This window comes from Pseudomonas flavocrustae (assembly GCF_029872515.1).
In the GTDB taxonomy this organism is placed as follows: Bacteria; Pseudomonadota; Gammaproteobacteria; order Pseudomonadales; family Pseudomonadaceae; genus Chryseomonas; species Chryseomonas aestiva.
Window position 1 is genome coordinate 167,291 of the sequence record NZ_JAPDIQ010000008.1, and the last position, 98,428, is coordinate 265,718.

The 98,428-nt window shown below is 67.6% G+C and carries 102 protein-coding genes (1 of these 102 only partly in view); 48 read left to right on the plus strand and 54 right to left on the minus strand.

The window, feature by feature from the left end; all coding sequences use genetic code 11:
- Positions 1–643, minus strand: partial view of an aspartate ammonia-lyase gene (gene aspA / locus OMP44_RS18275; RefSeq protein ID WP_133860164.1) — the start only. It extends 791 nt beyond the left edge of the window; only the first 643 of its 1,434 coding nucleotides appear in the window; the start codon lies at positions 641–643; its stop codon lies beyond the left edge, outside the window.
- Between the two features lie 154 nt (positions 644–797).
- Between aspA and OMP44_RS18280 the strand changes: the two genes are divergently transcribed.
- The 11 genes from OMP44_RS18280 to OMP44_RS18330 all read left to right on the plus strand — a co-directional run bounded on the left by OMP44_RS18280 (position 798) and on the right by OMP44_RS18330 (position 10,154).
- Positions 798–1,703, plus strand: a complete 906-nt coding sequence (locus OMP44_RS18280; protein ID WP_187980717.1) for a LysR substrate-binding domain-containing protein — start codon at positions 798–800, stop codon at positions 1,701–1,703.
- A 106-nt stretch (positions 1,704–1,809) separates the two neighbouring features.
- Positions 1,810–2,748 (plus strand): 4-hydroxyproline epimerase, encoded by a 939-nt coding sequence (locus OMP44_RS18285; RefSeq protein WP_273861017.1) that lies wholly within the window; start codon positions 1,810–1,812, stop codon positions 2,746–2,748.
- A complete protein-coding gene (locus OMP44_RS18290; RefSeq protein ID WP_280310196.1) occupies positions 2,745–3,860 on the plus strand; it encodes an NAD(P)/FAD-dependent oxidoreductase in 1,116 nt (371 codons plus the stop codon). Before OMP44_RS18285 ends, OMP44_RS18290 begins: the two co-directional genes overlap by 4 nt.
- Complete coding sequence (locus tag OMP44_RS18295; RefSeq protein WP_027600458.1) at positions 3,854–4,090, plus strand: (2Fe-2S)-binding protein; 237 nt, start codon at positions 3,854–3,856, stop codon at positions 4,088–4,090. Before OMP44_RS18290 ends, OMP44_RS18295 begins: the two co-directional genes overlap by 7 nt.
- On the plus strand, positions 4,087–5,322 hold the full coding sequence (locus OMP44_RS18300) for an FAD-dependent oxidoreductase (RefSeq protein ID WP_280310198.1): 1,236 nt from the start codon (positions 4,087–4,089) through the stop codon (positions 5,320–5,322). The genes OMP44_RS18295 and OMP44_RS18300 overlap by 4 nt, the downstream gene beginning before the upstream one ends.
- Complete coding sequence (locus tag OMP44_RS18305; RefSeq protein ID WP_280310200.1) at positions 5,319–6,110, plus strand: AraC family transcriptional regulator; 792 nt, start codon at positions 5,319–5,321, stop codon at positions 6,108–6,110. Before OMP44_RS18300 ends, OMP44_RS18305 begins: the two co-directional genes overlap by 4 nt.
- The gene (locus tag OMP44_RS18310) at positions 6,107–7,027 is read left to right on the plus strand and encodes a dihydrodipicolinate synthase family protein (RefSeq protein ID WP_187980714.1); all 921 of its coding nucleotides are present in this window, start codon (positions 6,107–6,109) and stop codon (positions 7,025–7,027) included. Before OMP44_RS18305 ends, OMP44_RS18310 begins: the two co-directional genes overlap by 4 nt.
- Positions 7,028–7,484: 457 nt before the next feature.
- Positions 7,485–7,979, plus strand: coding sequence for a 5-(carboxyamino)imidazole ribonucleotide mutase (gene purE, locus OMP44_RS18315; RefSeq protein ID WP_059316745.1), 495 nt, complete (start codon positions 7,485–7,487; stop codon positions 7,977–7,979).
- A complete protein-coding gene (locus tag OMP44_RS18320) occupies positions 7,976–9,058 on the plus strand; it encodes a 5-(carboxyamino)imidazole ribonucleotide synthase (protein ID WP_208693383.1) in 1,083 nt (360 codons plus the stop codon). The genes purE and OMP44_RS18320 overlap by 4 nt, the downstream gene beginning before the upstream one ends.
- A gap of 128 nt (positions 9,059–9,186) precedes the next feature.
- Positions 9,187–9,435: a GlsB/YeaQ/YmgE family stress response membrane protein gene (locus OMP44_RS18325; RefSeq protein ID WP_007160058.1), complete on the plus strand. Its 249-nt coding sequence runs from the start codon at positions 9,187–9,189 to the stop codon at positions 9,433–9,435.
- A 170-nt stretch (positions 9,436–9,605) separates the two neighbouring features.
- Positions 9,606–10,154, plus strand: a complete 549-nt coding sequence (locus OMP44_RS18330; RefSeq protein WP_187980712.1) for a DUF3299 domain-containing protein — start codon at positions 9,606–9,608, stop codon at positions 10,152–10,154.
- Positions 10,155–10,341: 187 nt separating this feature from the next.
- Here the strand turns inward: OMP44_RS18330 and OMP44_RS18335 are convergent, their stop codons facing one another.
- The 8 genes from OMP44_RS18335 to OMP44_RS18370 form a co-directional block, all read right to left on the minus strand.
- Positions 10,342–11,454, minus strand: coding sequence for a hybrid sensor histidine kinase/response regulator (locus OMP44_RS18335; protein ID WP_280310205.1), 1,113 nt, complete (start codon positions 11,452–11,454; stop codon positions 10,342–10,344).
- Positions 11,447–13,204: an ATP-binding protein gene (locus OMP44_RS18340; protein WP_273861020.1), complete on the minus strand. Its 1,758-nt coding sequence runs from the start codon at positions 13,202–13,204 to the stop codon at positions 11,447–11,449. Before OMP44_RS18340 ends, OMP44_RS18335 begins: the two co-directional genes overlap by 8 nt.
- Positions 13,197–14,177 (minus strand): SpoIIE family protein phosphatase, encoded by a 981-nt coding sequence (locus tag OMP44_RS18345; RefSeq protein ID WP_280310208.1) that lies wholly within the window; start codon positions 14,175–14,177, stop codon positions 13,197–13,199. Before OMP44_RS18345 ends, OMP44_RS18340 begins: the two co-directional genes overlap by 8 nt.
- Positions 14,174–14,527, minus strand: coding sequence for an ATP-binding protein (locus OMP44_RS18350; RefSeq protein ID WP_007160183.1), 354 nt, complete (start codon positions 14,525–14,527; stop codon positions 14,174–14,176). Before OMP44_RS18350 ends, OMP44_RS18345 begins: the two co-directional genes overlap by 4 nt.
- Before the next feature lie 4 nt (positions 14,528–14,531).
- The gene (locus OMP44_RS18355) at positions 14,532–14,957 is read right to left on the minus strand and encodes an STAS domain-containing protein (protein ID WP_133860268.1); all 426 of its coding nucleotides are present in this window, start codon (positions 14,955–14,957) and stop codon (positions 14,532–14,534) included.
- Between the two features lie 10 nt (positions 14,958–14,967).
- The gene (locus OMP44_RS18360) at positions 14,968–15,807 is read right to left on the minus strand and encodes an STAS domain-containing protein (RefSeq protein ID WP_280310211.1); all 840 of its coding nucleotides are present in this window, start codon (positions 15,805–15,807) and stop codon (positions 14,968–14,970) included.
- Between the two features lie 111 nt (positions 15,808–15,918).
- On the minus strand, positions 15,919–16,182 hold the full coding sequence (locus OMP44_RS18365; RefSeq protein ID WP_059313049.1) for a PepSY domain-containing protein: 264 nt from the start codon (positions 16,180–16,182) through the stop codon (positions 15,919–15,921).
- A 75-nt stretch (positions 16,183–16,257) separates the two neighbouring features.
- Positions 16,258–17,223 (minus strand): CHAD domain-containing protein, encoded by a 966-nt coding sequence (locus OMP44_RS18370; protein WP_280310215.1) that lies wholly within the window; start codon positions 17,221–17,223, stop codon positions 16,258–16,260.
- A gap of 196 nt (positions 17,224–17,419) precedes the next feature.
- On the opposite strand from OMP44_RS18370, the gene pap reads away from it, so the two are divergent.
- Positions 17,420–18,904: a polyphosphate:AMP phosphotransferase gene (gene pap / locus OMP44_RS18375; RefSeq protein WP_280310217.1), complete on the plus strand. Its 1,485-nt coding sequence runs from the start codon at positions 17,420–17,422 to the stop codon at positions 18,902–18,904.
- A gap of 403 nt (positions 18,905–19,307) precedes the next feature.
- On the opposite strand, the gene OMP44_RS18380 is transcribed toward pap, so the two are convergent.
- Positions 19,308–19,517, minus strand: coding sequence for a cold-shock protein (locus OMP44_RS18380; protein WP_007160189.1), 210 nt, complete (start codon positions 19,515–19,517; stop codon positions 19,308–19,310).
- 268 nt (positions 19,518–19,785) lie between these two features.
- Between OMP44_RS18380 and OMP44_RS18385 the strand changes: the two genes are divergently transcribed.
- Together OMP44_RS18385 and OMP44_RS18390 are read left to right on the plus strand one after the other, a co-directional pair.
- On the plus strand, positions 19,786–23,256 hold the full coding sequence (locus OMP44_RS18385; protein ID WP_280310220.1) for an acyl-[ACP]--phospholipid O-acyltransferase: 3,471 nt from the start codon (positions 19,786–19,788) through the stop codon (positions 23,254–23,256).
- 94 nt (positions 23,257–23,350) lie between these two features.
- A complete protein-coding gene (locus OMP44_RS18390) occupies positions 23,351–24,982 on the plus strand; it encodes a methyl-accepting chemotaxis protein (protein WP_178118423.1) in 1,632 nt (543 codons plus the stop codon).
- Positions 24,983–24,994: 12 nt separating this feature from the next.
- Here the strand turns inward: OMP44_RS18390 and OMP44_RS18395 are convergent, their stop codons facing one another.
- The 7 genes from OMP44_RS18395 to OMP44_RS18425 all read right to left on the minus strand — a co-directional run bounded on the left by OMP44_RS18395 (position 24,995) and on the right by OMP44_RS18425 (position 33,155).
- On the minus strand, positions 24,995–26,413 hold the full coding sequence (locus tag OMP44_RS18395; RefSeq protein WP_280310223.1) for an MFS transporter: 1,419 nt from the start codon (positions 26,411–26,413) through the stop codon (positions 24,995–24,997).
- A gap of 139 nt (positions 26,414–26,552) precedes the next feature.
- Positions 26,553–27,503, minus strand: a complete 951-nt coding sequence (locus OMP44_RS18400; RefSeq protein WP_027600541.1) for a sugar-binding transcriptional regulator — start codon at positions 27,501–27,503, stop codon at positions 26,553–26,555.
- 309 nt (positions 27,504–27,812) lie between these two features.
- Positions 27,813–28,613, minus strand: a complete 801-nt coding sequence (locus OMP44_RS18405; protein WP_280310225.1) for an SDR family oxidoreductase — start codon at positions 28,611–28,613, stop codon at positions 27,813–27,815.
- Between the two features lie 53 nt (positions 28,614–28,666).
- The gene (locus OMP44_RS18410) at positions 28,667–29,431 is read right to left on the minus strand and encodes an SDR family oxidoreductase (RefSeq protein WP_273861027.1); all 765 of its coding nucleotides are present in this window, start codon (positions 29,429–29,431) and stop codon (positions 28,667–28,669) included.
- A gap of 14 nt (positions 29,432–29,445) precedes the next feature.
- Positions 29,446–30,951 (minus strand): sugar ABC transporter ATP-binding protein, encoded by a 1,506-nt coding sequence (locus tag OMP44_RS18415; protein ID WP_280310227.1) that lies wholly within the window; start codon positions 30,949–30,951, stop codon positions 29,446–29,448.
- A gap of 219 nt (positions 30,952–31,170) precedes the next feature.
- Positions 31,171–32,103, minus strand: coding sequence for a sugar ABC transporter substrate-binding protein (locus OMP44_RS18420; RefSeq protein WP_027597270.1), 933 nt, complete (start codon positions 32,101–32,103; stop codon positions 31,171–31,173).
- Between the two features lie 56 nt (positions 32,104–32,159).
- A complete protein-coding gene (locus tag OMP44_RS18425) occupies positions 32,160–33,155 on the minus strand; it encodes an ABC transporter permease (RefSeq protein ID WP_133860279.1) in 996 nt (331 codons plus the stop codon).
- 337 nt (positions 33,156–33,492) lie between these two features.
- Between OMP44_RS18425 and OMP44_RS18430 the strand changes: the two genes are divergently transcribed.
- The 3 genes from OMP44_RS18430 to OMP44_RS18440 are packed head-to-tail and all read left to right on the plus strand — an operon-like array spanning position 33,493 to position 36,788.
- Positions 33,493–34,329: a transketolase gene (locus OMP44_RS18430; RefSeq protein ID WP_133860280.1), complete on the plus strand. Its 837-nt coding sequence runs from the start codon at positions 33,493–33,495 to the stop codon at positions 34,327–34,329.
- On the plus strand, positions 34,319–35,275 hold the full coding sequence (locus tag OMP44_RS18435; protein WP_280310230.1) for a transketolase family protein: 957 nt from the start codon (positions 34,319–34,321) through the stop codon (positions 35,273–35,275). Before OMP44_RS18430 ends, OMP44_RS18435 begins: the two co-directional genes overlap by 11 nt.
- A gap of 40 nt (positions 35,276–35,315) precedes the next feature.
- The gene (locus OMP44_RS18440) at positions 35,316–36,788 is read left to right on the plus strand and encodes an FGGY family carbohydrate kinase (RefSeq protein ID WP_280310233.1); all 1,473 of its coding nucleotides are present in this window, start codon (positions 35,316–35,318) and stop codon (positions 36,786–36,788) included.
- 266 nt (positions 36,789–37,054) lie between these two features.
- Here OMP44_RS18440 and OMP44_RS18445 read toward each other — a convergent pair whose 3' ends face one another.
- Positions 37,055–38,845, minus strand: coding sequence for an ATP-binding protein (locus tag OMP44_RS18445; protein WP_133860283.1), 1,791 nt, complete (start codon positions 38,843–38,845; stop codon positions 37,055–37,057).
- The gene (algB, locus tag OMP44_RS18450; RefSeq protein ID WP_280310235.1) at positions 38,842–40,191 is read right to left on the minus strand and encodes a sigma-54-dependent response regulator transcription factor AlgB; all 1,350 of its coding nucleotides are present in this window, start codon (positions 40,189–40,191) and stop codon (positions 38,842–38,844) included. The genes OMP44_RS18445 and algB overlap by 4 nt, the downstream gene beginning before the upstream one ends.
- Positions 40,192–40,632: 441 nt before the next feature.
- On the opposite strand from algB, the gene OMP44_RS18455 reads away from it, so the two are divergent.
- From OMP44_RS18455 to OMP44_RS18465, 3 genes are read left to right on the plus strand one after another with little or no spacing between them, the layout of a single operon-like run.
- Positions 40,633–40,887, plus strand: coding sequence for a hypothetical protein (locus tag OMP44_RS18455; protein ID WP_007160204.1), 255 nt, complete (start codon positions 40,633–40,635; stop codon positions 40,885–40,887).
- Between the two features lie 10 nt (positions 40,888–40,897).
- Positions 40,898–41,119, plus strand: a complete 222-nt coding sequence (locus tag OMP44_RS18460) for a hypothetical protein (protein WP_178083882.1) — start codon at positions 40,898–40,900, stop codon at positions 41,117–41,119.
- Between the two features lie 29 nt (positions 41,120–41,148).
- Positions 41,149–41,310 carry a DUF1328 domain-containing protein gene (locus OMP44_RS18465; protein ID WP_007160206.1) on the plus strand — a complete coding sequence of 54 codons (162 nt, stop codon included), beginning with the start codon at positions 41,149–41,151 and terminating at the stop codon, positions 41,308–41,310.
- A 316-nt stretch (positions 41,311–41,626) separates the two neighbouring features.
- Here the strand turns inward: OMP44_RS18465 and OMP44_RS18470 are convergent, their stop codons facing one another.
- From OMP44_RS18470 to OMP44_RS18485, 4 genes are read right to left on the minus strand one after another with little or no spacing between them, the layout of a single operon-like run.
- Complete coding sequence (locus tag OMP44_RS18470; protein WP_280310239.1) at positions 41,627–42,526, minus strand: efflux RND transporter periplasmic adaptor subunit; 900 nt, start codon at positions 42,524–42,526, stop codon at positions 41,627–41,629.
- 10 nt (positions 42,527–42,536) lie between these two features.
- Positions 42,537–42,737 carry a DUF1656 domain-containing protein gene (locus OMP44_RS18475; RefSeq protein ID WP_007160208.1) on the minus strand — a complete coding sequence of 67 codons (201 nt, stop codon included), beginning with the start codon at positions 42,735–42,737 and terminating at the stop codon, positions 42,537–42,539.
- Entirely contained in the window at positions 42,727–44,883 is a 2,157-nt protein-coding gene (locus tag OMP44_RS18480) for an FUSC family protein (RefSeq protein ID WP_280310242.1), read from the minus strand. Before OMP44_RS18480 ends, OMP44_RS18475 begins: the two co-directional genes overlap by 11 nt.
- Entirely contained in the window at positions 44,880–46,382 is a 1,503-nt protein-coding gene (locus OMP44_RS18485) for an efflux transporter outer membrane subunit (RefSeq protein WP_280310244.1), read from the minus strand. The genes OMP44_RS18480 and OMP44_RS18485 overlap by 4 nt, the downstream gene beginning before the upstream one ends.
- 256 nt (positions 46,383–46,638) lie before the next feature.
- On the opposite strand from OMP44_RS18485, the gene OMP44_RS18490 reads away from it, so the two are divergent.
- Positions 46,639–47,592 (plus strand): LysR family transcriptional regulator, encoded by a 954-nt coding sequence (locus OMP44_RS18490; RefSeq protein ID WP_133860288.1) that lies wholly within the window; start codon positions 46,639–46,641, stop codon positions 47,590–47,592.
- Between the two features lie 245 nt (positions 47,593–47,837).
- Entirely contained in the window at positions 47,838–48,827 is a 990-nt protein-coding gene (locus tag OMP44_RS18495; RefSeq protein WP_273861033.1) for a DMT family transporter, read from the plus strand.
- Here the strand turns inward: OMP44_RS18495 and ubiA are convergent.
- From ubiA to OMP44_RS18510, 3 genes are all read right to left on the minus strand, one after another.
- A complete protein-coding gene (gene ubiA, locus OMP44_RS18500) occupies positions 48,812–49,759 on the minus strand; it encodes a 4-hydroxybenzoate octaprenyltransferase (protein ID WP_273861034.1) in 948 nt (315 codons plus the stop codon). The genes OMP44_RS18495 and ubiA overlap by 16 nt on opposite strands.
- Before the next feature lie 75 nt (positions 49,760–49,834).
- Positions 49,835–50,392, minus strand: a complete 558-nt coding sequence (locus OMP44_RS18505) for a chorismate--pyruvate lyase family protein (protein ID WP_280310247.1) — start codon at positions 50,390–50,392, stop codon at positions 49,835–49,837.
- A complete protein-coding gene (locus OMP44_RS18510; protein WP_280310249.1) occupies positions 50,376–50,945 on the minus strand; it encodes a DUF2780 domain-containing protein in 570 nt (189 codons plus the stop codon). Before OMP44_RS18510 ends, OMP44_RS18505 begins: the two co-directional genes overlap by 17 nt.
- Before the next feature lie 127 nt (positions 50,946–51,072).
- Between OMP44_RS18510 and OMP44_RS18515 the strand changes: the two genes are divergently transcribed.
- The gene (locus OMP44_RS18515) at positions 51,073–52,302 is read left to right on the plus strand and encodes a nucleoside recognition domain-containing protein (RefSeq protein WP_208693405.1); all 1,230 of its coding nucleotides are present in this window, start codon (positions 51,073–51,075) and stop codon (positions 52,300–52,302) included.
- Here the strand turns inward: OMP44_RS18515 and OMP44_RS18520 are convergent.
- Positions 52,284–52,952 (minus strand): hypothetical protein, encoded by a 669-nt coding sequence (locus OMP44_RS18520; RefSeq protein WP_133860293.1) that lies wholly within the window; start codon positions 52,950–52,952, stop codon positions 52,284–52,286. The two genes, OMP44_RS18515 and OMP44_RS18520, sit on opposite strands and share 19 nt — an antisense overlap.
- Positions 52,953–53,099: 147 nt before the next feature.
- On the opposite strand from OMP44_RS18520, the gene OMP44_RS18525 reads away from it, so the two are divergent.
- Positions 53,100–53,330, plus strand: a complete 231-nt coding sequence (locus OMP44_RS18525; RefSeq protein ID WP_280310252.1) for a DUF1161 domain-containing protein — start codon at positions 53,100–53,102, stop codon at positions 53,328–53,330.
- A 103-nt stretch (positions 53,331–53,433) separates the two neighbouring features.
- A complete protein-coding gene (locus tag OMP44_RS18530) occupies positions 53,434–53,610 on the plus strand; it encodes a hypothetical protein (protein ID WP_166655878.1) in 177 nt (58 codons plus the stop codon).
- Positions 53,611–53,653: 43 nt separating this feature from the next.
- On the opposite strand, the gene OMP44_RS18535 is transcribed toward OMP44_RS18530, so the two are convergent.
- Both OMP44_RS18535 and OMP44_RS18540 read right to left on the minus strand, forming a co-directional pair.
- The gene (locus tag OMP44_RS18535; protein WP_187980692.1) at positions 53,654–54,088 is read right to left on the minus strand and encodes a PA0061/PA0062 family lipoprotein; all 435 of its coding nucleotides are present in this window, start codon (positions 54,086–54,088) and stop codon (positions 53,654–53,656) included.
- Positions 54,089–54,122: 34 nt separating this feature from the next.
- On the minus strand, positions 54,123–54,545 hold the full coding sequence (locus OMP44_RS18540) for a PA0061/PA0062 family lipoprotein (RefSeq protein WP_133860296.1): 423 nt from the start codon (positions 54,543–54,545) through the stop codon (positions 54,123–54,125).
- On the opposite strand from OMP44_RS18540, the gene OMP44_RS18545 reads away from it, so the two are divergent.
- The gene (locus tag OMP44_RS18545; RefSeq protein WP_280310255.1) at positions 54,544–55,665 is read left to right on the plus strand and encodes an aminopeptidase; all 1,122 of its coding nucleotides are present in this window, start codon (positions 54,544–54,546) and stop codon (positions 55,663–55,665) included. The two genes, OMP44_RS18540 and OMP44_RS18545, sit on opposite strands and share 2 nt — an antisense overlap.
- Here the strand turns inward: OMP44_RS18545 and OMP44_RS18550 are convergent.
- Positions 55,662–57,008 carry an MFS transporter gene (locus tag OMP44_RS18550; RefSeq protein WP_280310257.1) on the minus strand — a complete coding sequence of 449 codons (1,347 nt, stop codon included), beginning with the start codon at positions 57,006–57,008 and terminating at the stop codon, positions 55,662–55,664. The two genes, OMP44_RS18545 and OMP44_RS18550, sit on opposite strands and share 4 nt — an antisense overlap.
- The gene (locus tag OMP44_RS18555; RefSeq protein WP_280310259.1) at positions 57,005–57,799 is read right to left on the minus strand and encodes a siderophore-interacting protein; all 795 of its coding nucleotides are present in this window, start codon (positions 57,797–57,799) and stop codon (positions 57,005–57,007) included. Before OMP44_RS18555 ends, OMP44_RS18550 begins: the two co-directional genes overlap by 4 nt.
- A 54-nt stretch (positions 57,800–57,853) precedes the next feature.
- Between OMP44_RS18555 and OMP44_RS18560 the strand changes: the two genes are divergently transcribed.
- The 3 genes from OMP44_RS18560 to OMP44_RS18570 all read left to right on the plus strand — a co-directional run bounded on the left by OMP44_RS18560 (position 57,854) and on the right by OMP44_RS18570 (position 59,001).
- Positions 57,854–58,270 (plus strand): MarR family winged helix-turn-helix transcriptional regulator, encoded by a 417-nt coding sequence (locus tag OMP44_RS18560; protein ID WP_044341206.1) that lies wholly within the window; start codon positions 57,854–57,856, stop codon positions 58,268–58,270.
- A 65-nt stretch (positions 58,271–58,335) separates the two neighbouring features.
- Entirely contained in the window at positions 58,336–58,569 is a 234-nt protein-coding gene (locus OMP44_RS18565; RefSeq protein ID WP_187980687.1) for a hypothetical protein, read from the plus strand.
- Between the two features lie 159 nt (positions 58,570–58,728).
- Positions 58,729–59,001 (plus strand): cupin domain-containing protein, encoded by a 273-nt coding sequence (locus OMP44_RS18570; RefSeq protein ID WP_273861038.1) that lies wholly within the window; start codon positions 58,729–58,731, stop codon positions 58,999–59,001.
- Here OMP44_RS18570 and OMP44_RS18575 read toward each other — a convergent pair.
- Both OMP44_RS18575 and OMP44_RS18580 read right to left on the minus strand, forming a co-directional pair.
- Positions 58,998–59,126 carry a hypothetical protein gene (locus OMP44_RS18575; RefSeq protein ID WP_260175707.1) on the minus strand — a complete coding sequence of 43 codons (129 nt, stop codon included), beginning with the start codon at positions 59,124–59,126 and terminating at the stop codon, positions 58,998–59,000. The two genes, OMP44_RS18570 and OMP44_RS18575, sit on opposite strands and share 4 nt — an antisense overlap.
- Positions 59,127–59,242: 116 nt before the next feature.
- On the minus strand, positions 59,243–59,671 hold the full coding sequence (locus tag OMP44_RS18580; protein WP_017641568.1) for an OsmC family protein: 429 nt from the start codon (positions 59,669–59,671) through the stop codon (positions 59,243–59,245).
- 119 nt (positions 59,672–59,790) lie between these two features.
- Between OMP44_RS18580 and OMP44_RS18585 the strand changes: the two genes are divergently transcribed.
- Positions 59,791–60,771 carry an aldo/keto reductase gene (locus tag OMP44_RS18585; protein ID WP_280310267.1) on the plus strand — a complete coding sequence of 327 codons (981 nt, stop codon included), beginning with the start codon at positions 59,791–59,793 and terminating at the stop codon, positions 60,769–60,771.
- Between the two features lie 218 nt (positions 60,772–60,989).
- Here OMP44_RS18585 and OMP44_RS18590 read toward each other — a convergent pair whose 3' ends face one another.
- The gene (locus tag OMP44_RS18590; RefSeq protein WP_280310269.1) at positions 60,990–61,592 is read right to left on the minus strand and encodes an FMN-dependent NADH-azoreductase; all 603 of its coding nucleotides are present in this window, start codon (positions 61,590–61,592) and stop codon (positions 60,990–60,992) included.
- A gap of 110 nt (positions 61,593–61,702) precedes the next feature.
- Between OMP44_RS18590 and OMP44_RS18595 the strand changes: the two genes are divergently transcribed.
- Positions 61,703–62,611, plus strand: coding sequence for a LysR family transcriptional regulator (locus OMP44_RS18595; protein ID WP_280310271.1), 909 nt, complete (start codon positions 61,703–61,705; stop codon positions 62,609–62,611).
- Here the strand turns inward: OMP44_RS18595 and OMP44_RS18600 are convergent.
- From OMP44_RS18600 to OMP44_RS18610, 3 genes are all read right to left on the minus strand, one after another.
- Positions 62,608–63,192, minus strand: coding sequence for a LysE family translocator (locus OMP44_RS18600; protein ID WP_280310273.1), 585 nt, complete (start codon positions 63,190–63,192; stop codon positions 62,608–62,610). The genes OMP44_RS18595 and OMP44_RS18600 overlap by 4 nt on opposite strands.
- Before the next feature lie 47 nt (positions 63,193–63,239).
- Positions 63,240–64,079, minus strand: coding sequence for an AraC family transcriptional regulator (locus OMP44_RS18605; protein WP_280310275.1), 840 nt, complete (start codon positions 64,077–64,079; stop codon positions 63,240–63,242).
- Positions 64,080–64,153: 74 nt separating this feature from the next.
- Positions 64,154–65,050 (minus strand): LysR family transcriptional regulator, encoded by an 897-nt coding sequence (locus tag OMP44_RS18610; RefSeq protein WP_280310277.1) that lies wholly within the window; start codon positions 65,048–65,050, stop codon positions 64,154–64,156.
- 105 nt (positions 65,051–65,155) lie between these two features.
- Here OMP44_RS18610 and OMP44_RS18615 point away from each other — a divergent pair, with 105 nt between their 5' ends.
- The 3 genes from OMP44_RS18615 (at position 65,156) to OMP44_RS18625 (ending at position 68,017) form a co-directional block, all read left to right on the plus strand.
- Positions 65,156–66,241, plus strand: a complete 1,086-nt coding sequence (locus OMP44_RS18615; protein WP_280310279.1) for a tartrate dehydrogenase — start codon at positions 65,156–65,158, stop codon at positions 66,239–66,241.
- 1 nt (position 66,242) lies between these two features.
- Positions 66,243–67,121 (plus strand): alpha/beta fold hydrolase, encoded by an 879-nt coding sequence (locus OMP44_RS18620; RefSeq protein WP_133860312.1) that lies wholly within the window; start codon positions 66,243–66,245, stop codon positions 67,119–67,121.
- Positions 67,122–67,225: 104 nt separating this feature from the next.
- Entirely contained in the window at positions 67,226–68,017 is a 792-nt protein-coding gene (locus OMP44_RS18625) for a phosphatase PAP2 family protein (RefSeq protein WP_280310283.1), read from the plus strand.
- A 6-nt stretch (positions 68,018–68,023) separates the two neighbouring features.
- Here OMP44_RS18625 and OMP44_RS18630 read toward each other — a convergent pair whose 3' ends face one another.
- The 6 genes from OMP44_RS18630 to choX form a co-directional block, all read right to left on the minus strand.
- A complete protein-coding gene (locus tag OMP44_RS18630; RefSeq protein ID WP_064309107.1) occupies positions 68,024–68,275 on the minus strand; it encodes a hypothetical protein in 252 nt (83 codons plus the stop codon).
- A gap of 267 nt (positions 68,276–68,542) precedes the next feature.
- On the minus strand, positions 68,543–69,532 hold the full coding sequence (locus tag OMP44_RS18635; RefSeq protein WP_280310287.1) for an alpha/beta hydrolase: 990 nt from the start codon (positions 69,530–69,532) through the stop codon (positions 68,543–68,545).
- Positions 69,529–69,999 carry a thioesterase family protein gene (locus OMP44_RS18640; RefSeq protein WP_280310290.1) on the minus strand — a complete coding sequence of 157 codons (471 nt, stop codon included), beginning with the start codon at positions 69,997–69,999 and terminating at the stop codon, positions 69,529–69,531. The genes OMP44_RS18635 and OMP44_RS18640 overlap by 4 nt, the downstream gene beginning before the upstream one ends.
- 8 nt (positions 70,000–70,007) lie before the next feature.
- Positions 70,008–70,952 (minus strand): L-carnitine dehydrogenase, encoded by a 945-nt coding sequence (locus OMP44_RS18645; protein ID WP_280310292.1) that lies wholly within the window; start codon positions 70,950–70,952, stop codon positions 70,008–70,010.
- On the minus strand, positions 70,949–71,836 hold the full coding sequence (cdhC, locus tag OMP44_RS18650; RefSeq protein ID WP_280310294.1) for a 3-dehydrocarnitine:acetyl-CoA trimethylamine transferase CdhC: 888 nt from the start codon (positions 71,834–71,836) through the stop codon (positions 70,949–70,951). Before cdhC ends, OMP44_RS18645 begins: the two co-directional genes overlap by 4 nt.
- Before the next feature lie 19 nt (positions 71,837–71,855).
- Positions 71,856–72,788: a choline ABC transporter substrate-binding protein gene (choX, locus tag OMP44_RS18655; RefSeq protein ID WP_280310296.1), complete on the minus strand. Its 933-nt coding sequence runs from the start codon at positions 72,786–72,788 to the stop codon at positions 71,856–71,858.
- Between the two features lie 155 nt (positions 72,789–72,943).
- Between choX and OMP44_RS18660 the strand changes: the two genes are divergently transcribed.
- From OMP44_RS18660 to OMP44_RS18700, 9 genes are all read left to right on the plus strand, one after another.
- Complete coding sequence (locus tag OMP44_RS18660; RefSeq protein WP_280310297.1) at positions 72,944–73,930, plus strand: GlxA family transcriptional regulator; 987 nt, start codon at positions 72,944–72,946, stop codon at positions 73,928–73,930.
- A 131-nt stretch (positions 73,931–74,061) separates the two neighbouring features.
- Positions 74,062–75,039: a dipeptidase gene (locus OMP44_RS18665; protein WP_017641587.1), complete on the plus strand. Its 978-nt coding sequence runs from the start codon at positions 74,062–74,064 to the stop codon at positions 75,037–75,039.
- Between the two features lie 188 nt (positions 75,040–75,227).
- A complete protein-coding gene (locus tag OMP44_RS18670) occupies positions 75,228–75,758 on the plus strand; it encodes a DUF5943 domain-containing protein (RefSeq protein ID WP_007160248.1) in 531 nt (176 codons plus the stop codon).
- A gap of 105 nt (positions 75,759–75,863) precedes the next feature.
- On the plus strand, positions 75,864–77,924 hold the full coding sequence (gene dgcA / locus OMP44_RS18675; RefSeq protein WP_280310302.1) for a dimethylglycine demethylation protein DgcA: 2,061 nt from the start codon (positions 75,864–75,866) through the stop codon (positions 77,922–77,924).
- A 183-nt stretch (positions 77,925–78,107) separates the two neighbouring features.
- Entirely contained in the window at positions 78,108–80,099 is a 1,992-nt protein-coding gene (gene dgcB, locus OMP44_RS18680) for a dimethylglycine demethylation protein DgcB (protein ID WP_280310305.1), read from the plus strand.
- Between the two features lie 175 nt (positions 80,100–80,274).
- A complete protein-coding gene (gene etfA / locus OMP44_RS18685) occupies positions 80,275–81,510 on the plus strand; it encodes an electron transfer flavoprotein subunit alpha (protein WP_280310307.1) in 1,236 nt (411 codons plus the stop codon).
- Positions 81,500–82,300 (plus strand): electron transfer flavoprotein subunit beta, encoded by an 801-nt coding sequence (gene etfB, locus OMP44_RS18690; RefSeq protein WP_423814989.1) that lies wholly within the window; start codon positions 81,500–81,502, stop codon positions 82,298–82,300. The genes etfA and etfB overlap by 11 nt, the downstream gene beginning before the upstream one ends.
- Before the next feature lie 190 nt (positions 82,301–82,490).
- Positions 82,491–82,745, plus strand: a complete 255-nt coding sequence (locus OMP44_RS18695; RefSeq protein WP_280310309.1) for a FitA-like ribbon-helix-helix domain-containing protein — start codon at positions 82,491–82,493, stop codon at positions 82,743–82,745.
- Complete coding sequence (locus OMP44_RS18700) at positions 82,742–83,161, plus strand: type II toxin-antitoxin system VapC family toxin (RefSeq protein WP_280310310.1); 420 nt, start codon at positions 82,742–82,744, stop codon at positions 83,159–83,161. Before OMP44_RS18695 ends, OMP44_RS18700 begins: the two co-directional genes overlap by 4 nt.
- Before the next feature lie 186 nt (positions 83,162–83,347).
- Here OMP44_RS18700 and polA read toward each other — a convergent pair whose 3' ends face one another.
- A complete protein-coding gene (gene polA, locus OMP44_RS18705) occupies positions 83,348–86,095 on the minus strand; it encodes a DNA polymerase I (RefSeq protein ID WP_280310313.1) in 2,748 nt (915 codons plus the stop codon).
- A 111-nt stretch (positions 86,096–86,206) separates the two neighbouring features.
- On the opposite strand from polA, the gene OMP44_RS18710 reads away from it, so the two are divergent.
- Complete coding sequence (locus OMP44_RS18710; RefSeq protein ID WP_280310315.1) at positions 86,207–86,497, plus strand: DUF2782 domain-containing protein; 291 nt, start codon at positions 86,207–86,209, stop codon at positions 86,495–86,497.
- 62 nt (positions 86,498–86,559) lie between these two features.
- Positions 86,560–87,513, plus strand: coding sequence for a homoserine kinase (locus tag OMP44_RS18715; protein WP_280310317.1), 954 nt, complete (start codon positions 86,560–86,562; stop codon positions 87,511–87,513).
- A 31-nt stretch (positions 87,514–87,544) separates the two neighbouring features.
- On the opposite strand, the gene OMP44_RS18720 is transcribed toward OMP44_RS18715, so the two are convergent.
- The 10 genes from OMP44_RS18720 to OMP44_RS18765 form a co-directional block, all read right to left on the minus strand.
- Positions 87,545–87,877, minus strand: a complete 333-nt coding sequence (locus OMP44_RS18720) for a hypothetical protein (protein ID WP_280310319.1) — start codon at positions 87,875–87,877, stop codon at positions 87,545–87,547.
- Positions 87,874–88,794 (minus strand): hypothetical protein, encoded by a 921-nt coding sequence (locus OMP44_RS18725; protein WP_280310321.1) that lies wholly within the window; start codon positions 88,792–88,794, stop codon positions 87,874–87,876. The genes OMP44_RS18720 and OMP44_RS18725 overlap by 4 nt, the downstream gene beginning before the upstream one ends.
- A 23-nt stretch (positions 88,795–88,817) precedes the next feature.
- On the minus strand, positions 88,818–89,264 hold the full coding sequence (locus OMP44_RS18730; RefSeq protein WP_252977224.1) for a curli fiber surface-exposed nucleator CsgB: 447 nt from the start codon (positions 89,262–89,264) through the stop codon (positions 88,818–88,820).
- Between the two features lie 108 nt (positions 89,265–89,372).
- Positions 89,373–90,212, minus strand: coding sequence for a CsgG/HfaB family protein (locus tag OMP44_RS18735; protein WP_017641598.1), 840 nt, complete (start codon positions 90,210–90,212; stop codon positions 89,373–89,375).
- A 15-nt stretch (positions 90,213–90,227) separates the two neighbouring features.
- Positions 90,228–90,635: a curli assembly protein CsgF gene (locus tag OMP44_RS18740; protein WP_208693433.1), complete on the minus strand. Its 408-nt coding sequence runs from the start codon at positions 90,633–90,635 to the stop codon at positions 90,228–90,230.
- Positions 90,632–91,015 (minus strand): curli production assembly/transport protein CsgE, encoded by a 384-nt coding sequence (csgE, locus tag OMP44_RS18745; protein ID WP_133860331.1) that lies wholly within the window; start codon positions 91,013–91,015, stop codon positions 90,632–90,634. Before csgE ends, OMP44_RS18740 begins: the two co-directional genes overlap by 4 nt.
- Positions 91,012–91,632: a helix-turn-helix transcriptional regulator gene (locus OMP44_RS18750; protein WP_252977223.1), complete on the minus strand. Its 621-nt coding sequence runs from the start codon at positions 91,630–91,632 to the stop codon at positions 91,012–91,014. Before OMP44_RS18750 ends, csgE begins: the two co-directional genes overlap by 4 nt.
- A gap of 227 nt (positions 91,633–91,859) precedes the next feature.
- The gene (locus tag OMP44_RS18755) at positions 91,860–92,870 is read right to left on the minus strand and encodes an SIS domain-containing protein (protein ID WP_280310346.1); all 1,011 of its coding nucleotides are present in this window, start codon (positions 92,868–92,870) and stop codon (positions 91,860–91,862) included.
- Positions 92,871–92,956: 86 nt separating this feature from the next.
- Positions 92,957–94,393, minus strand: coding sequence for a sigma-54-dependent transcriptional regulator (locus tag OMP44_RS18760; protein ID WP_280310327.1), 1,437 nt, complete (start codon positions 94,391–94,393; stop codon positions 92,957–92,959).
- 29 nt (positions 94,394–94,422) lie between these two features.
- Positions 94,423–96,237, minus strand: a complete 1,815-nt coding sequence (locus OMP44_RS18765; RefSeq protein WP_133860335.1) for a sensor histidine kinase — start codon at positions 96,235–96,237, stop codon at positions 94,423–94,425.
- A gap of 198 nt (positions 96,238–96,435) precedes the next feature.
- On the opposite strand from OMP44_RS18765, the gene OMP44_RS18770 reads away from it, so the two are divergent.
- From OMP44_RS18770 to hglS, 3 genes are all read left to right on the plus strand, one after another.
- Positions 96,436–96,636: a hypothetical protein gene (locus OMP44_RS18770; RefSeq protein ID WP_007160266.1), complete on the plus strand. Its 201-nt coding sequence runs from the start codon at positions 96,436–96,438 to the stop codon at positions 96,634–96,636.
- 70 nt (positions 96,637–96,706) lie between these two features.
- Positions 96,707–96,955 carry a hypothetical protein gene (locus tag OMP44_RS18775; RefSeq protein ID WP_273861057.1) on the plus strand — a complete coding sequence of 83 codons (249 nt, stop codon included), beginning with the start codon at positions 96,707–96,709 and terminating at the stop codon, positions 96,953–96,955.
- 108 nt (positions 96,956–97,063) lie between these two features.
- The gene (gene hglS, locus OMP44_RS18780) at positions 97,064–98,395 is read left to right on the plus strand and encodes a 2-oxoadipate dioxygenase/decarboxylase HglS (RefSeq protein ID WP_280310331.1); all 1,332 of its coding nucleotides are present in this window, start codon (positions 97,064–97,066) and stop codon (positions 98,393–98,395) included.
- The last annotated feature ends 33 nt before the right edge of the window (positions 98,396–98,428 follow it).

A 98,428-nucleotide genomic window follows, 5' to 3' on the forward strand; every position in this document is an offset into this window, starting at 1 on the left:
CGCCCAGGGTGGTGGCGAAGGCGTGGAATTCCTGGCCGAGGGTCATGGGCACCGCGTCCTGCAGCTGGGTGCGACCCATCTTCAGCACCTCGGCGAATTCCACGCCCTTGGCGGCGAAGGCGGTGATCAGGCTGTCCAGGCTGGCGAGCAGGGCGTCATGACCGAGCAGCAGGCCCAGGCGGATGGCGGTGGGGTAGGCGTCGTTGGTCGACTGCGCCATGTTGACGTCGTTGTTCGGGTGCAGGTGGCGATATTCGCCCTTGGCGTGGCCGAGCAGCTCCAGGGCGACGTTGGCGATCACCTCGTTGGCGTTCATGTTGGTCGAGGTGCCGGCCCCGCCCTGGATCATGTCCACCACGAACTGGTCGTGGAATTCGCCGCGAATGATGCGCGAGCAGGCGTCAACGATCGCCTGGTGCTTCTCGGTCGGCAGGTGGCCGAGCCGGTGGTTGGCGTCCGCTGCCGCCTGCTTGACCATGGCCAAGGCCACCACCAGCTTGGGGTAGTGACCGAGGGGCACGCCGGAGAGGCGGAAGTTCTGCACGGCGCGCAGGGTCTGGATGCCGTAGTAGGCATCGGCGGGGACGTCGAGGGTACCGAGAAGATCTTTTTCGAGGCGGACGGATGATGCAGAGTCGGACATGATAGCGTTGGGCTTCGATCGAGCGGCAGGCGCCGCGATGCCCTAGAATCTAGGCCTGCCAGCCGATCCCGGCCAATGCCGATCCGCCAAGCCTCATGCCGGATCGGCATAACTCTGGTTGTGACCTCGCGAGATCAAACGACGTATGGGTGCCATGAACATCGAATTCAAATGGCTGGAAGACTTCGTGGCCCTAGCGGCCACCCACAGTTTTTCCCAGGCCGCCGAAAAGCGTTTCGTCACCCAGCCCGCCTTCAGCCGGCGCATCCGCGCGCTGGAGGAAAGCGTCGGCCTGACCCTGGTGGACCGATCCCATACTCCGATCAGCCTTACCGAAGCCGGTCAGCTGTTTCTGGTCACGGCGCGCAGCGTGGTGGAGCAACTGGGCGAGACGGTGCGCCATCTGCATCACCTGGAAGGCGGGCAGGGCGAGGTGCTGCAATTCGCTGCCGCCCACTCCCTGGCCCTGGGCTTCTTTCCGCAGTGGATCGCCGGGCTGCGTGGCCAGGGCCTGGCGCTGGCCAGCCGGCTGGTGGCCACCAACGTCGGCGACGCCATTCACGCCCTGCGCGACGGCGCCTGTGACCTGATGCTGGCCTTCCACGATCCCGATGCCGCGCTGCAGATGGACCCGGAGCTGTTTCCGTCGCTGCACCTGGCGCACACCGCCATGCTGCCGGTCTGCGCCACCGATGGCGAAGGCCGACCGATGTTCCAGCTGGACGGGCAGAGCAGCGTTCCGCTGCTGGCCTACAGCGCCGGTGCCTTCCTCGGTCGTTCGGTGAATCTGCTCCTGCGCCAGCGCAAGCTGCGCGCCGTGACCCTCTACGAAACCGCCATGGCCGACAGCCTCAAGACCATGGCCCTGCAGGGCCTGGGCGTGGCCTGGGTGCCGCAGCTGTCGGTGGCGGCGGAGCTGGCCCGCGGCGAACTGGCCGTGTGTGGCGATGCCGCCTGGCAGGTCGGCCTGGAAATCCGCCTCTACCGCTGTGCCCTGTTGCGCAAGCGACTGGTGCAGCAGGTCTGGCGACATCTCGAAAGTCAAAGCCACGGCGGCTGATCGACGGTAGTCAACTATGCTGATATCGGCTTTTGGTTAGCCGACGTCCTGCAAGCCTTTTGCGCCTGTCTGCGCGACACTGGCACCTCTCTCACGGAGGTCAGCCATGCAGCGCATCCGCGTCATCGACTCCCATACCGGCGGCGAACCCACCCGCCTGGTTCTCGATGGTTTTCCCGAGCTCGGCCAGGGCAGCATGGCCGAGCGCCGCACCCTGCTGGCCGGCGAGCATGACGCCTTTCGGCGAGCCTGCATGCGCGAACCGCGCGGTAACGAGGTGCTGGTCGGCGCCTTGCTCTGTGAGCCGGTATCTCCTGCCGCCAGCGCTGGCGTGGTGTTCTTCAACGAGGTCGGCTACCTCGGGATGTGCGGCCACGGCACCATCGGCCTGGTGGTGTCCCTGGCTCATCTCGGCCGGATCGGCCCTGGCGATCACCTGATCGAGACCCCGGTCGGCGATGTCACCGCCACCCTGCATGACGACGGCAGCGTCAGCGTGCGCAACGTCCCGGCCTATCGCCATCGCCAGGCCGTCCAGGTGGAGATTCCCGGCCATGGCCCGGTCAGCGGCGACATCGCCTGGGGTGGCAACTGGTTCTTCCTCTGTGCCGATCACGGCCAGCGCATCGCCGCCGACAACCTCGACGGCCTGCTCACCTTCAGCCTGGCCCTGCGGGGCGCGCTGGAGGCCGCCGGTATCACTGGCGACCAGGGCGGCCATATCGACCATATCGAACTCTTCGCCGAGGATCCGGACGGCGCCGACAGTCGCAGCTATGTGCTCTGCCCGGGGCGTGCCTATGACCGTTCGCCCTGCGGCACCGGCACCAGCGCCAAGCTGGCGTGCCTGGCGGCCGACGGTGACCTGGCGCCCGGAGCCGTCTGGCAGCAGGCCAGTGTCATCGGCAGTCGTTTCGAGGCGCACTATCAGCCCGGCGACGAGGGTCGCATCCTGCCGGTGATCCGCGGCCGCGCCCATGTCATGGCCGAGGCGACCCTGCTGCTGGCCGCCGACGATCCCTTCGCCTGGGGTATCCCGGGGTGAAGTCCGTGGCGGAGGTCCTCGTCGTCGGCGCCGGCATCATCGGCGCCAGCTGCGCCGCGGCCCTGGCCGCGCGCGGCTGCCGGGTGCGGGTGCTGGATGCCGGCCTGCCTGGCGCCTCCGCCGCCGGCATGGGCCACCTGGTGGTGATGGACGACGACCCCGCCGAATTGACCCTGAGCGCGCGCTCCCTGGCGCTCTGGCGTGAGCTGGTGCCCCAGCTGCCGAGCGCCGCCGACTACCGCAACTGCGGCACCCTCTGGCTGGCGCGCGACGCAGCCGAGCTGGATCTGATCGACGCGAAGCGCCAGCGTCTGGACGCCCAGGGCGTCGCCAACCAGCCCTTGAATGCGGCCGCCACCGCCGCTGCCGAGCCGGCGCTGACCACCCTGGCTGGCAGTCTGGAGGTGCCCGGCGATGGCCTGCTCTATGCGCCGGTGGTGGCCGCCTGGCTGCTGCAGCGCTCGCCGCTGATCGAATTCCAGCGTGCCCGGGTGACGGCGGTCGAAAGCCGGCGCGTCCGCCTGGACGACGGTCGCTGGCTGACCGCCGATGCCGTGGTGCTCGCCGCCGGCCTGCAAGCCGCCAGTCTCTGCCCGGACCTGCCGCTGGTGCCCAAGAAGGGCCATCTGCTGATCACCGATCGCTATCCCGAGCAGGTCCGCCACCAGCTGGTGGAGATTGGCTATGGCGCCAGCGCCCACGCCAGCAGCGGTGCCTCGGTGGCTTTCAATGTCCAGCCGCGACCTACCGGGCAACTGCTGATCGGCTCGTCGCGGCAATTCGAGCGTCCGGACATGGCGGTGGAGCCTGCGGTGGTTGGCCAGCTGCTGCGCCGTGCCCTGGACTATCTGCCCGGCCTGACCCATACCTCGCTGATCCGTGGCTGGACCGGCCAGCGCGCCGCCAGTCCCGATGGCCTGCCGCTGATCGGCGCCCATCCCGAACAGCTCGGTCTGTGGCTGGCGGTCGGTCACGAAGGCCTGGGCGTCACTACTGCCCCGGCCACTGCCGAAGCCATCGCCAACGGGCTATTCGGCGAGCCTTCGACGTTCCACGTGGAACCCTTCGCACCGGCGCGTTTCACCACCGTGCCGAGGAGCCAGGCATGTTGACCCTGTTCATCGATGGCGAGCGCCTGGAGATTCGCCCTGGCAGCCTGCTCACCGCCGCGCTGGCCAAGAGCGGCAATCCCGCCGCGCGCCGTTCGGTAGGCGGAGAAGCCCGGGCACCGTTCTGCGGCATGGGCATCTGCCAGGAGTGCCGGGTACAGGTCGACGGCGTACGCCGCCTGGCCTGCCAGACGCCGTGCCAGGACGGCATGCAGGTGGAGCGCCTGTCATGAATAGCGCGAGCTGCGACCTGCTCATCATCGGCGCCGGCCCGGCCGGTCTCGCCGCCACCCGCGCCGCCAGTGGCCGCGGCCTGAACCTGGTGCTGCTGGACGACAATCCCTTGCCCGGCGGCCAGATCTGGCGCGCCCGGGCGGGCCAGGTGGCCGCCGAAGTCGGTCAGTTGCCGGCGGACGTCACCCTGCTCACCCAGACCCGCGTCGCCGCGGTCCTGGGACCACACCAGCTGCTGCTGGAAGACGCCCACGGCAGCCGGACCCTGACGTTCGACACCCTCATCCTCTGCACCGGCGCCCGCGAACTGCTGCTGCCGTTCCCCGGCTGGACCCTGCCCGGGGTGACCGGTGCCGGTGGCTTGCAGGCGCTGATCAAGGGGGGCGTGGAAGTGGCCGCTGAGCGCCTCGTCGTCGCCGGCACCGGTCCGCTGCTGCTGGCCAGCGCCGCTACCGCGCGCCAGGCGGGTGCCCGGGTCGCCCTGGTCGCCGAGCAGGCCGCGCGCCGTGCCCTAGTCGAATTCGGCCTGCAGCTCTGGCGCTGGCCGAACAAGTTGCGCCAGGCGCTGACCCTGGCCACTCCTCGCTATAGCCCCGGCACCTGGGTCGAGGCAGCACTCGGCAGCGAGCGTCTCGAAGCCGTGCGCCTGCGCCAGGGCGACCGTCGCTGGGAGGTCGCCTGCGACCGCCTGGCCTGTGGCTACGGCCTGGTACCCAATGTCGAACTGGCGCAGAGCCTGGGCTGCGCGACCCTGGATGGCGCCGTGGCGGTGGATGACCATCAGCGCACCAGCCAGCCGCACATCCTGGCCGCCGGTGAATGCACCGGCATCGGCGGCAATGAACTGGCCCAGGCCACCGGCCGTATCGCCGGCCTGGTCGCCAGTGACCAGCTCGACGCCATCGCTGGCGTGCAGACCGAGGCCCGTGCCTGGCGCCGCTTCGCCGCCCAGCTGGCGCGCACCTTCGCCCTGAATCCGGCCATTGCCCGGCTCGCCCAGCCGGATACCCTGGTCTGCCGTTGCGAGGACGTCGCCCTCGGCGCCCTGGTCGGCCATGCCGACTGGACCCAGGCCAAGCTGCGCAGCCGCTGCGGCATGGGCGCCTGCCAGGGCCGCATCTGTGGCCAGGCTACCCGCATGTTGCTGGGCTGGACGCCCCCGGCGCCGCGCTTTCCCCTGCAACCCACCCGTATCGACAGCCTGCTGGCCCTGACCGAGGACGAGAAATGAATGCCGCCGCCCACCTGGACGCCCTGAGCCGCGCCCGGCCCGCCAACCTGCCCGCGCTGCTGGCCAGCCTGAGTCTGGTGGCGCCGCTGCTCGATGCCATCCCCGGCGTGGTGTTCTTCGTCAAGGACCTGGACGCGCGCTATGTGCTGGTCAACCTGACCCTGGCCCAGCGCTGCGGCTACGAGGACGTCAGCGAATTGCTCGGCAAGACCGCCGAGGAAGTCTTCCCGGCGCCCCTGGGTGGCGCCTACGCCGAACAGGATCGTCGCGTGCTGCGCGAAGGCCTGGCGCTGGATGACCAGCTGGAATTGCACCTCTATGCCGGGCGTACCCCGGGCTGGTGCCTGACCCGCAAGCTGCCGCTGCACGACGCCCAGGGCCAGCTGATGGGCATGGCCGGCATCTCCCACGATCTGCAGGCGCCCGCCGCCGATCACCCGGCCCACGCCAAGGTGGCCGAGGTCGATCGCTATCTGCGCGAGCACTATGCCCAGCCGCTCTCGGTGGGCGAACTGAGTCAGAGAGTCGGCCTGTCGGTCTCCCAGCTCGAACGCCAGTGCAAGCGCATCCTGCGCCTCACGCCCCAGCAGTTGCTACACAAGGCCCGGCTCGACGCCGCCTCGCGCCTGCTGGCCCGCGATCTACCCGTCACCGAAGTGGCCCTGGCCTGTGGCTATACCGACCACAGCGCCTTCAGCCGTCAGTTCCGCCGTCTCACCGGCCTGTCGCCCCGGCAATACCGCGACTCTCTCAAGCCCCGTTCCCGTCTGGAGGAAACCCCCGCATGAGCACTCCCCGCGTCAACTGGAGCGGCGTCTTTCCCGCCGTCACCACCCAATTCAACGACGACTTCTCCGTCAACCTGGAAAAGACCCATGGCGTGATCAGCAATCTGGTGCGCGATGGCGTCTCCGGTCTGGTGATGTGCGGCACCGTGGGCGAGAACACCTCCCTGACCCTGGAAGAAAAGATCTCCCTGGTGGAGGTCGCCAAGGACGCTGCCGGCGGTCGCGTGCCGGTGATCTGCGGCGTGGCCGAATTCACCAGCCTCAATGCCACCCGCACCGCCCAGGCGGTAGGGCGCGCCGGCGCCGACGGCATCATGCTCATGCCGGCCCTGGTCTACTCGGCCAAGCCCCACGAGACCGCCGCGCACTTCCGCAGCGTGGCCAGCGCCCTCGACCTGCCGCTGATGGTCTACAACAACCCGCCGATCTACAAGAACGATGTCACCCCGGACATTCTCATCTCCCTGGCCGACGTCGACAACATCGTCTGCTTCAAGGATTCCTCCGGCGATACCCGCCGCTTCATCGACGTGCGCAACGAGGTGGGTGACCGCTTCGTGCTCTTCGCCGGTCTCGACGACGTGGTGCTGGAAAGCATCGCCGTAGGCGCCGAGGGCTGGGTCTCGGGCATGTCCAACATCTTCCCCACCGAAGGTGAAACCATCTTCCGCCTGGCCAAGGCCGGCCGCTTCGCCGAGGCCATGCCGCTCTACGAATGGTTCATGCCGCTGCTGCACCTGGATGCCCGCCCGGACCTGGTGCAGTGCATCAAGCTCTGCGAAGAACTCGCCGGCCGCGGCAGCGCCCTGACCCGCCCGCCACGCCTGGCCCTGCCCGACGCGGACCGCGCCTTCGTCGAACGGCTGATGGCCAAGGCCCTGGAAACCCGCCCGCAACTGTCGGACGTGGGGATCTGAGGCTGGGCTTATCGCGGCTATGGTGGTTCGCCGCTGCGACCGCTCTGCCTTAATCGCGGCCATGCCGGTGCGCCGTAGCGACCGCTCCTACAGTCGTGTCTGAACCTGTAGGAGCGGCCCATGGCCGCGATAAACACAACGCTTCAGCATGACTTTTCGCCGCAGGGAACCGGAACACCCGAGCTCTCAAGCTACGCTAATCCGCTCCCTCTCCCGCTTGCGGGAGAGGGCTGGGGTGAGGGCGCTCTTCAAGGCGATCCCCCCCGAATCATCCAGCCCTCTGGTCCGTACCTTTCACCCCACACCACCCCCCATCCCAAGGGCGCCATGGCCTGTCCTGCACGCGACAGGCGATACCCGGCGCAGGGGCACGCTCCGCCCCGCTTTCGTCTATACTGTCCCGCTCATTTCCCAAGCCACGTCCACCGCGTGGCTTCTTCATTTCAGAGGCACGACGATGAGCGCACTCGTAGGCGTGATCATGGGCTCCAAGTCCGACTGGTCCACCCTGAGCCACACCGCCGACATGCTGGACAAGTTGGGCATTCCCCACGAAGTGAAGGTGGTCTCCGCCCACCGCACCCCCGACCTGCTGTTCCAGTACGCCGAAGAGGCTGCCGGGCGCGGTATCGAGGTGATCATCGCCGGCGCCGGTGGCGCCGCCCACCTGCCGGGCATGTGCGCCGCCAAGACCCACCTGCCGGTGCTCGGCGTGCCGGTGCAGTCGTCCATGCTCTCGGGCGTCGACTCCCTGCTGTCCATCGTGCAGATGCCCGCCGGTGTGCCGGTCGCCACCCTGGCCATCGGCAAGGCCGGCGCCATCAACGCCGCGCTGCTGTCCGCCAGCATCCTCGGCGGCAAGCATCCCGAGTACCACGAGCGGCTGAACGCCTTCCGCGACGAGCAGACCCGCACCGTGCTGGACAATCCCGATCCGAGGGAGCAGGCATGAAGATCGGCGTCATCGGTGGCGGCCAGCTGGGCCGCATGCTCGCCCTGGCCGGCACGCCGCTGGGCATGAACTTCGCCTTTCTCGACCCGGCGCCGGATGCCTGCGCCGCCGCCCTGGGCGAACACCTGCGCGCCGACTACGGCGACCCGGACCACCTGCGCCAGCTGGCCGACGAGGTCGATCTGGTGACCTTCGAATTCGAGAGCGTCCCGGCCGAGACCGTGGCCTTCCTCGCGCAGTTCGTGCCGGTCTATCCGTCCGCCGAAGCCCTGCGCATCGCTCGGGATCGCCTGTTCGAGAAGTCGATGTTCCGCGACCTGGGCATCCCCACGCCGGCGTTCGCCGACATCCTCTCCCAGGCCGACCTGGATGCCGCCGTGGCCCGTATCGGCCTGCCGGCGGTACTCAAGACCCGCACCCTGGGCTATGACGGCAAGGGCCAGAAGGTCCTGCGCCAGCCGGAAGACGTCACCGGCGCCTTCGCCGAACTGGGCAGCGTCCCCCTGCTGCTGGAAGGCTTCGTGCCCTTCACCGGCGAGGTCTCCCTGGTGACCGTGCGCGGGCGTGATGGCGAGGTGGCCTGCTATCCGCTGGTGCACAACACCCACGAGAGCGGCATCCTGCGCCTGTCGGTGGCCAGTTCCGACCACCCGCTGCAGGCCCTGGCCGAAGACTATGCCCGCCGCGTGCTGGAACAGCTCGATTACGTCGGCGTGCTGGCCTTCGAATTCTTCGAGGTCGAGGGTGGCCTCAAGGCCAACGAGATCGCCCCACGCGTGCACAACTCCGGGCACTGGACCATCGAAGGCGCCGAGTGCAGCCAGTTCGAGAACCACCTGCGCGCCGTGGCCGGCCTGCCGCTGGGCTCCACCGCCAAGGTCGGTGAAAGCGCCATGGTCAACTTCATCGGCTCGGTACCGCCGGTGGCCGCCGTCACCGCCCTGGAAGACTGCCACCTGCACCACTACGGCAAGGCCTTCAAGGCCGGGCGCAAGGTCGGTCACGCCACCCTGCGCAGCGCCGATGCGGCAACCCTGCAGACCCGCATCGCTGCCCTGGAAGCCCTGATCCAGGACTGATGTCAGACGGCTTCCGCACACGGAAGCCGTTTTTCCCTGAACCTCGAAGGATCACCGGTGGTCGGAGAGTACAACGACGCCTGCTGACCGGCGTTGTCTTACCAGCACTTAAACAGGGGATTCTTCACATGGGCATCATCGCAACCATCATCATCGGTCTCATCGTCGGCCTGGTTGCCCGCTTCCTGAAGCCGGGCGACGACAGCATGGGCTGGATCATGACCATCATCCTGGGCATCGTCGGCTCCGTGGTCGCCACCTACCTGGGCCAGGCACTGGGCATCTACCGCGCCGGTGAAGGCGCAGGCTTCATTGGTGCCGTGGTCGGCGCCATCATCGTGCTGTTCATCTACGGCATGGTGACCAAGCGTCGCTAAGATCGTGAACAGGTTCTAAGACGCCGCTTCGCAGCACCGCGTTTCTGCCCCTGGTGTCGCCCGTCGGCCCAGGGGCTTTTTCATGGGCGAGGCCCCGCTTTGCGGCCCTGGGGCTGGACCCCTGACCTGGCGCGCCGCACACTCGGACTTTTGTGTCCGACCCGCCGACCATGCCCAGACTGCTCATCACCCTGCTGCTCGCCAGCCTGCCGTTGCTGACCCACGCCGCCAAGGGCGAACCGCCGGAAACCAACTGGCTCGACCTGCTCACCGCAGAGGATCGTCACGCCCTGGAAACCATGCCCGAGATCAGCCACAACAGCCCCGAGGCCCCTGGTGGTTTCGGCTCGCCCGGCGGACTCAAGCAGAAGGACAGTGGCTTGCCCGAGGTGATGCACTCCACCCGCACCGTGGCTGCCCTGAATGGCAGGAACGTGCGCCTGGGAGGGTTTCCGGTACCCCTTGAGACCGACGCCAAGGGCAATTTCCGCGAATTCTTCCTGGTGCCCTATCCGGGCGCCTGCATCCACGTCCCGCCGCCGCCGCCCAACCAGATCGTGCTGGTGCGCTACCCCAAGGGCGTGCCGCTTCCCGACATCTACGAGCCCTACTGGGTCATCGGCACCCTGCACACCGAGGCGGTCGACAACGCCCTGGCCGAGGCGTCCTACACCCTGGACGCCAGCAAGGTCCGCAAGGTCGAAGAAAGCGATCTCTAACGATCGTAGGTTGGGCTAAGGCAGCTCCACCGTCGCAGCCCAACAGCCAGAGGTGGCACCGTAGCGTGGACAACGACGCAGCCTTGTCCACGTCTCCGAGGCCCTCGTCTTACCCCAGTGGAACACGCTGCGCGGTTTTCCACGCTACCGGCGCCAGGATTATCACAGCGCGTTACCCTGAAAGTCGCTAGGCCAGCCGCAGCGGCAGGTGCAGGGTGATGACCACCTCGCCCGCGCCGTTGGCGAAGCGCACCTCGCCGCCGAAGCTTTCGCTGAGCGCCTTGACGATGGGCAGGCCCAGGCCCCAGCCGCGCTTGTCGCTGCGGGTGGAGATGAAATAGGGCGTGGCGAGGTTGGCCAGGACTTCGTCGGGAAACTGCCCAAGGTTGCGCAGCTCCAGCATGACTTGGTCATCCGCCAGCCACTGGCGGACCCGGATCGGCGTCCCCGCCTCGCCGTGCTTGGCGGCGTTGAGCACCAGGTTGTCGAAGATGCGCAGAAAGGCGTATCTGTCCCATAGCACCTCCAGCTCCGGCGTCTCCAACTGCAGGTCGAGGGGGTTGCTGAATTGCAGCTGCAGATTGGCCGCGGCCTCGTTCAGCAGCGGACCCAGCACCAGCGGATCGCCGCTGAGGCGGACACCACCACCCAGGCTCATGTGACTGATGTCGAGCACATCGGTGATCATCTGGTTCATGCGCTGCAGGTTGTCGTGCAGGGTCTGCAGCAGATCGTCGGTACGCCGCGCCGGACTGCGCTGCATCAGGTTGACCACCATGGTGGCGGCGGTGAGCGGCGAGCGCAGGTCGTGATTGAGCGATCTCATGAAGCGTTCGAGCATGACCTTTTCCGCCTGCAGGTTCTCGCTGCGGGCGATGGCTGAATTGCGCTGCTGCTCCATGTGCCCGACCCGGGAGCTGGCCTTGAGCAGGGCGCCAACGGTGGCCAGCACCTCTTCCGGATTGATCGGGTGGGTCAGGTAGGCCTGGGCCCCGGTGTTGAAGCCCTGGGCCTTGTCCTTGCCGGAGACGAAGGTGGCCGAGATGTTGATGATGGCCGGCAACCGGCCCCAGCCGCACTTGCGCTCGATGGCCTGGATCAGCTCGAAGCCGGTGGTGTCCGGCAGATTGACGTCGATGATCACCAGTTCGACGGATTCGTCGATCAGCGTCAGGCCGCCGGCGCCGCTGGCCGCTTCCAGGACCTCATAGTGGCGCTGGCTGACGAGGATCTTGCGCAGCACATAGCGATTGGCTTCGGTGTCGTCGATGATGACGATGCGGCGCAGGGCGCTAGTCATCGGACAGGCTCCGCGCCAGGGCGCAGACCTCGGCCAGCAGCCGCTCGGCGTGATCGGGGGCATGCTTGAACAGGATGGCGTGGCAATAGTCCTGCAGCCGCTGGCAACCCGCCTCGTCCAGCGGCTGGGCGGTATTGATCAGCACCCGCCGGTGCATGCTCCAGTCCATGCTGGCGAGCAGGTCCTCGCCGTTGATGTCGGGCAGGTCGAGGTCGAGGATGATGATGTCCGGGCGCACGGCATTGAGGCGATCCAGGCTGCTGCGAGCGCTGTCGGCCTCCAGCAGGACCGGATTGAGGCGTTCGAGGGTGCGGCGGACCAGATAGCGATCCCCTTCGTTGTCCTCGATCACCAGCACCGTGAGGCCGCTGAGATCGGGTTCCGGCGCGGCAGCCCGGTGGCTGGCGTAGTGACGTGGCAAACGCAGGGTGAAGCGACTGCCGCGCCCGATCGCGCTGTCGAGGGACAGCTCGCCACCAAGCAGCACGGCCAGACGCTGGGCGAGGGGCAGGCCCAGGCCGGTACCCTCGATGTGGGTCAGGTGCGGCGAGCGGATGCGCTCGAATTCCTCGAAGATCTTCTGCTGATCCGCGGCGGCGATGCCGATGCCGCTGTCTTCCACCAAGAATTCCAGGCTGGCGTCGTCCGGCTGGAATACCTGGATGCGCACCTGGCCCCGGGGGGTGTACTTGAAGGCGTTGGAGATCAGGTTGCGCAGCACCTGGAACAGCCGACTTTCGTCGGTATCCAGCAGCACTTCGGCAGGCGGCGGGGCGACGCTGAAACTGACCTGGGGATAGCGCGGCGCCAGGGCCGCAGCGAACTGTTCCAGGCGATCGATGAAGGGCGCCAGGGCAAAGGGCTGGGGCACGACGGTCAGTCGTCCGGACTGCACCTCGGCCAGGGCCAGCAGCTCGCTGACCAGGTTGGCCAGTTCCAGCGCCGCGTCGCTGATGAAGCGCACCTGGCGCTGCTGTTCGGCATTGAGCGCCCCGTCCACGCCGCTGGCGAGCAGCTTGGCGACATTCTCGATGATGTTGATCGGGGTGCGGAATTCATGGGTCATGTTGGAGAAGAAGCGCGTCTTCGCCTCGCTGGCCTCCTTGAGTTCCTGGGTGGCCTTTTCCAATTCGGAATAGAGCGCCACCACGCCCTGGTTGGTGTTTTCCAGTTCCTTGTTGGTGACCTCCAGTTCCGACTGGCGCAGTTGCAGTTCGGTGTTGGTCAGCAGCAGCTCTTCGCTCTGCAGGCGGATCTGCTGATAGGGATCCGCTGGCGGACTGCCCTGCAATTCAGCCGTCAGCGCCTGCAGCAGCGCCGCCTCGGGAAAGGCGCGTGGCGCCTGGTACTTGCGGGCAGTGATGCGCGTGCCGGCAGGGGAGGTCTGGATGTCGAAGTCATCGAAGAGCCGCTGGGCGCCGCGCAGGCCGATGCCCATGCCGGTGCTGGAACGATAGCTGCCCGCGCGGATGGCCTCCATCTCGGCGATGCCCGGGCCCTGGTCGACCGCCCGCACCTCCAGGCCGCGCAGGCGCTGGCCTTCGTCACGCAGCAGGGCGAAGTCGAACTGACCGCTGCCGGCGTACTGATGGATGTTGCGCGCCAGTTCGGAGACCGCGGTGGCCAGGCGGATCTGCTCCAGCACCGGCCAGTCCAGGGCCGCGGCCAGGCGCTTGGCGGCCTGGCGGCAGTGCACGATGTCCTGCTCGCTGCGCAGGGCGAGGGTCAGCAGGGGCAAGACGTCAGACATGCTTGAGTACCAAAACGGTGGCATCGTCGGCGGAGCGCCGGAAGTCACGGTGCAGGAGGGCGGCGATCAAGGCCGGATGCCGCGCCCCGAGCCCGGAGTGCTCGCCCAGTCCCACCTTGGACGTCAGTCCATCGGAGTTCAGCACCAGCAGGGTGCCGGGTGTCCAGGGGTAGGTATAGGTCTGGATCCGGCCGATCCGGTAGCCCAGGGTGCCGTTGTTGGACACCAGGCTGCGCGAGGTGTTGCCGAGCAGGCGTCCGGCGATGTTGCCGATGCCGCAAAAGCTCACCTGGCCCTGATCCGGGTCCAGCTCGGCCAGCGCCAGGGCGGCGCCGCGGGTGTCCATCAGCGCCTGGTGCAGATTCTCCATCAGCCGCTGCAGCGGCAGGTGCGCGCCATGGCGCAGGAACACCTCCCGCGCCCGGCGACTGGCCATGGCGGCCTGCTGGCCATGCCCCAGGCCGTCGCACACCAGCAGGCGCCGTCCGCTGACCGCCCAGGTGTCACCGCAGACCTGTTCCTCGGGGTGCGGCGTGCACAGGGCGCCATGCTGCAACCGGGTACCGGGCACTCCGGCCAGATGGAAGCGCGCCAGCACCACCGTACCCTGGCCCGGTCGCGAATGGATGTCGAAGACATCGGACTGCCGGCGGATCGCCCCCAGACCGGCACCCAGGGTGGCCGCCGTGCTGTAGTGATCGCTCAGGCAGCGGGCGACGTCATGCATGCCCGGGCCGCGATCCACCGCCAGGACATCCAGCACGCCTTCGCCGCTCAGGGTGGCCAGGAGCTCGCCATGCCCGGCATGGCGAACCAGGTTGTAGCCCAGCTCCTGGGCGACGATGGTCAGGCGCCCGAGCAGGGTTTTATCGGTGGTGACGCTGGCGGCCAGCCGGACCAGGGCGCGCCGGGCGGCATCGACGTGGACCGTGGTAGTCACCGGCAGCACCAGGCTGCACGGCTGGTCGCTCATCGCCACTTCCAGAGTTCGACGGTGGTGCCCTGGCCGGGCTGGCTGTCGATGTGGAAGTCGTCCACCAGCCGTCGCGAGCCGGACAGGCCGAGGCCCAGGCCCTTGCCCGAGGTGTAGCCGTCGACCATGGCGCGGTCGAGATCGGCGATGCCCGGACCCTGGTCACGGATCACCAGGCGGATCGCAGGCTTGCCGGCGCGCAGCGTCTCCTCGATCAGGCATTCGCCCCCCAGCCCGTAGACCAGGCCGTTGCGCGCGATTTCGCTGGCCGCGGTGACGATCTTGGTCTGGGAGATCAGGCCCAGGCGGATGGCTTCGGCGACCTTGCGCACCTGCTGACGGATCAGCACGATGTCAGTCTCCTGGCGGAGTAGAAGCGTCTGTGTCTTCGCCACCCTCTGACTCCTCCAGCGATTCGTCCGCGGCGACCATGGCTTCCAGTCGGCGCATGCCCTTTTCCATGTTCAGCGCCGTGGCGATGCCGTCCAGCGACAGCCCCAGCTCCACCAGGGTGATGGCGACTGCCGGCTGCATGCCGACCACGATCACCTTGGCATCGAGGATGCGCGAGACTTGGGCGATATGGGACAGCATCCGGCCAATGAAGGAGTCGACGATTTCCAGCGCCGAGATGTCGATGAGCACGCCCTTGGCCTTGTGCCGCACGATCTGCTCGGTGAGGTCTTCCTGCAGGTCCAGCGCCAGCTGGTCGTGCATGTCGACCTGGATGCTCAGCAGCAGGAAGGGGCCCAGCTTGAGGATCGGAATCCGCTCGATCATGGCGCGTTCCTCAGACCCTTACCGGGGCGGCCAGGCGCACGCCCTGCTGGCGCAGGGCCAGGCGGAAGGCATCGGCCAGGGACGCCTTGGTGATCACATCGCCCAGGTCCACGCCCAGGTGGACGATTGTGGCGGCGATCTGCGGACGGATGCCGCTGATGATGCACTGGGCACCCATCAGGCGGGCGGCGGTCACCGTCTTGAGCAGGTGCTGGGCGACCATGGTGTCCACCGTGGGCACGCCGGTGATATCGATGATGGCGATGTCCGATTCGGTCTGGACGATCTTTTCCAGCAGCGACTCCATCACCACCTGGGTGCGGTTGCTGTCCAGCGCGCCGATCAGCGGGATGGCGAGGATGCCATCCCACAGTTCCACCACCGGGGTGGACAGTTCCAGCATGCTTTCCTGCTGCTCGCGGATCACCGTCTCGCGGCCGCTCATGTAGCTTTCCATGCTGTACAGACCGAGATCGTCGATCAGCCGGGTGGCGGCCCAGATCTCGGCGAGCGGGTCGTCGCACTCGTTCTGGATCAGCTTGAACAGCGGTTCCTTGAGCGAGAAGACGAAGGTCGCCGTCTGCGCGGGCGTCAGGCCCGCACGGCTCTGGTCGAAGGAGAAGCGCTCCAGCAGCGCCCGTACCGGCTGCCAGTGCGGCTCGCGCAGATTGCCCAGGCCCTGGGCGGCGGCCACGGTGATCCGCCGCAGCAACTCGGCGGAATTGGCCAGGATGGTGGTTTCGTTGAGCAGGTCGATGCGCATGCCGGCCGCGCGCTGGGCGCCGATCCAGGCATCGAGCAGCGGCCGCTCATGGGTGCGCAGCAGCTCGACCAAAGCGGTACTGTACATGAAGGTTCCTAGGTGACGAGAAGACGGCTCAGGACGGGCCGACCGGGCGGAAAGCGTGGGAAGAGGCAGGTGCAGAGAGGGATCCGACCGCGCGATCGGATCCCCGGGGGATCACATGTCCATCTTTTCCTTGGTGATCTTGCCGGTCTTGGCGTCGGCATGGAAGTCGTACTTCATACCATCTTTCTTCATGCCTTCGCCTTCCCACTGACCGTCATCGGCTTCGATCTTGCTGATCGAGGTGTAGCCCTGCTCCATGAGCTTGGACTTGACGTCGTTCATGGGCATCCAGTCGGCACCGGGCTGGTCAGCCAGGGCCGCGGTGCTGGCCAGGACGGAACAGGCAAACAGGGAAGCGAGCAGCTTGGATTTCATCGCGAGACCTCGTCGTGGTGGTATGCCCAGGGTTGGACCACCACCAGACGCTACAGATCCCCTCTGGCCCAGGCGTTAGACTGACGATTCTTCGACCAAGTGCGGCAACAGCCCGACTGGTGCCGACTTGGGCCTACCCTTGACCTTGCGCGGCACATAGGGGCGACTGGCCAGGCGCCAGAGATCGCGCCAGCGCTCGGCAAGGGCGGTGGGCTTGTCCAGATAGAGGCGCAGGCCCAGGGAAAAGGCCTTCGCCTGCAGCCGCTCGCGCTGCTGGGCCAGGCTTTCGCCGATGGCCAGGCGGGTGTTGCTGGCGCCGAACAGGGTCGGCTCATCCACCAACAGCTGCTGCATCACCGCCAGGTCGTGATCGTCGCCCAGGTATTCCGAAAGACGCTTGAGGCTCTTCTGCCGCGTCTTGAACTCCGCCGGCCAAGCCGCGGCAAGCAACTGGGTGTGATACCAGTGATCCTTCACCCGCTTGCGCCAGTCGTGCAGGGTATCGTCGGTGGGCTTGTCGCGTGCGGTCTTGAGCGCCTGGCGCCCGGCCTTGTAGTTGTCTTCCAGGCCGCGGGCGAAGAGGGCGAAGCCCTTGCCGGCGAGTTTCCAACCGGCCACCTCCTCACGCAGGGCGGTCAGCGCCTCGAGCAACTCGGGATGGCCGCTGGCCGCGGCGATCTGCTGGTCGGCGCGCTCCTGCAGGCGCTGGCGCACGCGCTTCATGGCCGGCGAGGCGAATCTCTTGCGATCGGACTCGCCCAGCTTGTCCCAGCTTTCCACCAGGGCGGCGCTGTCACGCAGCGAGGACAGCTCGCGCCCGAGGTCGCGCAGGCGCCGATTGCGACTGGCGAAGGCGCGCTTGCCCAGGGCGCCGTGCAGCAGCCGCAGGAGGGCGCGTAGTTCCTTGAGGCGCTTGCGCGTCTCGTGCACGCCTTTGGGGGTACCGCTGGACAGGGACGCCTCAGCCTGTACCAGACGATCCGTCACCACGCGGCGGACTTCCTCGTCAGCCGGTTGCCGCGCATCGAAACGAAAGGCCATCGAACTCTCCTTATGGGTGGACTGCAGACCCGCTCTGCGCGGGAGCCTAACGGTGGGAAGACCGCTACAACAGCGGGAGATGCCAAATTTCATTTAATCGTCATATTTCGGTCATGGATGTCGGCTCGGGCACCGCCTGCCGCCGGGTCGGTCAGAAGGGCTATAGTTGCCCGACCACCCGCGCAAGGAGATCCGGATGTTCGAAGCCGCCGAAAACGAACACCTGCTCGACGAGGCCACCTACGACGCCAAGCTGCCCAAGCTGCGCGAGGCGCTGCTGGCCGCCCAGTACGAACTCAAGACCCAAGGCCGCTTCCCGGTGATCGTGCTGATCAATGGCATCGAGGGGGCGGGCAAGGGCGAGACCGTCAAGCTGCTCAACGAGTGGATGGATCCGCGCCTAATCCGTGTCGAGACCTTTCTGCAGCCCAGCCACGAGGAACGCCAGCATCCGCCGGCGTGGCGCTACTGGCAGCGCCTGCCGGGCAAGGGGCGGATCGGCGTGTTCTTTGGCAACTGGTACAGCCAGATGCTGCACGGCCGGGTCAACAAGGAACTCAGTCGTGTCGAGCTGGATGCCGCCATCGGCCAGGCGGAACGTTTCGAGCGCATGCTCGCCGACGAAGGCGCGCTGATCCTCAAGTTCTGGTTCCACCTCTCCAAGCCCCAGCTCAAGCAGCGCCTGAAGCACCTCAAGAACGATCCCCGCCTGGGCTGGAAGCTCAGTCCGCTGGACTGGCGCCAGGCCAAGGTTTACGACCGCTTCGTCAAGGAGGGCGAGCGCGTGGTGCGGCGAACCCATCAGGACTATGCCCCCTGGCACGTGGTGCCCGGTTTCGACGAGCGCTTTCGCAGCCTGACCGTCGGCACCGTGCTGCTCAAGGCGCTGCAGCGCGCCCTGGCCAACAAGCCGCGCAGGCAGCGCAGAGCCGCCGCGGTGCTGCCGCCGCCGGTCGATGGCCGCGGCGTGCTGGAGGCCATGGACCTGAGTCAGCGCCTGGACAAGGCCGATTACGACGACCAGCTGCTCGCCGAGCAGGCCCGGCTGGCGCGGCGGCTGCGCGACAAGAAGTATCGCCGCCATGCCCTGGTGGCGGCCTTCGAGGGCAATGATGCCGCTGGCAAGGGCAGCGCCATCCGCCGCGTCACGGGTGCCCTGGATCCCCGACAGTACCGCATCGTCCCGGTCGCCGCGCCCAGCGACGAAGAACTGGCCCAGCCCTATCTCTGGCGCTTCTGGCGGCATATCCCGCGGCAGGGCAATTTCACCATCTTCGATCGTTCCTGGTACGGCCGGGTACTGGTGGAGCGGGTCGAGGGGCTGACCTCCGCCGCCGACTGGCAGTGTGCCTATGGCGAGATCAACGACTTCGAGGAACAGCTCCACGACGCCGACCTCGTGCTGGCCAAGTTCTGGCTGGCCATTGACCAGGACACCCAGCTGGAGCGCTTCCGCGCCCGCGAGGAAACGCCCTTCAAGCGATTCAAGATCACCGAGGACGACTGGCGCAATCGCGACAAGTGGGACCTCTACAGCCAGGCCGTCAACGACATGGTGGTGCAGACCAGCACCGCCATCGCGCCCTGGACGCTGGTGGAGGCCAACGACAAGAGGTTCGCGCGGGTGAAGGTGTTGCGGACGCTCAACGAGGCGCTAGAAAGGGCGTATGACAAGTGCTGAGCCAATGCCTGGGCTGATTGGCTGATTATCGAGGTTTGCGGCCACCCCTTGTTTCGCCCCCTCGGGCGAGTCACTTTTACCAGTCGCGGCAAAAGTAACCAAAAACGCTTGCCCCGCCATCCGGCCCCGGCTGCGCCGGGGTCCGTTCTCTCCATCGTCGCTCCAGGGGCCCGCCGCGAAGGGCCTTCCCTGGCCCTCGCGCCTCTCGCGGCATCCATGCCGCTCGACCCCTTACGCAACGATTGCGTTCGCCCTACTGGGAGGGGCATTGGGCGCGCCTGAGGCTTTGGGTGGTTTAGGCAGCCAGCGTCTTTGTGACGGAGATGGACGATTCCGCAAAACCCAAATCCCAGAAACGAAAAAGCCCCACCGAAGTGGGGCCTTTCTGCAACCGGATCAGTCGTTAGACGACTTGAACCTGGTCAGCTTGCATACCCTTCTGGCCTTTGACAGCCACGAAAGTGACCTTCTGGCCTTCGCTCAGGCTCTTGAAGCCGGCGCTTTCGATGGAGCGGTAGTGCACGAACAGGTCGGCGCCGCTTTCCGGGGTGATGAAGCCGTAGCCTTTCTCATCGTTGAACCACTTGACGGTGCCATTTTCACGATTGGACATGAGTATCTCCAGGGTGTAGGGGGAACAACCACGTTAGCGAGACATTCGCTAGCGGGACTGTAATGCGAGAGTGAGACGAGCCAGGAGATGAAAATGAAGCAACATCAAGCAGGTATCGAGTAACTATTGCAGTAGCAGTGCCCACACCATACTCGCTTTCACGAGCTTGTATAGCCCTGATTCGCATATTTGTTGACCAATGGCGCTGCTTGCGCTGCCAGAGCGTCTCACTCAGGCTACGGATTCCCCTGCTCGAAAGAGACTCCGCATGGACAAGCTGCACCGGATCAAGGGGGCCTGGCCCTACCTGATCGCCGTCTTTCTCAACGCCTTCGTCGATCTTGGCCACAAGATCGTCATCCAGAACACCGTGTTCAAGGTCTATGACGGTTCCACTCAGGTGGTGCTGACCGCCCTGGTCAACGGCATGATGCTGTTGCCCTTCATCCTGCTGTTCAGTCCTTCCGGCCATGTGGCCGATCGCTTCGCCAAGGTCCGGGTGCTGCGCCTTGGCGGCTGGGCGGCGGTGGCCATCACCCTGGGCATCACCCTGGCCTACTATGCCGGGCTGTTCGAACTGGCCTTCGCCATGACGCTCCTGCTGGCCATCCAGGCGACCTTCTATTCGCCGGCCAAGTACGGCTACATCAAGGCGCTGTTCGGCAAGCAGCGGCTGGCCGAGGGCAATGGCCTGGTGCAGGCCAATTCCATCATCGCCATTCTCGCCGGCACCGTGGTCTTCACCGCCTTCTTCCAGCTGCACCTGGGCGAGGGCCATGCCACGCCCCATGCGATCCTGCAGGACATCACCCCGCTGGGCTGGCTGCTGGTGCTCTGCAGCCTGGCCGAGGTGGCGCTGCTCTATCGCCTGCCGCTGCTGGAAGAGCCCAGGCCGCGCGAGCCCTTCGACTGGCATGCCTATCTGCGGCTGCAGACCGCCCGACGCAACCTGGCGGTGATCGGCGAGAATCCGGTGATCCGCCTGTCGATCATCGGCCTGGCGGTGTTCTGGTCGGTGGGCCAGGTGCTGCTGGCGAGCTTTCCGGCCTATGCCAAGGATCATCTGGGCATCGACAACGTGCTGCTGTTGCAGGGCATCCTGGCCTGCGCCGGCATCGGCATCGCCATCGGCTCGGCGCTGGCCAGTCGGGCCTCCCGCGGGCGCATCGAGACCGGGCTGATCCCGGTGGGCGCCTTGGGCATCGCCCTCGGCCTGTGGTGGCTGCCGGCGCCCAGTTCGGCATGGGTGCATGCGCTCAACTTCATCTTCATCGGCCTGATGGGCGGGCTGTTCATCGTCCCGCTCAACGCCCTGATCCAGTTCCATGCCCGCGAGGATCAGCTCGGTACGGTGCTGGCGGCCAACAACTGGGTGCAGAACGTCGCCATGCTGAGCTTTCTGGTGCTCACCGCGGTGATCGCCCTGCTCGGTCTGGACAGTCGCTGGCTGTTGCTGCTGATCGCCGCCGTGGCGCTGATCGGCGGCGCCTACACGGTGTGGAAGCTGCCCCAGAGCCTGGTGCGTTTCCTGCTCGGCCTGATGGTCACCCGGCACTACCGCATCCAGGTGCAGGGCCTGCAGAACCTGCCGGCCCAGGGCGGGGTGCTGCTGCTGGGCAATCACATCAGCTGGGTGGACTGGGCCATGGTGCAGATCGCCAGTCCGCGCCCGGTACGCTTCGTGATGCTGCGCGCCATCTACGAGCGCTGGTACCTTAAGCCCTTCCTCAAGGCCATGGGCTGCCTGCCCATCGCCCAGGGTACCGGCGCCGGCGCGGCGCTGGAGCAGGTGGCCGGGCTGCTGAGCGCCGGCGAGGTGGTCTGCCTGTTTCCGGAGGGGGCGATCAGCCGCACCGGTCAGCTCGGCGAATTCCGCCGCGGCTACGAAAAGGCCTGCGAGCGGGTCGGTCCCGAGGTGCAGATCGTGCCCTTCTACCTGCGCGGCCTCTGGGGCAGCCAGTTCTCGCGCTCTTCCAGCAAGCTCAAGGAGCTGCGTGACAGCCCGCTGCACCGCGAGGTGGTGGTGGCCTTCGGCAAGGCGTTGCCCAAGGACACTCCGGCCGATGTGCTCAAGCGGCGGATCTTCGAGTTGTCGATCCGCTCCTGGGAGCGCTACATGCAGGGCCTGCCGTCGCTGGCCGATGCCTGGGTCGCCAGCGTCAAGCGCCGGCCCAATGGCCTGGCGCTGATCGACGACCTGGGCGCTCCGCTCAAGGCCGCCCAGGCGCTTACCGGCGCCGCCTGCCTGGCGCGGCGGATGCGCAAGCGGCCCGAGGCCAATCTCGGCCTGCTACTGCCCACCAGCAGCGGCGGCATGCTGGCCAACATGGCGGTGCTGCTGGCCGGCAAGACCCTGGTCAATCTCAACTACACGGCCACGCCCGAGGCGCTGGCATCCGGCCTGGACCAGGCCGGTATCCGTACCGTCTACACCTCGACGCGCTTCCTCGACCGCCTGCGCAAGCGCGGCCTGCCGGTGGACGAGTTGCTGGCCGGACGCGAGGTGGTGGATCTGGAGGAGTTGCGCGCCGGCATCGGCAAGGCCGAGCTACTGGCCAACTGGCTGGCGGTCTGGCTGTTGCCCACCGCCATGCTGCAGGTGCTGGTGAGTCGCGCCCACGATCCCGAGGCCACCGCCGCGATCCTCTTCTCCAGTGGCAGCGAGGGCACGCCCAAGGGGGTGATGCTCAGCCACAGCAACCTCATGGCCAATCTCAAGCAGACCTCGGACGTGCTCAACACCCAGGACGACGACGTCTTCATGGCCTCGCTGCCGCTGTTCCACGCCTTCGGCCTCACCGTGACCCAGTTCCTGCCGCTGATCGAGGGGGTGCCGGTGGTCTGCCAGGCCGATCCCACCGACGTGGCTGGCATCGCCAAGGCGGTGGCGACCCACCGCGCCACGGTGCTCTGCGGCACCTCGACCTTCCTGCGGCTGTTCGTGCGCAACACCAAGGTGCATCCGCTGATGCTGGAGAGTCTGCGCATCGTGGTGGCCGGTGCCGAGCGCCTGGATCCGGCGGTGCGCGAGGCCTTCAAGCTCAAGTTCAACCAGGACATCTACGAGGGCTACGGCGCCACCGAGACCGCGCCGGTGGCCTCGGTCAACCTGCCCGATGCCCTGGACATGAGCTACCTGCAGGTGCAGCGCGGCGGCAAGCTCGGCACCGTGGGCATGCCGCTGCCGGGGACCGGCTTCAAGATCGTCGACCCCCAGACCCTTGCCGAATTGCCCACCGGCGAGGCCGGCATGGTGCTGATCGGCGGGCCGCAACTGATGCAGGGCTACCTGAACGATCCCGAGCGCACCGCCAAGGCGATCCGCGAGATCGACGGCGAGCGCTGGTACGTGACCGGCGACCAGGGTCGGCTGGACGAGGACGGCTTTCTCACCATCGTCGACCGCTATTCGCGCTTCGCCAAGATCGGCGGCGAGATGGTCAGCCTGGGCGCCGTGGAGCAGGCCCTGGCCAAGGCGGTGGCCGATCCGGAGATCGAGCTGCAGGCGGTCAATCTGCCGGATGCCAGGAAGGGCGAGCGCATCGTGGTGCTGCATACCGGCACCCTGGACGGCGCCGCGGTGGAAAAGACCCTGCTGGCCCAGGGGGTGAGCGGACTGCTGCTGCCTTCGGCCTGGCTGGCGGTGGACAGCCTGCCGAAACTGGGGACCGGCAAGGCCGACGTGGCCGGCGCGAAACGGCTGGCGCAGACGCGCTTGAGCGAGGCGGGGGAGGCCTAGGCGATAAAACATTCATCCGGCGCCAGCGAACCCTAAAGCCTGGCGCCGTTTGGCCGATCATGAGGGGGCTAATCATTTTTTCGAGGTCTTCCCGGTGAAGCTACGCTCCCTCAACATCGCCCCGCGGGCCCTGGTTGCCTTTGGTTTCTTCGCCCTGCTGGTGATCGGCCTCGGGCTGTTTTCCCTGGGCCAGAATCGCGTCATCAAGGAGGGCGAGGAGCAGATCGTCGGCAATGTCATCCCCAGCGTCCAGACCATCGGCGAGATCCGCGCCGATCTGCTGAGTCTGCGCATGCACAACCAGGGCCTGATGCTGGCCAGCTCCAACGCCGAGACCCAGGCGGTGCACAAGGCCATCGAGGCGGCCAAGGCCAGCCTGGAACAGCATGTGCGCCAGTTCGACGCCCTGTTGCTCACCGACACCGGGCGGGAGGTCTACACCCGGATGACCGGCCAGCTGGCCACCTACCTGAACAACCAGAATCGCTATCTCAAGGCGCTGGACGACCAGAACGACGCCGAGCTGCTCAAGCTGGCCGGGCAGGACGGCGAGATGGCCCACAGTGGCAATGCCCTGAGCGCTACCGTCAATGAACTCGCCGGGGTGGTCGACGGCAAGGTCACGCGGCTGGCCGCTGCTTCCATGGCCAGCTACCACAACGCCATCGCCATCACCGTGGCGGTGATGGTGGCGGCCCTGGCCGGTACCCTGCTGCTGGCCTGGCGCTTTACCCGCAGCCTCACCGGGCCGCTGGAAAAGGCCTTGGCGGTGGCCGAGCGCATCGCCGCCAACGACCTCAGCCGGACCGTCGAGCCGGACGGGCGCGACGAACCCGGCCGGTTGCTGGCGGCCATGGCGCGGATGCAGGACAACCTGCGCGGCACCCTGGAGCGGCTGACCCTGTCGTCCACCACCCTGGCATCCACCTCCGAAGAGCTGTCGACGGTCACCGATACCGGGCTGCGCGGCATTCAGCGGCAGAACGATGAACTGGCCCAGGCGGCCACCGCCGTCAACCAGATGACCGCCGCGGTGGAGGAGGTCGCGCGCAACGCCGCCGCCGCCAGCGCCGCCGCCCAGGATTCGCGCACCTCGGCCGACCTCGGTCAGCGCCGGGTCGAGGAGACCCTCACCACCATCCACGCCCTGCATGGCGCCGTGACCTCCAGCAGTGGCGAGATCGATGGCCTGGCCGCCCAGGTGCAACGCATTAGCGGGGTGCTCGACGTCATCCGCGGCATCGCCGAGCAGACCAATCTGCTGGCGCTCAACGCCGCCATCGAAGCCGCGCGTGCCGGTGAGGCGGGTCGCGGCTTTGCCGTGGTGGCCGACGAGGTGCGCGCCCTGGCGGCCCGTACCCAGCAGTCCACCGGCGAGATCGAAGACATGATCGGCGCCATCCAGGGCGGCGCCGGCAAGGCGGTGGACGCCATGGCCACCAGCAATCAGCAGGCTGGTGTCTGCCTGGAGGTGGCCGCGGCCGCCGGCGAGGCCCTGGCCGAGATCGGTCGCCACATCGGGCAGATCACCGAGCGCAACCTGAGCATCTCCGCCGCCACCGAGGAGCAGGCCCAGGTGGCCCGCGAGGTGGATCGCAACCTCACCAGCATTCGCGACCTGTCCACCCAGAACGCCGCCGGGGCCGGGCAGACCGCGGCCGCCAGCACCGACCTGGCGCGCCTGGCCGGTGACCTGAGCGGTGCGGTGCGGCAGTTCCGGCTCTGAACCCGGAATCCTTCAGCGGGCGATGTCCTCCAGCGCCCGGTTGCGGGTGCGCGGGCCGAACAGGCCGATGGTCAGCACCACGATCAGCATGCTGGCGACGATGAAGGCGAGCACGCCCGGGGTGCCCAGGCGCTCCAGCAGGGTGCCGATCAGCAGGCTGCTGAACACCGTGGACAGCCGGCTGAAGGAATAGCAGAAGCCCACCGCCCGGGCGCGGATGGCGGTGGGAAACAGCTCGGCCTGGTAGGAGTGGAAGGCGAAGGTCAGCCAGGCGTTGCAGAAGGTGATGCCGATGCCACAGAGGATCAGACCGAGGGCGCCCTGCTGCAGGGCGAACAGGCTGCCGAAGCCCACCGTCCCCAGGGCGGAGCCGACGATCTGCCACTTGTTCTCGAAGCGATTGGCGATGCGCACGAACAGCAGCGGCCCCAGCGGATAGGCGAGGGTGATGACGAAGGCATAGCCCAGGCTGTGGGTCAGGCTCACGCCCTGGCCGGAGAGCAGCGCCGGCAGCCAGTTGCCGAAACCGAAGAAGCCGATGGCCTGGAACAGGTTGAAGACGATCAGCATGATCACCCGGCGCCGATAGGGTGATTGCCACAGCGCCGCGAAGCGCGCGCTTACCGCAGGTTCTTCCACCACTGCCGCTGGCGGCGGCAGCGGCTGGCCGCTGTCGGCCTGGCAGGCGGCTTCCAGGCGTTCCACGCCCTGTTCGGCTTCGTCCAGCCGGCCCTGCTGGGCCAGCCAGCGCGGTGATTCGGGCAGGCGCTGGCGCAGCCACCAGATGAACAGGGCGAAGACGGCACTGGACAGCACCACCCAGCGCCAGCCGGAGATCCCCAGCGGCGCCTGGGGCACCAGCCACCAGGACAGCAACGCCACCGCCGGCACCGAGAGGAACTGGAGGGCGAAGGCGAAGGCGAACGCCGAGGTGCGCATGGCCTTGGGCACCAGTTCCGACAGATAGGCGTCGATGGTCACCAGCTCCAGGCCCAGGCCGATGCCCACCACGAAGCGCAGGGCGATCAGCCCCAGGGCGGTGGTCTGCAGGCCCATGGCCAGGGTCGCCAGGGTGTAGCCGACCAGCGCCCAGGTAAAGATCGCCCGGCGGCCGAAGCGGTCGGCGATGGGGCTGAGCAGGCTGGCGCCGACGAACAGGCCGAGAAAGGTGGCCGCGGCGAAGGCGGCCTGGTCGGAGACGCCGAACACCCCGGCCGCGCCGGTCTGGAAGACGCCATCGCGCAACAGACCGGGGCTGATGTAGGCGGTCTGGAACAGGTCGTAGAGTTCGAAGAAGCCGCCGATGGACAGCAGCGCCACCAGGCGCCACAGGCTGCGGGTGGCTGGCAGGCGATCGAGACGCGCCGACAGGGCGGCGGCGCGCTGGGAGGGGGGCAGGGCAGTGGCCGAAGCCGAAGACGCAGAGGTCATGGGACGCTATCCAGAGAACAGTCGTCCTACAGCTTACGGATCAGCCCGTGCCGAATGTTGCCAAAGATTTCCAAGTGCAACGTACGGTTTGGCAGGAAATCGCGTTTTCGAGCCGGTTTCTGGCAGCGCCTTGCGTCGGTCAGGGAACCAGCGCCAGAGCGGTGCGCAGATCGACCACCAGGACATCCAGATAACCACCCTGTAGCGCGCCGCGGATGGCGTTGACCTTGCGCAGGCCGCCGGCCAGACCCACCACGCGGTCGATCTTCAGCAGTTGCGGCAGATCCACCGCGACCACCGTCTCTTCGCTGTCGTCCAGCACCGGCCGGCCCTGGGCATCGAAGTACCTCAGGCAGATGTCGCCCACCGCGCCGCGGGCGGCGAGCACCTCCAGCATGGCCTCGCCATGGTAGTTGCCGCTGTTGCGCAGTAGCTGCGACGGCTCCAGTTCGCCGATGCCGACCAGCGCCACGGTGAGCCGGGCGAAGCGTTCGGTCACCTCGCGCACCTCGTCCAGCTGCAGGATGCGCTGGCGACTTTCCGGTGACTGCTCGATGCTCTGGGACGGCAGCAGATAGGCCGGGCAACCCAGCAGGTTGGCCAGTTGCTGGGTCAGCAGGGTGGCCTCGAAGGCGCCCTTGTTGCCGACCCCGCCGAGCAGCTGCACCACCTCGGTCGCGCCCTGGCGACTGCTGCCCCGGTGCATGTGGCCGACCATGGCGCGGATGGTGGAGCTCCAGGAGGAGATGCCGATGTGGTCCTTCTCGGTGACGCTGGTTTCCAGGTAGTGGGCGGCCGCCGAGCCGATGGCCTGCTTGATGGCCTCTTCGTCGTCGCCGGTGGGTTCCACCACGATGGCCTGGCGGATGCCGTAGCGTTGCTGCAGCTGACGCTCCAGTTCCAGATGGAAGTTGCGCGGGCGCTGCACCGAGATGCGCACGATGCCTTCCTTGAGCGCTCGGCTCAGGGCGCGGCTGACGAAGGATTGCGACAGGTCGAGCTGTTCGGAGATCTGCGACTGCTTGAGTCCCTCTTCGTAGTAGAGGGAGGCGATCTTGGTCAGCAGGCGTTGTTCTTCGAGGTTACTCATCCAGATTCCCGGTACCAGCGGATACGCCGCGCTCGCGGCCGCCAGCCCGGACCGGGAAAGTCCCCTGGCCGCGACGAACTACCGAAAAGCAGGCACGTACCTGTTAGAAAGGCGCATTTTTCAGCTATTTTCCCTCAGCCTCCCATCGGACGCCAAGGCTTTTGCGGCCTGGCGTCCTGGCCCGAGGCGGCTCATCAGCGCGCGAGCTAGCGTCAGGCAAGGCGAAAAGCCCTGAGGAAGCCGAGTTTACGAATGGTAAATGAGCATTCCGAAGGGCTTTTCAACGCCGTGTGGCCGATGAGCAGCTTCTCAGGACATGATCAGGCCACCGTCCACATTGATCGCCTGGCCGGTGATGTAGGCGGCGTCCGCCGAGGCGAGGAAGGCCACCAGGCCGGCCACGTCGGCGGGGGTGCCGGCGCGCTTCATGGGAATGTTGCCGACCCACTCGGTCATCAGTTCGCCCTGGCCATAGCGCTTTTCCGGGGTGGAAAGGATCTCGCCCCAGACCCGGTCGTTGTAGTCCCACATCTCGCTTTCGATGATGCCCGGGCAGAAGGCGTTGACCGTGATGCCATGGCGCGCCAGTTCGTGGGCCAGACTCTGGGTGATGCCGATGACGCCCATCTTGCTCGCCGCATAGTGCGGCGTGTAGATGAAGCCCTGGCGACCCTGGCCGGAGCTGGTGTTGATCAGGCGTCCGCCACGCCCGGCGGCGACCATGCGCTTGGCCGCCTCGCGGCAGCACAGCCAGACGCCGGTGGTGTTGACCTGCAGGATGCGATCGAAGTCCTCGCGTGGCATGCGGTCGAAGGCGTCGATGGTAATGATCCCGGCGTTCTGCACCGAGACGTCGATGCGACCGAAGCGGGCCTCGGCCTGGGCATAGAGGTCGGCCACCGCCGCCTCGTCGGTGATGTCCACCACCAGCGGCAGCACCTCGGCACCGGTCTCGGCGGCCAGCCGCGCAGCGGTGTCGTGTACCCGCTCGGCGTTGGAAACCAGCACCAGGTTGGCGCCCTCACGACCGAAGCGCTCGGCGATACCCTCACCGATGCCACGGCAACCGCCGGTGATGACCACGGTTTGACCAGCGAAGCGACGTTCCACGTGAAACCTCCTAGGGCGGTTGGCGATCCGGCGCGCGTGATCGCCAGCGGTTGTTACCAGCAGACGAAACCACCATCGACGATCAGATCGACGCCGGTGCAGAAGGACGCCGCCGGGCTGCAGAGGAAAATCGCCGGGCCGACCATTTCCTCCACCTCGGCCATGCGGCCCAGCGGGGTGGTCTGCTCGAAGATCCTGACCTGGTCGGCCACCTCGGGACGGGTGTTCATCGGCGTGGCGGTGTAGCCGGGGCTGATGCAGTTGACCCGGATGCCGCGCTCGGCCCACTCCATCGCTAGGCTCTTGGTCAGGTGGATGACGCCGGCCTTGGAGGTGTTGTAGTGGGCCTGCAGCAGGCCGCGGTTGACGATGCTGCCGGACATGGAGGCGATGTTGACGATGGCTCCCTTGCCGCGCGGCAGCATCACCCGCGCTTGGGCCTGGCAGCTGAGCATCACCCCGGTGAGGTTGATGTCGAGCATGCGTTGCCAGCGCTCCAGTTCCAGTTCCTCGGCCGGCTGGGCGTTGGCGATGCCGGCGCTGTTGACGGCGAGGCTCAGCGGGCCGAGTTCGGCTTCGGTACGGGCCACGGCGGCCTCGAGATCGGCAGCGCTGGTCACCGAGCCTTCCAGGGCCAGGGCACGGCGGCCGTGGGCCTGGATACGCTCGAGGGTACCGGCCAGGTCGCGACTGCCGGGCAGGTCGAAGCAGGCCACCTGGGCCCCGGCCTCGGCGAGACCGATGGCGATGGCCTGGCCGATGCCGCTGCCGGCACCGGTGACGAAGGCGGTCTGGCCGCCGAGATCGAAGAGACGCATGGGAAAACTCCTAGTCAGGCGGTAGCCAATTCCATCACGGCCACCGGGGTGGCCTGTTCACGTTCGAGAATGCCCATCTGCTGGCCACGGCTCATCACCATGACCCGGTGCGACAGGCCGAGGACCTCGTCGAGGTCCGAGCTGACCACGATCACCGCCATGCCGGTGGCCGCCAGTTCAGCGATCACCTGGTAGATGGCGGCGCGGGCGCCGACGTCGATGCCGCGGGTGGGCTCGTCGAGGATGAAGACCTTGGGATTGCGCGCCAGCCACTTGGCGATGATCACCTTCTGCTGGTTGCCACCCGAGAGGGCGGCGATGGACTGCTCCGGCTGGCCCTTCACGCCGAGCCGCGCCACCGCCTTGCGGGCGAAGGCGCGCAGCTTGCCGGGCGACACCCAGCCACCGGCGGCGAGCAGATCGGTGTTGCCATAGATGAGGTTTTCCTCGATGGCGTGGTCGACCACCACGCCCTGTTGCTTGCGATCCTCGGGCACCAGCACGATGCCGGCCTGGATGGCTTCGCACGGGCTGGCGAAGCGGCAGGTCCGGCCTTCCAGCACCAGGGTGCCGGTGACCTGTTCGGCCGCGCCGGCGATGGCGCGGACCAGTTCGGTACGGCCGGCACCGACCACCCCGGCGACGCCGAACACCTCGCCGGCGCGCACCGCGAAATCGATGTGCTTGAGCGGCATCTCGCGGCAGCTGAGATCCTTGACCCGCAGCACCTCCTGCGTACCGGGCGCGGCCATGGTCGGGAAGATGCGTTCCACGCTGCGCCCGACCATCTCTTCCACCAGTTGCCGCACCGGCACCTGGGCGGTGGCGTGCAGGGCGATCTGGCGGCCGTCGCGCAAGACCAGCACCCGGTCGGCGATGCGCGCGATCTCTTCCAGACGATGGCTGATATAGATGAAGGACACGCCCTCGGCCTTGAGCCGCTCGACCTGGGCGAACAGCAACTCGGTTTCTTCGCCACCCAGGGCCGCGGTGGGCTCGTCGAGGATCAGCAGGCGTGCCTTGAGGGTCAGCGCCTTGGCGATCTCCACCAGTTGCTGGGCAGCCACGCTGAGGCCGGCCACGGTGCGTGTGGCGGGTACCTTCAGGCCCAGGCGATCCAGCTGGCGCTGGGCCTCGGTTGCCATGAAGGCGCGATCGATGCGCCCGCCGCGCATGGGCAGGCGGCCGACGAACATGTTTTCGGCGATGGTCAGCTCCGGCAGCAGGCGGATCTCCTGGTGGATCAGGCCGATGCCGGCGGCCAGCGCGGCGCCGGGGGAATCCGGGACGTAGTCGCGACCCAGCCAGGTCATGCGCCCACCGGCCTCGGGGGGTACCAGGCCGGCGATGATCGACGACAGCGTGGACTTGCCGGCGCCGTTCTCGCCGAGCAGGGCCAGGACCTCACCCGGCTGGATGTCGACGTCCACCCCGGCCAGCACCTCGATGCCGGCGTATTTCTTGCCGATGTTTCTCAGGCTGAGAGCGGCGGGCTGTTCCAGGGGCATGACGGCGGACATGGGGCCTCCGAAGGGGGAGCTGAAACGGTGCCTCCCTTGGGAGGCACCTGGGGCAGGAGCCAACACGATCTCGCGAGCTAGAGCCAACCCAGTTGAATGCGGCTGGGGGATCTCAACCAGGTGTGTGCTCGGATTTACGCGTGGTAAATGAGCAGTCCGACCGGGCTGGCGCTCCAGACTGTATTCAACGCAGGTTGGCCGACGCGCAGCAGATCGTGGTTACGGATGGTTCTCGATGAAGGGGGCGACATTATCCTTGGTGGTCAGGATCGCTTCCTGCAGCTGCTCCTTGGGTACCTGCTTGCCTTCCTTGAGCGCCACCGCCGATTCCAGGGCCATGCGCCCCATCTTGCGGGTCTGCTGGGTCATGGTGGCGGACAGGGTGCCGGCGGCCACGGCCTTGAGGCCGGCCACGTCGCCGTCGAAGCCGACGATGGTCACCGGATGGTCGAGGTTGGCGACCTTGACCGCCTGGGCGGCACCCAGGGCCATGGCGTCGGCCCGGCCGAAGAAGACGCTGATGTTGGGATCGCGCTGGAGCATGTCCTGGGCCACGGCGAAGCCCTTGTCCTGGGCCCACTCGGCGGGCTGCTGGGCGACCACCTTCAGCTCGGGAAACTTGGCCAGGCCTTCGGCAAAGCCCTTGGCGCGATCGTTTTCCGGCGTGGTGCCGATCTGGCCCTGGAGGATGGCGACGCGGCCCTTGCCGTTGGTGACCTTGCCGACGTATTCGGCGAGGGTGCGGGCGGCGGCGACGCTGTCGCTGGCGATGAAGGTGTCACCCGGGGCGTCGGGGGCGTTGCGGTCCACCGCCACCACCGGGATGCCGGCGGCCTTGGCCGCCTTGACCGGGACACCGGCGGCGGTGGCGCCGGCCGGGATGTAGATCAGGGCGTCGACCTGGCGGGTGATCAGGTCCTGGATCTGGTTGACCTGGGTCGCCGAGTTGCCCTGGGCGTCCACGGTGATCACCTTGATGCCCTTGGCCTTGCCTTCGGCCTCGACGGCCTGCTTGATCTGATTGAAGAAGTCGGCCTGCAGGTTGGCCACGGCCAGGCCCACGGTGAGTTCCTTGGCCTGGGCATTGAGGGCGCCGGTGCAGGTGATGGCGGCGAACAGGGTACTGAGCAACAGCTTCTTGGGGGTCAGCATGGATGGCACTCCGTTGTTATTGTTGTACTGCGGTGACGAGACGAAGCAGATCTGACCTAGCGCTGCCCGTTACGGCGGCGCAGGGTGTCCAGGGTGACGGCCAGGGCGATGACGATGCCGATGACCACCTGCTGCACGAAGGGCGAGACCCCCAGCAGATTCAGGCCGTTGCGCAGCACGCCGATGATCAGCACCCCGACCAGGGTGCCACCGACGCTGCCGACGCCGCCGCTGAGGCTGGCGCCGCCGATCACCACCGCGGCGATGGCATCCAGCTCCATGGACAGGCCGGCGCTGGGCTGGGACGAGTCCAGGCGCGCCGCCATGGCCACCGCGGCCAGGCCCGCCAGGGCGCCACTCAGGGCATAGATCCAGATGGTGATGGTGCGCACCTTGATGCCCGACAACCGTGCCACCTCGGCGCTGCCGCCCATGGCATAGAGGTTGCGGCCACCCGCGCGAAAGCGCAGGAACACCCAGGCCACCAGCAGCATCAGCAGGAACAGCCCGACGGTGACCGAGAGGAAGCCGAAGTGCCGCACCGTGGCCAGGTTGGTGAACCAGTCCGGAAAGCCGACGATCTGGCGCCCGTCGGTGAGGATGTTGGCCAGGCCGCGGGCCACCGACATCATGGTCAGGGTGGCGATGAAGGCGGGCAGCCGGGCCCGGGCGATGAGCAGCCCCGAGACCAGGCCGCAGACCAGGCCACCGAGGATGGCGGCAGGAATCGCCAGGCCCAGCGACCAGCCGATGTCCTGGTAGAGCCAGCCCAGCAGCATCATGGAGAAGGCCAGCACCGAGCCCACCGACAGATCGATGCCGCCGATGACGATGACCAGGGTCATGCCGATGGCCAGGATGCCGAGCACGGTCACCTGGTCGAGGATGTTGAGGGCGTTGCGCACGGAGAAGAAGTACTCCGAGGCAAAGGAGAACACGGCGATCAGCAGCGCCAGGCCGATCAGCGGGCCGCCGACGTTGCGTGGCAGGCGCAGTGCCAGGCGAGCGAGGGGCTTGGCGGGTGGCGAGGCGGTCGGGGCTTTGGCGTCCACGCACTTCTCCTAGGGGTTATTGTTCTTGTGTCCGGCTCGCCTGAATATTTATGCGTGCCTGATTTTTAATTCAGACTCTGCCTGTTCCGGATGGAAGTCAAGCGCCTTTTCATCGCTGCGTGCCGAACACGATGGCTTCGGCAATCCCGCATCCCGCCCCGCATTCTATCCGCTCGCCAGATCGCCAATGGCCTTTCCTGGCTATTGACGGCCCCACGGATTGGGGTCTAAATGATAAATATATTTTCAGTGACGAATAAATATTCATAAGACGCCCACTGAAACCTCGGCAGGCGTCTGCTCCATCGCAGCTTCGGATACCCGAGGGGGTCGCCTGATGAATCCGTTCCAGTACGACGTCGCGCAGATTCGCGAAAAGGCCCGGCTGATCCGCCGGCGCGTCATCCAGCTCAATGCCGGCTCGCCTGCCGGCGGCCATACCGGGGCGGATCTGTCGGAGACCGACATCCTCGCCACCCTCTATTTCCGCCTGCTCGACGTCGCCCCGGAACGCCTCGCCGATCCCCAGCGCGACATCTACATCCAGAGCAAGGGCCATGGCGTCGGCGGCCTCTACTGCTGCCTGGCCGAGGCCGGATACTTCCCGCCGGAATGGCTCGACACCTACCAGCATTTCGACTCCCACCTGCCGGGTCATCCGGTGCGGCAGAAGACCCCTGGCATCGAGCTCAACACCGGCGCCCTCGGCCACGGCCTGCCGGTCGCCACCGGGATCGCCCTGGCCGCCCAACGCGATGGCAGTCCGCGCCGCGTCTATGTGCTGACCGGTGACGGCGAACTGGGCGAGGGCTCCAACTGGGAGTCGGCGCTGACCGCCGCCAAGTACCGGCTGGACAACCTCACGGTGATCGTCGACCACAACCGCCTGCAACTGGCCGGTCCCACCGCCGAGATCCTGCCGCTGGAGCCCCTGGCCGAGAAGTGGCGCGCCTTCGGCTTCCATGTGGTCGAGTGCGATGGCAACGACGTGGCCCAGCTGGTGGAGACCCTGGAAGCCCTGCGCGAACACCGCGGCCAGCCCCAGGTGCTGATCGCCAATACCGTCAAAGGCAAGGGGGTTTCCTTCATCGAAGGCAAACCTGAATGGCACCACCGGGTGCCCAAGGGCGACGAGATTGCCGCTGCACTGGAGGAACTCGACCATGGCCACTGATACCCAGACCCCGGGTGAAGCCCATCTCGCCAGCGTCATGGTCGAGGCCTTTATCGCCGCGGTGGACGCCGGCGTCGACCTGGTGCCGGTGGTCAGCGACTCCACCTCCACGGCCAAGATCGGCCCCTTCGTCAAACGCTTCCCGGAGCGCCTGGTCAACGTCGGCATCGCCGAACAGACCCTGGTCGGGGTGGCCGCCGGCCTGGGCCTCGCCGGCAAGGTGGCGGTGACCTGCAACGCCGCGCCCTTTCTGATCTCCCGCGCCAACGAACAGGTCAAGGTGGACGTCTGCTACAACAGGTCCAACGTCAAGATGTTCGGGCTCAACGCCGGGGCCAGCTATGGTCCCCTGGCCAGTACCCACCACAGCCTCGACGACATCGCCGTGATGCGCGGCTTCGGTAACGTGGAGATCTATGCGCCGGCCGATGGCCGCGAGTGCCGGCAGATCGTCGAGCACGCCCTGGCCCATGACGGTCCGGTCTATATCCGCCTGGACGGCAAGGCGCTGCCCGATCTGCATGGGTCCGACTTCCGTTTCGTCCCCGGTCAGGTCGATGTGCTGCGCCAGGGTCACGACGTCAGCCTGGTGGCCCTGGGCTCGGTGGTCCACGAGGCGGTGGAGGCCGCGCGGTCGCTGGCCGAGCAGGGCATCAGCGCCCAGGTGATCAATCTGTCGTCAATCCGTCCGCTGCAGCGCGAGGCGCTGCTGGAAGCCCTTTGCGCCGCTCGCGGCGGGGTGGTCACGGTGGAAGAGCACAACGTCAACGGCGGGGTGGGCAGCCTGGTCGCCGAGGTCATGGCCGAAGCCGCGCTGGGCGTGCCGCTGATCCGCCTGGGCATCGCCGATGGCGAGTATGCTGCCGCCGGTGGCCGCGGGCCGACCCGCGCCAAGCACGGTATCGATGCCGCCGGCATCGTTGCTGCGGTGCAGCGCCTGCGCTGAGGCTCAGGCGTCTGCCACGACAAGAACAACAGGAGCTGCCATGGCCGCCGAACCGCTGATCCTCGCCCTCGACGAGGGCACCACCAATGCCAAGGCGATCCTGGTGGATCGCGCCGGTCGGGTCGTGGCCCGCGGTTCTCGGCCGCTCACCGTCCAGCATCCGCAGGCGGGCTATGCCGAGCAGGATCCCCTGGCCATCTGGCAGGCCCTGCAGGGCGCCATCGGCGATTGCCTGGCCCAGACGGACGCCCCCCTGGTGGCCATCGCCATCAGCAACCAGCGTGAATCCGCCCTGGCCTGGGAGCGCAGCAGCGGCCAGTTGCTCGGCCCGCTGGTGAGCTGGCAGTGCAAGAGATCCCAGCCGCAGTGCGAAGCCTTGCACGCCGCCGGTCACGGCGAGTTGATCCTGCAGCGCAGTGGCCTGGCGCTGGACCCGATGTTTTCCGCCGGCAAGTGGCGCTGGCTGCTCGATCAGATTCCCGACGGCACGGCCCGCGCCGCCGCCGGCGAGATCTGCCTGGGCACCGTGGACAGCTGGCTGCTTTGGCAACTCAGCGGTGGCACGAGCTTTCTCATCGACGCGGCCAATGCGGCCCGTACCCAGTTGCTCGACCTGCGCGGTGGTGACTGGGATCCGCAGCTGCTGGGTCTGTTCGGCATTCCCCGGGCGGCGCTGCCGGAGATCCGCTCCAGTGCCGGCTGCTTCGGCGAGACCCGTGCCCAGGGCCCGCTGCCGGCCGGTCTGCCGATCCTGGCGATGATCGGCGATTCCCATGCGGCGCTGTTCGGCCAGGGCGGTTTCGTCCCGGGCAAGGTCAAGGCCACCCTGGGTACCGGCTCCTCGCTGATGACCCCCATCGCCGAACCCGTGGTCTCCGCCCATGGCCTGGCCACCACCCTGGCCTGGCGCCTGGGCGAGACCCCGACCTTTGCCCTGGAAGGCAACATCGTCCACACCGGCGCCGCCGTGGGCTGGACGGCGCGGCTGCTGGGCGGCGCCGGAGAGCTGGAGGCCCTGGCCGCCGAAGCCGCGGCGCTGCCGGACAACGGCGGCGTCTACTTCGTCCCGGCGTTGGGTGGCCTCGGTGCGCCGCACTGGCGGGCCGAGGCGCGCGGACTGTTCTGCGGCCTGGCGGAGAATTGCGGGCGGGCGCACCTGATGCGCGCGGCCCTGGAAGCCATCGCCTACCAGATTCGCGACGTCTTCGACGCCATGCAGCAGGACAGTCCGACGCCCCTGGACGAACTCTGGGTGGATGGCGGCGCCACGCGCAACGAATGGCTGCTGCAATTCCAGGCCGATCTCCTGCAGCGCCCGGTGATCTGCAGCCTGTCGCCGGAGGTCTCGGCGCTGGGCGCCGCCCACTTGGCCGGCCATGCCCTGGGCTGGTGGCAGGACGCCGCGGCCCTGGCCGATCTCGAACGGCCCCGCCGCCGTTACGAACCCCGCGCCAATGCCGTGCCCGAACTCTATGCCGGCTGGCGCCAGGCGCTGGAGCGGACGCTGCTGTAGCGCCCCTAGGTTGGGTTGAAACGGCTCCATCGCCGCAGCCCAGCAACGCGGATTCGATCTGGGCACCGTTGCGCTGCGCTGCGCTCAACCCAACCTGCGGCGGCTCTCCCGAAAGGAGAGGGGCCAGCCCGGTAGCGTGGAAAACGGCGCAGCCTTTTCCACTGTGACGTCGTGATGGGCTGTCCGAGCGGGCGTTCGTTTTCATCCGTCCTGGTAGGATCGGGCCGACTGGCGCGACCCTACTCGTGGGCGGAGGCCGACCTGGCTCAGGTCGGCAGGGTCATGAAGATCTGGGTGCCCTGACCGGGGCGGGAGACCACGCCGATGCGCCCCCCATGCTGGCGGATGATTTCCTTGCACAGGGCCAGGCCCAGGCCGGCGCCGCCCTTCTGGCTGCCGATCTGCACGAAGGGCTCGAACACCCGGCCCTGCTGGGCGTAGGCGATGCCCTCGCCATTGTCCTGCACCGCCATCAGCAGCTGCTCGTTCTGGCGCATGGCCTGGATGACGATACGGCCGCCCGCCGGGGTATGGCGCAGGGCATTGCTCAGCAGGTTGTCGAACACCCGGCCCAGTTGCTTGGGGTCCAGGCTGACGCGTGGCAGCGGCGTGTGCAGCAACTCGACGGCCAGCTCGACATCGCGCTCGCGGGCCTCGTCGGCGTGGCGGGCACGGGCCGCCTCCAGCAGATCGCCAATCTCGCTCGGCAATTTTTCCGGACGCTGCAGACCGCTCTGGTGACGGGAATAGTCCAGCAGGTCGTTGATCAGCTGCACCAGGCGATGGGTTTCCTCGTCCACCGTCTGCAGCAGAAAGGCCTCGCGGGATTCCGGCGCCACCTTGAGGCGTTCGCGCAACAGACCGAAGGCCATGTGCATGCCGGTGACCGGGGTGCGCAATTCGTGGGAGGCGCGCAGGACGAATTCGTTGCGCACCCGATCGAAGGCGCGCTGCTCGGTGACATCGCGCAGCACCATCAGCGCGCCCACGCTGCGGCCGTCGGCGTGGTTGACCGGGGTCAGACTCCAGGCCAGCAGCCGCACCTCGTCGTCGACGCGGATCTCCAGGTCTTCGGGCGCCGCATCCAGGGCGCCGCCGGCCAGCACCCGCTGCACGCTGGCCTCGATTTCCGGACGTTCCAGGGCCGCGATCAGGGATTCACCCAGGTGATTCTCGTTCCAGCCCAGCTGGCGGCAGGCCACCGGATTGGCGTGTTCGATGTTGCCCTGGGGATCGAGGATCACCAGGCCGTAGTCGATGCTGTCGAGCACCGCCTGCAGGCGCCGCTGCCCGGCCACCAGCGCCTCGACATTGGTCTGGCTGAGGCGGTGCAGGGCCTGGGCCATGTTGCCGAAGCGGCGGCTGAGCAGGGTGAATTCGGCGATCTGCGAGGTCGGCAGCTGGACGTCGAAGTTGCCCTGGCTGATGCGCTCGGCGGCCTTGGCCAGGCCATCGATGGGGCCGGTGAAGCGCCGGGCGATGCCGTTGGCGGTCACCACCCCGGTGACCAGGATGGCCACGCCGATCAGCGCCAGCAGCAGGGCGATGATCACCGCGCGGTCATGGGCCTCGTCCTGCATGCGCTCCAGGGTCACCACGTAGCTGCGCTGCAGGTCGTAAATGCGCGTGCGCAGCGCATTGAGGGTTTGCTGGAAGCCGCGATCGGCGCGCAACTCGCCATAGCCCGCCGGCGGTGAGCGCAGGTAGTCGGCGAAGCGCTGGTAGCGCTGCTTGACGTCTTCCAGGATGGCCAGCTGCTCGGGATTGCGCATCTGCCCTTCGACCCGTTGCAGGTACTCCTGGAAACGCTGCTGGGCCGCCACCAGTGACTGCGGATCGGGTGCCCCGTCGAGCATCTGGAACAGGCTGTTGCTCAGCTCCTGGCGCATGTTCAGCGTCAGGTTGATGAAGTCCAGGTTGCTGCGGGTCTGGACGCTCTGCTCGCGGGCCAGGTGCAGCACGCTGACCAGGCCGACCAGCAGCCCGATGAGGGCTACGGCGATCAGGGCGGAGATGCTGAGAAAGAGGCGGGTGTGCAACTTGATCGGCAGCTTCATAGCCCGTACTGCTTGCGTTTTCGATAGAGCGTGGAGGCGTCGATGCCCAGGGTCTTGGCAGCCTGGTCGAGGGTTTCGCTGGTGGCCATCACCGCGGCGATGTGGGCGCGCTCCAGGGCTTCCAGACTCAGCGCCTCGCCGACCCGCGGTGCGCTGGCGGCGCCGCTGGTGGCCGGGCTGTCACCCAGGCCCAGGTGATTGACGTCCACCAGGTCCTGGCCGCAGATGATGCTCGCGCGTTCGACGACGTTGCGCAGTTCGCGGACGTTGCCCGGCCAGCCGTAGTTGCGCAGGGCGTCCAGGGCCGCCTCGCTGAAGCCGTGGGCGGGTCTGTTGTAGTCCTTGACGAAGCGGGCGAGGAAACGCTCGGCGAGATCGACGATGTCTTCCTTGCGCTCGCGCAGCGGCGGCAGGTTGAGCACGATGACGTTGAGGCGATAGAGCAGGTCTTCGCGGAATTCGTTTTCCGCCACCATCTGTTCCAGGTTGCGGTTGGTGGCGGCGAGGATGCGCACGTCGGCGCGGCGGGTCACCGGATCGCCGACGCGTTCGTATTCCTTGTCCTGGATGAAGCGCAGCAGCTTGGGCTGCAGGGCCAGGGGGAAGTCGCCGATCTCGTCGAGGAAGAGGGTGCCGCCGTCGGCCTGGCTGACGCGGCCGAGGGTGCTCTCGCTGGCCCCGGTAAAGGCGCCGCGGGTATGGCCGAACATCTCGCTTTCCATCAGATCGGCGGACAGCGAGGGGCAGTTGATGGTGACGAAGGTCTTTTTCGCGCGACGACTCCAGGCGTGGATGGCGCGAGCCAGTTCGCCCTTGCCGGAACCGGACTCGCCGAGGATCAGCACGTTGGCATCGGTGGTGGCGACCTGTCGGGCGGTCTCCAGGATGCTCATCATCGTCGGACTGCGCGAATCGAGACCGGCGCTGGATTTGCGCACCTCGCCTTCGAGCGCCTCCAGGCGCGCCGAGAGCTGGCGGAACTCCAGCTGCTTGGCCGCGGCCATGCGCAACTGGTCGGGACTGCAGGGTTTCACCAGATAGTCGGCGGCGCCGGCCTGCATGGCGTCCACCGCGGTGTCGATGGCCGAGTGGGCGGTAACGATCACCACCCGCATCCAGGGTGCCTGGATGCGCATCTGCTGCAGGACGTCCAGACCGTTGTCCGCGCCCAGGCGCAGATCGAGAAAGCAGAGGTCGTAGACCTGACGTAGCAGCAGGGCTTCGGCCTGGGCCGCGCTGTTGGCCGTGGCGACGCTGTAGCCGGCGTCTTCCAGACAGAAGCGGAAGGTACGCAGGATGGCGGCTTCGTCGTCCACGAGCAGGATGCGACCGCTGGTTTGTTCCATGACGGCAAAACTCCAGGCCAAAGGGCCGAAACGCGCTAAAGGACAGGGCTGGCAGTTAGTCCATGATACATCGTGCAAGTTGCAATCCACAGGACCATCGGGCTATCGACCGTCCCTCTGCGAGCATCGTGCAGATCGCAACCCGGAGGGGCGAAAACGGGGAAAAGACGGTTTTCCCGGTGCCCGGGAAGACTTTTATCCGGTCATTTGCCGTTGCGCCTGGCAGCCGACCGGACCGGGACCATCCAAGCAACCCCTGGCCATCATGCAAAACGCAATGCTTCAGGCGTCGCACCTTGCAAGGTGCATGTGTGGCGGCTACCAGTGAAAACTGTAAGTTTTTGATTTATAAGGTAAAAAAGGTTTTCGAAAAGCTGGCACGTAGTCTGCAATCTCCTTGGCAAGCCGGCCTTAGGGCCAACGGACTGCAGGAGAGACCCGATGATCAGCCAGACCCTTCGCAAGCACTTGGTAGGTACTGCGCTCTTCGCTTGCTTCGCCAGCGCCGCCGTCGCTGCCCCTCAGGGCCAGGACGTCAGCCGCGAACAGGCCCTCATCGCATCCACCCGCATTGCTGCCCAGGCCATGGTGCCCGCAGCCAAGCCGCTGGCAAGTCAAGGTCGTGGGGAACTCAAAGCCATCCCGGCACAGTCCAACGGTGACCGTCTGGTAAAGCAGACCCGCTGGGTATTCTGAGGTCATGACCATGATGTGGATGCTGCTGGTGATTGTGTTGTTCGCTGCAGCGGCGGTTGTGATCGGGATGTTGCTCAGCGCTTTGATAATGGGTCGTGCGCTCAATCAGACGCACAACCTCAACGGTCTGGATCTCGATCTGACCGCTGTGGAACCACGGATGGCGAGTCTGGATACCCAGGATTTCGCTAATAAAACCACTGCTCGCTGGACAGGTGCTGTCGTCCGCTGAGTGCACTTGTAATACATAGGAGAAACACCATGCTGAGCTGGGCTATCACTTTCCTGATCATCGCGATCATCGCAGGCGTCCTGGGTTTCGGTGGCATCGCCGGTACTGCCACCAGTATCGCCAAGATCCTGTTCGTGCTGTTCCTGGTGCTGTTCGTGGTGTCGTTCTTCATGGGCCGTCGTCGTCCCTAACGCCAGCCTCATGAAAGACAGGCTGTCGGTCGTGACGACCGGCAGCCGAGGCGCTGTCATTGAATTGCAGCTTTAAGCCGATTCAATGGACAACCTCGAAGTCGTCTCCTGATCCGAGACGCAAGGGCCACAAGGTCGGGACGCTCTGCAGTAAGGGAGGGTTCCAAGAGTACAGGGAGTACTTTCGCACTCGCGGCGGACTGGGCTGGATACGACCACACCCCTGAATTCGACCGGTTTCGTCTCAAGCGAAACCTGCCGGTGTCAGGGGTGTTGTCGTTTTGGCGCAGTGAAAAGGCGGGTGCCCGGGGCGGGCTCAGCCCTGCCAGAAGGCGTCCCACCAGGAGCGTTCGCCGCGAACGTCTTCCAGTACTACCGTGCAGGTGGTGCCAGCCGCCAGCAGCAGCCCCTCGGGCAGCGGATCCAGGGCGATGCGCACCGGTACCCGCTGGGCCAGGCGAACCCAGTTGAAGGTGGGATTCACGTCGGCGGTGAGTTCACGACTCTGGGGATTGTCCCGGTCATAGATGCCGCGGGCGATGCTTTCCACATGTCCGCGCAACGTCTGGCCGCTCATCAGGCGCATCTCGGCTGCCGCTCCCACCTGCACGTGGGGCAGCTTGGTTTCTTCGAAGTAGCCATAGACCCAGAACGAATGGGCGTCGATGACGGCCAGCTTGGGCGCGCCCGCGGCGGCGTAATCGCCCTTGAACACCGAAAGGTTGGTGACGTAGCCGTCGACCGGCGCCAGTACCCGGGTGCGCTTGAGATTGAGGCGCGCCGATTCCAGCTGGGCCTGGGCCTGGCGCAGATCGGCCTCGGCGGCCAGGGCGGCGCTGCTGGCGTCTTCGCGGTTCTCGCGAGAAACCACCAGGCTGTCGATGTCGGCACGGCGGCGGGCGTTCTGCTGGCGCATGGCCAGGGTGGCCTTGCGCGCGGCGACCGTGGCCTCGGCCTGATGCACGGCGATCTCGTAGTGCTCCGGATCGATCTGCAGCAGCAGGTCGCCCTTGTTGACCCACTGGTTGTCGCGCACGGCGATCTCGGTCACCAGACCCGCCACGTCGGGCGCGATGGTGATGACCTCGGCGCGCACCCGGCCATCGCGGGTCCAGGGATCGTTCATGTAGTGCACCCAGAGCAGCCGCCCGAGGATCAGCGCCAGGCAGACCACCAGCAGGGTAAAGAGCACGCCGAAGAGTTTCTTGAGGATCATGGCAGGAGTCCTAGCGATAGACGCACAGCGCCAGGGCGCAGTAGAGGCAGATGAACAGGGCCAGGCGCAGCAGCGCCGGATGCCAGACGACGTGGTAGAGGCCGACCGCGGCAAGCACCCGGTCCAGCGCCCAGGCGAGCAGGGCGGCGACCAGGAACAGCACCGTCACGGTGGGCAGGTAGAGGCCGTGGAAGGCGATTTCACGGGGCATGGGGAATCTCGTGATAGCGGGCCAGGGGCCCCTGGGGATCGAGCAGGGCACTGCGGATGAAATGCAGGTCGCTCTGCACCTGGCGCAGGGGCGACTCGTCATAGGGCAGTTCCGGCGGTTCGGTCACGGTCGCCACGGCAAGCAGGGCCGCGTCCACTGCCACCAGCGCCCGCCGCAGATGTTCCGCGCCGGGCTTGAGGAAGAGGCGCACCAGGGCGCGCCCGAGCACGCGGATGGCCTGGCGCCAGGCGCTGCCCTCGGCATAGCGCGGGGTCGCGGGCAGGCGGGCCTGCAACTGGCGCAGTTCGATCACCGCATGACCGATCTCCAGCACCACGAAGGCCCAGCCGATCAGGCGCCGCTGCGCTTCACCGCGTCCGGCGCTGACGCCATAGGCTTGGTTGAGCAGGTCGCGGGTCTGGCCTTCGAAGGTCGGCGCCAGGTGCGGCAACGGCGCGCTCACCGCCCGCACCAGCTGCTGGCGCAGGTCATGCTCCAGGCGGCGCCACAGCCAGGGGCTGTTGGGTGGCAGCAGCACCGCCGAGACCGCCGCGGTGATCACCATCGACAGGACCACGGCGATGCCGTTGTTGATGAAGACGTAGGCGTCGTAGACCGGCGGATTGTCGGGAATCGAGGTGAAGCAGAAGAACACCAGGCAACCCAGGCCATAGCCCATCCAGCCCGGGCGCAGGGAAATCCAGGTGCCCAGCATGAACACCGGCGCCAGGGTCAGCAGCAGCAGCGGCAGGCCGCTGATCCAGGGAAAGACGAAGAAGGTCAGGAAGAAGCCCAGCACCACGCCGCCACTGGCGCCGACCGCCATCTGCAGGGCGGTGCGCTTGGGATCGGGCGAGGCCGAGGCCAACGCCGAGACGGCCGCGGCGTTGAGCGCCAGCATGCCGCCGCTGGGATAGGCGCTGGCGATCCAGAAGGCGCCCAGCACCAGCACCAGAAAGGCGCTGCGGAGGCCGGTGACCGCCGCGCCCAGGGCATTGGCCTTGGCCACGAAGCGCGGCTTCCACTGTTCGCGACTGTGGCGTGGCGCCGCCAGGGAGGCATGGGTCTGCAGATAGCCGTGCCATTCGCCAGTGAAGCGAAAGAGCAGCTCCACGGCGGTCTCGAAGTCCCGCCGGTCAGCTTCGCTCAGGGGCGGCAACTCGGCACGCAGGGCGCGAATGCGCGGCCGCAGAACCTGGTGCAGCTGCTCCAGACGCGCCGCCGCCACCAGGGCCGCGCGTTCGGTAAGGGCCTGGCCACGCCATTCCTCGAACACCTCCAGCAGCGGCGCCCAGAGGCGTTCGAGGGCTGCCAGCGGCAACTGGGCGTCGCGCTCGCGCAGGCGCATCAGCAGGCGGCTGAGGGCATGCAGGCGGGTAGTCAGGCCCATGAATTCGGCGTTCAGCCGGGCCAGGCGCCCGCTGCGCATGCGCATGTGCGGGTCTTCGAAGGCCGAGGCGCTGCGCAGGCTTTCCAGCCCCACCGCCTCGGCAGCCAGGCGTACTCCGGCAGCCTCCAGGGAGGCACGATCGAGACGACCGCACAGGACGTCGGCAGCCAGTCCGGCGAAGCCGCCCATGCGCCGATAAAGGGTCGCGCGCATGGCCGTGGCGCTGGTCTGCGGAAAGACCGCCGCGCTCACCGCGCCGCTGCAGAGCACGCCCAGGGTGATGGCCAGCACCCGCATCACCGCCGACATGAAGGCGGTGTCGGCATTGAGCGCGGCAGGGATGCCGATCAGCGCGGCGGTGTAGCCGGCCAGCATGCAGGCATAGCTGCGAAAGTCCCGGTAGCGCGCCGAGCCGGCCACGCAGAGGCCGATCCACAGCGCCAGGAAGATCAGGAAGGGCACCCGTTCCTGGGCGAACAGGGCGATCAGCACCAGCATCACCGCCAGTCCCAGCAGGGTGCCCATCACCCGATAGAAGCTCTTGGCCAGCACCTGGCCACTCTGCGGCTGCATGACGATGAACACGGTGATCACCGCCGAGCTGGGATGCGGCAGTTGCAGGCGCATGGCCAGCCACAGGGTCAGGCTGGCGGCGAGCAGCACCTTGGCCTGGTACAGCCAGAGGCTGCCATCGCTGCGGGCCCAGGCGCCGAGGGCCTGGCGCAGCGGCGCACCGGTGGCGGTGCCGGCAGTCATCGGGGGGCTCGCTCGACGGCGACGCGCGCCGGCACCAGGTCGTGGTCGCCCGGGCCGCGTTCGAGGTCCGCGCCGCCACCGAGGGCGACCAGGGCTGCGGCCTGGGCCGCCAGGCGCAGGGCGTGCACCTGGGCGGTGACGCGTTGCTGGGCGAACAGCCGGGTCTGGGCGTCGAGCACGTGCAGGTAGTCGGTCAGGCCGCGGCGAAAGGCCTCGCGGGCGATGTCGTAGGTGCGCTGGGCCTCCTGGCTGGCCTGGTCGGCGAGGGTGGCCTGCCGGGCTGCCGAATCGGCCTTGATCAGGGCGTCGGAGATGTCCTTGAGGGCGTCGACGAGGGTCTGGTTGTAGGCGCTGACGGCCACGTCGTAGGCCGCCGACTCCGCGCCGAGGCGGCCGCGCAGGGCGCCACCGTCATAGATCGGCAAGGAAAAGGCGGGACCTATGAAGGAGCCGGTCTTGGCGTGGGTCAGCATCTCGCTGAGGCGACCCAGGGTCAGGAACTGGCCGACGTTGGCCACCAGGTCGATGTTGGGATAGAAGCTGGCGCGGGCGACGTCCACGCCCTTCGCCGCCGCGGCGATCTGCCAGCGACGCGCCACCACGTCGGGGCGCTTGCCGACCAGTTCCAGCGGCAGGGCGCTGGGCAGGCGCGGTGCCGCGCCCAGGGTCAGGCGCGGGCGTTGCAGGCGGGCGCCGGCACCCGGGCCCTTGCCGGCCAGGGCGGCGAGCTGGTTGCGATCCAGCGCCAGGATCTCGTCCAGGGCTTCCAGCTGGCGTTCGGTCTCGGGCAGCAGGGCGCGCGCCTGGCTGACCTCGAACTGGGTGCCGAGGCCGCCGTCCAGCTGGCGCTGGGCGAGGTCGGCCAGGTGCCGCTGCTGCTCCAGGGTGGCGGCGAGGATGTCGCGCTGGTCGTGGTGCAGGGCGAAGCCGATATAGCTGCGGACGATGTTGCCGGTCAGCTCCAGCTCGGCCGCGCGCACCTCGGCGGCGGCCTGGTGGGCCTGGTCCAGGGCCTGGGCGCTGGCGTCGCGTTCGCGGCCCCAGAAGTCCAGGGCATAGCTCAGACCCAGTTCGGCATTGTTGTTCCAGGTGGTGCGATCGGCCAGCTCGCCCGGGCCATAGAAGCCGTCGGTGGGCCAGCTGTAGCGCTTGAAGGCGCCCTTGCCCTCGACCTGCAGGGCTTCACGGGATTCGGCCAGGCCGGCCAGGGACTCGGCGCGGCGCACCCGGGCGGCAGCCGTGGCCAGGCGCGGGTTGTCCGCCAGGGCGCCGCTGATCCAGGCATCCAGCTGGGGATCGCCATAGGCGCGCCACCACTGGCGCTCGGGCCAGGCGGCCTGGCTGGCGGCGGCCTGGATGGCTCCGTCGGTGGCCAGCGCCTGGTCGTCGAGGCGCTGCGCCTGGGGCGCGTTGTGACCGGTACCGATACAGCCGGCCAGCAGGGTCGCGAGGGCGACCACCGAGAGCGCAGGCCAGACTCTGCTAGAGGAAGGCGACACGTGGAGGTCCGTTGGCAACAGGGCCAAACCTGCGTCTGGCATGAGGCAGCGCAGCGAGGTTGGCGAGATGAGCTGGAACTGAAGAGGACGCCTGTAGAGGACGGACGTAAACCGCGAGGTCAGCGGACGTTACCATTAGGCTGCTAACGATTCTATAAAATTCCGGGGTGGTCGATTAGCGCGTCAACCCGCGAATCTTTGTTTCACATACTGAAATAATATGGAAAATGACGCTTTTCCCGACTGTCGAGGCGGCATGGACACCCTGCACAACATGCGCGTTTTCGTCGCCGTGGTGGAAAGCGGCAGCTTCACCGGGGCGGCCCAGACGCTGCAGACCACCACGGCCCACGTCTCCCGGGCGGTGGCCCATCTGGAAACCCATCTGCGCACCCGCCTGCTGCACCGCACGACGAGACGCATCGCCCTGACCGAAGCCGGCCAGCGCTACCTGGCGCGCTGCGAGCAGATCCTCGCCTATGTCGAGGAGGCCGAAGCCGAGGCCGGGCACGCTCAGGCGCGGCCCGAAGGGCGGCTGCGGGTGCACAGCATGACCGGCATCGGTCAGCATTACGTGATCCGCGCCATCGCCGGCTATCGCGCCCTGCACCCCGAGGTGCGCTTCGACCTGACCATGGCCAACCGCATCCCCGATCTGCTGGAGGAGGGCTTTGATCTCGCCATCGTGGTAGCCGTGGAGCTGCCCGACTCCGGCTTCGTCTCCCAGCAGATCGGCCACACCTACAGCATCCTCTGCGCCTCGCCGGCCTATCTGCAGGAGCATGGCCAGCCGCAGACGCCGGCGGAGCTGGCCAATCACGCCTGCCTGAGATTCATCAGTCCGGTGGTGTCCTTCGACCGCTGGCACTTCGACGGCCCCAATGGACCGGAAACCTATCGCATCGGCGAGACCCCCTTCCAGGTCAACGTCGGCGACGCCATGACCGAGGCCCTGCGCCAGGGACTGGGGATTGGCGTGCTGCCGCTCTATTCGGCAGTAGACGGCCTGCGCGACGGCAGCCTGGTGCGAGTGCTGCCGGCCTATCGCCTGCAGCGCCTCAACGTCTATGCCCTCTATGCCTCGCGGCAGTACCTGGATGCCAAGATCCGCACCTGGGTGGCCTATCTGCGCGAGCAGATACCCGGGGCGCTGGAGGCGGACGAGGCCTTCGTGCGGGCCGTCAGCGAAGTCGTCGGCCAAGCGCATTGAGATCGGCGGGGCGCTTGGACTAAGCTCGGGGGAGACCGGGCTGCACGCCAGGTCATAGTTAGTAAGCTATTGAAATATCGCCCGGTATCGCGGTCCTGAGGGCGACAGGACGGTTGCTCGACGGCACGCTCCGGTGGGGCGTCGAGGTCCATGTCCCGAGTCGGTGGTCACGCCGACGGACCGCCGTGCAGGACGGCCGGATCATGCAGGCGGTCAGGGACCGCCGTCAGTACCACGGGAGTCCAATGAGCGCTACCGCAGGACCCACTCTGAGATTCGCCGACCAGCCGCTTAAGGGCATCGCCCTGATCTGCTTCGCGGTCTGGCTGTTCGCTTCCCACGATGCCCTCTCCAAGTACCTGTCCGGCTTCTATCCGGTGGTCATGGTGGTCTGGGCCCGCTACCTCTCCCACACCCTGCTGATGATGGGCATCTTCATCCCGCGCTCGGGGCTGGCGGTGATCCGCACCAAGCGGCCGGGGTTGCAGGTGCTCAGGGCGCTGTGCCTGATCGGCTGCAGTCTGTTCTTCACCACCGGGCTGCGCTATCTGCCGATGGCCGAGGCCACCGCGGTCAACTTTCTCGCCCCGCTGATGGTGACGGCACTGTCGGTGCCGCTGCTCAAGGAGAGCGTGACCCGCAGCCAGTGGGCGGCGGTGCTGGCCGGCTTCATCGGGGTGCTGGTCATCGTGCGGCCGGGCGGCCAGCTGTTCACCCCGGCGGTGCTGCTGCCGGTCTGCTCGGCGGTCTGCTTCGGGCTCTACCAGCTGCTGACGCGCCTGCTCAGCGGCATCGACAGCCCCACCACCAGCAACTTTCTCACCGGCATCATCAATACCCTGGTGCTGAGCAGCGTGGTGCCCTTCTTCTGGGAGATCCCGACTCTGACCCACGGCTTCATGCTGGCGCTGCTCGGCCTCTTCGGCATGTCCGGCCACCTGCTGCTGACCCAGGCCTTCCGTTATGCGCCGCCGGCGCTGCTGGCGCCCTTCAGCTACGGCCAGATCGTCACCGCCGGCATCATCGGCTACCTCGTCTTCGGCCATGTGCCGGACAGCGGCGCGCTGATCGGCATCCTCATCATCTGCGCCAGCGGCCTGGCGGTGGCCTGGCAGCAGAGCCGCAAGGCCTCCAGGGCCAAGAAGGCCCGGGCGGTGCCGGCGGCGCAACCCGAGGCGCTGCCGGAGGTGGTGGCCGATGCCGCCGCGGGCGCTCCGGCTCAGCGCAGTCCGTAATCGGCGATGATCCCGATGAGGATCGCCAGACCCGCCCAGTGGTTGTGCAGGAAGGCCCTGAAGCACACCAGCGGGTCACGGTCGCGGGTGACGTGGAATTCCCAGGCGAAGCAGCCGGCTGCCACCAGCAGGCCCAGGTAGAAGGGCAGGCCCAGGCCGAAGCGGCCGCCGGCCAGCGCCAGGCAGAACAGCGTCAGGCCCTGCAGGGTGGCGATGATCACCCGGTCGGCGTCGCCGAACAGGATGGCGGTGGATTTCACCCCGATCTTGAGATCGTCTTCGCGGTCGGCCATGGCGTAGTAGGTGTCGTAACCCACCGTCCAGATCACGTTGGCGACGAACAGCAGCCAGGCCGCCGCCGGCAACTCGCCGGTCTCGGCGGTGAAGGCCATGGGCATGCCCCAGGAAAAGGCCGCACCCAGTACCGCCTGAGGGTAGTAGGTATATCTCTTCATGAAGGGATAGAGCGCCGCTACGCCAAGGGCGCCAAAGGACAGCCAGACGGTGGTGGCATTGGTGCAGAGCACCAGGCCGAAGCTGAGCAGCACCAGCACGGCAAAGAACAGCAGGGCTTCCTTGGGCGAGATGCGCCCGGTGGCCAGGGGACGATTCTTGGTGCGGGCGACATGGCCGTCGAAGTTGCGGTCGGCGAAGTCGTTGATCACGCAGCCGGCCGAGCGCATCAGCACCACGCCGAGCACGAAGATCAGCAGATTCTTCAGACTCGGCACGCCCTCGGCAGCGATCCACAGCGCCCAGAGGGTGGGCCAGAGCAGCAGATAGATACCGATTGGTCGGTCCAGCCGGGTCAGTTGGACAAAGTCGCGGATGCGCTCGCGGCGCGGACGCGTGGCGATCACCCGGGCGCTGGGCTCGGGGCCGCGGGGCGCGGCAGGACGGCGATCACGGGGACGGGAGGCGTTCTTTTTCATCGGACGGCTGCATGGTGAAGGGCCTGGCGATTATAGGGGCCCCGGGGCGTCGCCGCTGCCGTCGTGATGCTCCGCCTAGCCCTCGCGCCCGGCGTGAGGCCAGAAGGCCGGCAGAAAGACCTCGCCCACCAGGATCGCCAGGGGACCGCGCCGGAACACCGAGCGCCGGGCCCAGCAGGGCGCGGTTGCCGCCCCTGCGGGCAGCCAGGCCAGTGGATAGCAGCAGGCTTGCAGCGGCCCGCGGACAAAGGCCGGTGCCTGGAACAGCCAGTGCCCGAGCGGCCGCTCGCCCAGCGCCGCCAGGTCGAAATCCGCCGCTTCCAGGGCCGTGCGCGCCGCCACGCTGCGGGCGAAGACCCAGGCTTCGCCATTGCCGCGCAGCCAGACCTCGCGCACCCAGCCGGGGCTGGCCGGCGGCACTTCAAGCGCCTGGCACTCGTCCGGGCGCAGCGGTTGCCAGCCCTGGGCGATCACCTCGACGGCGAAGCGTCCATCGCTGAGGGCGGTCAGCCGTTCGGTGAGGGAACCACGGTCCGCATAGAGCCAGCCGAGCGGCGCCTCGGCGTAGTCCGGCTCGGCGCCGGCCGCTGCGTAGGTCAGCCAGCGCGGGCCGCCGTCACAGGCCCCAGACATTACCCAGGGTGCTCAGCAGGGAGGGCTGGGTGCCTTGCTTGCCGAGATAGCCGAGGATCACCTGGGCGAACTGGCTGGTCATGCCACTGTTCATGCCCAGGGCGTTGAAGGTCTTGTCGACGTCCTGGCGGCTGTCGACATTGCCCAGCAGGCTGCCCAGCGGACTCTGCTTGGCATCCTGACCGCCGCCACCGAGCAGACTGCCCAGGCCGCCCAGTTGCGCCAGGCCGCCAGTGGCATTGGCGCCGGCCAGCTGATCCAGGCCTGGCACGGCCTTGGCCAGCTGGAGATAGTCGTTGCCCACCAGCTGATTCTTGGCCAGGCCGAGCAGGGCGCCGGTGCCGCCCACCGCCTGCTGCGGGGTGACGTTGAGCTGGCTGGTCAGCGCCTGCAGCAGGCCCTGGGCCTGGGGCGTGGCCGCCGCGGCGGCGGTGGCCTTGGCGTTGTTGTTGCCGTTGGCGCCGTTGTAGGCGTTGACGGCGTCGTTGAGGTTGAAGGCGAAGACCGGACTGGCGGCGAGCACCAGCGGCAGGGCGAGAACGGACAGACGCATGGGCGGACTCCAGCGGGTTGCGTGAAAGGTCAGAGGATAACCCGACGGCGATGACCACAGACTGAACGGCGTCCCTGCAGGGAGCGGACGCTGCGGTTATCATCGCCGTTTTGCCGGGAGAACCGCGATGCTCAACGGGTTGTGGCTGGGCTTCTTCATCGTTGCCGGGATCAGCGCCTTCGGCCAGTGGCTGGTGGCCGGCAACACCGGGGTGTTCGCCGCCATGGTGGAGAGCCTGTTCGCCATGGCCAAGCTGTCGGTGGAGGTCATGGTGCTGCTGTTCGGCACCCTGACCCTCTGGCTCGGCATCCTGCGCATCGCCGAGAAGGCCGGGCTGGTGGACGCCCTGGCGCGATTGCTCGGGCCGCTGTTCGCCCGGCTGATGCCCGAGGTGCCGCGCGGCCATCCGGCGCTGGGGCTGATCACCCTCAACTTCGCCGCCAACGGCCTGGGCCTGGACAACGCCGCCACGCCCATCGGCCTCAAGGCCATGCGTGCCCTGCAGGAGCTCAATCCCAGCAGCACCACGGCGAGCAATGCGCAGATCCTCTTCCTGGTGCTCAACGCCTCCTCGCTGACACTGCTGCCGGTAACGGTGTTCATGTACCGCGCCCAGCAGGGCGCCACTGATCCGACCCTGGTGTTCCTGCCGATCCTGCTCGCCCATACCTGCGCCAACCTGGTCGGGCTGTTCTCGGTGGCCTTCATGCAGCGGCTGAAACTCTGGGATCCGGTGGTGCTGGCCTGGATCGGCGGGGGCGCCCTGGCCTTCGGCGCCTTCGTCGCCTTTCTCTTCACCCTGACCGCCACCGCGCTGGCCGGGTTGTCGTCGCTGCTCGGCAACCTGACCCTGTTCGGCATCATCCTGGCGTTCATGATCCTTGGCGCCCTGCGCAAGGTGCCGGTCTACGAAGCCTTCGTCGAAGGCGCCAAGGAAGGCTTCGACGTCGCCAAGTCGCTGTTGCCCTATCTGGTCGCCATGCTCTGCGCGGTGGGCGTGCTACGCGCCTCCGGCGCCCTGGAAGCCATCCTCGAAGGCGTTCGCCATGCGGTGACCTTCTTTGGCTGGGACACCCGCTTCGTCGAGGCGCTGCCCACCGCGCTGGTCAAGCCCTTCTCCGGCAGCGCCGCCCGCGCGCTGCTGATCGAGACCATGCAGACCCATGGCGTGGACAGCTTTCCGGCGCTGGTGGCGGCGACCATCCAGGGCAGTACCGAGACCACCTTCTATGTGCTGGCGGTGTACTTCGGCGCGGTGGGCATCCAGCGCGCCCGCCACGCGGTGGGCTGCGCCCTGCTGGCGGAGTTCACCGGGGTCACGGCGTCGATCCTGATCTGCTACTGGTTCTTTGGCTGAGCCTTGGGTTCCAGGTCGACCATCCAGTCGTCCTGCACCATGCGCCGCTGGCGGCGCGAGGTCAGTTGCTGGGTCTGCCAGTCTTCGGCGATCAGTGCGCAGTAGTGGCCGTCGTGCTGGCCCAGGCGAAAGCGCCGGCGTACTCCAATGGGATCGTGATCCGAACCATAGAAGGCGACCGCGCGGATCTCCAGGCCCTCGAATACCCAGCCCTCGGGCGGCCGGTGGTTTTCCAGGGTCAGGCCGTTGTGCTCGGCGGCGCGGCGGATCAGACCCTGGAAGGTACCGATGTGGGTGAAGTCACCGGTGTTGAGCGGACCCTGGTGGGTCGCCTCGCCCAGCACCAGATCGGGGTCGAAGTCATCCTGGCCGCTCTCGCGGATGTCGGTGACATCGGTGTAGAGCGTCTCGCGATTGGTCTTGAGGATCACCGTGAGCTGGTTGATGAACACCGGCTCGGCGCTCATGTTGGACAGCAGGCAGAGGGCACCCACGCCCTTACCGGCGCCGCGGTTGATGATCAGCCGCGGCTGGCGCTGGCGCTTGTAGTTGTTGAGCAGGAGCTGCGCATAGAGCACCCAGACGCCCAGGGTGCAGCACTGGGCGAAGAGCGTGAGGACTTGGGAATTGTCTTTCAACCACTGGAACATGGGGGCACTTCGCTGGAAGGAGTGACCATCGGAAATACCGTTCGGGCTCCAGGTTCCACCGCTTCGCTGAGCAAAGGGCAGCGCTGAGAACATCGCCACAGCTCGGGCGTCCAAGCCTGAGAGGTCATCACGCCAAGGAAAATCGCCATGCCGCGTCTATCGCTACTCTGCTGCGCCGCCCTGCTGAGCACCGCCGTGCGGGCCGAACCCCTGTCCTGCGACCAGCTCAAGGCCGACATCGAGGTCAAGATCCAGTCGGCCGGGGTGACCGCCTATACCCTCGAAGCGGTCCCCAATGCCGAGGTGCGCGATCCCAACATGGTGGTGGGCAGTTGCGCCAACGGGACCTACAAGATCCTCTATCAGCGCAACGACTGATCCCCGACCCGGGGGACAGACCGTTCATCCGCTGGATACTTGTACAGTTCCGCCTGGCTTAGTACTGTTTGCGCATACAGTATTTAGCCAAGAGGGTAATGCCATGTCGCCGTTCGCCCGGATTCGCCAAGCTCTGTCCCTTGCCCAGCCCGCACCGCGCTGGATGGAACGCGAGGATTTCCTGCGCATGAGTCGCCAGCTGCGCGAGCAGAAGAGTCGTCCGCCCGTGGTCCGCACCCAGGACCGCAGCCAGGACGACTGGCTCAGCGTGCCCGCCTAGCGGTCCATTGCCTGACCGTGCTGGCCGCCTGGCCAGTCGCGGGTCAGAAGGGCGAGCAGATGCCTCGTTCGGAACTCACCAGTTCGCGCGGGCCGTCGTAGAGGGTGATCTCGCCCTGACCGAAGGTGTTCTCGGCTTCCAGGCGATAGCGCCGGCCGGCCTGGAAGTCCGCGTAGTCCAGTTCCAGATAGCACTGGATCTGCAGCGGTTCCCGCCAGCCGAAGCGCGAACCGAAGCCACCGCCGCCATAGAGTTCGTAGCGATAGCTCACCTTGAGGCTGTGGCTGCCGGGGGTGAGCTGGAAATAGCGGCCATCGTCGAGACGCCTGCCGTCCTGGGACTCGGCCAGCAGCGAAGCGCCTACCGCGGATTCGCGCAGCACCAGATCGACCCATGCCTGATGGGGATCCACAGGGGGCAGCGGCGTGGTGCAGCCGCCCAGCAGTAGCAGCAGAGGGACCAGCAGGCGCAGACGCATGGACGGCGACTCGCGGCAGGGAGATCAGCCGAGTCTACACGTCGCCGCAACGACTGGCAGTGCTGCGCGCCACTTCCTGGTTGCGCTCGTCATAGAGGCGCGCCCAGGGCCGCCAGCCGGTCTGTCCGGCTTCCAGGCGATAGCGCTCGCCCGCGGCGAAGGCCTTGTAGTTGAGGGTCACCAGGCAGGTGCGCGCCAGCGGATCGGCCACCTGGGCGCCGATGTTGGTGGGCTGCACCTCGAACTGGTAGCGTACCTGCAGATCATGGCTCCCTGGCCAGACCTGGAAGTAGCGTTTGTCTTCGAGATCCTTGCGATCGGCGCGCAGGGCTTCCAGCTTGGCCTTGCCATCGCTGTCCAGATCGATCCAGGCCTGTGCCGGATCGGGCTTGGGCAAGGGCCACAGGGAACAGCCACCTAGGAACAGCACAGGCAACAGCAGGCACAGTCTACGCATGACGGCTACAACTCCGGGCAGGGAAGGGCGCGCCACCCAGCCAGGCACCCTGCCTGCGCAACGCACGAGCCGCTGGCTGGCGCTGCTGTCCCTCGTGATCGGACTGAGCGGTTGTACCTCGGTCGGGTACTACGGCCAGATGGTACAGGGCCAGTGGGCGCTGATCCGTGATCGCGAGCCCATTGCGACGGTCGTCGCAGATCCGGCGCGCCCCGCCGTCCTGCGCGAACGCCTCGCCGCCGCGGCGGCGGCCCGCCGCTTCGCCAGTGCCGAACTGGCCCTGCCGGACAACGCCAGCTATCGCAGTTTCGTCGAACTCAAGCGGCCCTTCGTGCTGTGGAATGTCTTCGCCACCGCCGAATTTTCCACCCAGCCCACCACCCACTGCTTTCCCATCGCCGGTTGCGTGGCCTATCGCGGCTACTACCGGGAAGCCAAGGCCCGAGCCGAGGCGCAGCGGCTGCAGGCGCAGGGCCAGGACACCTATGTCGGTGGCGTGCCGGCCTATTCGACGCTGGGCTGGTTCAGCGATCCGCTGCTCAGCAGCATGCTGCGCTGGGACGACGACCAGGTGGCGGCCACGATCTTCCACGAGCTGGCGCACCAGCGTTTCTATCTGCCCGGCGATACCGCCTTCAACGAGTCCTATGCCACCTTCGTCGAGGGCGAAGGCCTGCGGCAATGGCGCGCCAGTCGCGGCCTGCCGCCACCCGATGCGGGACGCGAAGCCCGCTATCAGCAATTCCGCGCGCTGCTGCTGACCACCCGCGCAGACCTGGCCAGGCTCTATGCCCAGCCATTGACGACCGCGGCCAGGCGCGCGGCCAAGGCCCGGCGCTTCGCGCAGCTGCGCAGCGATTACCAGCGGATGCGCGCCACCCCGGCCTGGCGTGACGATCGCCGCTTCGATGGCTGGATGAGCCAGCCGCTCAACAACGCGCGGCTGGTGCCCTATGGTCTGTACGAACAGTGGGTGCCGGCCTTTGCCGCCCTCTATCGACAGCACCCGGGCAACTGGCCGGCGTTCTTCCAGCGGGTACGGCTATTGGGCGAGCGCCCGGCGGCCGAGCGTGAGCAGGCGCTCAAGGCGCTGCTCGACCAGGCGACCCAACAGCCCTAGCGCGGTGCCCGCCAGTTGGACCAGGCGGCGACCAGACCCAGCGTTGCCGCCAGGGCCAGCCCCAGCCGCGGGGCCAGGCTGTTGTCCAGATGCAGCAGCAGCGCCAGGGCCGCGGCGCCCAGGGCCATGCCGGTCTGCCGGGCGGTGGCCTGGACGCCACCGGTGGCGCCGTTGCGACCGGCTGGCGCGGCGGTGAGCATGATCCTGTTGTTGGGTACCTGGAAGAAGCCGAAGCCGATGCCGCCGAGGATCAGGCAGGGGATCAGCAGGGCGGTCGAGCGCTCCAGTGGCATCACCGCTGCCGCCGCCAGCCCCAGGGCGATGCCCAGACCGCCGAGCATGCACAGCCGCTGCGGCGGATGGCGGTCGGCCAGGCGCCCGGCTACCTGCGCCGACACGGCCACGGTGAGCGGCCAGGCCAGCATCAGCAGGGCCACCTGCAGCGGCACCAGCCCGAGCTGGTGTTGCAGATAGAAGGGCAGGGCGAGAAAGCAGAGCATCTGCGCGGCAAAGGAACAGACCGAAGCCAGCACCGAATGACGCATGGCCGGCAGTCCCAGCAGGTCCACCGGCAGCAGGGGCGCCGGCAGACCGCGCTCGCGGCGTACCAGCAACAGCAGACTGGCCGCGGCCAGCAGCAGCAGGCCCACGCCCTGCAACGGCGCAGCGCCGAGACGTTCGAGACCGCCGATGCCGGCGCAGAACAGCAGGGCGTTGAGCAGCACGCTGAACGGATCGAGGCGGCGCTGCGCACGGGGGCTGTCGGGCAGGTTGTGCACCAGCAGTGCGATCAGTATCGCCACGGGCACATTGACGGCGAACAGCCAGGGCCAGCCACCCAGCGCCAGGATGGCCGCCCCCAGGCTGGGCGCAGCGGCCGAGCCCAGGGCCACGCAGAGGGCATTGATGGCGATGCCACGACCCAGCCGGTCGCGCGGATAGGAGAGCCGGACGATACCGGCGCTGACGCACATGATGGCGGCGGCGCCCACCCCCTGCAGCGCCCGTGCAGCCACCAGGCTGGCGAGATCCGGCGCCAGGGCGCAGCCCAGAGAGGCCAGGCCGAAGATCCCGACCCCGGCCGTGAAGACCGGGCGCAGGCCAAGACGCTCGGCCACCGCGGCCAGGGGAAACAGCAGGGCGACCAGACTCAGCTGATAGGCGCTGACGATCCAGACCGCCGCGGCAGCCGAGACGTCCAAGGCTTCGGCGATGCTGGGCAGCGCCAGGTTGGCGATGCCGCTGTCCAGCACCGTCATGCTGATGGCCAGTAGCAGGGCGGCGACGGCGCGATAGCGGCGTGGCGGGGGCAGGCCGTCGGTGACGGCGGCGGTGGTGCTCAATCCTCGACCTTCACGTGCTGGTCGCTTTCGCCAAGCTTCCAGTAGCCGGCCGCCTTGACCCAGTCCCGCGGCAATCCCTTGGCCAGCAGCGCCTGGCGCGCGGCACGGGCTTGCGTGGCTTCACCGGCGATCCAGGCATAGCCTTCGCCCGCGGGCAGCTCCAGCTGCTCCAGGGCCTGCACCAGGGCATTGGCCCCGGTTTCGCGATAGACCCAGCGGATCTCGGCGGCGGCGGCCGTCGACAGGGCGATCTCCAGGCCCGGACGCGCCACTTCGGTGACGACCTGGACCCGGACGCCGGCGGCCAGCTGCTCCAGGCGGCGGGCGATGGCGGGCAGGGCAGTCTCGTCGCCGGCCAGCAGGTACCAGTCGAAGTCCTCGGGCGGCACCAGGGCGCCCTTGGGGCCGCCGATGATCAGCTCGGCACCGGGCTGCGCCTGACGCGCCCAGGTGGTCAGCACCCCGGCTTCATGCAGATAGAAGTCAATGGCCAGTTCGCCACGGGCGGCATCGTAGTGGCGCGGCGTGTAGTGTCGACCCACCAGCTGCTCGGCGCTGGCGGCGCGGATCGGGGTGGTGTCGGCGGGGACGAACAGCTTCACGTGCTCGTCGAAGGCCGCGCTCTGGAAATCGGCCAGGTCGCTGCCACCAAAGGTCAGGCGCAGCAGGTCGCCACCCAGGTCTTCGCGGCGGACGACGGTCGCCCAACGTCGCTTGAGGTCGAAGCGCACACGCTGGAAAAGGTGAGGGGCACTGGCATCGCCCTCGCGGCTGTGAAAAGATGTCGCCATTGCGGAGGTACCATTCATTGAGGTTCCTCACTATATTCGAGGTAAGCAGCTTTCATGTCAACCGCCGCCGCCATTGCCGAAGCTCTGATGGATCTGAAACGGCAGATGCGCCAACAACTGGATGAGACCCTCAAGGCCTCCGGACTCTCCTTCGCCCGCTATAAGGTGCTCAAGGTGCTGGAGCGCCTGGGACCCTGCCGTCCGGGCGAGGTCGCCGAACAGCTGCGCCATGCGCCCCGTACCCTGACCGATGCCTTCGACGCCCTGGAGCGCGACGGCCTGGTCCGTCGCGAACCCCATCCCCAGGACCGCAGGGCGCTGCTGGTCCATCTGACCGAGCAGGGTCGCCAGGCGCTGGACCAGGCCCAGGTGCCGCGTACCCAGGCGCTGGAAGCGGTCTTCGCGCCGCTGGATGCCAGCGAGCAGGCGCAGTTGCTGGCCTATCTGGAGCGGGTTCGCATCCGCAATTGAGTCGCGGGCGAACTCCCTGTCGGTCGTTGCGCTCGAAAGAGACACCCTATTGAGGAGAGCCTGCCATGACTGACCAGCGTTCCGATGCCCACCTGGGCAAGACCCCGCCCAACGAACCCGCTCTCGATGAGGCGGGTCGTCCGGTGGATGTGGTGAAAAAGGACATGGAGCAGCCGGAATCGACGCCGACCGATGCCATCGACAAGGTCATCACGCCGACCGACATCAAGACCAAGGAGCAGGAAGCCGAAGCGCTCAAGCGGAAGACCGCCGAGGTCGAGCGCAAGCTGGAGCGCTGATGCTCCACGTGGAACCTCGGGTCGCCGAGGTTTCCATCGTCTCGGCAGGCGCGGTCGGCCATAGCGGCAGCCATGCCCTGTCATAGCGATATTGCACTGGCCCCTGTTGGACTGGGTTCCTAATCTGGGCGTTGATCGTCATCAACTCAAGGAGCGCTCTTGGACCAGGCCACCTTCATCGAACAACTCGCCCGCGAGGGCTTTCAGCCACCGGTGCTGGTCGAGCGCGAAGCCCTGGGCAGCCTGGAAGCCCATGCGCATCCCTTCGAAGCGAAGGCGCTGGTCATCGAAGGCGAACTACGCATTCGCACGGCAACGGGCGAGCGTCGTTATGGGGCAGGGGAGGTCTTTCACCTGGCCGCCCATGAGCCTCACTCGGAAGTCTTCGGCGCTCAGGGCGTGCGCTATCTGGCGTGTCGGCGACCGGCCTAGCCTTCGCTGTCGTTCTTCTCGATGTCCTTGCGCTGGCGGTTGAGGATCACGCAGCCGTATACACCGCCGCCCAGCAGCAACAGAGCAAGGATGGAAAACAGGGTCATGAAGATGGAGTCGTTCATCGTGCTCTCCGAAAGCGGGGTCGGAGCAGTCTAGCGACTCGCCAAGGTCTCGGCGAACGAGCTCTGGAACAGGGTGTTGCCGATGCCTGGGCGGCACCGGCAGGCACCTGTGACCCTTAACCTTCGAGCGTGGCGTTCAGGTTGATCTTGGCACCCTTGAGCACCTTGGACACCGGGCAGCCTTCCTTCGCCTGATTGGCGATGGTGGTGAACTGCTCCTGGGTGGCACCGGGGATCTTGGCCTTCATGGTCAGATCGATGGTGGTGATCTCGAAGCCGTCGCCCACCTTGTCCAGGGTCACGTCGGCCTTGGTCTCGATCCGCTCGGGGGTCAGACCGTTCTGGCCCAGCAGCATGGAGAAGGCCATGGAGAAGCAGCCGGCATGGGCCGCGCCGATCAATTCTTCGGGGTTGGTGCCTGGCGTGCCTTCGAAACGGGTGTTGAAACCGTAGGCATTGTCCTTGAGCGCGCCGCTCTCGGTGGAGATATGGCCTTTGCCATCCTTCAGACCGCCTTGCCAGACCGCGGAAGCATATTTCTTCATGGAGCATCTCCGGTTGTTAGGTACGAATCCATATAGAACAAGCCAGCAGCCGGTAAGTTCGTTGCAGTCGATCCGGGACCGCCATGGTCAACTCTTTTCGACCACCCCTGGAGGCCCCCATGAACTACCGCAATCTAGGCCGTACCGGTCTGAAGATCTCGCCCCTCTGCCTCGGCTGCATGACCTACGGCGTCCCCGAGCGCGGCAATCACCCCTGGACCCTGCCGGAAGTCCAGAGCCAGCCGCTGCTGAAGAAGGCGCTGGATCTCGGCATCAACTTCTTCGACACCGCCAACAGCTACTCCGACGGCACCAGCGAAGAGATCGTCGGCCGCTTCCTCAAGGCCAATGCCGTGCGCGAGGAAATCGTGCTGGCGACCAAGGTGTACTTCCCGCTGCGCGACAAGCCTAATGTCGGCGGCCTGTCGCGCAAGGCCATCTTCGCCGCCATCGACGCCAGCCTGCAGCGCCTGGGCACCGACTATGTCGATCTTTACCAGATCCATCGCTGGGACTATCACACACCCATCGAGGAGACCCTGGAAGCCCTGCACGACGTGGTCAAGGCCGGCAAGGCGCTGCACATCGGGGCCAGCAGCATGTACGCCTGGCAATTCGCCAAGGCGCTGCACACCGCCGAGCGCCATGGCTGGACGAGATTCGCCACCATGCAGAACCACGTCAATCTGCTCGCTCGCGAAGAGGAGCGGGAGATGCTGCCGCTGTGTCGTGATGCCGGCATCGGCGTGATCCCCTGGAGTCCGCTGGCCCGTGGCCGCCTGACCCGTGACTGGGACGCCAGCACCGCGCGCACCGAAAGCGATGCCTTCGGCAAGACGCTCTATACCGCCAGCGAGGAATCCGATCGGCAGATCGTCGCCGCCGTGGCGCGCATCGCCGAAGCCCGCGGCGTGCCGCGTGCCCAGGTGGCCCTGGCCTGGCTGCTGCAGAAGCCGGGCATCGACGCGCCCATCGTCGGCGCGTCCAAGCCGCAGCATCTGGAGGATGCGGTGGCGGCGCTGGAACTGCAGCTGAGCGAGGAAGATATCAGTGCCCTGGAAGCGCCCTATGTGCCGCATCCGGTGGTGGGATTCAGCTGAGGCGGGGCCTGCCCTTACCCCGGCCCGCTCCCGTAGGGAGAGGGGGAAAAGCGCATCGGTGCGGTTGGATGAGCGCTGGTGCCCCAGGCCTCCAGAGCTTGCCGCGATCTTTGAAGTGAGGAGTTTTCAGGCGTACCCGAATCTCACCTTACAAAGACGAGGGCCGCTCTGCTTCCCTCTCCCTGAGGGAGAGGGGCCGGGGTTGAGGGCGTCCGGACTCAGGCGTACTGGTCGGCGATCTGGCGTTCGGCGCTGGCCAGGGCCGCGCTCTTGGCTTCGTCGCCATAGGCCAGGCCTTCGGCGCGGACGATCTGGACATCGGTGATGCCGAGGAAGCCCAGCAGCAGCTTCAGATAGTCTTCGTGGGCGATACCGGTGGGCTTGCCGGCATGGATGCCGCCCGCGGTGGCGACGATGATCGCCTTCTTGTCGCCACACAGGCCTTCCGGACCGGCTTCACCATAGCGGAAGGTGGTGCCGGCCACGGTGATGCGGTCGATCCAGGCCTTGAGCTGGGTCGGGATGGTGAAGTTGTACATGGGCGCACCCAGTACCAGTACGTCGGCGGCAAGGAATTCCTGCAGGGCGCGGGCATTGCGCTCGGCTTCGTCACGTTGCTCGGCGCTGCGCTGTTCGGCCGGGGTCGCACCGGCAGCCAGACTGGCGGCGGAGAAGTGACCCAGGGAATCGTGGGCGAGGTCATGGTAGCTGACCTCGAGGCCTGGCGTAGCGGCCTTGAGGGCACCGACGACCTTGGCAGTCAGGGCCCGGGAGGCGGAATGATCACCCAGGATGCTGGAATCGATGTGCAAGAGTTTCATGGCGGTAGTCCTATGGGGTTCGACGCGATGAGCCCAGACTACCGCTAAGACGATCGGCTGATTAGTCGCCTAGAATGCGATGCTTCGTCCCATGGATAGGACAATCGCCCATGCAAGACCTCAATGATCTCGCCTACTTCGCCAAGGTGGTGGAAGCCGGGGGTTTCGCTGCCGCCGGGCGCCTGCTGGGCGTTCCCAAGTCGCGGCTGTCCCGGCGCATCGCCGAACTGGAGACCCGCCTGGGGGCGCGGCTGCTGCAGCGCACCACCCGTACCCTGACCCTGACCACTCTCGGCGAGCGCTACCTGGTGCACTGCCAGGCGCTGCTGCGCGAGGCGGAGAGCGCTGCCGAAACGGCGGCCAGTCTGTCCAGCGAACCCCGTGGACCGCTGCGGGTATCCTGCCCGGTGGCCCTGGCCCAGGACTACCTGCCCGACGTCGTCACCCGCTTCCTGCAGCGCTATCCCCTGGTGCAGCTGGAGCTGGTGCTGGTCAATCGGCGGGTGGACGTGGTCAACGAGGGCCTCGACGTGGCCCTGCGGGTAAGGGACGTCGACGACGTGGAGCCGGGGCTGATCGTGCGCCGCCTGCGCCAGGCCTCCGGGGTGCTGGTGGCCGCCCCCGCCTTTCTCGTCGGTCGCCAGCTGGATGCGCCGGAAGCCCTGCTGGGGGTCCCGCTGCTCGGCGCCCTGGAACTGGATCGCCGGGTGCACCTGCGCATGGTCGGTCCCCATGGCCAGCGCCGCGAACTGGTGCTGGAAGCCCGACTGGGCATCGACGACTTCAGCGTACGCAAGACCGCCGCCCTGGCGGGCCTCGGCTACACGATGCTGCCGCTGCTCTATTGCGAGGCCGAACTGGCCGAGGGTCGCCTGCAGCGCCTGCTGCCGGACTGGTCGCTGCCCGGTGGTCACCTGCAGGCCGCCTATGCCCACAGACGCGGCCAGCTGCCGGCGGTACGCGCCTGGCTGGAGCACCTGGAGGACAGCTTTCGCGATCAGGGCGGGATGCCGGTCTAGATCACCGTCGCCCAGGCCGAGGCGAGCAGCAGCGCCGCCATCCCCAGGTTGAAGCCGCGCCAGGCGCGGGTCGATTTCAGGCCATGCGCCGCGACCCGGCCAAGCAGCGCCCAGAGACCCAGGCAGGGTACGGACACCAGCAGGAACACCAGGGCCAGCACCAGCACCTGCCGCCAGAGATCGGCACCGGGTTCGGCGTAGACGGTCACCACCGCCAGCGCCATGCTCCAGCTCTTGGGGTTGAGCACCTGCAGCCCGGCGGTACCCCCAAAGCCCAGGCGGGCACCGTCATCCGCCACCGCGGGCGCGCCGGCGCGGGCCAGTTGCCAGGCCAGCCAGCTCAGCCAGAGCACCCCGGCCCAGGCCAGGCCGCGCTGCCAGTCCGGATGGTGCGCCAGGGTCTGGCCGAGACCGAAGCCCACCACCAGCACCAGGGCCACCGCGCCCAGGCTGCCGCCCAGCACCAGCGGCAAGCTGGCCCGGGCACCGTGGCGGGCGCTGTGGCCGAGGATGAGCACATTGGTCGGTCCGGGGGTGATGGAGGCGACCAGGGCGAACAGCAGGAAGGGCAACAGGGACATGGGAGACTCCTGGAAGGACTGAGCCACCAGGGTCGCAAGCCTTGCCGCTAGCGGTCTGGAAGATTCGAGCAGCGCGCGCGATAGGCCGCCGGGGTCAGGCCATAGGCGCGGCGGAACCAGCGACCCAGGTGACTCTGGTCGGCGAAGCCCAGGGCGGCGGCGGTCTCCGCCGGCGACAGGCCGTCGGCCAGCAGGCGGCGCGCCCGCGACAGGCGCAGCTGCACCAGATAGGCATGGGGCGCCAGCCCAAAGGCCGCCTTGAAGGCGCGGGTCAGGCGGAATCTGTCGACGCCAGCGGCCTGGGCCAGTTCCTCCAGGCCGATGTCCTCGTGGTGATGGGCCTGCAGGAAGTCGCGGGCGCGCAGGGCCACCTGGGGCAGCCGTGGATCACCGGCCTGGGGCGCCCGCCATTGCAGCTGCGGCAGGAGGCGCAGCAGCAGGGCATCGAGGGCGCTCTGGCGGACGATGCGCAATTCCGGACGACTCAGGACCTCATGGGCCCAGGCCACGGCGCGATGCAGCTCGGCCTGCGCCACCAGGGTCCGGGCGAAGCCGGGTTCGCCCAGGGGGCGGCCGTCGCCATGCAGCCCCTGCAGCTCGCGCGCCAGCCACTGGGGATCGAGATAGAGCATGGAATAGGTGAAGCCCTCGGCCTCCGGCGCCTGGCCGTCGTGCAATTCACCGGGCTCCAGCAGGAAGACCTGGCCGGGGGTGCTCAGGTGGCGCTGACCACGGCAGTGGAATTGCTGCCGGCCCTGCTCGGTGTAGCCCACCAGATAGGCGTCGTGCCAGTGCGGGTCATAGGCATGGCCCTCGAAATGAGCACGCAGGGTCTCGATGCCGGTCTCGGCGTCCTGCTGCAGCTGGATCCAGTGATCGTCGGCCATGGCGAGAGAAGGGGGCTTTCGGGCCTTTCAGTCTAGTCACTGACCTGATGTCGGTCTGGAAGATTCGTGCAGCCTTAGCGTCCCAGCCGCGCGGGCAGCTCCTGCGCCAGATGGCGGATCAGTTCGGACAGTCGGCGCGGCACGTGGCGCTGCTGGCGGTGCACCGCATAGATGGCCGCCGCCGAGGCCTCATGATCGGTCAGCAGCGGCACCAGGGCGCCGCTGGCGATCAGCTCGGCCACGTCCCATTCCGATCTCAGGATCAGCCCGTGGCCTTCCAGCGCCAGGCGCACCACCACCTCGCCATCGTTGCTGCTCAGGCTGCCGCGGACCTTCTGGGCGAAATGCTCGCCGTTCCGGGTGAAGCGCCAGACGGCGTAGTCGCCCGCGTCCTGTCGCAGCACCAGGCAGTTGTGCCGCGCCAGGTCGGCCACGCTTTCCGGCACGCCGGCCCGGGCCAGGTAGGCGGGGGCAGCGCAAAGCAGGCGGCGATTGTCCAGCAGGCGATGGGCGATGACCCGGGCGTCCGGCGGTTCGCCGACGCGGATGTCCAGGTCGAAGGGACCGTCCAGCAGATTCACCGGATGGCTGGAGAGGTACAGGTTGAGCTCAAGTTCGGGATGGCGGCGGGCGAAGTCCGACAGCAGCGGCGCCAGGTGCCGGCGGCCGAAGCCGAAGGTGGCGTTGAGATTGAGCACCCCGGCGAGAGGCGCATCGGGTCGGCCGACCGCGGCTTCCAGGTCTTCCAGCTGGGTCAGCAGCGGGCGTGCGCCTTCCAGATAGCGCAGGCCTTCCGGGGTCAGGTCCAGGCGCCGCGTGGTGCGGCGGATCAGCTGCACGCCCAGCCGGCGCTCCAGGGCGGTGAGTCTCTTGCTCACCGCCGCCAGCGACAGACCCAGTTCCCGGGCGGCGGCGGTCAGGCTGGGATGGCCAGCCAGGCGGACGAAGAAGGCAAGGTCATCAGTGGACAAGATTCTTGATCCCAGGTTAAGAATGGCTTTCCCTGGAGCGGGATTGTACGCCTCCGGCGCGAGACTACACTGGGTCCATTCCATCCAGACTGCCGGAGAAAGCCCATGCAAGCGTCCAAGCCCCACAAGATCGCGGTCATCGCCGGAGACGGCATCGGCAAGGAGGTCATGCCCGAAGGCATCCGCGTGCTGGACGCCGCCGCCCGCCGCTTCGGTATCGAACTGCAGTGGGACCACTTCGACTTCGCCAGCGCCGAGTACTACCAGGCTCATGGCAAGATGCTGCCGGACGACTGGTTCGAAACGCTCAAGGGTTACGACGCCCTCTACTTCGGCGCCGTCGGCTGGCCGGACGTGGTGCCCGACCACATCTCCCTCTGGGGTTCGCTACTGCAATTCCGCCGCCGCTTCGACCAGTACGTCAACCTGCGCCCCTGCCGGTTGATGCCCGGGGTCAAGGCGCCCCTGGCCAATCGCCAGCCCGGTGACATCGACTTCTATGTGGTGCGCGAGAACACCGAGGGCGAGTATTCCAGCCTCGGCGGCATCATGTTCGAGGGCACCGAGCGCGAGGTGGTGATCCAGGAAACGGTGATGACCCGTCACGGCACCGACCGCATCCTCAAGTTCGCCTTCGACCTGGCCCAGCAGCGGCCACGCAGGAAGCTGACCTCGGCCACCAAGTCCAATGGCATCGCCATCACCATGCCCTGGTGGGACAAGCGCGTGGAGGAGATGGGCAAGGCCTATCCGGACGTGGCGGTGGACAAGTTCCACATCGACATCCTCACCGCCAACTTCGTCCTGCATCCGGACTGGTTCGACGTGGTGGTGGCCAGCAACCTGTTCGGCGACATCCTCTCCGACCTGGGCCCGGCCTGCACCGGCACCATCGGCATCGCGCCCTCGGCCAACATCAATCCGGAGCGCACCTTCCCCAGCCTGTTCGAGCCGGTGCACGGTTCGGCGCCGGACATCGCCGGGCGGGGCATCGCCAATCCCATCGGCCAGATCTGGTGCGGCGCCATGATGCTGGAGCATCTGGGCCATGCCGAAGCCGGCGCTGCCGTGGTGGCGGCCATCGAGGCCGTGCTGCGCCAGGGGCCGGAGCAGGCGCCCCTGACCCGCGACCTCGGCGGCCAGGGCACCACCGAAAGCCTGGGACAGGCCATCGCCGCGGCCCTGGCCTGAGATGGACGGCCTCTTTGCGGGCTTCGAACAGCGGCGGCTGGACGTCGGCGGCGTCGAGCTCAATTGCCGCGTCGGCGGTCAGGGGCCGGCGCTGCTCCTGCTCCACGGCCATCCCCAGACCCATGTCATGTGGCATAAGGTGGCGCCGCGGCTGGCCGAGCGCTTTACCCTGGTGGCCGCCGACCTGCGCGGCTATGGCGACAGCGCCAAGCCCGACGCGGGTGCCGAGGCCTACAGCAAGCGCACCCTGGCGCGGGACAACGTCGCGCTGATGCGCCGGCTCGGTCACGAGCGCTTCGCCGTGCTGGCCCACGACCGTGGCGCCCGCGTCGCCCATCGCCTGGCGCTGGATCATCCCGCGGCGGTGGAGCGGCTGATGCTGCTGGACATCGCGCCGACCCTGGCCATGTATCGGCAGACCGACGAGGCCTTCGCCCGGGCCTATTGGCACTGGTTCTTCCTGATCCGCCCGGCGCCGTTGCCCGAGCGGTTGATCGAAGCCGATCCGGAAGGCTATCTCAAGGGCGTGATGGGTACCCGCAGCGCCGGCCTGGCGCCCTTTCCCCCGGAGGTGCTGGCCGAATACCTGCGCTGCCTGAGCCTGCCCGGCACCGCCCGTGGCATCTGCGAGGACTACCGCGCCAGCGCCGGGATCGACCTGGCGCATGACCAGGCCGACCTGGATGCCGGGCGCCGGCTGGAATTGCCGCTGCGGGTGCTCTGGGGCGCCGAAGGCACCGTGGGGCGCTGCTTCGATCCGCTGGCCGAATGGCGCCAGGTGGCCACCCAGGTCAGCGGGCGCGCCTTGCCGGGTGGCCATTACCTGGCGGAAGAATTACCGGAGCTGGTCGCAGACGAGGCCCTGGCCTTCCTGGGTTGAGTCAGCGGATGCAAAGGACTGTTGCGTCACCTGGCTGTAACAAAGTGTGACGTTATCGAGGTCAAGTGGGTCTATTCGTGAAGTTTTCGTGAAAAGAGACCTCGATGAACGCTCCACTCTTCCCTTCCACCTGGCAGTGGCGCCGCCTGGCGCTATGCCAGGGGCTGGCTCTGGGCCTGCTGCTGCTCTGGCTGATCCCTGACGTTCGGAGTCAGTTGCTGGCCTTCGACGCCGGGTTGTTCCACGCCCTCAATGCCCCGCTGGCGCAGTCCAGCGCCTGGCTCTATCTCTGGACCTTTTTCAGCCTGCGACCAGTGGATGCCCTGGTCGGCCTGATCCTGCTGGCGCTGCTGGTCCGGGGCGACTGGGCCTATCCGGCCCGGCAGGTACGGCCAGCGCTGGCGGCCTTCGTCGGTCTGCTGGTGATCCTGCTGATCGTGCGCACCCTGCTGACCAAGGGCATCGAAGCCTGGGGTTTGCAGCATTCCAGCCCGTCCGATGTGCTCGCCGATGCTTATCTGCTCAGCGATCGCTTTCCCAGGCTGGAGCACGGCTGGGAGTTGAAGGACAGATCCGGCGCCAGCTTTCCCGGCGACCACGCCTCGGTGCTGCTGCTCTGGGCGCTGTTCATGGCGCATTTCACCCGCGGCGGACGCCGCCTGGTAGTGGCCGCGCTGGCCGTGCTGTTCATGCTGCCGCGGCTGGTGGCCGGCGCCCACTGGGGCTCGGATGACTATATCGGCGGTCTGGCGCTGGCCCTGGCCGTCATCAGCCTGGGCCTGCACACGCCGCTGGCGGCCGTCTTCGCTCGTCAGGGTGAGCGCCTGCTGACACCTCCGTTGCGGGGCCTGGGACGGTTGCCGCTGCTGGGCCGGCTGAGTCTGCTGCGGCCCTAGGGTTCGCTAGGCACGCGTCGGGGCCAGGGCCGGCAGCAATTGCTGGTCGATGGCCTGGCGCACCGCCGGCAGCAGCGCCGCGCTGCCCGATAGCAATTCCTGGATCAGTTGCCGCAAGACCTGGGCGCGTTCCTGGTTGAGGCCCGTCACCGCCTGGCGACAGGCCTCGTCCGCGGTCGCCGCGGGCGTCACATTGAAACCCAGCGCACGCAGGCGGTCGCGGAAGTCGTCCTGGTCGATCAAGTCGGCGATCATCATGGTGCTGCCCTCTCCGGTGGAATGCCTGGATTCTCCCACTGGTGTCGCAGACGGCAAGCCGGGCTGGCGTCGCCGCATAGCCGGATGTCGTTTTTGGAAAGCGCCTCGCCCCCCGCCCAGGCAATGTAGATTTATTACGACGCCCTGCCCGGACAATCTGCCGCAGGGTCAAGAGTGAGGTTCGCCGTTAGAATGGTGCCTATCAACGACATTTTCCGGTTGTTCGCCACCAGAGTCGAGCAACCCCCGGTTACACACTGAGGCCCATCAGGGCGTTTGAACCTCTTCCGTCTCCAGCGGTTGAGGTTTTTTTTTGTCTTTTGCCAGGTCAGCGGCGGGCAGGGTGGCCAATTCGCCAGCGAGAAAGCGCTCCAGGGCCTCGCGCAGGGCCTCGGCCCGCCGGCCCCGCGCGCGCAGGGCGCCATGCAACAGACCGGCACCTTGCCACAGGCGACAGGGCGTCCGGCCGCCACGCAGGGCAGCGGCATAGGCGCGGCCGTGGTCGGCCAGGGGATCGCGCTGGGCCACGGCGACCAGGGCCGGCGCCAACCCGCTGAAATCGCCAGCCTGCAACGGCAGGGCGAGAGGCTCGCGGCGCTCCGCCGGGTGGGGCAGATAGATGTCCAGACACGCCCGCCAGTCGACGGCGCTCAGCAATGGAGCCTGGGCTTGCCGGCGTTCGCTGGGCAGCATCCGTGCGGTCAGCGCGGGATAGATCAATGCCTGGGCCCGCGGCTGGGCACGCCTCTGCTGCCGCAGCGCCAGGCACAGGGCGGCAGCGAGAGTGCCGCCGGCACTGTCGCCGGCCACCGCCAACCGGGTCGCGTCCAGCCCCAGGGTCAAGGCTTGCTGCTGCAACCAGTCCCAGGCCTGGCAGGCATCGTCCAGGGCGGCGGGATAGGGGTGTTCGGGCGCCAGGCGGTAGTCCACCAGCAGCACCGCCAATCCCAGTCGTCGCGCCAGCCGTGCCGCGAGAAAGCCATGGGAATCCAGGTCGCCGAGCATCCAGCCGCCGCCGTGCAGATAGAGCAGGGCGGGGCGGCCAGCAGCGGACTCCCGCGGCGCCACCAACCGCACTGGTACGGCGCCGGCGTGGTGATCGCTGACAGCCAGGCCCTTGTAGTCGGCCGGCGCCAGGGCGGCGCAGAGTCGCGCATAGGCCTGGCGCTGTGCCTGGAGGTCCGGATCGATGGTGGCGAAGGCCTGGCTGGCCGCGACGAAGGCGGCCATGTCCGCCGACAGCGGCGGCGCCTTCATAGGCGGGGCGGGGGCAGGCCGATGACCCGCCCGACATGCTCCGGCCAGGGCTCGTCCCGCTGCGCCGCCAGCCGGGTCGCCAGCCAGTCGTGGACCCGTGGCGCGAAGGGCGCGGAGCGGGGGCCGTCCAGGTGGACGTGCAGCAGCAGTTGCTCGGAGGCGGCCAGCAGGTCGGCCTGGCCCTGGTGATGGAGGCCGAAGTGCAGGTGCAGCCGCTTGGCGTCCAGCGCCAGGAATCTCACCCGCACCTCCAGCCGGGCATCCGCCTTCACCTCGTGGAGGAAATTGAGGTGGCACTCCAGGGTGAACAGCGAGTGCCCGCTGGCGGCGCGGCCGGCGGCGTCCAGGCCCATGGCGTCCATCAGGGCGTCGCTGGCGTGGCTGAAGATCAGCAGGTAGTAGGCGTCGCGCAGATGACCGTTGTAGTCGACCCACTCGGGCGCGACCGTGGTGCGATGGATGATCATGGCCGCTCCTAGTCCCGAATCCCGTGGCGCGTCTTGCAGTCGGCGATGGCCGCCTGCACCGCCAGCAGGCAGTCATCGCGATAGCGCTCCAGCGCCGCCAGTTCCAGATCGCCCTGCTGGGCCTGGGTCCCCTCGACCACGGCGTCGATCAGGCCATCGGTCAGCTCCGGGGCTTCCAGGTAGGTCCAGGGCAGCTTCAGCGCCGGGCCGAATTGCTGCATGAAGTGGCGCATGCCGGCCGGGCCGCCGGCCAGGGTGTAGGTCAGGAAGGTGCCCATGAACGACCAGCGCAGGCCGGCGCCGTAGCGGATGGCGTCGTCGATCTCGCCAGTGGTGGCGACGCCGTCGTTGACCAGATGCAGGGCTTCGCGCCAGAGCGCTTCGAGCAGGCGATCGGCGATGAAGCCGGGCACCTCCTTGCGCACCCGCAGCGGTCGCATGCCCAACTCGCGATAGAAGGCCTCGGCGCGCTCCAGGTTGGCCGCCGAGGTCTGGCGGCCACCCACCACCTCCACCAGCGGCAGGAGATAGACCGGATTGAACGGATGGCCCACTAGGCAGCGCTCGGGGTGCAGCGCCTCGGCATAGAAGTCGCTGGGCAGCAGGCCCGAGGTGCTGGAGCAGATCAGGGCATCGGGTCGTGCCGCCCGGCTGACCCGGGCATGCAGTTCGCGCTTCAGCTCCAGGCGTTCGGGGGCGCTTTCCTGGATGACGTCGGCATCGGCCACCGCGGCGTCCAGGTCGGTATGGAAACTCAGGCGCTCCAGGCTGGCACCGGCTGCCAGGCCCTGGGCTTGCAGGGCCGGCCAGGCATTGGCCAGGCGGGTGCGCAGGGCGGCTTCGGCGCCGGGCGCCGGATCCCAGGCACGGACATCCAGGCCGCGGGCCAGGGCGCGGGCGATCCAGCCGGCGCCGATCACGCCGGTGCCGAGGGCGGCGAAGACGGCGCTCATCGGGCACCTCCCAGTTGCATGCGGTCGCGCCCTTCGGCGGGGCTCAGGGCGCGCCCGCCCAGGCGTTCGATGATCTGGATGACCCGCTCCACCAGACTGCCGTTGGTGGCGTGGACGCCACGGTCCAGCCAGAGATTGTCTTCCAGGCCGACGCGGACGTTGCCACCCAGCAGCATGGCCTGGGCAGCCATGGGCATCTGCATCCGGCCGATGCCGAAGCCGGCCCAGCAGGCGCCCGCCGGCAGGTTGTCGACCATGGCCTTCATGGTGGTGGTATCGGCCGGGGCGCCCCAGGGAATGCCCAGGCACAGCTGGAACAGCGGATCCTTCAGCAGCCCCTCCTTGAGCAGCTGCTTGGCGAACCAGAGGTGGCCGGTGTCGAAGATCTCCAGCTCGGCCTTCACCCCCAGTTCGGTGATGCGCCTGGCCCCGGCGCGCAGTTGCGCGGGGGTGGAGACATAGATGAAGTCGCCGTCGCCGAAGTTGAGGGTGCCGCAATCCAAGGTGCAGATGTCCGGACACAATTCCTCGACATGCAGCAGGCGGGTGAGGGGACCGACCAGGTCCGAGCCGGGGCCGAAGTCGGTGGGCGTCTCGCCCGGGCCGATCTCCAGGTCGCCGCCCATGCCGGCGGTGAGGTTGATGACGATCTCGGCGTCCGCCTCGCGGATGCGCTCGACCACCTCGCGATAGAGGGCCACGTCGCGACTCGGCTTGCCGGTGGCGGGATCGCGCACATGGGCGTGCACCACGGTGGCGCCGGCGCGGGCCGCTTCCAGGGCGGCGGCGGCGATCTGCGCCGGGGTAACGGGGACATGGGGATTGCGGCCTACGGTATCACCGGCGCCGGTCAGGGCGCAGGTGACGATGACAGCGGTGTTCATGGGGTCTGTCCTTGGGCGATCAGAGCTTGAGAGCGGCGGGCTGGCCGGTACGGGTGGTCACGCCCTGGAGAAAGGCGTCGAGGCGTTGCGGGTTGTTCTTGAGCCAGGCGCGGGCGGCGTCCTTGGGCGCGATGCGCTCCAGGATGGGCGCCATCACGGCACTGACCTCTGCGCTGTCCATGTGCAGATTGCTGAGCAGGCGCTGGACGTTGGCGCAGCGCTGCGGATAGTCGGCGGTGGTAACCACCGAGACCGTGGCCTGGCCTTCGTTGGGGCCGAAGACGTCTTCGCTGCCGGTCAGGTAGCGCATCTTGATCTGCAGGTTCATCGGGTGCGGCTTCCAGCCGAAGAAGACGATCCATTCCTTGCGCTTCTCGGCGCGGCGCACGGCGGTGAGCATGCCCGCCTCGCTGGACTCCACCAGCTGGAAGTCCTTGAGGCCGAAGCGGTCGGTCTTGATCATCTCGGCGGTGCCACGGTTGGCGCCGCTGCCCGGCTCGATGCCGTAGATCTTGCCGCCGAGCTTGTCCTTGAAGCGGGCGATGTCGGCAAAGGTCTTCAGGCCGCCCTCGTAGACGTACTCGGGCACCGCGAAGGTGGACTGGGCATCGGCCAGCAGCGGCGGGGTCAGCACCTTGACCTGGCCCTTGTCGACGAAGGGCTGCACCACCGGCTGCATGGTCGGCTGCCAGTAGCCGAGGAACACGTCCAGATTCTTGTCACCCATGGCCGCCATGATGATCTGCTGGGAGGCAGTGGTAGGCTTCACGCCGTAGCCGAGGCCTTCGAGCATGACCTCGGCCAGGGCACTGGTGGCGACCACGTCGGTCCAGCCGACGATGCCCATCCGCACCGTCTGGCAGCTGTCGGGATCGGCGGCACGAGCGCTGCCGAGGGTGGCGGCCAGCAGGCCGCAGGCGAGGAGGGTGGTGCTGAGGGTCTTGTTGGGCATGGCGAACTCCCTGGGGCGGCGGGCGGGGATGACTGCCGGTTGCCTTCTACCCTAGGCGCCTCGCCCGGCCGCCATGTGCAGCCCGACGACCGGAATTTGCACCCTGGCGACCTTCTTGCTTGCCCAAGCCAATCGTTACCTAGGACGCCCCACCCATGCCGCAGTCCTTTGCCTTTCTCCTGCTGCCCGGCTTTTCCGCCCTGGGCTTCATCGCCACCCTGGAACCCCTGCGGGTGGCCAACCGCTTTCGTCCGGGCAGCTATGGCTGGCGCATCCTCGGTCGCGAGGGCGCGGCGGTGACCGCCAGCAACGGCATGTCGGTCAATGTCGACGGCGGCCTCGACGCCCTGGAAGCGGGCACCACCCTGTTCGTGGTGGCCGGTTTCGAGCCTCTGGCCCATTACGACGACGGCCTCGCCAGCTGGCTGCGCCAGGTCGCCCGCCACGGCCATCCCCTGGGCGGCATCGACACCGGTGCCCTGGTGCTGGCCCGCGCCGGGCTGCTGGACGGGCACCGGATCACCCTGCACTGGGAGGCGGTGGCGGCCTTTCGCGAAGCCTGGCCGCAACTGGAAGTGACCGGCGAGCTGTTCGAGATCGACCGTGGTCGCATCACCTGCGCCGGCGGCACCGCCAGTCTCGACCTGCTGCTGGAGCTGATCGGCCGCAGCCACGGCAGCGCACTGGCGGTGCAGGTCTCCGAGCAATTCGTGCTCGGGCGCATCCGCCCGCCGCGCGAGCACCAGCGGCTGCAGGTGGCGCAGCGCTACGGCATCGCCAACCGCAAGCTGATCCGGGTGGTGGAGCGCATGGAGCGCCATACCGAGACGCCCATGGGCACCCTGGAACTGGCCGCCGGCATCCAGGTGACCCGCCGCCAGCTGGAGCGGCTGTTCCGCCTCCATCTGCAGACGACCCCTTCCACCTTCTATCTGCAATTGCGCCTGGACCGGGCACGCCAGCTGCTGCAGCAGGGCGAGGCCAGCGTGCTGGACGTCGCCCTGGCCTGCGGCTTCGAGTCCGCGTCCTATTTCTCCCGCTGCTACCGCCAGCGCTTCGGCCTGAGTCCGCGGGAAGACCGGCCGCACCGGTCGTCGGCGCCGGAGTCCGCGGCGGCGGTCGCGGGCCTGCCGCCGGGGTAGGCCGATCCGGTCACTGACGCTTCTGGTGATACCCCTGTCGTTTTTGCATCCGGTCGGCCAGGACCCCGGGGCTATGCTGGCCTCGAATCGCCGGCACCCGTTCCGGCGCGAGACCAACGCCGGAGCCTGTCATGAATGCCACCGAACTCCACGCCGACAGCATCGTCATCGACGGGCTGATCATCGCCAAGTGGAACCGCGAACTCTTCGAAGACATGCGCAAGGGTGGCCTGACCGCCGCCAACTGCACCGTCTCGGTATGGGAGGGCTTCCAGGCGACGGTCAACAACATCGCGGCGAGCCAGAAGCTGATCCGCGAGTGCAGCGATCTGGTGGTCCAGGTACGCACCACCGCCGAGATCCGCCAGGCCAAGGCCCAGGGCAAGACCGGCATCCTGTTCGGCTTCCAGAACGCCCATGCCTTCGAAGACCAGATCGGCTACGTCGAGATCTTCAAGCAGCTCGGCGTGGGCATCGTGCAGATGTGCTACAACACCCAGAACCTGGTGGGCACCGGCTGCTACGAGCGCGACGGCGGCCTGTCCGGCTTCGGTCGCGAGATCGTCGCCGAGATGAACCGCGTCGGCATCATGTGCGACCTCTCCCACGTCGGCTCCAAGACCAGCGAGGAAGTCATCCTCGAATCCAAGAAGCCGGTCTGCTACTCCCACTGCCTGCCGTCCGGCCTGAAGGAGCATCCGCGCAACAAGTCGGATGCGGAACTCAAGTTCATCGCCGACCACGGTGGCTTCGTCGGCGTGACCATGTTCGCCCCCTTCCTGGCCAAGGGCATCGACTCGACCATCGACGACTACGCCGAGGCCATCGAGTACGTGATGAACCTGGTGGGCGAAGACGCCATCGGCATCGGTACCGACTTCACCCAGGGCCATGGCCATGACTTCTTCGAGTGGCTGACCCACGACAAGGGCTACGCCCGTCGCCTGACCAGCTTCGGCAAGATCGTCAACCCGCTGGGCATCCGCACCGTGGGCGAATTTCCCAACCTGACCGAGACCCTGCTCAAGCGCGGCATGCCCGAGCGCACCGTGCGCAAGGTCATGGGCGAGAACTGGATGAGAATCCTCGGCGAAGTCTGGGGCGAGTAGTGAATACCTCTGGAGCCTACTGCGCACACCGCTAGCGGCGTCGCGTCCTCGCGCCCGGTTCGCCGTACCTCGGTACTGCTCTCACCTGGCGCTGCGGGGCTCCTTGCCAGCGGCGCGCTCGCTACGGCTCCACAGGCCTTCACCCACACCTTTTTTTAGATACGTATTAGCGAATCGGAGCTCCACACATGGCCAGCCACGCCCCCGAAATGCCCATCCAGGTCGACGACGAAACCGGCGTCTGGACCACCGACGCCCTGCCGATGCTGTACGTACCCCGGCACTTCTTCGTCAACAACCACATGGGCATCGAAGAAGTCCTGGGCGCCGACAAGTACGCCGAGATCCTCTACAAGGCCGGCTACAAGTCCGCCTGGCACTGGTGCGAGAAGGAAGCCGAATGCCATGGCATCCATGGCGCCGCGGTGTTCGAGCACTACATGAAGCGCCTGTCGCAGCGCGGTTGGGGCCTGTTCGAGACCCAGAAGCTCGACTTGGACACCGGCTACGCCGAGGTCAAGCTCAAGCATTCCGCCTTCGTCTACGTCTACGGCAAGGTCAATCGCAAGGTGGACTACATGTTCACCGGCTGGTTCTCCGGCGCCATCGACCAGATCCTGGCCGCCAAGGGCAGTGCCATCCGCACCGTCACCGTCCAGGAATACAGCGGTTCCGAAGAAGGCCACGACGACGGCCTGTTCGTCACCCGGCCGAAGTAACGCCGCGCCCCCGGGTGGCCGCCGACCCGCTCGCCGCCACCCCAGCGACACCCCAGAGCAAGAGCGCGGCTCAAGACCGCGCACCAGCCGATCGAGGAGAAGGTCATGGCCTTCGAAGCAATGTTCCAGCCGATCCAGATCGGCAAGCTCACCATCCGCAACCGCGTACTCTCCACGGCCCATGCCGAGGTCTATGCCACCGACGGCGGCATGACCACCGAGAGATACGTCAAGTATTACGAAGAGAAGGCCAAGGGCGGCATCGGCCTGGCCATCTGCGGGGGTTCCTCGGTGGTAGCCATCGACAGCCCGCAGCACTGGTGGAGTTCGGTCAACCTCTCCACCGACCGCATCATTCCGCACTTCCAGAATCTGGCCGACGCCATGCACAAGCACGGCGCCAAGATCATGATCCAGATCACCCACATGGGGCGCCGTTCGCGCTGGGACGGCGGCCACTGGCCGACCCTGATGTCGCCGTCGGGCATCCGCGAGCCCGTGCACCGCGCCACCTGCAAGACCATCGAGCCGGAAGAGATCTGGCGGGTGATCGGCAACTTCGCCCAGGCCGCGCGCCGGGCCAAGGCCGGCGGCCTGGACGGCGTCGAGCTGTCCGCCGTGCACCAGCACATGATCGACCAGTTCTGGTCGCCGCGGGTCAACAAGCGCACCGACGAATGGGGCGGCAGCTTCGAGAACCGCATGAGATTCGGCATGGAGGTGCTCAAGGCCGTGCGCGCCGAGGTCGGTGACGACTTCTGCGTCGGCATGCGCATCACCGGCGACGAATTCCACCCGGACGGTCTGTCCCACGACGACATGAAGCAGATCGCCAAGTACTACAGCGACACCGGCATGCTCGACTTCATCGGTGTGGTCGGCTCCGGTTGCGACACCCACAACACCCTGGCCAACGTCATCCCCAACATGACCTATCCGCCGGAGCCCTTCCTGCACCTGGCGGCGGGCATCAAGGAAGTGGTCAACGTGCCGGTGCTGCACGCCCAGAACATCAAGGACCCGAACCAGGCCACCCGCATCCTGGAGGGCGGCTACGTCGACATGGTCGGCATGACCCGCGCCCACATCGCCGATCCGCACCTGATCACCAAGATCAAGATGGGCCAGATCGACCAGATCCGTCAGTGCGTCGGCGCCAACTACTGCATCGACCGCCAGTACAACGGCCTGGACGTGCTGTGCATCCAGAACGCCGCCACCAGCCGCGAATACATGGGCCTGCCGCACATCATCGAGAAGTCCACCGGGCCCAAGCGCAAGGTGGTCATCGTCGGCGGCGGTCCGGCCGGCATGGAGGCCGCGCGCGTCTCCGCCGAGCGTGGCCATGACGTCACCCTGTTCGAGAAGCAGGAGCAACTTGGCGGCCAGATCACCCTGGCCTCCCGCGCGCCGCAGCGCGACCAGATCGCCGGCATCACCCGCTGGTACCAGCTGGAGCTGACGCGTCTGGGCATCGACCTGCGCCTGGGCACCGCTGCCGATCCGGCGACCATCCTCGACCTGCGCCCGGACATCGTCATCCTGGCCAACGGCGGTCACCCCTTCCTGGAGCAGGTCGACCACTGGCATGCCGCCGAGGGCCTGGTCGTCAGCAGCTGGGACATCCTCTCGGGCAAGGTCGAGCCGGGCAAGAATGTGCTGGTGTACGACACCATCTGCGAATTCACCGGGATGTCGGTGGCCGACTACCTGGCCGACAAGGGCGCCCAGGTCGAGATCGTCACCGACGACATCAAGCCGGGCGTGGCCATTGGCGGGACCACCTTCCCGACCTACTACCGCAGCCTCTATCCCAAGGAAGTGATCATGACCGGCGACCTGATGCTGGAAAAGGTCTACGCCGAGGGCGACAAGAAGATCGCGGTACTGGAGAACGAATACACCGGCGCCCGCGAGGAGCGCGTGGTCGACCAGATCGTCATCGAGAACGGCGTGCGCCCGGACGAGGGCCTTTACTACGCCCTCAAGGAAGACTCGCGCAACAAGGGCCAGATGGACATCGAGGCGCTGTTCGCCATCGAGCCGCAGCCGGCGCTCGGTGAGACCGGCAACGGCTACCTGCTCTACCGGATCGGCGACTGCGTGGCCCAGCGCAACACCCACGCCGCCATCTACGACGCCCTGCGCCTGTGCAAGGACTTCTAAGACACGCCCCGTGAGGGTTCGCAACGTCCGGTCGGCACGGACAGCCCCCTCTCCCTGAGGGAGAGGGCGGGGGTGAGGGGCCTCGCTGACGCCTTGGCGTGAACGTGGGCTCCCCCTCTCGGCTTTCTCCCCAGGGAGAGGGGGTGATCCGCAGCCACCCGAGGTCCCGTAGGGAGACCCGCAATGCTCAGTACCATCCTCCCCATCCTGCTCTTCGCCGCCCTGGCCCTCACCGTGATCGGCGCCGTGCGCTGCTTCAGCCTCTGGCGACAGGGGCGTCCGGCCGAGGTCGACTGGCTGGGCGGGCTGCTGAAGATGCCGCGGCGCTACCTGGTGGATCTGCACCACGTGGTCGACCGCGACAAGTACATCTCCAAGACCCACGTGGCCACCGCGGGCGGTTTCGTCCTGGCGGCGCTCTTGGCCATCCTGGTGCACGGCTTCGGCCTGCACAGCCGCATCCTCGGCTGGGCGCTGCTGGCCGCTACCGCCTGCATGTTCACCGGTGCCCTGTTCGTCGCCAAGCGTCGCCGCAACCCGCCGGCGCGGCTGTCCAAGGGCCCCTGGATGCGCCTGCCCAAGAGCCTGCTGGCCTTTGCCGCGAGCTTCTTCATCGCCACCCTGCCGGTCGCCGGCATCCTGCCGCCGGACTTCGGTGGCTGGATTCTGGCCGCGGTGCTGGCGGTCGGTGTGGCCTGGGGCGTGTCCGAGCTGTTCCTCGGCATGACCTGGGGCGGTCCCATCAAGCACGCCTTCGCCGGCGCCCTGCACCTGGCCTGGCACCGCCGCGCCGAGCGCTTCAGCACCCCGCACAACGCCAGCGCCGCCCGCTCCAGCGGCCTCAAGGCGCTGGACCTGCACGATCCCAAGGCGCCGCTGGGCGTGGAAAAGCCCGCCGACTTCACCTGGAACCAGCTGCTCGGCTTCGACGCCTGCGTCCAGTGCGGTCGCTGCGAGGCCATGTGCCCGGCCTTCGCCGCCGGCCAGCCGCTCAACCCCAAGAAGCTGATCCAGGACATGGTGGTCGGCCTCAAGGGCGGCAGCGATGCCCGCTACTTCGGCTCGCCCTATCCCGGCCAGCCGGTCGGCGAGCACGCCGGCGGTCCGCACCTGCCCATCGTCGCCCGTCAGGGCAAGGCCCTGGTGGACGCCGAGACCCTCTGGTCCTGCACCACCTGCCGTGCCTGCGTCGAGGAGTGCCCGATGATGATCGAGCACGTCGATGCCATCGTTGACATGCGCCGGCACCTGACCCTGGAACGCGGCGAGACGCCGAACAAGGGCGCCGAGGTGCTGGAAAATCTCATCGCCACCGACAACCCCGGCGGCTTCGCCCCTGGTGGCCGCCTGAACTGGGCCGCCGACCTGGACCTGCCGCTGATGCAGGACAAGGGCCAGGCCGAGGTGCTGTTCTGGGTCGGCGACGGCGCCTTCGACATGCGCAACCAGCGCACCCTGCGCGCCTTCGTCAAGGTGCTCAAGGCGGCCAAGGTGGACTTCGCCGTGCTCGGTCTGGAAGAACGCGACAGCGGTGACGTGGCCCGCCGTCTGGGCGACGAGGCGACCTTCCAGCAACTGGCCAGGCGCAACATCGAGACCCTGGGCAAGTATCGCTTCCAGACCATCGTCTCCTGCGATCCCCACAGCTTCCACATGCTCAAGAACGAATACGGCGAACTGGGTGGCCACTACCAGGTGCAGCACCACAGCACCTTCATCGAGACCCTGCTCAGCCGCGGCACCCTGCACCTGGGCCAGCACGCCCTGGCCGAGCAGGGCGCCACCATCACCTATCACGATCCCTGCTACCTGGGCCGCTACAACGGCGAGTACGAGGCGCCGCGCGCGGTGCTCAAGGCGTTGGGCATCGCGGTTAAGGAGATGGAGCGTTCCGGCTTCCGTTCGCGCTGCTGCGGCGGTGGCGGCGGCGCGCCGATCACCGACATCCCCGGCAAGCAGCGGATTCCCGACATGCGCATGGCCGACATCCAGGAAACCGGCGCCGAGCTGGTGGCCGTGGGCTGCCCCCAGTGCACCCTGATGCTGGAAGGCGTGGTCGCCCCGCGCCCGGAGATCAAAGACATCGCCGAGCTGGTGGCCGAGGCCATCGTCGAGGCACCGGTGGACAGCAAGCCGGCCGCCGCACGGCGGCCGGTCGCGGAGGCGCTGTCGTGAGTGGGTTTGGTAGCCCCCTCACCCTAGCCCTCTCCCTGAGGGGAGAGGGGACGATCAGGTGTGCCAGACAAGTCCCGGTGTTCACCGCTTTTACCCCCTCTCCCCTCAGGGGAGAGGGCTGGGGTGAGGGGCCCACCGCGCACCTCACCTGCCATTTTCAAACGGAGCGCCCAGCATGAGCATCATTCGTCGCGACCCGCGCCGCGAGTGGATCGCGCGCAACCGTCTGCATCCGCTGCATGCGAGCATCGCCAGCAGCGCCGATGCCGAAAGCCGCTGGATGGGGCCCAACGGCCTGGTCCGCAAGAATCCCCACGCCGCGGCCGTCGGTTTCGTCGGCCCCCAGGGCGTCAAGCGTATCGACCGCAGCGGCGCCCAGCAGGGCGGCGGCCGTCGTGGCGCCGCCCAGGCGGTGGAAGAACAGCTGCCGCTGCACCGGATCGCCGAACCGGCCTTCTACATCGCCGTGGTGCCGGATCTGGTCAGTGGTCGCCTGACCGCCCATGACCGTGACCTGCTGGGCCTGGCCCGGCAACTGGCCGGCGCCGAGGGCGCCGTGCTGGCCGTGGTCTTTGGCGAGGTCAAGGAAACGGCCTTCGATACCGCCGGGGTGGATCGCCTGCTGCATCTGGAAGGCGAGCAATTCCAGGGCTATGCCCCCGAACAGCGGGTGCTGGAGCTGCGTGCGGTGAACAATGAACTGCAGCCGCGTCACTGGCTGCTGCCCGACAGCCGCAGTGGTGGCGGCGAACTGGGTCGGCGCCTGGGCGCTGCTCTGCACGAGCGCCCCGCCACCCGCGTCTGGCAGGTCAAGGACAGCCTGGTCATTGGCCGTGCCGGGGCCGGTCGCCAGGATCTGCAGCAGCCGCTGCCGCGGCTGGTCCTGACTCTGCCGGAATGCGCGGAGCCGGTCGGCGAGACCCGCCACGAGGTCCTGCCGGTAACCCTGAGCGGCAACATCGCCCGCCACCTGCCGCGTATCGAGGACCTCGGTCCGGTCGCTGTCGACCCCATGCAGATTCCCCTGGCCGAGGCCGAATTCATCCTCTCCGGTGGCAACGGCATCCGCGACTGGGATCTCTTCCACAGCACCGCCGCGCTGCTGGGCGCCACCGAGGGCGCCTCGCGGGTGGCGGTGGACGACGGCCATATGCCGCGCAACCGCCAAGTCGGCGCCACGGGCACCTGGGTCACCGCCCGGGTCTATCTGGCCGTGGGCATCTCCGGCGCCGTGCAGCACCTGCAGGGCATCGCCAGTTGCGACAAGGTCATCGCCATCAACACCAATCCGGGCTGCGACATGGTCAAGCGTGCCGATCTTTCGGTGATCGGCAACGGTGACGCCATCCTGGCCGCCCTGGCGCGGCTGGTCGAACAACAGCGGGCAGGGGAGTTGCAGGATGTCGCCTGAGCAGAAGCTGCCGTCGCTGGACGGCGTCAAGGTCGTGGCCCTGGTGTCCGTTGGCGCCCATCCCACTTCCGGGCGTGCCCGGCGGGCGGAACAGGATGCCCGCGCCGTCGAACTGGGCCTGTGCCTGGTGGGCGACAAGCTGCGCGTCCTGCACGCCGGTGATCCCGCCGAAGAGGCCCTGCGCGGTTATCTGGGCATGGGCGTGCCGGCCCTGCACGTACTGGAACAACCGGCGGGTGCCGATGCCTTGCCAGCCCTCGGTGAGACCCTGCGCGAGGTCGGTGCCGGCCTGGTACTGACCGGCAGCCAGGCGGAAACCGGCGAAGGTTCGGGTCTGCTGCCCTATCTGCTGGCCGAGACCCTCGGCTGGCCGCTGGTGGTCGGCCTCGCTGCGGTGGAAGCCGTGGAAGGTGGCCAGGCCACGGTGCTCCAGGCCCTGCCGCGCGGTCAGCGCCGGCGGCTGCGGGTACGGCTGCCCTTCGTCGCCAGCGTCGACAGCGCCGCCCCGGCGCCGCGGCAAAGCGCCTTCGGCCCGGCCCGGCGAGGCGAGCTGCAGGTGGAGACCACCGAGATCGTGCAGGACAGCCTGTTCGACAACGGCGAATTGCAGCCCGCAAAGGTGCGTCCCAAGCGCCTCAAGGTGATCAAGGCCAAGACCGCCGCCGACCGCTTCAAGGCCGCCACGGCCAAGGCCTCCGGCGACGGCGGCCAGGTCCTCAAGGACCTGACCCCGGAAGCGGCAGCCGCCGCCATCTTCAAGGTATTGCGCGAGGAAGGCGTGGTGCGCTGAGGCTTCAGCACACTCCGAAACCAACCCCCTCTCCCTCAGGGAGAGGGCTGGGGTGAGGGCGCCTTTGGCAACCAGTTTCCCAGTAGAAAAGGCTAGGCCGTTTGGCACGCCAAGCTGCTGACGACCTTGCGCTCGGGCAGGCGGCGAACTAGCATGAGTGCTATGCAGGCAAAATTGTGGAGTGCATGCAATGGCTCAGTTGACCATCCGCGGACTACCGGAAGAAGTCGATCGCGCGCTTCGCGCTCAGGCGGCTCGACACGGGCGGAGCATGGAGGCCGAGGTCAGACTCATCCTTCGCCAAGCCTTGATTTTGCCAACCGAGACGCCAATGGGAGAAGCCATGGCCGCTATCTGGCGCCAATCCGGGATCACTGACGAAGAGCAGGCTTTCCTCGAGGGTACGCGTGATCGTCGCCCCCATGAGCCAATGTCATTCAAATGATTCTGCTCGATACCAACGTCGTTTCCGAGACGATGAGGCCAACTCCCTCGCCCCAGGTCATCGCTTGGCTGGATCGCCAGGCACCGACCACCCTGTATCTCTCGACGATCACCGTTGCCGAATTGCAATATGGTATCGCCTGCCTGCCCAATAGCCGACGGCGCGACCTGTTGCAGCAAGGGGTAGACGCCTTGATCCAGCTCTATGAGGGCCGGATTCTGAGTTTCGATCTGGCTGCTGCCCGCCGCTATGCCGATTTGGCCGCGCAAGCTCGCCAGCGTGGCCGTGGCTTTCCCTTGCCTGATTCCTACATAGGCGCGATTGCAGCGGTCAGCAAATTCAAGGTCGCCACTCGCGACGAAGCGCCTTACCTCGCCGCGGGTCTCAGCATCGTCAATCCCTGGAACGCGGCATAACGCCTCGCTGTTGAAGGCAAGTGACAGTAAGCCATAAGCGTCTCGCAGCGAGACCCTGGGCGTCGAGACTCAGGAGTCCAGCAGGACAGTGGAAAAGGCTACGCCGTTTTCCACGCGACCGAGGGTGGCAGGACCCGTAGGTTGGGCTGAGCCTGCGAAGCCCAACGATCCAACCTCCAGCGCCCGTCAGTGCGCCTCGTCCCAGTTACCACCCACCCCCGATTCCACCAGCAGCGGCACGTCCAGCTCGCCGGCACCGCTCATCAGCGGTAGCAGGCCCTCGCGCAGACGCTCCACCTGGTCTTCGCGGACCTCCAGCACCAGTTCGTCGTGTACCTGCAGGATCACCCGGGCGTCCAGCTCCGGGGTCGACTGCAGCCAGCCATCCACGGCGATCATGGCGCGCTTGATGATGTCCGCCGCGGTGCCCTGCATGGGCGCGTTGATCGCCGCCCGCTCGGCGGCGCGACGCAGGCCCTGGTTCTTGGAGTGGATGTCCGGCAGGTACAGCCGGCGGCCATAGAGGGTCTCCACGTAGCCCTGGTCCACCACTTGGGCGCGGGTACGCTCCATGTAGGCCAGCACGCCGGGATAACGCTGGAAATAGCGATCGATATAGGCCTGGGCCTCGGCCCGGCCGACGCCGATCTGCTTGGCCAGGCCGAAGGCGCTCATGCCGTAGATCAGGCCGAAGTTGATGGCCTTGGCGCGGCGGCGATCCTCGTTGCTGACCTCTTCCAGCGGCACACCCATCACCTCGGCGGCAGTGGCGCGGTGCACGTCCAGGTCGTTCTGGAAGGCGTGCAGCAGGCCTTCGTCCTGGGCCAGGTGAGCCATGATGCGCAACTCGATCTGCGAATAGTCCGCCGCCAGCAGGCGATAGCCTTTCGGCGCGACGAAGGCCTGGCGGATGCGCCGGCCCTCGGCGGTGCGGATCGGGATGTTCTGCAGATTCGGGTCGCTGGAAGACAGCCGGCCGGTCGCCGTCACCGCCTGGTGGTAGCTGGTATGGATACGGCCGGTACGCGGATTGATCTGCTGCGGCAGCTTGTCGGTGTAGGTGCTCTTGAGCTTGCTCATCTGCCGGTACTGCATCAGCACCTTGGGTAGCGGGAAGTCCTGGTCGGCCAGTTCCTGCAGCACCGCCTCGGCGGTGGAAGGTTGGCCGGAGGCGGTCTTGCTGACCACCGGCAGGCCCAGCTTGACGAAGAGGATCTCGCCCAGCTGCTTGGGCGAACCCAGGTTGAATTCCTGGCCGGCCAGTTCATAGGCCTGCTTTTCCAGGGCGATCATCTTCTCGCCCAGCTCGCGGCTCTGCACCCCGAGCAGCGCCGAATCCACCAGGGCGCCGTTGCGCTCGATGCGCGCCAGCGGCGGCACCAGCGGCATCTCGATGTCGCGCAGGACCCCAGCCAGGCCGGGGATGGCTTCCAGCCTAGGCCAGAGCGTCTCGTGCAGGCGCAGGGTGACGTCGGCATCCTCGGCGGCATAGGGCCCGGCCTGCTCGATGGCGATCTGGTCGAAGGTCAGCTGCTTGGCGCCCTTGCCGGCGATGTCCTCGAAGCGGATGGTGCTGTGGCCCAGGTACTTGAGCGCCAGGCTGTCCATGTCGTGGCGGGTGGCGGTGGCGTCCAGCACATAGGATTCGAGCATGGTGTCGAAGGCGATGCCCTGGATCGTGATGCCGTAGCGGGTCAGCACATTGAGGTCGTACTTGCCGTGCTGCATGACCTTGAGCTTGGCCGGGTCCTCCAGCAGTGGCTTCAGCGCGGCCAGCACCGGCTCCAGCGCGAGCTGGGTCGGCGCGCCCATGTAGCTGTGGGCCAGCGGCACATAGGCGGCCTGGCCCGGCGCCACGGCAAAGGACAGCCCCACCAGCTCGGCGCGCTGGGCATCGATGCTGGTGGTCTCGGTGTCGAAGGCGAAGCGGTCGGCGGCCTGCAGGCGCGCCAGCCAGGCGTCGAAGTCGGCCTGTTCCAGCACCGTGTCGTAGTGGGTTTCCACCTGGGTGGTGGCGGCGTCCTCGGCCAGCGGCAGGGGAGCGCCCTGGCGCTTGGTGTCGCGGATCAGGTCATCCAGCCAGGACTTGAATTCCAGTTCCTGATAGAGCGCCATCAAGGCTTCCACATGGGGCTCGCCGACTTTGAGCTCGTCGAAGGTCAGCTCCAGCGGCACGTCCAGCTTGATGGTCGCCAGCTGGTAGGACAGGTAGGCCTGCTCGCGATGCTGGTCCAGCTTAGCAGCCAGCGACTTGGCGCCGCGCAGGGGCAGGGCGGCTACCGCGTCGAGGTTGGCGTAGAGGGTATCCAGGCCACCGCCGATGCCGTTGAGCAAGCCGGCGGCGGTCTTCTCGCCCACCCCGGGTACCCCGGGGATGTTGTCGATCTTGTCGCCCATCAGCGCCAGGTAGTCGATGATCAGCTCGGGGCCGACGCCGAACTTGGTCCTGACCCCTTCCACGTCCAGTACGCTGCCGCTCATGGTGTTGACCAGGGTGACATAGGGGCAGACCAGCTGGGCCATGTCCTTGTCGCCGGTGGAGATCACCACCGGGCGCTCGGCGCTGGCGCAATGACGAGCGAGGGTGCCGATGACGTCGTCGGCTTCGACCCCTTCGACGGCCAGCAGCGGCAGGCCCAGGGCGCGGATGCAGGCGTGCAGTGGCTCGACCTGGCCGCGCAGGTCGTCGGGCATGGCCGGGCGCTGGGCCTTGTAGTCGGCGAAGAGTTCGTCGCGGAAGGTCGGGCCCTTGGCGTCGAAGACCACCGCGAAGAGGCTGTCCGGATACTGGCGGCGCAGCGAAAGCAGCATGTTGAGCACGCCCTTCACCGCGCCGGTCGGCTTGCCGGTGGAGGTCATCAGCGGCGGCAGGGCATGGAAGGCGCGATAGAGATAGGAGGAACCGTCCACCAGGACGAGAGGGGCGTGGCTCATGGTCTAAACCTTTGTCGTGGCGTGTGCGGCGTCTGTCCGGCCAGTCTCGACGACAACTGGGCCGGGTTCTAGAATCGACCACTCGCTCCGTTCAAAAGGTCAAAGGTTACCATGGGTGCTCGTCGCTTCCTCTTCGCCGCGTTGCTGCTGGCGCCGCTGGTCCAGGCCGCGGAACCGCTGCCACCGGGGGAAAAGCCCCTGCCTGACGAGATCAAGGTGATCCGCTACCAGGCTGGCGACCAGACCATCGAGGAGACGCGCATCCGCGGGGTGCTGCAATCCACCCGGGTCATCCCCAAGCATGGCGCGCCCTACGAGCTGGTGCCCGCCGATGGCAGCAGCACCGCCGCCAACGATAAGCCGACCCTGCACGTCCCCAGCTGGCGCCTGTTCAGATGGTAGGCGCAAGGCGCCCGGACCGGTAAACTGCGCGCCGCTCGCACATTCCTCCGCCAGGCCCTGTCATGTCCGTCTTCACGCCCCTCGATCGTCCCACCCTCGAAGCCTTTCTCGCGCCCTATGGCCTGGGCCGGCTGCGGGATTTCCGGGGCATCGCCGAGGGCTCGGAAAACACCAACTACTTCATCAGCCTGGAAGGCGGCGAATTCGTCCTGACGCTGGTGGAACGCGGTCCGGTGGCGGAGATGCCGTTCTTCATCGAACTGCTCGATGTCCTCCACGACGCCGACCTGCCGGTGCCCTATGCGGTGCGCACCCAGGATGGCCAGGCCCTGCGCCAGCTGGCCGGCAAGCCGGCGCTGCTGCAACCGCGCCTGGCCGGCCGCCACGAGCGTGCGCCCAATCCCCATCATTGCGGCGAAGTCGGCCACCTGCTGGGCCATCTGCACCGGGCCACCGCCGGCGAGCGCCGCATCGAGCGCGCCAGTGATCGCGGCCTGGCCTGGATGCTGGCCGAAGGCGAGCGCCTGGCGCCGGGCCTGGACGCCACGGCCCGGCCGCTGCTGGAGCGCACCCTGGGGGAAATTCGCGAGCTGCTGAGCGAGCAGCCACCGTTGCCCGAGGCCAATCTGCACGGCGACCTGTTCCGCGACAACGTGATGTTCGACGGCCCCCGGCTGTCGGGCGTCATCGACTTCTACAATGCCAGTTCCGGCTGGATGCTCTATGACCTCGCCATTACGGTGAACGACTGGTGCTCCACCGAGGGCGGCGCGCTGGACCTGCCGCGCGCTCGGGCGCTGCTGGCGGCCTATGCCGCCGATCGCCACTTCACGCCGCGCGAAGCCGAGCTGTGGCCGGTGCTCCTGCGCGTCGCCTGTGTGCGCTTCTGGCTGTCACGACTGATCGCCGCCCAGGCCTTTGCCGGCCAGGACGTGCTGATTCACGACCCGGCCGAATTCCAGCAGCGCCTGGCGGCGCGGCAGCAGACCTCGCTGGAATTGCCGCTGACCCTGTAGCCCAGGTTCCACGTGGAACCTCTCCGCTGAGCTACAGCTGCAAGCGTCGCTCGATGGTGGGCTGCGCCTGTCCCTGCCGCTGCCAACTCAGCGTCGCCTCGATCAGACTGCCCGGTGCGGTGCCCAGGCGCGTGGTGACCGGGCAGCCGTCACCCCTGGCCGCGCCGGCCTGACGGGTGCGGGCGACACCACCCGGTCCGTGCAATTCGATGACGAGTTCGTAGCTCAGGGGCGCGTCTTCGCCGGTAAAGCACAGCTGTACCTGAGCGCCCGCCGGTTGCGGCTGCAACTCCAGGCGGGCGCTGGCCGCGGCCCCGCCTGCCAGGGGCAGGAGGGCCGCGAGCAGCCAGGCGGCGCGCGTCACCGCTGGTTGATGGTGGCGCTGTTGCCGAAGCCGCTCTGCGAGATCCGCGCGCTGTCGTTGAAGCCGTTGAAGTTGGCCGAGGTCTGCAGGATGCTCGCGCGGTTGCTGTCGCCGACCTGGCTGACGCTGGCCGTGCTGATGGCGCTGGTGACGTCGAGACGCGCCTCGTTGCCGTTGCCGCTCTGGACGATGCTGGTCTGGTTGCTGTCGCCCTGGACGGTGACGCTGGCCAGGTTGTCGTCGCCGGTGGAGCTGCCGCTGAAGCGATTGCCGCGGCCGGCCTGGTCGACGTTCAGGGTGTTGCGATTGCCGTCCTGGGTAAAGGTCAGTTCGTTGAACTTGCCGGAGGAGAGCACCGTGGCGACATTGGCCTGGCCACGCTGGGTCAGCTCCACGGTGTCGACCGAGTAGCCCTGCTGGGTCAAGTCGATGCGGTTGTCGGTGCCGGACTGGGCGAGGGTCGCCGTCACGGCATCGCCGCTCTGGTCGACGCGCACCTGGTTGTTGTCGCCGTTCTGCTCCAGGGTCAGCTGGGCGCTGGAGGCTGACTGGACCAGGGTGCCGCTGTTGCTGCCCACGGAGCTGATGGTGGCCTGGTTGCCGAAGCCGTCCTGGGCCAGGCTATGGACGCTGCTGCCGCCTTCCTGGCGCAGGGTCGCCACATTGCCCTGGGCATAGCCGTAGATGTCGCCACCCTGGGTGATGGTGGCGCTGCTGGCGCCGGTCTGGACCACGCTGATCGCATTGCCTTCGCCCTGCAGCTGATAGAGGGACGCGCTATTGCCGGCACCGCTCTGGTCCAGGGTGAGGGTGCCGCTGTTGCCGTCCTGCTGGACGAGGGCGGTGCTGTTCTGGGCGAGGGCGTTGGTGGCCACGAGGGCCAGCGTCAGGGCGGCCAGGGGCCTGAGTAGAAACATCTGTCTGATCTCCATGAGTGCCATCAGCGGTACTGACGTACCACCGTGTTCTGGTTGCTTCCGTACTGGACGATGCGGCTGGACAGGCCCGAGCCGTGCTGTTCGATGCGGGCGTTGCCCTGGACGCCGAGTTGCAGGATGTCGGCCTGGTTGCCGCTGCCGACCTGCTCGATGCGTGCGACGTTGCCGTAGCCGCCCTGGAGGATGACCGCGCTCAGTTCCGTTCCATCCTGCAGGATGCGGGCTTCCTGGGCGGCGCCGCTCTGGGCCACCTGGGCGCGCAGCGCGGTGCCGCGCTGGTCGATGAGCGCCTGGTTGCCTACGCCGAGCTGGCGGATGACGGCGTCGCGCCCGGCCGCTGGGGCCTGACCCAGGTCGCCGGTCTCCATGAGATCGGCGGCCGACGCCAGGGTGTCCAGGCCGAGTGCCAGGGCGAGGACCACGGCCAAGCCGCGGGTTGGGCTGCGCATCTCTGTCACCGTCATTGCCTAAGATTCTCCGCCTGGCATTGTCCGGAGCCGCCTGGCCCATCGCTATCGCTCCAGGGAGCGAATCCCGCGGGGCCGGCGGCTTAATCCCTAGCGCCGGGTCGGCTCCAGGTACTTGGTCAGCGCCGGATCCCGCGGATCGCGACCGTCGGCCACCAGCCACAGGCGCCGCTCCACGCCCTGGGCGACCAGATGGGCGACCGCCGCCTCGATGGCCGAGAGCACGCACAGCTGCGCCGGCTCGTTGGTGGTGTAGCCGGACTCGGCTTCGAGCAGCTTCTTGAATTCGATGAATTTGAAGACCCCGGCCTGGCGCCCGATGGAATAGATGGTCTTAGAGGTCATGACATTGGCCAGCACCCGACCGCTGCGGGTATCGATGGCACGCAGATTGACCGTGACCTGATCCACCCGGTACTCCTCGGACAGGCCAATGCCCAGGTAGCGGGCTCCTTCGCCGCCGCTGCGGACGTTGGTGTCGTAGGCCACCACGCCGCCTTCGAGCAGCAGGTTGGCCGCCTGCAGCGACGGCAGCGCCTGCTGCAGATTCTCCGGCAGGTCCGGCTTGTTCTGGGTGGCACGGATGATCTTGCGTTCGGTCAGCAGATTCTGCAGGCCCTCGCGTTCGAGCACCACGAACCAGCCACTGGCCTGCAGGGCGTCCACCAGCATGCTGCCGGCGCCCTGGGTCACGGCGGTGGAAAAGGAGCTGGCCGGATTGGGCTTGTACTGCCCGGTCTGGTCGCGGAAGCCGTAGACGGCGGCCACCAGCGGACCCTTGGGTGGCGGCAGCGCCAGCAGGTCATAGTAGGTGGAGGCGCGCGGCGTCAGGGTCGGGGCGGCGTTCTGTTCGGCGGGCATGGGGTCGCGCACGCAGCCGGTCAGGACGAGGGCGGCGGTCAGGGCCGCCGCCAGGGAAAAGGCGTTCATGGCAGGCATCCGTGCTCAGGGTTGGTTGAAGCCGTTGACGGAGATTTCCGAAATCTCCCCGGTCCCGCGGTCGGTGATCTGCACGGTCAGGTTGCCGGAATCGTCGACGATGTTGACGATGAACTGGTCGGTGGACAGCGTGCCCGAGTTGCCGTCCTTGATGTCGGTCAGCACCTGGGACAGCAGCCGCGATTCCAGCTGGCTGGTGAAGCGTTCCAGGGGCGACTGGCTGCTGGCGCTGCTGCGCAGGTCGGGATCCTTGTGGCGATCCTGGGCGGTGGCGTTGTTCAGCAGGTAGGTGCCATTGAGCGGATTGCCGCCAAAGGACGGATTCACCGGCGAGTAGACCAGCTCGGTCGCCATGGCCGGGGCGACGCCCAGAGTGCAGAGCAGGGGCAGGGCCTTCCAGGCGTGCGCGTTCATAACTCGTCCTTATCCATGTCGAAAGTGTCCTGCAGCAGATTTTCCAGGCGCCGGCGGGTGATGCCCTCGTGGACCTGGTCCGCCGCGGCGTAGGCGGCATCCTTGAGTTCGCTGTTGTTCGGCGGAATGAACTGCCGGTAGAGCAGCCGCTGCTCGTACTCGACCCAGACCAGGCTGCCCCAGCGCGCCGAAGGCCGTTCGCGCACCACCAGGTTGAAGTCCAGGTCGGTGGTATCGGTCAGGCGGTCGGCGAAGTGGCGATAGAAGTCGTGGCCGAAGCGGGAGATGGTGTTGTCCACCAGCAGTCCCTGGATCAGCTCGCCCTCGGCCCGCAGCGGTCCGGCCAGCAGCAGGCCGAGCAGCAGCCAGGCTGCCTTCATCCCGGCAGGTCCTGCCCGGCATGGAAGCGCAGCGCCGCCTCGGCGCGATTGGCCGCGCCGGTCTTGCGCAGCAGGTTGTGCATGTGGCTCTTGACCGTGTGGGTGCTCAGGCACAGCGCCTCGCCGATGGCGGCATTGGACAGCCCGCGCCCGACCAGCCGGAGGATCTCCCGCTCGCGCCGGGTCAGGCCGTCGGCGGCGATGCTGGGGCGCTCGCGGGAACGCCGCAGCAGGTGGGCGAGGATGGCGCGGGGCAGCCAGTCCTCGCCGGCCAGCAGTGCGCCCAGCCCCTGCAGCAGCTGGTCGCGACTGGCCTGGGGGGCGAACACGCCCTGGATGGCGGGAAAGCGCTCGACCCAGGGCAGGGCCTGTTCGAGGCTGGCGTTGAGAAAGGCCACGGTGACCGCCGGCGCCAGGCTTTCCAGCCAGCGCTCCAGTGGCGCCTCGGGCACGCTGCCGAGATCGACCAGCACCAGGCTGGTCTCGCCGGCCGCTTCCAGCTCGCGGGCGCAGCTGAGCTCGATGCCGTGGCGTTCTTCGAGAAAGGGTTTGAGCAGTTCTGCCAGGAGGACGTTTCTCGTCGTCAGGCAGACCTTGCTCGCAGGTATCGCGCGCATGTCCATATGGGCTGTCTCATCATCCGTTGCGCGAACGCTGAGACAAATCGCCGGGGGCGACAAGAAAAAACTGACCGATTTCCAGCGACTTACCGGCTCTGTGGACCGCTTGGCAGATTACCCGTCGACCAGCCGTCGGCGGCTAGCTCCAAAGACTTAGCTCTTTGGATGGAGCGGGTAATCCAGGCGCTCTGCAAGCGGCAGCGCCTGGACGAGCGATCGCCGCCTCAGCGGGTGAGGGTGACCTTGCGCAGGTGGCGCGGCTGGTCCGGGTCCTGGCCCCTGGCCTCGGCCAGCAGTGCGGCCAGGCGATAGAAGCTCTGGATCGCCAGCAGGCCGTCCAGGTCCGGATGACCGGCGACGGCGAGGGGCAGGTCGCGCTCGGCGATCTCGTCCGGCGCGGCCAGCAGCACCCGCGCACCGCGTGCGCGCAGGTCCCGCGCCAGTTGCAGCAGACCGGCCTGTTCGGGGCCGCGCAGGGCAAAGATCAGCAGCGGATAGCCACGCTCCACCAGCGCCAGGGGACCGTGCTGCAATTCCGCGCCGCTGAAGGCCTCGCCCTGCAGCGCCGAGGTTTCCTTGAGCTTGAGCGCGGCCTCCTGGGCGATGGCGAAGCCCGGCCCGCGGCCGACCACCATGCAGCGCTCGGCGTCGCGCAGGACGGTCAGGGCCGGCGCCCAGCTCAGTTCGGCGGCGCGATCCAGGGCCTCGGGCAAGGCGACTCCAGCGGCAAGCAGGGTCTCGTCCTGCTGCCAGTGGGCGATCAGCCGGGCGGCGGCGGCCAGGGTGGCGATGAAGCTCTTGGTGGCGGCGACGCTATGTTCGGGACCGGCCTGTACACCGATGGCATGGCGGCAGGCCAGGGCCAGCGGCGAGTCGATCTCGTTGACCAGGGCCGCGGTGCGGGCGCCGTAGCGATCCAGGGCGGACAGCGTCTCGATCAGATCGGGACTGCGTCCGGACTGGGAAAAGCCCAGGGCGAGCTGGCCTTCGACGCGCAGCGGCGCCTGGCGCAGGGTCACCAGCGAGGGCGGCAGGGACAGCACCGGCAGCCCCAGGTGGGCCATCGCCAGGTAGGCAAAATAACTGGCCACATGGTCCGAGCTGCCACGCGCCACGGTCAGCGCCAGCTGTGGCGGATTGGCCCTGAGGTCGTCGGCCAGGGCCGCCAGGGCCTGGTCGATGGTCGCCAGTTGGCGGGCGACCGCCGCGCCACTGGCGGCAGCTTCTGCGAGCATGAGCGAGGTCAAGAGGGTCTCCTTGGGCGTACGCCTAAGTCTCGCACTCTGCCACTCCTGGACAGGCGCGACCAGCCGACCTTGGCCTAGTCGCCTTCGTCCGCCGCACCGCCGGTGAATTGCAGGTCGTGCTTGCGCAGCTTGTCGGAGAGCGTCTTGCGCGGCAGGCCGAGGGCTTCGGCCAGGCTGCGCAGGGAGGCGTGGGGTCGGGCCAGTTCGCGCTGGATGAGTTCGCGCTCGAAGGCCTCGACCTGCTCGCCCAGTCCGGCGGCCAGGGCTGCCGCGGCGGGCGCCGCCAGCACCGGGGCCGCGGCCACGGGCGGCGCCGTCATGGGCGCCAGGGGCGCATAGGCGCTGTTGTCCAGCGCCAGCTCCAGCCCCAGGGCGAAGCGCTCGGCGGCGTTCTGCAATTCGCGCACGTTGCCCGGCCAGCTGTGGGCGATAAGGGCCGCGCGCTGCTCGGCATCGGCTTCGCGCAGCGGGGTGCCATGGCGCTGGGCGGCGGCCAGGGCGAAGTGGCGGAACAGCGGCAGGATGTCTTCGCTGCGCTCGCGCAGGGCGGGAATGCGCAGGGTGGCGACATTGAGCCGGTAGTAGAGGTCGGCGCGAAAGCGACCCTGGTCGGCGGCCTGGCGCAGGTCTTCCTTGGTGGCGGCGACCACCCGGATATCCAGCGGGATCTGCTGGTTGGAGCCGAGGCGCTCGACCTTGCGCTCCTGCAGCAGGCGCAGCAGCTTGACCTGGACATCCAGGCTCATGCTCTCGATCTCGTCGAGAAAGAGGGTGCCGCCGCTGGCGTATTCGAACTTGCCGATGCGTCTTTTCTGGGCGCCGGTGAAGGCGCCCTGTTCATGGCCGAAGAGTTCGCTCTCCACCACGGATTCGGCCAGGGCGCCGGCGTTGATGGCGACGAAGGGGCCGTCGCGACGATTCGACAGGTCGTGCAGGGCGCGGGCCACCACCTCCTTGCCGGCGCCCGTCTCGCCATGAATGAGCACATCGGCCTGGGTCGCGGCAAGGGCGCCGATCTGGTCGCGCAGCCGGGCCATGGCCGGAGTCTGGCCGATCAGCCGGGTCTGGAGTTCATGGCGCTCGGCGAGGGCCAAGCGCAGGCTGCGGTTCTCCAGCACCAGGTGGCGGGCGCCCAGGGCGCGGCGCACGCTGTCGATCAGGGCGTCGTTGGCGAAGGGCTTTTCCAGGAAGTCATAGGCGCCGGCGCGCATGGCCTGCACCGCCAGGGGCACGTCGCCGTGGCCGGTGATCAGCACCACCGGCAATTCGGCGTCACGCTGGTGCAGCTGGGCCAGCAACTCCAGGCCATCGATGCCGGGCATGCGGATGTCGCTGACCACCACGCCGGGCCAGTCGCGCACGGCCGCCAGCTCCAGCTCGCGGGCGTCGGCCAGGGTCGTCACCTTGAAACCGGCCAGGTCCAGGGTCTGGCTCAGCGCCAGGCGCAGGTGGGCGTCGTCGTCGATCAGCAGGATCTGGCTGGCGGGATCGAAGGGGGGCAGGGCACTCATGACTGGGACCTAAGGTAGAGGGCTGACGGTCAACCGCGGACTTCTTCCTGGGGCACCGAGGCGACCCCCGGCTTGCCGTGCAGCAGATAGAGACGTACCTCGGCGCCACCGTCGCCATGGTTGGACAGGTGCAGGTGGCCACCGAGGGTCCGCAACAGGTTATCGCAGATCGCCAGGCCCAGGCCGAGGCCCTGGGCGGTGGCCTTGGTGGTGAAGAAGGGTTCGTGGGCGCGGGCCAGGGCCTCGCTGGAAAAGCCCGGACCGTTGTCTCTCAGGATCAGGGTCACGCCGCGCTCGTCGATGCTGGTGGTCAGCCACAGCCGGCGGGTGCTGGTCTTTTCCGCGAGGGCGTCGAGGGCATTGCTCAGCAGGTTGCTGATGATCTGCCGCAGGCGGGTTTCGCCGGCCTGCACCCACAGCGGCGCATCGGGCAGGTCGCGAATCAGCTCCACCTGCATGGCCCGGCGCCGCGCGGCGACCAGCGCCAGGGCGTCTTCCAGGGCGCCCTGCAGCACCACGCTCTCCGGCGCACGGCGGGCGCCACGGGCATAGGCCTTGAGGTGGGCGATGATGTTGGCCATCCGCGTGGTCAGCTCGCCGATCAGCTTGAGATTGCCGCGGGCATCGTCCAGCCGATCGTGGTCGAGCAATACGACGGCGTTTTCCGTGTAGCTGCGGATGGCCGCCAGCGGCTGGTTGAGTTCGTGGCTGATGCTGGCCGACATGGTCCCCAGCGCCGACAGCTTGCCGGCCTGCACGGCTTCGTCCTGGGCGCGCATGAGTTCGCGCTGGGCCTGCTCGCGGTCGTGCACCTCCTGCTGCAGCCGCGCGTTGAGCGTCTGCAGGTCGCGGGTGCGCTCCTCCACGTTCAGCTCCAGGTCACGCTTGGCCCGGGCATCCAGCGCCAGGCGCTCGATGAAGTGGCGCCGTCTCAGGGTCATGACCACCAGCAACAGCAGCAGCGCCAGCAGGGTCGCCGCGCCGACATAGAGGGCACTGCGCACCTGGCGCTCGACCATCTCCCGCGGCGCCAGGATCTGCGCGTTCCAGCCGACCTCGTCGAGATTGCGGGTCTGGGTCAGCCAGTCGCCGGGCACCAGGGTCAGGGGCGCCGGATTGGTGGTGGGGTAGGGCCGGTTGGCATTGACCTGCTCGCGCTGGCGTTCGTCCAGCGGATGGGTGGCGCGAAAGCGCCAGGCGTCATGGGAGGTGAGGATGACCACGCCCAGGTCGTCGGTGACCAGCAGTTGCTCGGGCGCATTGCCCCAGAGCTTTTCCGCGCTGTCCAGGTCGACCTTGACCACCACCACGCCAATGGCCCGCGTGCCATCGCGCACGGCGGCGGCGAAATAGTAGCCGCGCTTGCTGGAGGTGGTGCCAAGACCGAAGAAGCGCCCCGGCTGGCCCTGCATGGCCGCCTTGTAATAGGGCCGGAAGGAGAAGTCGCGACCGACGAAGCTGTCCGCCTGGCGATAGTTGGAACTGGCCAGGCAGGTGCCGTCGTCCTGCATCAGGTAGATGACGTCCGCCCCGGTGCGCTGGCGGATGTCTTCCAGCATCTGGCTGGCGGCGTCCTGGGCCGTGCTGTCGCCCTGGCCTTCCAGGGCATGGCGCAGCACCGGCAGATCGCCCAGCAGGTCCGGCAGCACCTCGTAGCGCCGCAGCGTGCCCAGCAGGTTGGCGACATAGAGATCCAGGGTCTGGCCGTTCTGCTCGCCCAGTTGCGCCTCGTAATAGTGCTGGGCCGCATAGCGCAGCGGAATCAGCAGCAGCGTCAGACCCAGGGCCAGCAGCAGCAGGCTGCTCCAGCGAGGGCGCTTGGGAAGGTGAGGACTCTTGGGCATGCGCGGCTACGATCAGGGGGCGTCCCGGCATTATGCCCAAGCCGGGACCCTGGCGAAGAGGTCGTCAGACTGTTAACGCCTTGGCAGTCGATTGAAATATCTTGTTACTAATGGCCCTGGCTGTGGACGAGGACACGGATTTGCCGGGCGAAAGGCGGCTAACTGAATCTGCAATCAGCCACCGAAGGAGTGACTTCCATGAAAAGCACCACCCTCTGCCTGACCCTCGCCGGCCTGCTGGCCACCTCTGCCGCCTTCGCCCAGACGGCGCCCGCCGATCCGGCCACGCCGCCTGCCGCGACCAGCAGCAGCCCGGCCAAGACCGGCAAGCAGGCCACCACCCACCACAAGAAGGTGGCGCACAAGAAGGTCCACAAGGCCAGTACCAGCGGCAGCTGATCCACGGTGCGGCACCTCCCCGCGCGGGAGGTGCCTAAAGGGGAGTGAATCCGTCCAGAGGAGTCCTCCCATGCGCACGTTTCCCCTGCTTCCCGCCCTGATCCTGGGCCTCGGCCTGTCCGGCGCCGCCCTGGCCCAGACCAGCCCGACCAATCCCCCGGCCACTCCCGCGCGGCCCGATCCCACCAGCACCCATGGCATGGAAAAGGCGCCCAGCACCGGCGTCGGCGCGGCCGACAACGGCTCCAGCGGCGGTTCGGGCAGCAATACCGGCGCCGATCATGTGAAGAAGCCCAAGACCCAGCACAAGGATCACTGAGGCTGTCCGCCCATTCCCCCGGGGAATGATCCAATGAGCAAAGATCGCTTGAGCAGCCCACGCTGGCATGTCGAAATCGGCTTCTAGCCTGAGCCAGGAGCCGCTCCCATGACCGCCGCGTCGCTGCTTTCCCCGGATCTGATCCGCACCCGCTTTTCCCAGGCCATGTCGGCGATGTATCGCCAGGAGGTGCCCCAGTACGGCACCCTGCTGGAACTGGTTGCCGAAGTGAACGCCGGACAACCGGGCTTCGCCGGAGACTCCGCGGAGCGCCTGGACCTGGAGCGCCACGGTGCCATCCGCGTCGGCACCGCGGCCGAACTGGCCACCCTGCGTCGTCTGTTCGCCGTGATGGGCATGCGGCCGGTCGGCTACTACGACCTCAGCGTGGCCGGGGTGCCAGTGCATTCCACCGCCTTCCGCCCGGTCGCGCCGGCCGCCCTGCAGGTCAATCCGTTTCGCGTCTTCACCTCACTGCTGCGCCTGGAGCTGATCGAAGACGCCGAGCTGCGCCAGTTGGCCGAAAGGGTCCTGAACGAGCGCCGTATTTTCACCCCGGGCGCGCTGGAGCTGATCGAGCGCGCCGAGGCCCAGGGCGGGCTCACGGATGCCGAAGCCGATGCCTTTGTCCAGGAAGCCCTGGAGACCTTTCGCTGGCACCGCGAGGCCAATGTCGACGCCAGCCTCTATCAGCGCCTGCACGACGCCCATCGACTGATCGCCGACGTGGTCTGTTTCAAGGGCCCGCACATCAACCACCTGACCCCGCGAACCCTCGACATCGACGCCGTCCAGGCGCGGATGCCCGCCCGTGGCATCGCACCCAAGGAAACCATCGAAGGCCCGCCCCGCCGCCAGTGCCCCATCCTGCTGCGCCAGACCAGCTTCAAGGCGCTGGAAGAACCCATCCTGTTCCAGGGCGAGGTCCAGGGTTCGCACACGGCGCGCTTCGGCGAGATCGAGCAGCGCGGCATCGCCCTCACCCCGGCCGGTCGCCAGCGCTACGATGAACTGCTGCAGGAGGTCCGCCAGCGCAGCAAGGTGGCCGGCAGTGACTACGCAACGGTCTTGGCCGAGGTGTTCCAGGCGCTGCCCGACAACTGGGACGAGCTGCGCCGCCAGGGCCTGGCCTGGTTCCGCTATCGCGCCGTGGCCGGCAGCCAAGCGGCTAGCGATAGCCGCGATCCCGAGGCCCTGATCGCCGCCGGCCAGCTCCTCGCCGATCCCATCACCTACGAAGACTTCCTGCCCGTCAGCGCCGCGGGCATCTTCCAGTCCAACCTGGGGGCCGGCAGCCAGCAGGAGTACCAGAGCGGCGGCAATCGCGCCGCCTTCGAAGCCGCCCTGGGTGCGCCGGTGCTCGACGAGATGGCGCTGTACGAACGCCAGCAGCAGGAATCCCTGGACACCGCCCTGGCTGCCCTCGGCCGCCCCGCCTAGAATGACGGCTCCCGCGTCGGCGGCCCCCGGCCC

Excerpts from the sequence above, each read along its gene's own strand:
- OMP44_RS18280 (WP_187980717.1), top strand. The coding sequence starts at position 798 with ATGAACATCGAATTCAAATGGCTGGAAGACTTCGTGGCCCTAGCGGCC.
- OMP44_RS18285 (WP_273861017.1), top strand. The coding sequence starts at position 1,810 with ATGCAGCGCATCCGCGTCATCGACTCCCATACCGGCGGCGAACCCACC.
- OMP44_RS18295 (WP_027600458.1), top strand. The coding sequence starts at position 3,854 with ATGTTGACCCTGTTCATCGATGGCGAGCGCCTGGAGATTCGCCCTGGC.
- OMP44_RS18300 (WP_280310198.1), top strand. The coding sequence starts at position 4,087 with ATGAATAGCGCGAGCTGCGACCTGCTCATCATCGGCGCCGGCCCGGCC.
- OMP44_RS18305 (WP_280310200.1), top strand. The coding sequence starts at position 5,319 with ATGAATGCCGCCGCCCACCTGGACGCCCTGAGCCGCGCCCGGCCCGCC.
- OMP44_RS18310 (WP_187980714.1), top strand. The coding sequence starts at position 6,107 with ATGAGCACTCCCCGCGTCAACTGGAGCGGCGTCTTTCCCGCCGTCACC.
- purE (WP_059316745.1), top strand. The coding sequence starts at position 7,485 with ATGAGCGCACTCGTAGGCGTGATCATGGGCTCCAAGTCCGACTGGTCC.
- OMP44_RS18320 (WP_208693383.1), top strand. The coding sequence starts at position 7,976 with ATGAAGATCGGCGTCATCGGTGGCGGCCAGCTGGGCCGCATGCTCGCC.
- OMP44_RS18325 (WP_007160058.1), top strand. The coding sequence starts at position 9,187 with ATGGGCATCATCGCAACCATCATCATCGGTCTCATCGTCGGCCTGGTT.
- OMP44_RS18330 (WP_187980712.1), top strand. The coding sequence starts at position 9,606 with ATGCCCAGACTGCTCATCACCCTGCTGCTCGCCAGCCTGCCGTTGCTG.
- OMP44_RS18335 (WP_280310205.1), bottom strand. The coding sequence starts at position 11,454 with ATGACTAGCGCCCTGCGCCGCATCGTCATCATCGACGACACCGAAGCC.
- OMP44_RS18340 (WP_273861020.1), bottom strand. The coding sequence starts at position 13,204 with ATGTCTGACGTCTTGCCCCTGCTGACCCTCGCCCTGCGCAGCGAGCAG.
- OMP44_RS18345 (WP_280310208.1), bottom strand. The coding sequence starts at position 14,177 with ATGAGCGACCAGCCGTGCAGCCTGGTGCTGCCGGTGACTACCACGGTC.
- OMP44_RS18355 (WP_133860268.1), bottom strand. The coding sequence starts at position 14,957 with ATGATCGAGCGGATTCCGATCCTCAAGCTGGGCCCCTTCCTGCTGCTG.
- OMP44_RS18360 (WP_280310211.1), bottom strand. The coding sequence starts at position 15,807 with ATGTACAGTACCGCTTTGGTCGAGCTGCTGCGCACCCATGAGCGGCCG.
- OMP44_RS18365 (WP_059313049.1), bottom strand. The coding sequence starts at position 16,182 with ATGAAATCCAAGCTGCTCGCTTCCCTGTTTGCCTGTTCCGTCCTGGCC.
- OMP44_RS18370 (WP_280310215.1), bottom strand. The coding sequence starts at position 17,223 with ATGGCCTTTCGTTTCGATGCGCGGCAACCGGCTGACGAGGAAGTCCGC.
- pap (WP_280310217.1), top strand. The coding sequence starts at position 17,420 with ATGTTCGAAGCCGCCGAAAACGAACACCTGCTCGACGAGGCCACCTAC.
- OMP44_RS18380 (WP_007160189.1), bottom strand. The coding sequence starts at position 19,517 with ATGTCCAATCGTGAAAATGGCACCGTCAAGTGGTTCAACGATGAGAAA.
- OMP44_RS18385 (WP_280310220.1), top strand. The coding sequence starts at position 19,786 with ATGGACAAGCTGCACCGGATCAAGGGGGCCTGGCCCTACCTGATCGCC.
- OMP44_RS18395 (WP_280310223.1), bottom strand. The coding sequence starts at position 26,413 with ATGACCTCTGCGTCTTCGGCTTCGGCCACTGCCCTGCCCCCCTCCCAG.
- OMP44_RS18400 (WP_027600541.1), bottom strand. The coding sequence starts at position 27,503 with ATGAGTAACCTCGAAGAACAACGCCTGCTGACCAAGATCGCCTCCCTC.
- OMP44_RS18410 (WP_273861027.1), bottom strand. The coding sequence starts at position 29,431 with ATGCGTCTCTTCGATCTCGGCGGCCAGACCGCCTTCGTCACCGGTGCC.
- OMP44_RS18415 (WP_280310227.1), bottom strand. The coding sequence starts at position 30,951 with ATGTCCGCCGTCATGCCCCTGGAACAGCCCGCCGCTCTCAGCCTGAGA.
- OMP44_RS18420 (WP_027597270.1), bottom strand. The coding sequence starts at position 32,103 with ATGCTGACCCCCAAGAAGCTGTTGCTCAGTACCCTGTTCGCCGCCATC.
- OMP44_RS18430 (WP_133860280.1), top strand. The coding sequence starts at position 33,493 with ATGAATCCGTTCCAGTACGACGTCGCGCAGATTCGCGAAAAGGCCCGG.
- OMP44_RS18435 (WP_280310230.1), top strand. The coding sequence starts at position 34,319 with ATGGCCACTGATACCCAGACCCCGGGTGAAGCCCATCTCGCCAGCGTC.
- OMP44_RS18440 (WP_280310233.1), top strand. The coding sequence starts at position 35,316 with ATGGCCGCCGAACCGCTGATCCTCGCCCTCGACGAGGGCACCACCAAT.
- OMP44_RS18445 (WP_133860283.1), bottom strand. The coding sequence starts at position 38,845 with ATGAAGCTGCCGATCAAGTTGCACACCCGCCTCTTTCTCAGCATCTCC.
- algB (WP_280310235.1), bottom strand. The coding sequence starts at position 40,191 with ATGGAACAAACCAGCGGTCGCATCCTGCTCGTGGACGACGAAGCCGCC.
- OMP44_RS18455 (WP_007160204.1), top strand. The coding sequence starts at position 40,633 with ATGATCAGCCAGACCCTTCGCAAGCACTTGGTAGGTACTGCGCTCTTC.
- OMP44_RS18460 (WP_178083882.1), top strand. The coding sequence starts at position 40,898 with ATGATGTGGATGCTGCTGGTGATTGTGTTGTTCGCTGCAGCGGCGGTT.
- OMP44_RS18465 (WP_007160206.1), top strand. The coding sequence starts at position 41,149 with ATGCTGAGCTGGGCTATCACTTTCCTGATCATCGCGATCATCGCAGGC.
- OMP44_RS18470 (WP_280310239.1), bottom strand. The coding sequence starts at position 42,526 with ATGATCCTCAAGAAACTCTTCGGCGTGCTCTTTACCCTGCTGGTGGTC.
- OMP44_RS18475 (WP_007160208.1), bottom strand. The coding sequence starts at position 42,737 with ATGCCCCGTGAAATCGCCTTCCACGGCCTCTACCTGCCCACCGTGACG.
- OMP44_RS18480 (WP_280310242.1), bottom strand. The coding sequence starts at position 44,883 with ATGACTGCCGGCACCGCCACCGGTGCGCCGCTGCGCCAGGCCCTCGGC.
- OMP44_RS18490 (WP_133860288.1), top strand. The coding sequence starts at position 46,639 with ATGGACACCCTGCACAACATGCGCGTTTTCGTCGCCGTGGTGGAAAGC.
- OMP44_RS18495 (WP_273861033.1), top strand. The coding sequence starts at position 47,838 with ATGAGCGCTACCGCAGGACCCACTCTGAGATTCGCCGACCAGCCGCTT.
- ubiA (WP_273861034.1), bottom strand. The coding sequence starts at position 49,759 with ATGAAAAAGAACGCCTCCCGTCCCCGTGATCGCCGTCCTGCCGCGCCC.
- OMP44_RS18505 (WP_280310247.1), bottom strand. The coding sequence starts at position 50,392 with ATGTCTGGGGCCTGTGACGGCGGCCCGCGCTGGCTGACCTACGCAGCG.
- OMP44_RS18510 (WP_280310249.1), bottom strand. The coding sequence starts at position 50,945 with ATGCGTCTGTCCGTTCTCGCCCTGCCGCTGGTGCTCGCCGCCAGTCCG.
- OMP44_RS18515 (WP_208693405.1), top strand. The coding sequence starts at position 51,073 with ATGCTCAACGGGTTGTGGCTGGGCTTCTTCATCGTTGCCGGGATCAGC.
- OMP44_RS18520 (WP_133860293.1), bottom strand. The coding sequence starts at position 52,952 with ATGTTCCAGTGGTTGAAAGACAATTCCCAAGTCCTCACGCTCTTCGCC.
- OMP44_RS18525 (WP_280310252.1), top strand. The coding sequence starts at position 53,100 with ATGCCGCGTCTATCGCTACTCTGCTGCGCCGCCCTGCTGAGCACCGCC.
- OMP44_RS18530 (WP_166655878.1), top strand. The coding sequence starts at position 53,434 with ATGTCGCCGTTCGCCCGGATTCGCCAAGCTCTGTCCCTTGCCCAGCCC.
- OMP44_RS18535 (WP_187980692.1), bottom strand. The coding sequence starts at position 54,088 with ATGCGTCTGCGCCTGCTGGTCCCTCTGCTGCTACTGCTGGGCGGCTGC.
- OMP44_RS18545 (WP_280310255.1), top strand. The coding sequence starts at position 54,544 with ATGACGGCTACAACTCCGGGCAGGGAAGGGCGCGCCACCCAGCCAGGC.
- OMP44_RS18540 (WP_133860296.1), bottom strand. The coding sequence starts at position 54,545 with ATGCGTAGACTGTGCCTGCTGTTGCCTGTGCTGTTCCTAGGTGGCTGT.
- OMP44_RS18555 (WP_280310259.1), bottom strand. The coding sequence starts at position 57,799 with ATGGCGACATCTTTTCACAGCCGCGAGGGCGATGCCAGTGCCCCTCAC.
- OMP44_RS18560 (WP_044341206.1), top strand. The coding sequence starts at position 57,854 with ATGTCAACCGCCGCCGCCATTGCCGAAGCTCTGATGGATCTGAAACGG.
- OMP44_RS18565 (WP_187980687.1), top strand. The coding sequence starts at position 58,336 with ATGACTGACCAGCGTTCCGATGCCCACCTGGGCAAGACCCCGCCCAAC.
- OMP44_RS18575 (WP_260175707.1), bottom strand. The coding sequence starts at position 59,126 with ATGAACGACTCCATCTTCATGACCCTGTTTTCCATCCTTGCTCTGTTG.
- OMP44_RS18580 (WP_017641568.1), bottom strand. The coding sequence starts at position 59,671 with ATGAAGAAATATGCTTCCGCGGTCTGGCAAGGCGGTCTGAAGGATGGC.
- OMP44_RS18585 (WP_280310267.1), top strand. The coding sequence starts at position 59,791 with ATGAACTACCGCAATCTAGGCCGTACCGGTCTGAAGATCTCGCCCCTC.
- OMP44_RS18590 (WP_280310269.1), bottom strand. The coding sequence starts at position 61,592 with ATGAAACTCTTGCACATCGATTCCAGCATCCTGGGTGATCATTCCGCC.
- OMP44_RS18595 (WP_280310271.1), top strand. The coding sequence starts at position 61,703 with ATGCAAGACCTCAATGATCTCGCCTACTTCGCCAAGGTGGTGGAAGCC.
- OMP44_RS18600 (WP_280310273.1), bottom strand. The coding sequence starts at position 63,192 with ATGTCCCTGTTGCCCTTCCTGCTGTTCGCCCTGGTCGCCTCCATCACC.
- OMP44_RS18605 (WP_280310275.1), bottom strand. The coding sequence starts at position 64,079 with ATGGCCGACGATCACTGGATCCAGCTGCAGCAGGACGCCGAGACCGGC.
- OMP44_RS18615 (WP_280310279.1), top strand. The coding sequence starts at position 65,156 with ATGCAAGCGTCCAAGCCCCACAAGATCGCGGTCATCGCCGGAGACGGC.
- OMP44_RS18620 (WP_133860312.1), top strand. The coding sequence starts at position 66,243 with ATGGACGGCCTCTTTGCGGGCTTCGAACAGCGGCGGCTGGACGTCGGC.
- OMP44_RS18625 (WP_280310283.1), top strand. The coding sequence starts at position 67,226 with ATGAACGCTCCACTCTTCCCTTCCACCTGGCAGTGGCGCCGCCTGGCG.
- OMP44_RS18630 (WP_064309107.1), bottom strand. The coding sequence starts at position 68,275 with ATGATGATCGCCGACTTGATCGACCAGGACGACTTCCGCGACCGCCTG.
- OMP44_RS18635 (WP_280310287.1), bottom strand. The coding sequence starts at position 69,532 with ATGAAGGCGCCGCCGCTGTCGGCGGACATGGCCGCCTTCGTCGCGGCC.
- OMP44_RS18640 (WP_280310290.1), bottom strand. The coding sequence starts at position 69,999 with ATGATCATCCATCGCACCACGGTCGCGCCCGAGTGGGTCGACTACAAC.
- OMP44_RS18645 (WP_280310292.1), bottom strand. The coding sequence starts at position 70,952 with ATGAGCGCCGTCTTCGCCGCCCTCGGCACCGGCGTGATCGGCGCCGGC.
- cdhC (WP_280310294.1), bottom strand. The coding sequence starts at position 71,836 with ATGAACACCGCTGTCATCGTCACCTGCGCCCTGACCGGCGCCGGTGAT.
- choX (WP_280310296.1), bottom strand. The coding sequence starts at position 72,788 with ATGCCCAACAAGACCCTCAGCACCACCCTCCTCGCCTGCGGCCTGCTG.
- OMP44_RS18660 (WP_280310297.1), top strand. The coding sequence starts at position 72,944 with ATGCCGCAGTCCTTTGCCTTTCTCCTGCTGCCCGGCTTTTCCGCCCTG.
- OMP44_RS18665 (WP_017641587.1), top strand. The coding sequence starts at position 74,062 with ATGAATGCCACCGAACTCCACGCCGACAGCATCGTCATCGACGGGCTG.
- OMP44_RS18670 (WP_007160248.1), top strand. The coding sequence starts at position 75,228 with ATGGCCAGCCACGCCCCCGAAATGCCCATCCAGGTCGACGACGAAACC.
- dgcA (WP_280310302.1), top strand. The coding sequence starts at position 75,864 with ATGGCCTTCGAAGCAATGTTCCAGCCGATCCAGATCGGCAAGCTCACC.
- dgcB (WP_280310305.1), top strand. The coding sequence starts at position 78,108 with ATGCTCAGTACCATCCTCCCCATCCTGCTCTTCGCCGCCCTGGCCCTC.
- etfA (WP_280310307.1), top strand. The coding sequence starts at position 80,275 with ATGAGCATCATTCGTCGCGACCCGCGCCGCGAGTGGATCGCGCGCAAC.
- etfB (WP_423814989.1), top strand. The coding sequence starts at position 81,500 with ATGTCGCCTGAGCAGAAGCTGCCGTCGCTGGACGGCGTCAAGGTCGTG.
- OMP44_RS18695 (WP_280310309.1), top strand. The coding sequence starts at position 82,491 with ATGGCTCAGTTGACCATCCGCGGACTACCGGAAGAAGTCGATCGCGCG.
- OMP44_RS18700 (WP_280310310.1), top strand. The coding sequence starts at position 82,742 with ATGATTCTGCTCGATACCAACGTCGTTTCCGAGACGATGAGGCCAACT.
- polA (WP_280310313.1), bottom strand. The coding sequence starts at position 86,095 with ATGAGCCACGCCCCTCTCGTCCTGGTGGACGGTTCCTCCTATCTCTAT.
- OMP44_RS18710 (WP_280310315.1), top strand. The coding sequence starts at position 86,207 with ATGGGTGCTCGTCGCTTCCTCTTCGCCGCGTTGCTGCTGGCGCCGCTG.
- OMP44_RS18715 (WP_280310317.1), top strand. The coding sequence starts at position 86,560 with ATGTCCGTCTTCACGCCCCTCGATCGTCCCACCCTCGAAGCCTTTCTC.
- OMP44_RS18725 (WP_280310321.1), bottom strand. The coding sequence starts at position 88,794 with ATGTTTCTACTCAGGCCCCTGGCCGCCCTGACGCTGGCCCTCGTGGCC.
- OMP44_RS18730 (WP_252977224.1), bottom strand. The coding sequence starts at position 89,264 with ATGCGCAGCCCAACCCGCGGCTTGGCCGTGGTCCTCGCCCTGGCACTC.
- OMP44_RS18735 (WP_017641598.1), bottom strand. The coding sequence starts at position 90,212 with ATGAACGCCTTTTCCCTGGCGGCGGCCCTGACCGCCGCCCTCGTCCTG.
- OMP44_RS18740 (WP_208693433.1), bottom strand. The coding sequence starts at position 90,635 with ATGAACGCGCACGCCTGGAAGGCCCTGCCCCTGCTCTGCACTCTGGGC.
- csgE (WP_133860331.1), bottom strand. The coding sequence starts at position 91,015 with ATGAAGGCAGCCTGGCTGCTGCTCGGCCTGCTGCTGGCCGGACCGCTG.
- OMP44_RS18750 (WP_252977223.1), bottom strand. The coding sequence starts at position 91,632 with ATGCGCGCGATACCTGCGAGCAAGGTCTGCCTGACGACGAGAAACGTC.
- OMP44_RS18755 (WP_280310346.1), bottom strand. The coding sequence starts at position 92,870 with ATGCTCGCAGAAGCTGCCGCCAGTGGCGCGGCGGTCGCCCGCCAACTG.
- OMP44_RS18760 (WP_280310327.1), bottom strand. The coding sequence starts at position 94,393 with ATGAGTGCCCTGCCCCCCTTCGATCCCGCCAGCCAGATCCTGCTGATC.
- OMP44_RS18765 (WP_133860335.1), bottom strand. The coding sequence starts at position 96,237 with ATGCCCAAGAGTCCTCACCTTCCCAAGCGCCCTCGCTGGAGCAGCCTG.
- OMP44_RS18770 (WP_007160266.1), top strand. The coding sequence starts at position 96,436 with ATGAAAAGCACCACCCTCTGCCTGACCCTCGCCGGCCTGCTGGCCACC.
- OMP44_RS18775 (WP_273861057.1), top strand. The coding sequence starts at position 96,707 with ATGCGCACGTTTCCCCTGCTTCCCGCCCTGATCCTGGGCCTCGGCCTG.
- hglS (WP_280310331.1), top strand. The coding sequence starts at position 97,064 with ATGACCGCCGCGTCGCTGCTTTCCCCGGATCTGATCCGCACCCGCTTT.